This is a genomic window from Rhodococcus sp. KRD162 (assembly GCF_017168335.1).
In the GTDB taxonomy this organism is placed as follows: domain Bacteria; phylum Actinomycetota; class Actinomycetes; order Mycobacteriales; family Mycobacteriaceae; genus Rhodococcoides.
Map to the genome: position 1 here is coordinate 7,270 of NZ_JABFAU010000011.1, position 113,131 is coordinate 120,400.

Here is a 113,131-nt window from a genome sequence, read left to right on the forward strand (position 1 = left end):
GTTCAGGGGCGGGGCGTACTTCGCCTGGGTGCGGGCACCTTCGTCAATTACGGTTGCTACTTCGACACGGTGGCGAATATCGACATCGGCGACGGGGCGTACCTGTCCGATCATGTGCGCGTACTGACCAGCACGCACGAGATCGGCGCGCGGACCCGGCGGGCCGGAGGGCTGGTGGGCGCTCCGGTCACGATCGGCGCGGGAACCTGGGTGGGCTCCAGCGCGGTGATCATGCCGGGTATTCGGATCGGCGCGGGCTGCATCATCGGTGCCCACTCTCTGGTGACCAAGGATTGCGATCCCGATGGGGTCTACGTCGGTAGCCCGGCGAGACGAGTTCGAAGTCTGAACGAGGAGTCGGATCTCGACGAACAAAACAATTGATGCGCTTGTTTCATTCGCCCTGACTTGAATCGACGACTGCTCGATGAGCTGTATCTGTCGATAGTATTATTTATGGCTCATAATTCGACGAATTATTTTCCTTTGGTAATGATGTAGCATCTCTTGTGTCCGCGGCTCGCGTTTCGGGATGCACGAATGTATGTAATCGAATCGAGCCACACGTTTGCCAGAAACAATTGGTCAGGGGTTGGCTTCGGTGAACACTCTTTCGGTGGTAGTGCCTGCATTCAACGAGTCCGCGCATATGGGTCAATGCCTGGATGCACTGCTCGCGCAGCGTGAATACATTCACGAGATCATCGTCGTCGACAACAATTCGACGGACGACACCGCCGCGATCGTGGCCGATCGTCGCCGTAGATTCCCGATGGTGGCACTGGTCTCGGAGTCCGAACGAGGCGTCGTACATGCACGAAATACCGGCTTCGATCACGCCGACGGATCGATCATCGGACGTATCGACGCCGATACGCACGTCGGTCCGGGCTGGGCCGAGGCGGTATTGGATTTCTTCGACAGGCGACTGGACTACGCCGCGGTGACCGGCCCTATCCATCTGTACGACTCGCCCTGGGCTGCGCCGTACCGAGCCTTCGTCAACTACACCACCAGGCGTAAGCCCGATGAGCTGTGGGTATCGGCGGCCTCCGGCAACAACTTCGCCATTCGCCGCTCTGCCTGGCAGGCGGCCCGCGACCGAGTGAGTCTGCGAACCGACCTGCACGAGGACATCGATCTGTCGCTCTGTTTGCACCGAATCGGGTTGCGTATCGCGCAGATCAAGTCCATGTGTGTCGAGGTATCGGGCCGCAGGCTGCTCACGCCGCCGCTCGAGTACCGGCACTACGTGTCCAGTTCTTATCGAACCTGGGATCACCACAATCTGGCCAGTAGAGCGCTCGGTCGTATGCTGGTGCTGGATATGATCTTGCATACGCTTCATTGGCCTCTGACACGCATTTTGTCCACGTGCGACTCGCGAATTCTGCCGGTGTCGCATTCCGATAGCAGCGTTACGTCGGATGGCAAACTGTCACGTACTGATACTCGTGAATTCGCGTCGGCCGCGTCCGATAAATGAATTCTCGGCGAATCGGTCATGGAGAATTGCCGAACGAGAAGTAACCGAATTACGCGGGTGCAATTCGTCTTCGCCGCGCAGTGTTGCCCACTCTGCGGCAGCGACAGTGCGCTGTATATCGCCTAATTTGCTCGGTATGAACGCCGGGGTCGTCCGTGTGGTTCGCTGTGTCGACTGTCCGCCGCCGCCGGCGGGGGCATTGCACGGGCAGCGCCCCGAGGGCCGGCACATCGAGCGGGCCGCGGTCGGCGGTGGCTACTGCGCCGCGAGTTGCGCAGCGATCGACGCCGGAGCAAATATGGTTGATAATTTGACGATGGACGTACCAGTCGCGACGGTAGATTGTCAGACGATATCGTGAACGTATCCAGTACCTGATCTACCCACGCAATCTCTCTACGGAGTGTGAATGTCGTTCGAGATCGTCGACCTTCCTGAAACGTGGGTTGCCGGTCTCCCGGTTCGGAGCCCCAAACGGGCGCTCGGCCGTCTCAACGACCCGGACCTCGATCAAGCGTGGTCTGCTGTGCTCAATCAGGATACTGCCGGCCCGTTGGCTTCGATTTACACCGACTTCGCCCCTGGTATCGGTTCGTACAACACTCAGATAGTCGGTTATGTGTGTTCTTCGCTCGATCAGGTCGCCCGCGGGCATCTGGTTGCGAAAGTTCCCGCTGCGAAATATGCCCGCTTTTCTGCGGTGGGCTATTTTCCCGAGGTCCTCACTCGGTTGTGGAATCAGATCGAACATGCCGAGGAACACGGTGAGATAGTGCGTTCCTTCACCGGCGATTACGAGTGCTACCCGCATGCGTACAAGATCGATCTCTATCTGGCGATCACTGCGCCCGGTGCGGTCTGATGGGCTTTCGGGTCACCGCGCGCGGAGCGGAGTTGTTCAGCGGACTGGTCGCTCCGCGCGTCGAACCGGGCGCGGAATCGAGTGGTAGCGAGTGGATGCGATTCTTGCGAGATCGGGTGCGCGAGAAGCGAATCGGCGTCGATGAGGTGACCACTGTGTACGTGTCGGATCCGCACGGCACGGTCAATGCCGTGGTGGGCGTTCCGGTGGATTCCCCTGCTGACGTGGCTGTCGGAGACGTGTTCGTTTCGATACCGACCGGTGTGTTTGCCGTGTTCGTGCCCACCGGTACATTGTCGGACCCCATCGAGGACGTATGGGCGCAGGTCGACGAGTGTGTCGCTTCCGGGGCGATATTTCGGGCCTACAAAGAGGAAGTGGAAGTCGTTACAAATTCCGGAGAGGTGGAACTTTTCGTTTCAATTGTATTGTAGAAGGCGTCTTCTTCATGCAATTGTCACTTTCGAATCACAAAGTCGCCGCCGAACCGGTTACCATTGTCGAGCGCTGACTCCTCGCAAAGGCGTTGCGGATTCCGATTCGCCTCGTTCGCATGACGGGTGGCGGCGCGTATCAGGCGTCGATGTCAGCGCAAGGTCGACAGAGCAGGGGTATAGCAACATGGTGAGACAACTCAGGGCAGAAGCAACTCGTGCGGCCGCACTCCGCGCCGCGGCAGATCTCTTTCTCGAGGTGGGGCACGCCAATGCCACGCTCAGTCAGGTGTCGGCGCAGTCCGGCGTGACCAAGGGTGCGCTGTACTTTCACTTCGCGTCCAAGGAGGAGCTCGCTCGCGCGATCGTCGACGAGGGCCACGAGCGTGTCTCCACCGCGTGCGCCGGGATGGTCGACAGTCGCAGCCCGGCCCTCGAATCGGTCATAGGGATCTCGTACTCCGTGCTCGAGCTCGCCGCCTCGGACCCCCTGGTTCGCGTCATGTACCGGTTGCAGATGGAGATCGACGGATCCGATACCGCGCGCGGCAGCGTGTTCGGGACCTGGGGAAACATCTTCGAGCACCTCTTCGAGCGGGCCATCGAACACGGCGATGTCGCGGACCATCTCGACGCAGGCAATGCAGCGCTGCTGGTGTGCGAGATGCTCGCAGGTGTCTTGATGGTGTCCGAGGCACAATCGCGACTCGAAGACGCGCCCTCGCGGATGGAGAAGGTCTGGAACACCGTGCTTCCGTCGCTGGTGCCTGCCGACAAGCTTGCCTACTTCCGGGAATTCGCCGCGCGCAGTCTGTCCAGTTTCGTGCGCGAGAACATCGCATCGGGCTCCGTCACCGTCTGAGAATGTCGTGATGCGGTGATACTTGCCGCGCTCTGCCGAGGCGGGCAGACTGTGTGATATGAACCACACTTCTCAACAGCCAAGAATGTCGGACAACGAGCTCCGAAAGGCGATCAGCATCCTGCAGCAGCGCGCAGACGACGCGCACAAGCGGGGTGTCGAAGACGACGCCTCGCGGATCGAGCGCACCATCGCCGACTACCGGGACGAAATGTCGCAGAGATTGTGACAGTCGGCTCGGCCTGCACCGCGTAGGGTCGACGTCGAACGTGCACGCGCAACCGGTGGGGGATTAGGGCTTCGATGGCTACATACGATCTGCGCGGTAAGAAGACGCTGATCACGGGCGCGGGTAGCGGAATCGGCAGGGCGACGGCCATCGCTGCCGCTGGGGTGGGAGCCGAACTCTTCCTCACCGACATCAACGGCGCAGGATTGGCCGAGACAGTGGACATGGTCGGCCGTGAAGGCGGTACCGTCAGCCATTCGCTGCCGTTCGACGTCTCCGATTTCGAGGCGGTGACCGCGTTCGCCGACGACATTCACGCCGAATTCGGCAGCCTCGACGTGGTGATGAACGTGGCTGGAATATCGGCGTGGGGGACGGTCGAAAATCTCGAGCATCGCCACTGGAAGTCGATGGTCGATGTCAACCTGATGGGGCCGATCCACATCATCGAGAAGTTTCTGCCGCCGATGATCGAGGCCGGACGTGGCGGTCACCTGGTCAACGTATCCTCCGCTGCGGGCCTGATTCCTCTGCCGTGGCACGCGGCGTACAGCGCAAGCAAGTACGGCCTGCGGGGAGTCTCCGAGGTTCTCAAGTACGACCTCAAGCGCCATGGAATCGGGGTAAGTCTCGTGGTGCCGGGCGGTGTCAAAACCGGTCTGGTGCAGACACTTCAGATCGCCGGTGTCGATCGCGACGATCCGCGCGTGCAGAAGCTGCAGCATCGATTCGAAAAACGCGCCGTCGAACCCTCCGTGGTCGCCGACGCCATTCTGGCCGGAATCGCCAAGCGGAAGTATCTCGTCTACTCCTCCAACGACATTCGCTTCGGCTACTGGGTGGCCCGAAAGTTCGCTCCGCCGTACGAGTTCGTTCTGCAGCGGGCCAACGATCAGTTCTCGAAATTGTTGGTGCCGCGTCGATCCGAGGGCTCGTCCAAATCGACGTCCAGCGTGCGCGCGCCGGGTCCCGACTGAGACAACTCGTCGTGGGGATTGGCCAGAGCGCAGCTTGCCAGGGACAGGCAGCCACAGCCGATACATCCGGTCAGGTTGTCGCGCAGGCGCGTCAGTTGCTCGATTCGAGAATCGAGCTCGCGATGCCAGAGCGTCGAGAGCTGCGCCCAGTCCGCGCGCGTAGGCGTCCGCTCGTCCGGTAGTTCGCTCAACGCTCGCCGGATGCTGGCCAACGGAATTCCGACTTTCTGCGAGATGCGGATGAACGCCACACGCCGCAACATCTCGCGGTGGAATCTGCGCTGGTTGCCCGATGTTCTCCGGCTGCTGATCAGCCCCTGCTTTTCGTAGAAGTGCAACGCCGAGACCGCAACTCCGCTGCGCTCGGACAGTTGGCCGGGAGTCAGTTCACGAACGTTCCATTCGGGCATCGGCACGACCTCGACAATACTTCAGGTCTGCGAACCGCGATGGCGTGATGATCAGAGAACGGTGAGAACCTTCTCGGCGGGCCGTGCCAGCACAGTTCCCTTCTCGGTCACCACGATCGGGCGTTCGATGAGAATCGGGTGCTGGACCATCGCGGCGATCAGCGTTTCCGCATCTGCGTCGGCGAGACCGAGGTCTTTGTAGATGCTCTCGCGGTGGCGAACGGCCTGCCGGGGTTCGAGGCCCGCGTCGGCGAGCAGTGTGCGCAGTTCGTCGTGGGTGGGAGGGGTGTCGAGGTAGCGAATCACGTTCGGGACCGCGCCGGATTCCTCGATCAATTTCAGTGCGGTACGCGAGGTGTTGCAGCGTGGATTGTGATAGATGGTCGCGGAGCCTGTCATGTTTGCAATCCTGCCACGTGGGTAGCCACCAGCACAGATTCACGCCAGGGACGGGAGCAGTCTTTCATGACCGACAAGCGGATTGTCATTGCAGGTGGGCACGGCCAGATCGCCCAACACCTGACGCAGGTACTGACGGCGCACGGCGATCGGGCGGTGTCGCTGATCCGTAACACCGAGCATGTCGATGCCGTCACGGCGCTCGGCGCGTTGCCCCAGGTGATCGACCTGGAGGCGGCGTCCGTCGACGAGTTGGCCGAGGTGCTCGCCGGCGCCGATGCAGTGGTGTTCGCTGCGGGTGCAGGACCGAACAGCGGTCCTGATCGGAAAGACACCGTCGATCGCGCCGGTGCCGTGCTGTTGGCCGACGCAGCCGAGAAGGCCGGCATCCGTCGTTACGTGCTGATCAGTTCTTTCGGCGCAGGTGAACCGGTGGCCGAGGACCTCGACGACGGGTGGAAGGCGTACATCAAAGCCAAAACCGCTGCAGAAGAAGATGTTTCGGCGAGAAGTGGCTTGGACTGGACGATTCTGCGTCCCGGTAGGTTGACGGACGAGGATCCGCTGGATGCGGTGTCTCTCACCGAGCCGCCGATGGACGCCGGAAGCGTCCCGCGCGCCGATGTGGCCGCGGTGATCGCTCAGTTGATCGATACCGGTGGGGCAGTACGCACAACTCTGATGTTGACCTCCGGCTCGACGTCGATCGCCGACGCCGTCGACGCGCTCGGCTGAAGGACCGGCTGTGCGAATACGGATCGATTCCTCGAATGCCACCCCGGTGTTCGAGCAGTTGCGAATGCAGATCCTCGGTCTGGTGCGGTCGGGAGAACTCATCGCGGGCACGAAGATTCCGACGGTTCGCGGGTTGGCCGAGGAACTGAAGATCGCACCGAACACGGTGGCCAAGACGTACCGAGAGCTCGAGCAGCAAGGGGTCATCGAGACGCGGGGTCGCTCGGGCTCGTTCGTCGCCTCGGGTGGGGATCCCTCGCGTGACATCGCAGCTCGTGCCGCGACGGAATTCGTCAAGACGGTGCGGTCGATCGGCTTGGACGACGAGCAGGCGCGAGCGTTCGTGGACGCTGCACTCAAGGGAGCCGACGGAGTTTAAGTTGACGCTTCAACATACTTCTGGGAGGGTGAACCAGCCCCTGTAGCCGTGCCAGAAGGATGACCCATGAACTCCACCCTCGTCCGCGATGCCGTCGCCCTCGTAGCCCGAATCGGTCTGGGCGTGGTCTTCATCGCTCACGGCTGGCAAAAGCTGAACACCTACGGCCTCGACGGTGCCGCAGCCAGTTTCGAGATGATGAACATCCCGCTGCCTACTGCATCGGCGTACTTCGCGACCTTCGTCGAACTCGTCGGCGGCGGCGCGCTGGTGCTGGGAATCTTCACCCCCGTCGCCGGACTGCTGCTGTTCCTCGACATGCTCGGTGCCGCAGTCTTCGTTCACTTCGAGCACGGCGTCTTCGCCGCCGACAACGGCTACGAACTGGTCGTCGCTCTCGGTGTAGGCGCACTGTTGCTCGCTGCGTTCGGTGCCGGACGCATCAGTATCGACGGTCTCACCAAAGGCAAGACCGCGCTACTGGCCTAGCGCCAACTGGGCAGCCACAGCTGCTCCTGCCACATCTGCGGAGTGATCGGCATGGCGGTGAGAATCGGCCACAGCCAGACGAAATTCGCGATCACCACGGCGAGGTACAGGGACACCAGCAGCAGTCCGGTACCTCGCCGTTCCGCTGAGGCCGTCGCCTTCCCGAGGATGTCGCCCAGTACCAACGCGAAGCCCATCACCATGAACGGGGCCAGGGCCACCGCGTAGAAGTAGTACATCTGCCGATCGAGAGTGGCGAACCAGGGCAGCAGTGCGGCCGAATACCCGACCAGCACCGCGGCGTAGCGCCAGTCACGTCGAACGAATGCGGACCAGATCACCCAGCCCAGCATCGGCAACGCCAGCCACCACATCGCCGGTGTACCGATCAGCATGATCGCCTTGACGCACGACGACGCCGAGCAGCCGGACACGTTCTCCCCGTCGGCGAAGTAGTAGAGCATCGGACGCAGGCCCATCGGCCATGTCCAGGGCTTCGATTCCCACGGATGCCGGTTGCCGGCCGAATTGGTCAGTCCCTCATGGAATTGCAACACATTGCCGCTGTAGTACCACAGCGACCGCAGCGCTTCGGGGACGAACGAGAACGGGCCGCCCGCGCCGATTCCGTTGCCGACCTCGTGTCGGTCGACGCCGGTCTCGGAGGTGAACCATGCCCAGTACGTCATCAGATACACCGCAGTCGGGACGACCACCAGTGCGTAGAGCGCAGGCCCGACGTCGCGCGCGGCAGTTCCGCGCCACGGGCGCGAGACACCGTACGAGCGGCGGGCGGCCAGATCGAATGCGACACTCATCAATCCGAAGAACGCGATGAAGTACAGACCTGACCACTTGGTGGCGCAGGCCAGGCCGAGCAGGATCCCCGCCCCGAAACGCCACCACCGCACGCCCATTCGAGGACCGAGGACGCTGGCGTTCATCCGGCCCTCGTCACACACTGCGGACAGTCGCCGTCGCATGTCGTCACGGTCGACGATCAAGCAACCGAACGCGGCAGTGACGAACACGGCGAGAAAGATGTCCAGCATGCCGATCCGGCTGCTGACGAAGGTCACGCCGTCGACGGTCAGCAGAATGCCCGCGATCGCGCCCACCAGGGTCGAGCGTGCGAGGCGTCGGACAATGCGAATCACCAACAGAACCAACAGGGTTCCGGCCACTGCCGAGGAGAAACGCCAACCCCACCCGTTGTACCCGAACAGAGCTTCCCCGATGGCGATCAGTTGCTTGCCCACCGGTGGATGCACCACGAGTCCGTACGCCGGATTGTCTTCGAGGCCGCCACCGGTGAGTACCTGATAGCCCTGCGGGGCGTAGTGCTTCTCGTCGAAGACGGGAGTGCCCGCGTCGGTGGGGTAGCGCAACATCGTGAAACGAGTGATCGCGCAGATGGCGGTGATCACGATGGTGACGATCCAGCCGCGTCGAGCATCGGTGTCGTGGAACCAGTCGCGCGCGGCAACTGTCGGCCCGGGACTGACCATCGACCGGTCGCCGGAGCGCTCAGAGGTCAACAAGGTCACGTAGCGATCGTAGGCGTTGATCGGCGGTGCGCTTCAGGCCGCTGTGCCGCGTGCGGGACACTGGAGGCATGCTCATCCTTGCTGCCACCCCGATGGGCGACGTCGGTGATGCCTCGCAGCGCCTGCGCGACGCACTCGGCAGAGCCGATGTCGTCGCCGCCGAGGACACTCGGCGAACCAAACAACTCGCGTCCTCGCTCGGCGTGGTGATCGCAGGACGAGTGGTCAGCTTCTACGACCAGGTCGAGACGGCCCGGGTGCCGGCGCTGGTCGAGGCGGTGGCCGAGGGGAAGATGGTGCTGTTGGTGACCGATGCGGGGATGCCGTCGGTGAGCGATCCCGGTTATCGCCTCGTCGCCGCCTGCGTCGATGCAGATCTGCCGGTGACCTGTCTGCCCGGGCCGTCGGCGGTGACGACCGCGCTCGCGCTCTCCGGCCTCCCCGTCGAACGGTTCTGCTTCGACGGGTTCGCGCCCCGCAAGCAGGGACAGCGGCGTACCTATTTCCAGTCGGTGCGCGCCGAACCCCGCGCCATCGTCTTCTTCGAGGCACCGCATCGTCTCGTCGCCTGTCTCGAGGACGCTGTCGACGTGCTCGGTCCCGACCGCAGGGCGGCAGTGTGCCGGGAGCTGACCAAGACCTACGAGCAGGTGCGACGCGGCGGGTTGGGGGAATTGCTCGAGTGGGCGCGGGGCGGCGTGCGCGGCGAGATCACCGTCGTGCTCGAAGGAGCGATCGCCGTCCCCGAGGAGCCCGAGGATCTCGTGACCGAGGTGGAGACGCTGGTGGCGTCGGGCATGCGGTTGAAAGATGCCTGCGCGCAGGTGGCGGTCGAGGGCGTCTCCAAGCGCGAGGTCTACGAGGCCGTGCTCGCCGCCCGAAAAGAGCAGTAGCGGCCCTCAGCCCGTCACGTGCAGCCGCAGTCCCTCGGTGGCCGCCTCGAGGATCGTCTTGGTTCCCTTCTTCACCAGAAAGCCCGGTAGCGGAATCTTCGGGTCGACCGTCAACTCGAACTCCACATGGGTGCCGGTGCCCTTGGGCGTCAAGGTGTACCGCCCGTCCTGGGCCTTCTGCTGATTACTCTCCACCAGGGTCCACGACACCTCGTTCTCGGACCACGTGTACTCGACGAGCTGTTCGTCGTTGACGCCGACGATCGAGACGTGCATCTTGACGTGGTGCGGTCTGCCGTCGTCGAAGCGATCGACGACCTCGCACTTCTTGTGAACCGGGGACCACGAGGGGATGCCCTCGACATCGGCGAGAACCTCGAGGATTGCCGGTGCATCCGCGTCGATGTCCACTGACCTGTTCGCTGTGACTGCCATGCGGAGAAGGTATCTCAGCGATCGGCGTCGGGGCTGACGTTCCGCGCGAACTCGCCGATCGCTCGGAGCGCGCGGCGGGCCTCGGGCACGAAATCGGCTGCCTGGAACACGTGGACCTGATCCTCGTACACCTGGAGTTCGCACTCGACGCCGGCGACAGCGAGGCGCTCGGCCATGAGTTCGGCGTCGGCATAGACCATTTCGGTGGAACCGACCTGAATCAACACCGGTGGAAGGCCGGTGAGGTCTCCGTCGACGGGAGAGACCCGAGGTCCCCGTTCGCCCTCGACGACGATGCGTGCATCGACGCGATCGGCCAGCGCGGTCAACGCGGGAACGGCCTTGGACGGAAAGACCGAACACTTCGACGCGTTCTCGTGATCGAGTTTGCCGGCGGGGTCCATGTCGGTCAGCGGGGACATGGTGAAGATGCCTGCGGGTGCGGGGAGGCCCACGGTCCGCAGAGCCATGGTGACCATGAATGCGAGATATCCGCCGGCAGAGTCCCCGCCCAGGATGATCTGCTCCGGGCGGTAGCCGGAATCGAGGAGGAACCGGTACGCGTCGACGCCGTCCTCGACCGCGTGGCCGATCGGATTGCGCGGCATCATCCGGTAGTCGACCGACAGCACCGCACCGTCGACGTTCTCCGATACCCGCGAGGTCATGCGCCGATGCGTGCGCAGACCGCAGCAGACGAACGCTCCGCCGTGCAGGTAGAGAACCACCCGATCGGTGCCCGTTCCCTCCGCACGGATCCACTCGGCCTCGCATTCGGCCAGCATGACGCGGCTGCGGGTAGTGCCGCTGACCTGCGGAACCAGCAGTCCCGCGTAATCGACCAACCCCATCGGCCAGGGAAGGGAGGGTGCCTGCGCCCAGATCGTGAGGAACGGTCGAACCGTGAACTGGAGGTACTTGGACAAAATCTGCGATTGCAGGCTCGCGCCGCGGATGTCCTGCCTGCGTGCGGTGGCTGCCGGATCGGTCGATTTCACTACGGTGAGCGCCGGATTCATGACCGTCGCCTCCATCCCCGTCGTCGTTGCGCGCTGCGTATGCGCCGTGCGTCGGAACCCCGCGCTATATGGAACTCCTCTTAACGGACAATAGCGGGTAGCTTTTCGCGGCCCGTCGTAAGGTCGTGTTCTGAGTCACATTCGGTGCCGTACCGTGATCGAAAACAAATAGAAAAAAGGGACAGCTCATGGCACTCATGCCCATCACGGAATCGATGTTTCTGATCGCCGAGTCACGGGAGCACCCGATGCACGTAGGCGGTCTGGAGTTGTTCGTGCCGCCCGGCGATCCCCACGAGTTCGCCGAGGAAGTGCACCGCACGTTCACCCGGGGCGAGGTGTACGAGCTCTTCCGCAAGCGGCCGGCGCGTCCGGTGCAGATCATGGGCAATGTTGCCTGGGCGTTCGATCCGGACGTCGACTTCGAGTATCACGTCCGCCGAACCGTATTGCCGGCACCTGGACGTATTCGCGAGTTGTTCCAGTTCCTCTCGCTCAACCACAGCGCGCCACTGGATCGATACAAGCCGATGTGGGAGCTGCACATCATCGAGGGCTTGGCGGATGGGCGAATTGCGTTGTACACCAAGGTGCACCACTCGTTGGTCGACGGTGTGAGCGCCTTGAAGCTGATGCAGCGAACGCTGTCCACCGATCCGGACGATCGCAGCGGCCTCGCGACCTGGGACCCGTCCCTGTTCGGCCGGCGCAGGAAGCAGGTCGCCGCGGAGCAGCCCGGGCGATTGGCGCAGCTCGGTGGTGGGTTGTCGATGGGGCGCAAGATCGTCGGGGATCTGGTCGACTTCGCGCCTGCGTCTGCGCGAATCGGATTGCGTGCGTTGAAGAAGCAGGGCGCGCAGCTGCCGTTGCAAGCGCCGAGGACGATGTTCAACGTGCCGATCGGCGGGGCTCGCCGCTTCGCCGCCGAGAGCTGGTCGATCGAACGGATTCGCGCGGTCGGCACCGCGCTCGATGCGACCCTCAACGACATGGTGCTGGCGATGTGCGCCGGTGCGCTGCGCGCGTACCTGATCGATCAGAACGCATTGCCCGAGCAGCCGCTGATCGCGATGGTGCCCGTGTCGCTGCGCAAGGAAGGCGACGGCAGCGACTCCGGAAACTCGGTGACCACCATCCTGTGCAATCTGGGTACCGATGAGTCGGATCCGCTTCTGCGGTTGGAGCGAATCAAGGATTCGACCGTCAAGGGCAAGCAGATGATGAGCGAGCTCAATACCCTCGAAGCGCTCGCCGTCGGCGCAATCACCATGGCCCCGTTGTTGTTCGGCCCGGTCCCCGGATTCGTCGACCACACTCCGCCGCCGTTCAACGTCATCATCTCCAACGTGCCGGGCTCGAAGGAAGATCTGTACTGGAACGGTGCGAAGCTCGACGGCATCTACCCCGCGTCGATCGTGGCGGACGGGCTGGCGCTCAACATCACCGTCGCCAGCAACGGCGACTCGTTGAACTTCGGTCTCATCGGTTGCCGACGAAGTGTGCCGCACCTGCAGCGAATGCTTACGCACCTCGAGAACACGTTGGAGGAGCTCGAGAAGGCGGTGTGAGTGCCTGCGGCAGTGGTGCGGTCGAGTGCCGCAGAGGGCACATAACCGCACCACTGCGCGGAGCGCACTACTCGTACTTGGGGAACACCGGCGTCGGGGTCGGTAGTGCTGTTCCGGCGACCGAACGCGTTGCGATGGAGGTGAACTCGCGATCGGTTGTCCCCAGCAGGTCGAGAATGCGCGAGGCCGAATCCGGCATCACCGGCTGCGCCAGGATGCTCACGATGCGCAATACCTCGATCGTCACGTACAACACCGTGGCCATGCGATCGGGATCGGTCTTGCGCAGCACCCATGGCTGCTGCAGCGAGAAGTAGCGGTTCGTCTCGCCGAGTACCGACCAGACCGCTTCGAGCGCGGAATGGATTGCCTGTACCTCGAATTCGCGGCGACAGATCTCGAGCAGCGCATCCGCGCGGGCCAGCATTTCCTCGTCCTCGGCGGTGAAGTCTCCCGGTGTCGGAAGCTTTCCTTCGAGGTTCTTGGCCACCATCGTCAGCGAACGCTGGGCGAGGTTGCCGAGTTCGTTGGACAGGTCGGCGTTGACGCGGGCGACGATCGCCTCGTGGCTGTAGCTGCCGTCCTGCCCGAACGAGACCTCGCGGAGGAAGAAGAAGCGCACCGGATCGAGACCGTAGTTCTCCACCAACGAGTCAGGCGTGAGCACATTGCCCAAGGACTTGGACATCTTCTCACCCTTGACGTTCAAGAACCCGTGCACGAACACCCGCTTGGGCAGCTCGATGCCCGCGGACATCAGAAACGCCGGCCAGTAGACGGTGTGGAAGCGAGTGATGTCCTTGCCGATGACGTGCAGATCGGCGGGCCAGAACTTCTGGTACGCCTCCGAGTCGGTCTCGGGGAAACCGGCACCGGTCAGGTAGTTGGTCAACGCGTCGACCCACACGTACATCACGTGCGCGGGATCGCCCGGCACGGGCACGCCCCAGTCGAACGTGGTCCGCGAGATCGACAGGTCGCGCAGACCGCCCTTGACGAAGTTCACGATCTCGTTTCGGCGCGTGTTCGGCGCGATGAAATCGGGCGAGGCGTCGTACAGCTCGAGCAGTTTGTCCTGGTACTGCGAGAGCCGGAAGAAGTACGACGGCTCCTCGGTCCACTCGACGGGCGTGTTCGTCTCGGTCGCGACGCGGGAGCCGTCCTCGCCGAGGGTGGTTTCGGCCTCGGTGTAGAAGGCCTCGTCGCGCACCGAGTACCAGCCGGAGAACGCGTCCAGATAGATGTCTCCGTTCGCTTCCATCCGCCGCCACAGTTCCTGGCTCGCCGCGTGATGGTCGGCGTCGGTGGTCCGGATGAAGCGGCCGTAGGAGCTCTGCAGCAGATCGTGAGCTGCCTGGAAGGCGTCGGAATTGCGCGCCGCGAGCTGGCGGACGTCGATGCCCTCGTTCTGCGCGGTCTGCTGCATCTTGAGGCCGTGCTCGTCGGTTCCGGTCAGAAAACGTACGTCGTAGCCGTCGAGGCGCTTGAAGCGCGCAATCGTGTCGGTGGCGATGTACTCGTACGCGTGCCCGATGTGGGGTGCTCCGTTGGGGTACGCGATTGCCGTGGTGACGTAGAAGGGTGGCCGTGAGGCATCAGCTGGCGCAGTCATGGTGGGCCTACTCTATCCAGCGTGAGTAGAGAACGTCCCGCGCCACCGCTGCCCGAGCCCGTCGGCCCCCTCGTCGACGCCCACACCCACCTCGACGCGTGCGGCGCGACCGATGCGGCGAGTGTGGCTGCGATCGTCGATCGCGCGGAGTCCGTCGGTGTCACACGCGTGGTCACCATCGCCGACGATCTCGAGGCCGCACGCTTCGCCGTCGACGCCGCCTCGTGGGATCCGCGGGTGTGGGCAGCGGTCGCCATCCACCCCACTCGCGCGAACGTGCTCGACGACGCCGTCAGGGCGGAGATCGAGAGGTTGGCGTCCGACCCCCGCGTCGTCGCTGTCGGTGAGACAGGCTTGGACTACTACTGGCCCGGCAAGCTCGACGGGTGCGCGACGGTGACCGAGCAGCACGACGGGTTCCGCTGGCACATCGATCTGGCGAAGCGGCTGGGTAAACCGCTGATGATCCACAACCGCGAGGCGGACGAGGATCTGCTCGCCGTCCTGAGCGGGGAGGGCGCTCCCGAGACGGTGATCTTCCATTGCTTCTCGGGAGGTCCCGAGACTGCGAGGGCCTGCGTCGATGCCGGTTACGTACTCAGTTTTTCCGGAACGGTCAGCTTCAAGAATGCGCACGCGCTGCGGGAGGCCGCGCTGCTGGTGCCCGACGAGCTCGTGCTGGTCGAGACGGACGCGCCGTTTCTGACTCCTCATCCGTTCCGTGGAGCGCCGAACGAGTCGTACTGCCTGCCGTACACCGCGCGGGCATTGGCGGAGGTGCGTGGTCAGGATCCGGCCGAGTTGGCTGCGCACGCCACGGCGAACGCGGAGCGGGTGTACGGCCTGTAGCAGCTGAAGTTGCGAGACAGGGGCGAATTCGTTACCGTACCGTGACCGAACTCGGGCGTTTCGACGCCGAAGTCACGCACGCAACCGCCAGGACTACGAAACTTTGTCGACTATCAGACGCCTCAACTCCACCCGCTCGACCACGCTGTACCTGGTCATCGCGGCTCTGTTGATGACGCTGGTCGCCGGCGGTGCAATGGCGGTCAGTCGTCACAAGACCGTGACCATCGACGTCGACGGCGACATGATCTCGCTCAGCACGATGAAGACCGACGTCAACAGTGCCCTGATCGACGCCGGCTACGCGCCGTCCGACAAGGACCTCGTCGTCCCGGCACCGGACACCGGGCTCAGCGACGGCGATACCGTCGTTCTGCGCCGCGCGCGCGAGATCACGCTGAACGTGGACGGCAAGCCCCAGGACATCTGGACCACGGCACTGACCGTCGAGGAAGCACTGCAGCAGTCCGGTCTGGACGAGGACGTGCACGTCTCTGCCTCACGCTCGGAGCGCTTGCCGCTGGACGGCACCGAACTCGACGTGGCGTTGCCCAAGCAGGTCTCGCTCGCCGACGGGGGTGCTCCCGCAACCCCGGTCACCGAAGCTGCACCGACCGTCCGTGAGTTCCTCGAAGCAGCGGGCGCTCCCCTCGAAGAAGCCGACACCGTCACCCCCGATCCCGATGCCACCGTCACCGACGGCACCGAGATCGTCGTCACGCGCAATCGCACCGTCACCAAGACCGAGACCACCGACGTCGATGCACCCGAGCAGCGCATCGAGGACCCGACGATGAACATGAGTCGGACGGTGGTCGAGGACCCCGGCGCTCCGGGTGTCTCCGACATCACCTGGAAGATCAACATGGTCAACGGCGTCGAGGTCGGCCGTGAGAAGGTCGACGAAGAGGTGAAGGTGCCCGCTCAGCCCAAGACCGTGCGCGTCGGAGCCAAGCCCGGCACCGAGGTGCCGCCAGTGGAGAACGGTGCGATCTGGGACGCGCTCGCACAGTGCGAGGCCACCGGTAACTGGGCCATCAACACCGGCAACGGCTTCTACGGCGGCGTGCAGTTCGATCAGAACACCTGGGAACGCCAGGGCGGACTCAAGTACGCACCGCGCGCCGATCTCGCCACCCGCGAAGAACAGATCGCCATCGCATCGGTGACGCAGAAGTCCCAGGGTTGGGGCGCATGGCCTGCCTGCACCTCCCGACTGGGTTACCGCTGAGCGCCTGCGTAGAGTTTCGGCTGTGTCCGAACATGTGAGGGGATCTGCGGCACTGCTCGGTCCCGCCGAGGTCCGCTCCCTCGCCGCCGAGCTGGATGTGCGACCCACCAAGCAACTCGGCCAGAATTTCGTCCACGACGCCAACACCGTTCGACGCATCGTCGCCTCGGCCGGCGTCGGCCCACAGGACTCGGTGCTCGAGGTCGGCCCCGGGCTCGGTTCGTTGACGCTCGCACTGCTCGACGTCGCGGAGTCGGTGGTCGCCGTCGAAATCGACCCCAAGCTCGCCACCCGGTTGCCCGTCACGGTGGCAGAGCGCGCTCCGACTCTGGCCGACCGACTGACCGTGATCGAGGCCGATGCCCTGCGCGTGCGGGCCGCAGACATCGCAGGGGAACCGACGGCGCTGGTGGCGAACCTGCCGTACAACGTCGCGGTGCCGGTCCTGATTCACTTGTTCTCGGAACTGCCGAGTCTCCGCGTTGCCGTGGTGATGGTGCAGGCCGAGGTGGCCGATCGGCTCGCGGCAGTGCCGGGCAGCAAGATCTACGGCATTCCGAGCGTCAAGGCCAGATTCTTCGGTGACGTCAAAAGGGCAGGCGCTGTGGGGCGTTCGGTGTTCTGGCCGGTGCCCAAGGTCGAGTCCGGTCTGGTGCGCATCGATCGGTACGCCGAGCCGCCGTGGCCGACCGACACCGCTCATCGCAAGGCAGTGTTCGCAGTGATCGACGCCGCATTCGCGCAGCGACGCAAGACCTTACGTGCCGCCCTGGCCGGGTGGGCCGGCTCTCCGACTGCCGCCGAACGCCGACTCCGCGAGGCAGGAATCGACCCGACGGCGCGCGGCGAAACCATCGACGCCGCAGCCTTCGTCCGTTTGGCCGCCACCGAGGCCTGAGCGCCGCTCTACAGGTGGATGTCCGACAATCGCGTCAGCTCGGTCCACCTCGACGCCTCCGCACGAGCAGCGGCCACCGGCGCATAGCGATCGGCCTCGATCAGCACCTCCAGATCGAGACCGGTGGCCGAGGAGATATCGGCCACCGGCACCTGATACGTCCGGTAGGGGCCGAGCGTCGGAGGATCGGTCTCCACTCGCAGGGGTTTGTCGAGAATCGGATCGAGGGACGGTGACTGGTCCAGCACGTAACCGGTGCAGGCGGGAGCCGCATCCTGTGACCACACGGCGATCTTGAAGAACCGCCGCGGAATGGCGAAGCCGCGGTACCCCGGATCGTCCTGCGCGAAGATGCATCCGCTGAACACCGAAAGGCGTCGGCCGTACTGCTCGGCGTAGCCCAGAACGTAGTCCTCGAGCCCGAGCCAGAGCGTCTTGGACTGGTTCAGGGTGGCCGTCTGTGGAGCGCACACCGTGTAATGGAAGGTGTCGGAGTTGGCGCGCCGTGCTACCGACAGCTCACCCCACACCGGATCTCGCCTGCGCACCAGATGTCCGCGATCGAGGTCGTTGTTCGAGTACAACTCGTTGCCGGCCTGCTGCGACGCGGGAAGTCGGTCGTCCAACCTCCAATTGTCGCTCCGCGCAACATCCTTCAGGCTCCCGCCGTCGATGTTGACCCCGGTGACCGCCGCGAGGCGTCGGGCAGGATCGATGGACACCGAGAAGTGCGTGTACGCAAGCGTCACCAGGTCGGGGTGATCGGGCAACCTGGGCCGATCGGGCGACCTGGGCCGATCGGGCAACGGAACGTCGACATCGGCCAGAAACTTCGGGTCGAAACCGAGGGCTGTCGTCATCGCTGCATTGACTCACGTTCCGGTTACCGGCACGTGAACCGCCGCACGATAGCGTTCGGTCAGTCGGGCGTGCCGCTCGGCGACCAGTCGGCACTCCTCGCGCAGCTCCGGTGGGTCGAGCACGGTGAAATCGGTGTCGAATGCCGCCAACCACCGCGCGATCGACGGCAGCGAATCACCCGAGAGCGCCAGAGCACATGTGCTCTCGTCGATGGTCTCGAGTGCGCCCCATTGCTCGTCGACCATCGGCGCGATCGTCTCGATAGGGGCGTGCAGCGCGATCCTCGCTTGCACCACGGCGAATGCCCGATCGATTCCTCTCGAGACGAACGCGGCCGCGCCACCCTCCGGCAACTCTCGCGGGGTGAACCGAGGACCCGTGGGAATCTTCGGAACCAGCCGATCCACCCGATACGACCGCCAATCCTCCCGCAGCACATCCCAGCCCAGTAGATACCAACGCGCACCCGCCCGCACCAGGCTGTACGGCTCCACCTCGCGTCTGGACTCCGAACCGTCGTGCTTGCGGTAGTCGAAGCGCAGCCGCTCATGCCCGTGACACACCGCCGCCACCGTCGACAGCACCGAAGCGTCCACCGCCGAGCGCGGGGTGCGTTCGACCACATCGATGCGCAGAGCATCGAGTCGATGCCGAATGCGCGAGGGCATCACCTGACGCAACTTCGTCAACGCCCGCAACGACGCCTCCCCGATGCCCGCCACCGACCCACCGGCCGCCGACTGCAACCCGAACGCCACGGCGAGGGCCTCGTCGTCGTCGAGCAGCAACGGCGGCATCTCGGCACCGGGGCCGAGTTGATAGCCGCCGCCCACTCCCGGCGTCGCATTGACCGGATAACCGATCTCACGCAGCTTGTCCACATCGCGCCGCAGCGTCCGAGGAGTGACGTCGAGTCGTTCCGCCAACTCGGAGCCCGCCCAATCGCGCCGGGTCTGGAGCAGAGACAGTAGCCGCAGCAGCCGAGCCGAGGTTTCTTTCATGCCGACACACTGCCACGTAATGCGGACATGTTCGGTCCGCTTTCTCGACTCGACACCGTCACCGAAGTCCACTCGATGTGACATCGACCCCCGAAAAGTGCTCGATGGTCGTTCCGCGGGCTCCACTCCAGTCCACTGAACGTCACATCGAGTACTCGATGGCGGCCGCCCTGGTGGTGAACTCGGGCCTCGTTTCTCCACTACTGTGGTTACCCGTGCTGTCTGTCGTTCCCACACCCGTCGTCGTTCGGGCCCCCTCGAAGGTGAATCTGCATCTGTCGGTCGGTGACCTGCGTCCCGACGGCTTTCACGAGTTGACGACGGTGTTCCAGGCCCTCTCGCTCTCGGACGAGCTGTCGGTCGTTCCGGCGAAGGCTCTGTCGGTGCGGGTCCGCGGCGACGACGCGAGGGTGGTTCCCACGGATTCGCGAAATCTGGTGTGGAAAGCAGCGGAGCTGTTGGGGCGTCGAGTCGGGCGCGAGCCGTTGGTCGAGATCACCATCGACAAGGGCATTCCGGTGGCAGGCGGGATGGCAGGCGGCAGTGCCGATGCCGCCGCGGCGTTGGTCGCGCTCAATTCGATGTGGCACCTGGACCTGTCGCGTGACGAGTTGGACGAGGTCGCCGCTGAGCTCGGCAGCGACGTGCCGTTCTCGCTGCACGGCGGCACCGCTGTGGGAACAGGTCGCGGTGAGAAGCTGCTTCCGGTGCTCTCGCGCAACAGTTTTCACTGGGTGCTGGCATTGGCGAAGGGTGGTCTGCAGACGCCTGCGGTGTACAACGAGCTCGACGAGTTGCGGGCCAAGGGCGATCCGCCGCGTCTCGGGGGCACCGAAGACCTGATGCATGCGCTCGCCTCCGGCGATCCGCGGGCGCTGGCACCGTTGCTCGGCAACGATCTCCAGGCTGCGGCGGTGTCGCTGATGCCACAGTTGCGTCGGACATTGCGTGCGGGGGTCACCGCGGGCGCGTTGGCGGGAATCGTGTCCGGTTCGGGGCCGACCTGCGCGTTCCTGTGTGCCGATGCCGATGCGGCGGTGTCGGTGAGTGCTGAATTGTCCGGTGCAGGCGTGTGCCGCACCGTCCGCGTTGCGAGTGGGCCGGTTCCCGGTGCTCGCGTTGTCACTAGCGAATCGATTGGTTCTTCCTGATGGTCAATCTCGTCAATCTCGAAAACGTCAGCAAGTCTTTCGGCGTCAAACCTCTGCTCGACGGTGTCTCCCTCGGCGTGCAGGAGGGCGAACGCATCGGCATGGTCGGTCTCAACGGTGGCGGTAAGACCACCACCCTCGAGGTTCTCGCCGGCATCGAACCACCCGATTCGGGACGCGTCAGTCGGGTCAACGGCCTGCGGATGGCGGTGGTCACCCAGCGCGGTGTGCTGCCACCCGGGTCGACCGTCGGCCAGGTGGTGCTCGACCCGCTCGGTATGGCCGAGCACGAGTGGGCTGGCGATTCGAGGGTGCGCAACATCTTGACCGGTATCGGTATCGCCGATCTGGGGCCGTCGGGCAGTTCGGGGCTCGACGCGCCGATCGACAACCTCTCCGGTGGCGAGCGTCGACGAGTTGCGTTGGCTGCGGCTCTGGTTCAGGATCTCGACCTCCTGGTCCTCGACGAGCCGACCAACCACCTCGATGTCGAGGGTGTGCAGTGGTTGGCCGCGCACCTGGTCAGCCGTCGTAGCGCGCTGGTGGTCGTGACCCACGATCGCTGGTTCCTCGATACCGTCGCCAATCGGACGTGGGAAGTGGTCGGCGGCGGGGTCGAGGCCTACGAGGGTGGCTACAACGACTGGGTGTTCGCTCGCGCCGAGCGATCCCGCCAGGCGGACGCGTCCGAGGAGCGGCGACGTAACCTCGCCCGCAAGGAATTGGCGTGGCTTCGCCGCGGCGCTCCGGCCCGTACCTCCAAGCCGAAGTACCGCATCGAAGCGGCCGAGGCCCTGATTGCCGACGTGCCTGCACCCCGTGACTCGGTGGCGTTGGCGTCGTTCGCTCAGCGCAGGCTCGGGAAGGTCGTGATCGAACTCGAAGACGCTCGCCTGGAAACCCCGGACGGCCGCGAGTTGGTGAAGGATTTCACGTGGCGGCTGGCACCGGGGGAGCGCGTCGGACTCGTCGGGGTCAACGGCTCCGGCAAGACGACTTTGCTGCGCACCCTCGCCGGAGAGCTGCAGCCGGCTCGGGGCAAGCGCATCCAGGGCCAGACCGTCAGCATCGGTTGGCTCAAGCAGGAACTCGACGACCTGCCCAAGAACCTGCGGGTGCTCGACGCGGTGAAGGAAGTCGCCGAGCGAATAACGCTGGGGGACAAGGAAGTATCGGCCGGTCAGCTTGCCGAGCGGCTGGGCTTCACCCCGGCTCGCCAGCGGACTCCCGTCGGTGATCTTTCCGGAGGTGAGCGGCGTCGGCTGCAACTGACGCGGGTGCTGATGGCCGAGCCCAACGTGTTGCTGCTCGACGAGCCGACCAACGATCTCGACATCGACACCTTGCAACAGCTCGAGGATCTGCTCGACGGCTGGGCAGGCACATTGGTGGTCATCAGCCACGATCGATACCTGATCGAGCGCATCTGCGATTCGACCTGGGCGCTGTTCGGCGACGGCAAGCTCACCAACCTGCCCGGCGGCATCGACGAGTACCTGCGTCGACGTGCGGTCCTCGCCGCCGAGGCCACGCCGGATTCACTGACCACCGGTAGCGTGCCGCGCAAGGCGACCCGTGATGCCGCGTCCGAGCGTGCTGCTCGCAAAGAGCTCAGCAAGCTCGAGAAGCTCGTCGTCCGGCTGTCCAAGCGGGAGACCGAATTGCACGCGGAGCTGGCGGAAGCGGCCACTGCGCCGGACAAGCTGGTGGTGCTCGACACCGAACTCAAGCAGGTCCTCGCCGACAAGGACGTCGCCGAGGAGCGCTGGATGGAACTGGCTGCCGAGTTGGAGTGAGCCGCTCCGCCGCATGTGCGTGACTGAGAAAAGGGTCGTTCCGCAGGCTCCACTCCCGGCTCTCAGCCCCGCTACGAAGTTTCGTGCACATGCGCGCAGCGCATACTGGAGGCATGGCATCGGTCGTCGCGAAAGTACTGGGCTCGGATTTTTCCCGTCTTCATCCCAAGGTGCAGTGGCGTTTCGGGTTGCAGTCTTCGGATGACCTCGCCCAGTTCGGGGTGGGCGTGATGGAGGAGATGACGCATTCGCGTCTGGTTCCGCCGCCGTTGTTGTGGGCGGGCCGTACACGCGGCCTCTTTCCGGCCGGTGTCGGTAAGGACGTGCCGTTCACTATCGCCAACTATGCGTATGTCGACGAATTGGGCCGCGAGACTTTGTCTTTCGTGCGTCGCTTCGCGTTCCCCGGCCGTCCGCAAGGGATGAATTCGGTGATGGTGTCCTCCGCCGTGTCCGACGCCTATGCCCTGGATTATCTGGGATTCTCCTCGGACATGGTGGTGCACACCACGTGTCGGGTGGACGACGAGGGCGGCCTGGTGCTCGAGAGCGAGGTGCCGCGATTTCTGCTCGGTCCCGTGGCTCCGAAGTTACCGAAGGTGGCGTCGGCTGTGACGATCGGTCGGGAGTGGTGGGATTCGGCCGAGGAACGACATCGCATCGAGATCGAGGTGCAGAGTCCTGTTCTCGGGCAGCTGTTTCTGTATCGCGGGTGGTTCACTGCGGAGGAGCGGCCGTGCCGGTCGGCAGATGTTCCCGAACAGGCGCGTCCGAGATCGGTCGAGTCTCGCGAATAGCGATACTCTTACGCCTCGGAGGATCTGCGGGGTGAAGGAGCGAACAGTGGCCGTTGTCGAAGCCGAGGTTGTCGGCGGGGTGGGGCATATCGTCCTGAATCGGCCGGAGGCGCTGAACTCGTTGAACAGTGCCATGATCGACGGTATTCGGGCCGCACTCGATGCTTGGCGCGACGACGACGCGGTTGCATCGGTTCTGGTGACGAGTAGTTCTCCGCGGGCATTCTGTGCGGGCGGAGACATCAAGGCTGTTCGGCAGGCTGTGGTCGAGGGGGATCGTGCGGCGGGTCCACGCTATTTCGCAGCGGAGTACGACCTCGACGAGATCATTGCGCATTACCCCAAGTCGTACATCTCGGTCATCGACGCGGCGGCGTTCGGCGGAGGTCTGGGCATCTCGATCCACGGCAGTGTTCGGATCGTCACGGAGAACGCAGTGCTGGCGATGCCGGAGACAGCGATCGGATTCGTGCCGGATGTGGGATCGAGCTATTTTCTGTCGCGGCTTCCCGGTCATATCGGGCGCTATCTGGCCTTGACCGGTACGCGCATCACCGGATCGGATGCGCTTGCGCTGGGTTTGGCCACGCACTTCTGCCCGAGCGACGCAGTGGGTGCGCTCGAGTCGGAGATCCTCGGTGGCACCGATATCGAGGACGTGCTCAGCCGCTACACGATATTGCCAGCGACCGAGTTGTCGTTCGATGCGGAGGCGGTGGCAGCGGTATTCGACAGGAAGTCGCTCGTCGACATCATCGATGCCTTGCAGTGCGACACACCGTGGTCTCGTGTGACCAAGACCCAGCTTGCGACACTGTCGCCGACATCGTTGATGGCCACGGACGCCTTGATCGCGCATGGTGCTCGGAGCACGTTGCGTGAATGCCTCGACCGGGAACTGCGGGTCGCGACATGGGTCATCGACCAACCGGACTTCGCCGAGGGAGTGCGTGCGGTGTTGGTCGACAAGGACCGAGCCCCGCAATGGAAGCCTCTGGTACTCGAGATGGTGCGACCAGAGGCATTCCAGCAGTTGTTGTGACCGTCAGCGGATCAGCGGTAACCCTTGGCCGGGTTCTGCAGGTCCAGCACGATGGTCTGACCGTTGGAACGCACATGGATCTCGGGGTTCTGCAGGCCACCCGAGACGAGGTACTCGCCGAGGAGCTGCAGCAGTTCATCGGGGCCGACGGAGGTGTCGGGGGTGCGGATGTCGCCGGTGCGGCTACCGAGCTCGTTCTGCGTCAGCCGGCCTGCGATACGCACGGATGCGACGCCCATCGCGGTGCGACGGTCCGGTGCCTGGCCGCGACCGAGCGTCGGCGAGGAGCTGGAGTTGGATCCGTGAGACGTGGAGCGGCCGTTGGTGGGCAGGCCGTGTTCTGAGATCTGATCGCTTGTAGTCACTTCAACCTCGTTCGATTCCTTGGCGGGCTTCTCTGGAAGACGTCGGTCCGCGCGGGAAGGCGTTGACTCCGTGCCGGACGACGTTGCTGGTGTTGGCGTTTTTGCGGACGCCTTCTCGGTGGACGCGGGCGCTACCGACGACTTCTCGGTGGTAGCGGACTCGACCGGCTTCTCGGCGGGGGCTGCCGCCGAAGAATCGGAGCGGGCACCGGCGGGCGAAGCAGAGTCGGACCTGGATGGCGTCGCCAACCGATGGGCGGGAACGCCACCGACCTTGATCCCGGCCAATGGGTAGTTCGATCCCTTTGTCATGTCGTCTTCCACTTCATCGTGATTCCCAGGTGGTTCCGCGCCGAGATGTCACGATCGAGTACCGATCGCAACGAACAACTCGACGTCGAGCACGTGAAAACGTACTCGAAGTTTGTTCGGACACTCTGAGAGTAGCATCACGATTGTTTAAGACGCCATTTTTTGACCGATGTATTTGTTCTGGATCCTGAACCACACCGCGAAACCCCAGGCCACGAACGCCGCATATATCAGATAAAGCACCGCGGACGGGTAGAAGCCGGCGACGATCAGCAGGGGAACGCCCACCACGTCGACCGCTATCCAGATCAGCCAGAACTCGGTGAGACCGCGCGCCATCCCGAAGGTCGCCAGCATCGATCCGGTGAAGATCCACGCATCGGCCCACTTGCCGAACGAGCCGAGGTAGCCGAACAGTTGCGCGAACACCACCGTGCCGACGACCGCGACGACGAGCATTGCCGACCGCTCACGCGCCGTGGCCCAACGCGGAAGCACCGCAGCCCCCGTGCGCTTGGAATCTCGTAGCCAGCGCACCAGTCCGTAGACACTCACGGCGATGAACATCAACTGACGTCCTGCTTGACCGTAGAGATCGAGCGCCTGCGGCGTATGGAACACGCCGCCGAGAAAGACGGTGAACAGCAACGCATTTCCGATGATCCCCACCGGCCATGCCCAGACGACGCGTCGCATTCCGCCGATTGCCGAGGCCAACCCGAAGCCGTTACCGACCACCTCGCGCCACAGCACGGGATGGCCGAACACACTGAATTCGGCGTTCAGTAGCTCGATCAGCATGAGGCAGCAACGAGCGAGAGCATGCTACTGATCGCCGGCGGCGACGAGTGGCTCCAGGGTCAGCTCGGGCATCTCCTTCTGGAGGTACTGCAAGCGCCACTTGTCGCTCACCAGTGCCAGAAGCGCGCCGTCGGTGCGGGTGAAGATCTCGACACCACGCTGACGACCCAGTTCGGCCGCGGAGGCCGCGTCGGTCCGCCGAGCCAGCGAGTACCCGAGGGGTTCCATGCGGGCGTCGACGCCGAACTCGGTCTTCATTCGAGCGGTGACCACCTCGAACTGCATCGGACCGACGGCCGCGAGGACCGGCGACGCGTCGCCGCGAACGTCGTTGCGCAGTACCTGCACCACACCTTCGGAATCGAGTTGCTCGACGGCGCGGCGGAACTTCTTGTACTTGTCTGCGCTGTCGACCCGCAGTGCGGAGAAGTGCTCGGGCGCGAACGACGGAATCGGCGGGAACTCGACCTTCTTGTCGGTGTAGAGCGTGTGACCCGGGGCGAGTGCGGTGGCGTTGACCAGGCCGACGATGTCTCCGGGGTAGGCGTGCTCGACGGTCGTGCGATCGCGTCCGAACACCGTCAGCGCATATTTGGTGGTGAACGGCTTCTTGGTCTGGGCGTGAGTGACGACCATGCCGCGCTCGAAGACTCCGGAGACGACGCGCATGAAGGCCAGTCGGTCTCGGTGCGCGGTGTCCATGCCTGCCTGCACTTTGAACACGACAGCGCTGAACGGGTCGGTCACCTTGCGCTCGCCGCCCGAGGCGTCTTCGCGAGGTCCCGGCGCGGGTGCGAGCGCCACCAGGGTGTCGAGGATCTGGCGGACGCCGAAGTTGAGCATCGCCGAGCCGAAGATCACCGGCGACGTCTGACCGGCGAGGAACATTTCCTGATCGTGCTGCTGGCCGCTCGAGATCAGCAGATCGCTCTCCTCCACGGCGGTGTCCCAGTCAACGCCCTCGCGTTCGGCGGCGGCCTCGGCCGTCATGAGTTCCTCGGGTGCGATGGTCGCGCCACCGGCGGTGCGAGTGAAACGGATGTAGCTGCCGTCTCGCACGTCGAGCAGACCGCGGAAGTCGCCTGCGATGCCGACGGGCCAGTACAGCGGCGTCGGGGTGAGGCCGATCCGTGACTCGATCTCGTCGAGCAGTTCGAGGGGTGCCTGGCCAGGGCGGTCCCACTTGTTGATCACGGTGATGACCGGAATGCCGAACTGACGGCACACCTGGAACAGCTTGAGGGTCTGCGGTTCGAGGCCCTTCGCTGCGTCGATGAGCATCACGGCTGCGTCGACGGCAGTGAGGACGCGGTAGGTGTCCTCGGAGAAGTCGGCGTGGCCGGGAGTGTCGACGAGGTTGACGACGTTGGTGATCTCGACATCGGGGGAGGTTTGATAGTTGAACTGCAGTGCGGTCGAACTGACCGAAATGCCGCGCGCCTTCTCCATTTCCATCCAGTCGGAGACGGTCGATCGCCTGCCTGCTTTGCCGTGGATGGCACCGGCCTCGGAAATGACGCGCGCGTGCAGTGCGAGGGCCTCGGTGAGTGTCGACTTGCCTGCGTCGGGGTGAGAGATCACCGCAAATGTTCGACGTCGGGCGACCTCGGTCTCCACTTCGGTTGCCGGGTTCCGAGACGAGCCGCCGTTCGATCCGGACCCTTCGAGCGTTGCATCGACGTCGGGGGTACTGGACGGGGTACTCACTGAAACCTCATTCTTCTGGCAAGGGCTGCACCGACAAGGGTCATCGGGCAGATATCCGGCGGTCGAATTCATAGGATACGCGGCCTGTTGTGCCCCGCGATCGGGGCAGGACTGCCTAGTGTGAAGGGTGGGGCGGGGCTGACCTCACGAGGAGAAGCGCGTTGAGCAAGTTCACCGAGGAGATGTTCGAGACGGCGAGCTCGAGCAAGCGTGGTCTGGTCACCGGCGAGCCCGACGAAGCGCTGCGGCAGTCCTGGGGAGAAATTCACGAGCAGGCGCGTCGCATGGCGGGTGCTCTGGCCGATGCGGGCGTCGAACACGGAGATGCCATCGGCATTCTGGCGGGCCAGCCCGTGGACATCGCGCCTGCGTGCCAGGCGACGTGGATGCGCGGGGGATCGGTGACGATGCTGCATCAGCCGACACCGCGAACGGATCTGGCCGTGTGGGGCGCGGACACCGAAACCGTGGTGCGGATGATCGCGGCCAAGGCGGTGATCCTCGGGCCCCCGTTCGACATCGCCGCTCCGGTGCTCGCGGAGCGCGGCATCACGGTGCTCTCGATAGCGGACATGAAGACCGGTCGCGACATCGATCCGGTACCGACGGCCGAGTCCGATATCGCGTTGCAGCAGCTCACATCCGGTTCAACCGGTTCGCCGAAAGCGGTACGGATCACGCACGAGAACTTCTACGTCAATGCATACGCCATGATCGATCGCATCGAGTTCGACGTCGATTCCGATGTGATGGTCAGTTGGCTGCCGCTGTTCCACGACATGGGGATGGTGGGTTTCCTGTCGGTGCCGATGCAGGTCGGTGCCGAGGTCGTCAGCATCACGCCCCTGGACTTCCTGCGCTCCCCGCTGTTGTGGGCCAAGCTCATTCACAAGTATCGCGGAACCGTCACGGCGGCACCGAATTTCGCGTACTCGTTGCTCGCCCGGAGACTGCGTCAGGCCGAGGACGATCTGGATCTGGACCTGTCGACGCTGCGGTATGCCTGGAACGGAGCCGAACCGGTCGATCCGGAGACCATGATCTCGCTGGCCGAGGCAGGCGCTGCATACAAGCTCGATCCGCTCGCGCTGGCACCGGTGTACGGGATGGCGGAAACGACTCTTGCGGTGTCGATTCCGGATCCGGGGCGGGGGCAGGTGATCGACGTGGTCGACGCGGACCTGCTCGAGACATTGGGGCGCGCTGTCCCCTCTACCCGGGGAAACACCAGATCCCTCGCCACTCTCGGCAAATTCGTTCCCGGTCTCGAGGGCCGTGTCGTGGACAAGGAGGGGCAGGTGCTCACCGCTCGCGGCGTCGGCATCATCGAGGTGCGGGGTAAGGCGGTCACGCCCGGATACATCACCGTCGACGGTCCGGTCTCGACTCTCGACGAGGACGGCTGGCTCGATACCGGCGACGTCGGCTACATCACCGAGGACGAACTGGTGGTGGTGTGCGGACGTATCAAGGACGTCATCATCATGGGTGGCCGCAACATCTATCCCACCGACATCGAACGGGCTGCAGGCACCGTCGCGGGTGTGCGACCGGGAAATGCCGTCGCGATTCGGCTCGATGCCGGGGACAAGCGCGAAAGCTTCGCTGTGGCAGTGGAAACCAACGACATCGGCAATCCGGACGAGGTCAAACGCATCGAACGTGAGGTGGTCCACGCGGTGCACTCGGAGGTGGGGGTGCGGCCGCGTACCGTCGCCGTGCTCGGGCCGGGCAGTATTCCGAAGACATCGAGCGGCAAACTGCGACGAGCAAACTCGGCGTCGCTGCTGAACTGACGCGGCTGGAGACCTCACACCCTTTGTGCCGGGTGCGCGCGTGTGTTCGGTGGCGAGAACGGGCGCGCACCTCACAACAGGGGTGTGAGGTTCAGCGTGGGTGCACCCTGTTCTGCGCTGCTTCGAGGCCGGCCGAGAGCAGTAGCTCTGCGGCATCGGCAGCTTCTTCGACGACGACGCCGAGGTCTTTGCGCTCGGCTGCGGAGAACGGCTTGAGGACGAACGACGCCGGATCCATTCGGCCGGGTGGCCGCCCGACGCCGACGCGAACCCGCAGGTAGTCCTTGGTGCTCAGGTGCTGGGAGATCGAGCGCAGTCCGTTGTGGCCGCCCTCGCCGCCGCCGAGTTTGAGTCGGAGAGAGCCGAAGTCGATGTCCAATTCGTCGTGGACCACCACGATGTTCGCCGGTTCGATGGAGAAGAAGCGCGCCAACGCCGCCACCGGTTGGCCCGAGAGATTCATGAACGTGCGCGGCTTGGCGACGACCACGGAGCGAGCGCCCAGGCGGGCCTGCACGATGTCGGAGTTGGACTTCTTGTGCGAGGAGAACGTCGACCCGACGCGTCCGGCAAGCGCGTCGGCGACCATGAAACCCACGTTGTGGCGGGTCTTTTCGTACTGTGGGCCGGGATTGCCCAGCCCGATGATCAGGGCAGGCGCTTCGGGGTCAACACTCACGGTCTCGATTGTCTCATCACGCCTTCGAAACGAACGGCGCGCCGCTCCCGGGGGAGACGGCGCGCCGTTGTACGTGCTGGGGTGGAATCAGCTCTCGTCAGAAGACGCTGCTTCTTCCTGGGTCTCGGCCTCGCCGGTCTCGGAGACAGGCTCGGTGCCTTCGCCCTCTGCCTCGAGCTCGTCCTCGGACGGTGCCTCGACGACGTTGACGAGCAGAAGCTCCGCATCGGAGATCAGCACGACGCCGTCGCCGAGCTGCAGGTCACCGGCGGTGATCTGCGTGCCGATCTCGGCATCCTCGACGGAGACGGTGATGGACTCCGGGATTTCCAGGGCGTCGGCTTCGATCTCGACGTAGGTGGAGTCGACGGTAACCAGCGTGCCGGGAGCGGCGTCGCCCTCGACGACGACGTTGACCTCGACGGTGACGCGCTCGCCCTTCTTCAGGACGAGGAGATCGGCGTGCTCGATGGTGCGACGGATCGGGTGCACGACGACCGACTTGGTCAGTGCGACTTGCTCGGCACCTGCGATGTCGAGTGTCAGCACAGCGTTGGTTCCGCTGTTACGGAGCACGGCTGCGAACTCGCGCGCGTCGAGAGCGAGGTGGCGGGGATCGGTGGCGTGTCCGTACAGAACGGCGGGGACGAGGCCGTCGCGACGTGCGCGGCGAGCGGCACCCTTGCCGAATTCGGTGCGGACCTGCGCGGTGAGATTGTTTACCTTCGATGCCATGGTGCTACTGCTCCTGATTGCTGTGATCTGTGGTTCGTGCGGCTACTTCGTCGGGCGGTCAAGCTCGTCGGGGCGGACACGTACGAGCGCGGCCAACGGGGCCGAGCCGCGTCGATAACGGTGGATCCGGAAATCGTGGATCTACCCTCGCCGAGACAACCTGGAAGACAATACACGATGCTGCGCAGTGGCTTGGTTATGTGCCCCCTGGGGCACCTACGCGTGCCATTGCGAGCGCAGCGAGCAGGTCGGCAGCCACCGACCGCGCCACCGCGATCGCATCGTCTCGTCCCCCTGCGGTCCCCATCACGACGGCACCTTCGTGCAACAACGACAACCGGGTTCCCAGGTCTTCTGCATCGGGGTATCCGGCCTCCGTCGCCAGCCGAGCAAACAATGATCTGGTCCACGCCTTCTCGGATTCGATGATCGCGAGTACGGGGCTGTCGGTGCCGCCGAACTCTGCGAATGCGTTGACGAACCCGCAGCCGCGACGGTTGCCGCGCATCCAGGCATCGAGTGCGTCGTACACCCCGAGGATGCGGGTAGGGCCGGGTTCGAGGGTGTCGACGTACTGCGTGACGTGCTCGCACCACAGTCGGTATCGACGAGCGAGATAGTGCTGCACCAGGCCGTCCTTGGAGCCGAAGCGGTCGTACAGGGTTTTCTTGGTGGTACCGGCTTCCTCGGCGATGAGGTCGACGCCGACGGCCCGGATTCCGTGGGCATAGAACAACTCGCTGGCGACGGTGAGGATGCGTTCGCCGGCGGGGGTGAGTGGCTTGTCGAGCATGGTTGCCTTTCGAAAGCGCTGGTCAGTCAGGGGTGCACTGCGAGTATACAGACCTGTATATTTACATCTGCTCATGAAAGCAAACGTCGACGCCGTCGCGGGAACAGCCCTGGTGGTGCTGTGGAGTTCCGGGTTCATCGGTGCCGAGCTCGGCACGGCCGAAGCGCCCGCGCACACACTGCTGGCCTGGCGCTACTCCGCAGCTGCGGTGCTGCTCGTCGCCTGGTGTTGGTACCGGCAGCTGAGACCGACCTGGCACGCCATCCGAATCCACACGATCATCGGCCTGCTCTGCCAGGTCCTGTACCTCGGTGCCACCATCACCGGCATCGGGATGGGCGTGCCGCCCGGAGTCGCCGCGTTGATCGCGGCGCTGCAGCCGCTGGTGGTCGCGGTGGCGTCGAGCAGAGTCTTCGGCGATCGCATCGGGCGAGTGCAGGTGCTCGGGCTGCTCGTCGGAGTCGCGGGAGTCTCGATCGTCGTGGCCGGCGACCTGTCTGCTGCCGGTCTCTCTTGGCCGGTCTATCTGCTACCGGTCGCCGGAATGCTGGCGTTGTCAGCGGGAACCATCGGCCAGCGAACACTGGCACCGAAGGAGCCGATCGCACTGTCGATGGCCATCCAATGTTCGGTCAGTGCGGTGAGTTTCATGACCTGGAGCGTGCTGGCGGGAGATGCAGCGCCACCGATGACGGGTGGTTTCGGGGCGGCCATCGTCTGGACGGTCGTGCTGTCGACCTTCGGGGCGTACGGCGCGTTCTTGTACGTGGTGCGCCGTAGTGGACCCACCCGCGCCAGCGTGCTGCTCTACCTCACGCCGCCGACGACGATGCTGTGGGCCTGGCTCATGTTCGGCGACGCGATCACCTGGTTCGGAGTCGCCGGACTGATGGTCTCGGCCGTCGGGGTCGCGCTGTTCCTGCGCAGACCCCAGGTGAGCGGAAGTGCCGATCGCAACCCCTGTCACTCACCTGCCAGCGCAGCGAGCATCGTGTCCAGTTCGGCGAAGGTGACGAAGTAGTGCGCAGATGCGCGGACGACGGAGTCCAATCCCCGGTCCGTCATGTCCAGCCGCGTCGAACTGCGGTAACTCACTCGCACGCTCACACCCTGCTCTCCCAGCCGGTCGCGAACAGCCTCTGGCTCCTCACCGTCCACGGTGAACGAGACGATGCCGCTCTTGCGGTCACCGAGATCGCGCACGGTCACTCCGGGGATCCTCCTGAGCCCGGTGCGCAGGTATTCGGCACGCTCGACCACGGCCTGCTCGACCTGATCGATGCCGAGTTCGAGCAGATAGTCGACGGCAGCACCGAGTGCCAGCCTGGCGGCCACATCGCATTCCCAGAACTCGAATCGTGTGGCGTCGTCGGCCATGCGATACCTCTGCGCGTCGATCCACTGCGCGCTGTGCAGGTCCAGCGCCGGGGGATGCAGCGTCGACGCCAATCCAGGACGCACATACAGAAATCCTGTTCCGCGGGGCCCGCGGAGCCATTTGCGACCGGTGGCCGACAGAGCGTCGACACCGAGTTCCTCGACGTCGACGCGCAGCTGCCCGATGGATTGGCAGGCGTCGAGCAAGACCAGTGCGCCGTGTCGGTGGGCGAGGTCTGCGATGGCGCGGGCGGGGTTGACCAGCCCACCGTTGGTGGGCGCGTGCACCACCGAGATCAGTTTCACGCGATCATCGAGCATCCCCTCCAGGGCCCGGACGTCGATTTGCCCCGACTCGTCGCTCGCAATCACCTCGACGGTCGCTCCGGTGACCTCGGCGCGGTGTAGAGCGGAGATCGCGTTGCTGGCATATTCGGCCTCGCACAGCAGGATTCGGTCACCGGGTGCCAGCGGCACGGAGTAGAAGAAATCGGTCCAGGCGCGCGTCGCAGAATCGGACAGTGCAATGCTCGACGCCTGCGCTCCGATCAAGGTTCCGATCGAGGTCTTGACGGCAGCGAGCTCGGTCGCTCGTTCGGCCGCGGCGGAGTAGCCACCGATTTCTGCTTCCCGACGCAGGTGCGCGACGGCGGTGTCGACAACGACGGTGGGGGGAAGCGAGGACCCGGCGCTGTCGAGAAATACTCGACCCGACGACCCAGGGGTATCGCGGCGAATGCGGTCGTGATCGAGCATCGATTGTCCTTACTCGTGGATCAGGCACAAACTCTCGGGCATCAGGGTTCCACAATCGGTAGCCTCGATCGGAGGCGGGATCACCGCGTTTTCGATCCTCGCAGCTGGGTACGTTCGGAAGCAGAGAACGTGTTGAGTGCGGAAAGTAGGAACGGCAGTGTCTTCCAACGAGAAGTCCCTCGGGCTGAGTTCGCGCCCAGCAGCAGAGGCATACATATCGAAGGTGTGTTTCAAGCAGGGTCCACCGGCTCTGATCGGCGTCGAACTCGAGTGGCTCACCGCCCTCGATGACGGAACGCGACCCACGCTCTCTGCTCTGTCCGCTGCGCTCGGTGTCCACTCCCCACGCAGCCTCGATCCTCGGTCACCCGCCCTGACGTTGCCGGGCGGAAGTATCGTCACCGTCGAACCCGGCGGCCAAGTCGAATTGTCCAGTTCGCCTTGTACATCCGTTTCTCGTCTCGAACCGATGCTCGACGCCGATTCGCGGTTGTTGCACGACCTGCTTGCCGATGCCGGCATCACGATCCTCGCCGCTGCGGCCGATGGCGATCGCGCTCCCGAGCGACTGCTCACATTGCCGCGGTACTGCGCGATGGAGACTCGGTTCACCACCATCGGCCCTTACGGCAAACTGATGATGTGCAGTACCGCTGCGGCGCAGGTCAGCGTCGACGCCGGTCGTGATCGGGCCGAGATCGGCGCGCGGTGGCGCATGCTCCACGTCATCGGCCCGGCGTTCGTGGCCGCGTTCGCGCGTTCTCCGAAGCTCGCTGGCGCGCCTGCCGGGAACTGGGTATCCCAGCGGATGCGGACCTGGCTCGAACTCGATTCCAGTAGAACCGATTCCACCAGAACGATCGCCTCCGATACTGCAGATCCGATCGCCGAGTATGCGCGGTGGGCGCTCGACGTTCCGCTGTTGTGCATACAGGGCGTCACGCAGAATTGGGAAGCACCCGCGGGGACGACGTTCGCGCACTGGCTCGATGATCCCGATGTCGTGGGACGGCCGCCCACGTACGGCGATCTCGATTATCACCTAACCACCTTGTTCCCCCCGGTGCGGGCCTGCGGGCACCTCGAGATCCGCTATCTCGATGCTCAACCGGACGGGCAATGGGCGGTTCCCGCGGCGGCATTCGAGGCGTTGTTGTCCACTCCACAACTCGTGGCCCGTGCCACCGAGATCGGTGCCGAGACGGCCGGGCGGTGGCTCGACGCGGCCCGCGTCGGACTCGCGGATCGCGATCTGCGCACGGCTGCAACCGAATTGCTGAACCTCGCGGCGGAGCCCAGCGGCGAGTACGCCGAGCAACTGTCGGCCGCGTCCCGCCGGTGCCGTTCCGGCCTGCCGCCCAGCGAGTTCGACGCGAGGTCGGCAGCATTCGAGAGTCGAAAGGAATCGGTGTGAGCCCCGAACAACTCAGGAACCGGATCGAGACGGTCCTCGTGCGAAGTCGAAACCGCAGTGCTGCGCTCACCGACTGCATCGACGAGACCGAACTGATGGCGCAGCACTCGCCGCTGATGAGTCCGCTGGTCTGGGATCTCGCCCACATCGGGAGCCAGGAGGAGCTCTGGCTCGTTCGCGACGTCGGTGGCCGTGACCCCGTGCGTCCCGATATCGACGAGCTGTACGACGCATTCAAGCACTCGCGTTCGTCACGCACCTCGCTGCCGTTGCTCACTCCGGAGGAGGCGCGTGTCTACGTCCAGACCGTTCGCGACAAGGCCTGGGATGTGCTCGACCACAGCACTTTCGAGGGTAGGCCGGTGGAGAAGCACGGCTTCGCGTTCGGCATGATCGCTCAGCACGAGCAGCAGCACGACGAGACGATGCTCGCGACCCATCAATTGCGTTCAGGGCCTGCGGTTCTGACGGCTCCTGCTCCGCCGGACTCGGAGGTGCCGGTATCGGGCGAGGCGGTCATCGCCGGTGGCCCGTTCTCGATGGGGACCTCGCTCGACCCGTGGGCACTGGACAACGAGCGGCCTGCTCATGTCGTGCATGTGCCGACCTTCGCGATCGACCGAGCCCCGATCACCAACGGGCAGTTCATGACATTCATCGCCGACGGTGGTTACGAACGCCGCGAACTCTGGTCCGAGAGGGGCTGGCAGCATCGCCTCGACGCCGACCTGACTGCTCCGCAGTTCTGGGAGTGCGATTCGGACGGCACGTGGTGGCGTCGGAGCTTCGGGGTGCGCAGGCCGGTGCGAACCCGGCAACCGGTGGTGCACGTGAGTTGGTTCGAGGCCGATGCGTACGCCCGCTGGGCAGGCAAGCGGCTGCCGACGGAGGCGGAGTGGGAGAAGGCGGCGCGGTTCGACTCCGAGACGCGAACCAGCCGCGCCTACCCGTGGGGCGATGCCGAACCCACTGCGGCGCATGCGAATCTGAATCAGCGTCACCTCGAACCAGCAGATGTGGGCGCGTACCCGGTCGGTGCGTCTGCGGCGGGCGTGCATCAGCTCATCGGCGACGTGTGGGAGTGGACGTCCTCGGATTTCGAGCCGTATCCCGGGTTCGAGGCGTTCCCGTACCCCGAGTACTCCGAGGTGTTTCTGCGCGGGGACTACAAGGTGTTGCGCGGCGGATCCTTCGGCACCGACGAGGTGGCGTGCCGGGGCACGTTCCGCAACTGGGATCATCCGATCAGGCGGCAGATCTTCAGCGGATTCAGGTTGGCTCGCGACGTGGAGCACAGCTGAATGTGCCGACATCTCGGGTACCTGGGGGTGGACACCTCGGTGGGGGCGCTGCTGACCGAGGGTGACCATTCGCTGCGGGCCCAGTCCTACGCGCCGAGCGAGATGCGTGGCGGTGGCACCATCAATGCCGATGGATTCGGTGTCGCTTGGTGGGACGGCGACCGAGCCGCGCACAGCTATCGCAATCCGATGCCGATCTGGACCGACCCTGCGGTCGACGACGCCTTGCGTCAGATCCGGTCGGGGGCGGTGATCGCCGCGGTGCGTTCGGCAACGGTCGGCATGCCGGTCGAGCGCAGCGCCTGTGCTCCGTTCACCGACGGCCGATGGGCGTTCAGCCACAACGGTGTGGTGTTCGGCTGGCCGCACTCGATGGCCGAATTGTGGTCGGAGGTACCGCCGATCGACGCCTTGGCATTGCCCGCGCCCACCGATGCCGCCGCCCTGTGGGTCGTGTTGCAGAACCTGCTGCGTACCCACGATCCCGAGTCGGCTCTCCGGATTCTGGTTCAACGCGTCGAGGCGAAGTCACCGGATGCCAGATTGAACCTGCTGCTCGGCGATGGCGAGACCCTGTACGCCACAGCGGCCTATCACTCGCTGTCCGTGCGGCGAACCGAAGAAGCGGTCATCGTTGCGTCCGAGCCCCTCGACGGTCATCCGGACTGGACCCCCGTCGATGATCGACGCATGGTTGTCGCCACGAGAACCGATGTCACTGTCTCCCGCCTGTAGCCCATCGAAGGAGCGTCATGAGCACCATGGATGTACATCTGGCAGATTCGGCCCTGGTCGAGGAGCTGCGTAAGGACGTGCGGGACGGGCTCACGGCCGATTCGAAGTGGCTCTCGCCCAAGTATTTCTACGACGCGGTGGGTAGCGAGTTGTTCGAGCAGATCACGGAGCTGCCGGAGTACTACCCCACCCGCACCGAGCGCGCGCTGCTCGAGGCGCATGCCCTCGACATCGCCGAGGCAACCGAATCAACAATGCTGATCGAGTTGGGCTCCGGCTCGTCGGAGAAGACGAAACTGCTTCTCGCTGCGGGCGTCAAGAACGGTTCGCTGAAAACTTATGTGCCGCAAGATGTATCCATTACAGCGCTCGAAGGGGCAATCGAGCAGATCTCGCGGGAGTTCCCGGCTCTTCACGTGCACGGCATCGTCAGCGATTTCACCGACACCCTGCACAATCTTCCGTCGGGACAGGGGAGAACCATCGCCTTTCTCGGCGGCACTCTGGGCAACCTCATCCCCGAGGAGCGCAAGGAATTCCTGGGTGCCATCGCAGGCGCCCTGGATCCCGGAGAGTACGTGCTGCTCGGTGTCGGTCTGGTCATCGACCCGACGGTTCTCGTTCCCGCCTACGACGACGCGGCAGGTGTGACGGCGAAGTTCAATCGAAACGTGCTCTCGGTGATCAACTCTCGTCTCGGTGGCGACTTCGATCCCGATGCCTTCGAACATGTCGCGCTGTGGAATGCAGAGAACGAGTGGATCGAGATGCGGTTGCGGGCACGCTCGCCGCAGCACGTGCACATCGCCGAGCTCGATCTCGATGTCCGCTTCGATCTCGGCGAGGATCTCCGCACCGAGATCTCGGCAAAGTTCCGTCCGGAAGGCATCACCGAGGAACTGGCGGCAGCGGGGTTCGGCGTCGAGCATCTGTGGTCGGACGCAGAATCTCGGTTCGCGCTGGTTGTGGCCCGTCGAGTGAACGAGCGCTGACCTCTCGGCGTCAGCGCGCACGCCTGTCGCAGATAGCGGAACTCGCACCCACGCCTGAACCCGCTGCGGCCGGCCGGATTCGGTAGCCGACCGGCCGCGCTCGTGGTCGTTCGAAAGGGGCCGAACGAGGGATCAGGCCACGGCAATCCCGTCGATCTCGATCATCTGACCCGGGACCGCCAATCGGGATACCTCCACCATGGTGGTGGCCGGAGTGACTCCTGCGGCAAGCAGTCTCGACATCAGTAGCCCGTAGTGCCGAAACAGCAGGTCGATGTCGGTGGTGTAGATCCCCAGCTTCACGAGGTTCGAAATCGACATGGCGGCCTCGGCGAGCACCGCATCCAGATTGTCGAGAGCGAGCGACAGCTGGGCTGCCATGTCACCTTCGTGCTCGGGGGCGCCTTCGCTGTTCATGGCGGTCTGCCCGGAGCAGTACAGAGTCCGGCCGGGATCGGTGACGAGTGTGCCCTGCTCGAACCCGAGGGCCACCGACCATTGCACAGGATTGATCGCAGTTCGTTCCATGGTGTGTTCTCTCCGTCTCGCGTCAGGACTGGTACGTGAGAAGGTTGACAGCAAATACACGACACCCACTGTCGTGTATTTCGGTACCGTTCTCGCATGCGCGCCGACAGGCTGGTCTCGCTGGTACTTCTGCTGCGTCAACGCGGCCGAATGACGGCCGACGCCCTCGCCGCCGAACTCGAGGTGTCGACGCGCACCGTGCTCCGCGACATCGACGCACTCTCGACCGCAGGCGTCCCCGTCTACGCCGAGCGCGGCAGGCGGGGAGGGTTCGCCTTGTTGCCCGGCTTCAGAACCGAATTCCCCGGTCTCAATCACGACGAGGCGCTGGCGTTGCTTGCAGCCTTCGAATCGAGCGGCGGAGAGCGCACACTCGGCCTCGGGTCGGCCGTCGCGTCGGCCCTGCGAAAGGTGATGGACGCGTTGCCCGACGGCCATCACGACACCGCACGAACCTCAGCTCGCCGGTTCCTCATCGAACCCGAGGCAGACCTGCTCTCGCGTCGCACGACTACCGAGCAGATACCCGCCGACGTCATCGACCCTGTGCGCAGAGCGGTGCTCGACGGAAAGAAGCTGCACATCCTCTATGCCCCGACAGGCCGAGATGCGCAGTGGCGCACGGTGGACCCCATCGGACTCGTCACCGTGCGAGGCCAGGGCTACCTGCTGGCCACCCGAGACGGCGAAGACCGCACCTACCGACTCTCTCGGGTGCAGGACGCCGAGGTGCTCACCGAACCGGCACAACGGCCGGACAGCGTGCATCTCGGCCGGATGTGGGTCGAGCGCGGTACCCGATTCAGGAACGGCGGCGACCCCGTGACGGTGTCGGCGCTCATCGATCCGAGGCGACGGGAAGAACTGGCAGAGACCGCATTGACCGTCACCGACGAGGAACTCGACGGTGACGGTCGGTTGCGGATGACCCTGACGTTCCAGGATGCGCGGCATGCAGAGTGGGCGCTGTGGCAACTCGGTACCGACGCGGAGGTCATGGGGCCGCAGTCGGTGCGGGATGGTCTGTACGGCCGGGCCCTGGCAATCGCCGAGCGCTACGGACCTCGAGATCAGGCGTCCGCCAACGCGAGTACCGGCGAGATCTGATTGGCCCGACGCGCCGGGGTCAGCGAGGCACCGAGGGCGAGCAGTCCACCGCACAGCACGGTTCCGGCGATGACCGCCCACGGCAGCGTGGGTGCGGTCAGACCGCGGTCGCTCAGAGATCCGAGAAGCGATTGTGCTGCCGCCCAGCCGTAGACGATGCCGAGGATCAGGCCGAAGCCCATCGATGCGACCACCATCTGCGTGCTTTCCGAGACGATCATCGACCGAATCTGCTTGCGGGTGAATCCGAGTGCCCGCAGGAGACCGATCTCGCGGGTGCGCTGCAGGATGCTCAACAACAGGTTGTTCACCATTCCGACCGCTGCGATGACGGCCGAGAAGCCGATGAGCCCGGTCATGATCCCGACGGTCACGGTGAGAACCTGCCCGACGGTGGCCTCGTCGTACTCGTCGACGAGCATCGTCCGGTAGCTGTACATGGCGACCGCGAACGTGGTCACCAACGTGACCCCGATCAACAACCCCACCGCAGTGCGAGTACTTCGATCCGGATAGCGAAGTGCATTGGCGGACGCCAGACGTGCTGCCGGGCCACGGCCCGACATTCTCCCGACCAGCCGCAGCGTCGCGGGAAGAATGCGGTACGCGCCGACCATGACGCCGGTGAACGACGCGACACCACCGACAAACGCCACCAGAACGCCGCCCGGGTTGACCATCCCTATCAGAACTCCGAGACCGAGCAGTGCCACACCGCCTGCGATCAGCACGATCGAGAGTGCGGTTCTGATTCGCCGCGATCGCGGAGCTTCGACGCCGGAGTCGACGGCACCTCCGGTGGCCTGGACGGGTGTGACGTCCAGAACCTTTCGAGACCCCACGTACGAGGCGAGGGTCGTCGTGAGCACCACGGTCACGACAGGCAGAACCACCAGCGGCTGAACGGACGTGTACGACACATCCGGCAACTGCCCGGCCGAGACCGCGACAGCCCGAGCCAGATGGCTGGCACCGATCCCCAGAACCATACCTACTGCGCCGCCGAACAATCCGACGACGAGCCCTTCTCCGGCCACCGATCGACGCAGGTCTCGGGAGCGGGCACCCAACAGGCGTAGCAGCGCGATGGTGCGGGTGCGGCCGGCGACGATCGTCGCGAACGTGTTCGAGGTGACCACCGCCGCGACGTACAGTGCAAGTCCGATGAACACCAGCGCGACGCTGTACAGCGCGGTGATGGCAGCGCCGTCCGTGTCCCCGAAGATGTCGACCAGAAATGCGGTCGCCTGAATCAACACGACACCGAAGAACGACGCGAGGGCAGTCACCAGAATGCTGGCGCCGTGTTCCTTCGAGGCCCGAGCAGAAGTGGACACACTCATCGGACGCGCTCCATTCCCAGCATGTAGCTCGAAATCTGTTCCGCACTCGACCGCCCGAGCTCGTCGACGATTCGGCCGTCGGCGAGGAAGACGATGCGATCGGCATAGCTGGCTGCGATGGGATCATGAGTGACCATCACGATCGACTGCCCGTATTCGCACACCGCTGCGGCGAGGAGACCGAGAACCTCACGCCCGGTGCGGGAGTCCAGGTTGCCGGTGGGCTCGTCGGCGAAGATCAGGTGCGGGCGCGTACCCAGTGCGCGAGCGATGGCGACGCGTTGCTGTTGTCCACCCGAGAGCTGATGGGGACGGTGATTCACGCGTTCCTGCAAACCGAGCGTGGCGATGAGCCGATCGATCCAGGCGGACTCCTGCGCAGTCGGTGCTCGGCCGTCGAGCTCGAACGGCAGCAAAATATTTCCTCGAACGTCGAGGGTCGGAACGAGATTGAACGACTGGAAGATGAAGCCGACCTGCTTGCGTCGCAATGTCGTCAGAGCATCGTCGTTCGCGGAGGTGATATCTGCGCCGGCCAGCATCAGTTGCCCCGAGCTCGCGTTGTCCAACCCCGCCATGACGTGCATCAGGGTCGATTTGCCGGAGCCGGACGGTCCCATGATGGCGGTGAACCGGCCACCGTGGATGTCGAGGGAAACGTTGTCGAGGGCGCTCACCGGGTTGGCCGCGTCGCCGAAATACTTGCTTATCTGGAATGCCCTGGCGACCAGGGGAACTGTTGTCGTCATGGCCACAACGCTAGGAACGGACGAACACGAAGTAATCAGGCGCGAGTCTTCGCGTCGTACATCTCGAGGATGATGTCGGTGTCAGTCCCGAGGTCACGGTGAGTTCAGCCCGTGCTCGAAGGCGTACACCACCAACTGCACCCGGTCGCGGAGGTGGAGTTTGGCGAAGATGCGGCTGATGTGCGTCTTCACGGTCGCCTCGCTCAGGTACTCGCGCTCGGCGATCTCGGAGTTGCTCAACCCCCGTGCGGTGAGCTCGAACAGTTCCTTCTCGCGTGCTGTCAGGGACGCGAACTCCGCCGGTACCTTCGGTTGCGCGGGACTCGGGGTGAAGTGCGCCAGCAAGCTCGTCGTCGCCGACGCGGCGATCACCGAGTTACCTGCATGGACGGTGCGGATCGCGGCGAGCAGAAACTCCGGATCCGCATCTTTGAGCACGAATCCACTTGCTCCCGAACGAATTGCCCGTGCTGCGCTTTCGTCGAGGTCGAACGTGGTGAGAACCAGTATTCGCGGAGGGCTGTCGGAGGCCGCCAGTATCTGCTCGGTGGCGGCGATACCGTCGAGCACCGGCATTCGGACGTCCATGAGCATCACGTCCGGTGTCGCCGACGCGGCCAGCGCGACGGCTTCTACGCCGTTGCCTGCTTCCCCGACGAACTCGAGATCGGACTGTGAGGAGATGAGCATACGAATGCCGGCCCGGAACAACTGCTGATCGTCGACCAGCGCAACTGCGATGCGATCGGAACTCACGTGATGCCTTTCGCTTGTGGGGTGCCTGCTGGTAGCCACGCCGTGACAGTCCAGTACGCACTGTCGCCGGCGGCGGTGCAGAGACCACCGGACAGGCTGGCGCGTTCTTTCATCCCGGCTACTCCGTGGCCGGAGGATTCCGGTGCTGTACGACCGGGGACCACACTGTTGCGCACGGTCAGTTCGACGCCCTCGGAGTTGGATTCGATGCCGACGGTCACCGGCCGGGTCGTGTCACCGTGACGCAGGGCATTGGTCAACGATTCCTGCGCGATGCGGTACAGCGCCAGGTGCGTTCCGGCACCCAACGAGACCCCGGATACGTCGATCGAGGAGTCGATGCTCAAGCCGGTGGAGCGCATCTGATCGCACAGACGCTCGAGGTCGCCGGGGCCTGGGGTCGGCAGATCTCCCTGGCTGTGGCGCAACTGTCCCAGGAGTACTCGTACGTCGGACAACGCGTCGCGGGCGGTATCGGAGATGGTGGTCAGCGCGGTGTCCACTGCTTCGGGGTCCACCGAACGCACGTACCGTGCCCCGTCGGCCTGAGCGATCACCACGGCCAGTGAATGCGCCACGATGTCGTGCATGTCGCGGGCAATTCGGTTGCGCTCTTGCTCGATTGCCACTTCGTGCTCGGCACGGGCCTGATGCACCTCGGCGAGCTCGCGGGCGTGAGCGGACTCGATGGCGGTGCGCCGCGCATACGCAAGGCGTCCCAGTGCCCACGACAATCCCAGCATTGCCCAGAGACCGACGAGCAGAAGGGCGAACTGAGCCAGGCGCGGCTCCTGGACCGCTTCTTCCGTGGGGTTTCCGAAAGGATTGCCGTCGACGTACGCCAAGTACAGGGCGGCGATCAGTCCGCCGAGGACGGCAGAAACGAGCCCGAGGCGTCGAACCAGGTTGTCTCCGTACGCTGCCGAGCAGTACAGAATTGCGAATATCGCGGTGTTCGCCGAGAGCGGGAGCACACCGGCGGTCATCTGCACGATGGCGAGCACCCAGGCGAGCGCCAACGACCATCGCGGTGAGCGACGTCGAATGGCAAGTGCTACGCCGAAACCGACCAGTACTCCCGCGCCGGCGGAACCGGAAGGTCCGTTGAGGGTGGACGCGAGCAGCAGCAGAACGAATACGACGGCGTAGGCGGCGTCGAGCACCTGCCGTGAGATCGAACGCTTGCGCAGCACTCGATCAGACTACGTGGATCAGTTGGTGCGCCTGCGAGCCTTCTCCAGGGCGGCGAGGGTCGTCAGCACGGTGGTTCGCTGACGTTCGAGATCCTTCATGCGAGCACGGGCAGGAAGGCCCTGTGCTCCGTCGAGTGCACTGATCTGCTCGTCGACGGCGGTGAGCTGTCCGAGCAACTTCTCCACGCGGGACTGCAGTTCGATTGCGTCTATCCCGGTGACACCGGCCTGAGACTTCTTGGTCGGTGCCTTCGCCGGAGGTGCAGACGTCGTGGATGCCGGTGCGCTCACAACTGCAGCAGCTCTGGGGCGCAACGCTTTGCGGACTGCAGCGGCATCGGGGAGCTTCTCGAGGCGGATGCGGTTGAGCACTTCCCGTGCGTCGCGCGCGGTGACGCGGTACTCGCGCTCCTCCTCGTCCTCGGACGCGAGCGTGCCTCCCAGGGGCCGCAGACCGTACATTCCGATGAAATGCTTGGCCTCGTCGATGACGGCTTCCTTCTCGCGGCACAGGCCACACCGCGGCTCGTTGCGGAAGGTCTCGACAGAGTCGGTGCTACCGCACCAGACGCATCCGCCCGGTGTCCATCGAGCAATTCTGACCGTTGTGGTTCCAGCCGGGCCGTGGGGGGAGTCTGCGTCGATCACGACGAGTCATCTTAGGTGACAACGAAACCCGCCCCACACACCCCCACCTCGCGAGCTGCATGTTTCGATCGTCGACGTGACGTAGTTCATGCAGGGCAGGTGGGGATCGTGTGGGGCGGGTTTGCAGATCGAGCGAAACAGACTGGGTGTTATGCTGGAGTGGAGCCTGCGGAACGACCCGGTTTCAGGCGGGAGTGGAGCCTGCGGAATGACCCAGTATTAGGCCGAGCCGTTGAAAAGGCTGGTGACCGAACCGTTTTCGAAGACCTCGCGGATGGTGCGGGCCAGCAGCGGCGCGATCGAGAGCTCGGTCAGCGTGGAGAATCGCTTCTCGTCGCTGATCGGCAGGGTGTTGGTGACGACAACTTCCTTGGCTCCGCAGTTGGCGAGTCGCTCGGCGGCCGGGTCGGACAGCACACCGTGGGTGGCAGCGATGACGACATCGCCTGCGCCTGCTTCCTTGAGCACCTTGACGGCTCCGGCGATGGTGCCTCCGGTGTCGATCATGTCGTCGATCAGGATGCAGGTGCGGCCCTCGACCTCGCCGACGACGCGGTTGGACTTGACCTGGTTGGGCACCAACGGATCACGCGTCTTGTGAATGAACGCCAGCGGTGCACCGCCGAACGAGTCCGCCCACTTCTCGGCGACGCGGACGCGGCCCGAGTCGGGGGAGACGACGGTGATGTGCTCGAGGCTGTACTTGCTGCGGATGTGATCGGCCAACTGGCTGTGGGCGTGCATGTGATCGACGGGGCCGTCGAAGAAGCCCTGGATCTGATCGGTGTGCAGGTCGACGGTGATGATGCGGTCGGCGCCTGCGGTCTTGAGCAGATCCGCGACGAGGCGGGCGGAGATGGGCTCGCGGCCGCGGTGCTTCTTGTCCTGGCGGGCGTACGGGTAGAACGGCAGGATCGCGGTGATGCGCTTGGCGGATCCACGCTTGAGCGCGTCGATCATGATGAGCTGTTCCATCAACCAGGTGTTGAGCGGGAACGGGTGCGACTGCAGAACGAATGCGTCCGACCCGCGGACCGACTCCTCGAAGCGAACGAAGATCTCGCCGTTGGCGAAGTCACGTGCCGTCTGCGGCGTGACGTCGATTCCGAGTTCCTTGGCGACCTGCTCGGCCAACTCCGGATGTGCTCGACCAGAAAACAACATCAGGTTCTTCTGGTTGTCGATCCAATTAGGGGTGGTCACTGCTCTTCGCCGTCCTTTTGTTCGTACGCGTGTGCCGACTCGGCTGCCCGAGCACGTGCCGCAGCGTCTGCTGATGCCGTGCCGGGACGCTTTTTCTCGACCCAGCCGTCGATGTTGCGCTGGGAACCAGCGGAGACGGCGAGCGCCCCCGGTGGTACATCGTTGCGGAGCACTGTTCCGGCTCCGGTGTAGGCGCCGTCTCCCACTCGAACAGGAGCCACGAACATGTTGTCCGAGCCGGTCCGGACGTGGGAGCCGACCACTGTCCGGCTCTTGTTCACGCCGTCGTAGTTCACAAAGACGCTCGAAGCGCCGATATTGGTGTGATCACCGATCGTCGCGTCGCCGACATAGGTCAGATGGGGGACTTTGGAATGATCGCCGATCGTCGAGTTCTTCGTTTCCACGAAGGTGCCGATCTTGGAGCCGGTACCGACGCGGGAGCCGGGACGCAGATAGGCGAACGGCCCGATGGTGGCATCCGGTCCGATCACGGCCTGCTCGGCGTGTGTGCGGACCACCGAGGATCGTTCGCCGATCTCGACGTCACGCAGAGTCGAATCGGGCCCGATGATCGCGTCGTCGCCGATATGGGTCTTGCCGTGCAACTGGACGCCGGGTTCGAGGCGGACGTCCGCACCGAGGGTGACATCGATGTCGATCCACGTGGTCGACGGGTCCACCACGGTGACGCCCGCGCGCATGTGCCGCTCGATGATGTGGCGATTGAGTACCGACGTGACATGAGCCAACTGCACTCGATCGTTGACGCCCACCACCAGGTCCGGATCGGCGAGCTGGGTGCCGTAGACGGCTTTGCCGTCGGATTTGCTGATCTTGACGACGTCGGTCAGGTACAGCTCGTGCTGGGCGTTGGCGGTGCTGAGCTTGCCCAAGGCGGTCCGCAGTGCCACCGCGTCGAATGCGTATACGCCGGAGTTCACCTCGCCGATCAGCACCTGAGCAGGGGTGGCGTCGGCATGTTCGACGATCTCGGCCACTTCGCCGTCGTCGGTGCGGACGATGCGGCCGTAGCCGTTCGCGTCATCCGGAAGGAAGGTCAGCACCGTCGCGGCCGCAGGCCGGGGAGCGCTCAGATGCTCGTCGAGCAGGGCTTTGAGCGTGTGTCCGTCCAACAGGGGAACGTCGGCCGCCGTGACGAGGATCGTGCCCTCGAAATCGTCCGGCAATGCAGTCAGACCGCATTGCACCGCATGTCCGGTGCCCAACTGTCGATCCTGAACGGCGGTGTGAATGCTGCGGCCCAGGGTGTCGGCGAGATCGTGCACAGCGGCGGACACTCGCTCGCGATCGTGTCCGACGACGGTCACGAGATGGTCGGGTCCCAGGTCGGCGGCCGCGTGCAGGGCGTGCGCGAGCATCGTTCGGCCCGCCAGAGGATGCAGAACTTTCGGAGTCTTCGAGCGCATGCGGGTGCCTGCACCCGCAGCGAGAACGACCACGGCGGTCTGCACAGGCATTGAGCTCCTCAGGCGGTAACGCTAAGACGGCATGCATGAATAATGTTGCTCGCTCCGCCGCCAGGACTCGAACCTGAACTATCTGAACCAAAATCAGAGGTGCTGCCATTACACCACGGCGGATAATCGGCCAGCGGTGTCGCCAGTGGCCTACGAACCGAACGACGCGTTCGTCAAGCCGCTGCGCTCCCACTGAGCGCAACGATCCTCGCATGAGAGGTGGCGGTGAGTCGAACCGCAACGGATAACAGACCGACTACGTCGTTCCGGCAGGCCCCCGGTTCGGACGCGTCGGGTCGTTCCGCAGGCTCCACTCTCGCCGCGCGAACGGGATGGATCGGGCGTCGCTAGTCTTGAACCGACGTCGACTCCGGCGTCGGGACATGCACAGGTCGGCAACGGAAGCGGATATCCATGTCAGGCGCAGCCTCCGAGCAAGAACGCACAACCAGGGTCCGAATGACCGGTACTCAACGGCGCGAGCAGTTGATCGAGGTGGGTCGGACTCTGTTCGCCGAACGCGGTTACGAGGCCGCGTCGGTCGAGGAGATCGCCGGACGAGCCAACGTGTCCAAGCCGGTCGTCTACGAACACTTCGGCGGTAAAGAGGGCCTGTACGCCGTCATCGTCGATCGTGAGATGTCGACGTTGCTGGGCATGATCACCAAATCGCTCGACCTCAATCGATCCCGGATCCGCGTCGAGCGCGTCGCACTGGCGCTGCTCACCTACATCGAGGAACGGACCGACGGTTTTCGTATTCTCGTGCGCGATTCCCCTGCCACTGCCGAGGACGGAAAGTACTCGTCGTTGCTCAACGAGGCCATCGGGCGTGTCGGGCCGATGCTGGCCGAGGACTTCTCGCGCCGGGGTCTCGATCCGGAGTTCGCGCCGATGTACGCCCAGGCCTTGGTCGGGATGGTGTCGATGACGGCACAGTGGTGGCTCGACGTGCGCACTCCTTCGAAAGAAGTGGTCGCCGCGCATGTGGTCAACTTGTGCTGGAACGGTCTGACAAACCTGGAGGCCGAGCCCCGATTGACCGAGTATTGAGTACCCGGTTTCGTCTCCTCGGGGAGAAAGTGGGAGTAACGTCCCCTTTGTCGGCCATGAGTGCTGTGTGACTCCGGTCATACTGCTCAACCGGACCGATGCACGTTGGTATGAGACGTAAAGCCGCTCAGTGGTACCGTTCGGGCGTAATTTGCGCAGTGGCAGTACAGAATTGCGAAGGCGGATCCCCATGGTCAGGCAGGCTCGCGCTGAAATCACCCGCGACACCGTGCTGGCTGGCGCAGCGCATGTATTCCTGCGCCTCGGGTACGCGAACGCGAGTCTCAGCGAGATCATCTCTCAATCCCAGGTCACCAAGGGTGCGCTCTACTTCCATTTCGGTTCCAAGGAAGAACTGGCGCGCGCAGTGATCGACGAGGGCAACGCGCGTCTGACAACCGCGTGCTCGCAGTTCAACGACGGCCGCATCCCCGCCCTCGAGGCCGCGATCGGCATCTCGTACATCGTCGTCGACCTGTCGGTCAGCGATCCCATGGTCTCGGCCATGCTCCGGTTGAGTCATCAGATCGGCGACTACCGGGGTACCGAGGGCAACGTCATGGCCGGATGGAGCGAATCGTTCGACCGGCTCGCCGCCCAGGCCATCGCACAGGGCGATATCGATCCCAACTCGGACTCGCGGACCATCGGCTCGCTTGTTCTCGAGATCCTCACCGGCGTGCACATGGTGGCGGTCGCCACGTCCACCACCGAGGAACTGCCCTCGCGGATGGAACGTCTCTGGTACTACCTGCTGCCTGCGCTGGTGCCTGCCAACAAGCTCGACTACTTCCGCGAGTTCGCTGCGCGCCGAGTGATCCGCTTCGGACCGTAACTCACGAGTTCTCGGCAACGAATTGCGCAATGTCGTCGCGCAGTCGATCGGGATGCTCGACGCAGCTCTGACGTAGCCCGTCGGCATCTCCCGGCTGCTGGCCTGTCGGTGTACTCCCATAGACTCGTTCACGACTGTGCGTGAGCAGCCATCGCCTCGACACGCTTGTAGGAGTATTGCTGTTGTCTTCCGATTCTCTGCCTGCCATTTCTCCATCCGGGCCGGCCACGATCGTTCCCGACGCGGCGCTCCAACTCTCGGGTCTGGCCAGTATCGCGCTGACGGACTCGTCGATGCTGGCCGTGGCCGACGCGATCGGCACCGCCGAACACACTCTGATCGGCCCCCACTCGGTGCGTCCGTTCGTCGCGGCCGCGATCGCCCAGCACACCCAACTCCTGATCGTCACCGCGACCGGACGGGAGGCTGACGACCTCACGAGTGAACTCGGCCAGATCCTCGGCAACGGTGTCGCGATGTTCCCGTCCTGGGAGACGCTTCCGCACGAACGGCTGTCCCCGAGCGCCGACACCGTCGGTAAACGCCTCGATGTGCTCCGCAGGCTTGCTCGCCCCGGCGACACCGACTACGGCGACCCGCTGCGTGTCATCGTCACCACCGTGCGTTCGCTGGTGCAGCCGATGGCCCCGGGCCTGGGCGAGATCGAGCCGGTGACGTTGAAGGTGGGTCTGGACATCGACTTCGACGGCCTGATCCACCGTCTCGTCGAATTCGGATACCTGCGGGTGGACATGGTCGGCAAGCGCGGCGAGTTCGCCGTCCGCGGCGGCATCCTCGACCTCTTCTCACCCACCGCGGACCATCCGGTGCGGGTCGAGTTCTGGGGCGATGAGATCACCGAACTCCGCGCGTTCGCCGTCTCCGACCAGCGTTCGTTGCCCGATCACGAGGTAGATCTCGTCATTGCGCCGCCGTGTCGCGAACTGCTCCTCACCCAGGATGTACGCGACCGGGCGGCAGCTCTCGCCGCTGACAATTCCGGCGACACTGCCCTGGTGGAGATGCTGGACAAGCTGTCCGCCGGAGTCCCGGTCGAGGGCATGGAGGCGCTGCTGCCGTTGCTGCAGCCAGGCGAGTTGCAACTGCTGGCCGATACGCTCCCCGCCGGAGCCCACGTACTGCTCTGTGACCCCGAGAGGATCCGCACCCGAGCAACCGACTTGGTGCGCACCGGTCAGGAATTCCTCGAGGCGTCCTGGACGGCCGCATCGATCGGCGGAGCCGCACCGCTCGACACCTCCACTCTCGACACCTCCAGTCTCGAGGGCGCGTCCCTCGATCTCGGTGCGTCGGCGTATCGGTCGCTTCGGCAGGTTCGCGAGTCTGCCCAGGCCCACGGCCGGCCGTGGTGGACCATCAGCCCGTTGGCTTCGGGCAACGGTGAGGAGGTAGAACTCGCTGTCGATTCGGTGCCGGAGGTACGAGGCTCCGAGGAAGCGTTGACGGCACTGTTCGCCACACTGCGCGCGCACATCGCGACCGGTGGGCGCGCAGTGATCTCCGTGGCGGGTGCAGGCACCGCGACCCGTATCATCGAACGCCTCGCCGAGGCCGAAGTTCCTGCAGCACATCTCGATTCCGGTGCGGTCCCGGTTGCCGACGTCGTCAACGTGCTCTGTGGATCACTGCACGACGGTCTGGTGTTCCCCGATGCCCAACTCGTCGTCGTCACCGAAGGTGATCTGACCGGCAATCGCGTCGCGGCCGCAGCGGAGGGGCGCAAGCTCCCGGCCAAGCGACGCAACCAAGTCGATCCGCTCGCCCTCGTTGCAGGTGACAGTGTGGTGCACGATCAGCACGGCATCGGCCGATTCGTCGAGATGGTCGAGCGCACCATCGGCGGTGCCCGACGCGAATACCTCGTCGTCGAATACGCACCCAGCAAGCGCGGACACCCCGGGGACCGGCTCTTCGTCCCGATGGATTCGCTCGATCAGCTCTCGCGTTACGTCGGCGGTGAGCTGCCGACGCTGAGCAAGCTCGGCGGATCCGACTGGGCGAATACGAAGCGTAAGGCGCGCAAGGCTGTTCGCGAGATCGCCGGCGAGCTCGTGCAGCTGTACGCCGCTCGCCAAGCTGCTCCGGGGCACGCCTTCGGTGCCGACACCCCGTGGCAGCTCGAGATGGAAGATGCATTCGGTTTCACCGAGACGGTCGACCAGATGACGGCCATCACCGAGGTCAAAGCCGACATGGAGAAGGCAGTCCCGATGGACCGCGTCATTCTCGGCGATGTCGGATACGGCAAGACCGAGATCGCGGTGCGCGCAGCGTTCAAGGCGGTCCAGGACGGCAAGCAGGTTGCCGTGCTGGTTCCGACAACGCTTCTGGCGCAACAGCATCTGCAGACCTTCACCGCACGGATGGCGTCCTTCCCGGTCACGGTCAAAGGGCTCTCCCGTTTCACCCATGGTGCCGACTCCAAGGAGGTCATGGCTGGGTTGGCCGACGGCACCGTGGACATCGTCGTCGGCACGCACCGGTTGTTGCAGACCGGAGTGGCCTGGAAGGACCTCGGGCTGGTCATCGTCGACGAGGAGCAGCGCTTCGGCGTCGAGCACAAAGAGCACATCAAGTCACTCCGAACGCACGTCGACGTGCTGACCATGTCGGCGACGCCGATCCCGCGAACGCTCGAGATGAGCCTGGCCGGCATCCGGGAGATGTCCACCATTCTCACCCCGCCCGAGGAGCGGCACCCGGTGCTCACCTATGTCGGTGCGTACAACGACAAGCAGGTCGCAGCGGCCATCAGGCGCGAGTTGCTGCGTGACGGTCAGGTGTTCTTCGTACACAACAGGGTCAGCTCGATCGACAAGGCCGCCAAGAAGGTTCGCGATCTGGTACCCGAGGCGAGGGTCGCGACAGCACACGGCCAGATGAACGAGGAAACACTCGAACGCACCGTGCAAGGATTCTGGCAGCGCGAGACCGATGTTCTGGTGTGCACCACCATCATCGAGACCGGCCTGGACATCTCCAACGCCAACACGTTGATCGTCGAGCGCTCCGACTCGCTCGGCCTGTCCCAGCTCCATCAGCTCCGAGGACGAGTGGGACGCAGCCGCGAGCGCGGATACGCCTACTTCCTGTATCCGCCGGAGAAACCGCTCACCGAGACCGCCTACGACCGATTGGCGACCATCTCGCAGAACTCCGATCTCGGTGCCGGTATGGCCGTGGCGATGAAGGACCTCGAAATCCGAGGTGCCGGAAACGTTCTGGGCGCAGAACAGTCCGGCCACGTTGCTGGTGTCGGATTCGACCTGTACGTGCGGCTCGTGGGTGAGGCCGTCGAGGCCTACCGCGCCGCGGCCGACGGAAAGCCCATCACCACCGATGAGGCTCCCAAGGAAGTGCGCATCGACCTACCCGTCGACGCCAACATTCCACCCGACTACGTCACCAGCGACCGGCTGCGGCTCGAAGGCTACCGAAAGCTGGCTGCTGCAGCTGATTCCGAAGGAATCGATGCCGTCATCGACGAACTGGTCGATCGATACGGCCCGCTGCCCGAGGAGGTCGGACGGCTGGTCTCCATCGCGAAACTGCGGCTGATCGCCAAGGAATACGGCTTGACCGACGTCAACGTCGCCGGAACTCAGGTGAAGCTGGCCCCGATGGAGCTGCCGGACTCCAAACAGATTCGACTCAAGCGGCTCTATCCGAGCGCGGCATACCGCGCGACAACGGGAGTGGTGCAACTGCCACTGCCGCGCGTCGAGGGTGGCGGCGTCGGCGCGGCGCGCGTACGCGACGTCGAATTGGTGCAGTTCATCGCCGATCTCATCCTATCCTTGGATGGGAAGCCATCTCGGTCGGTCAAGTTGGAGCACACAGTGGGGGTGTAGCGGTGACGATAGTTCTGCTCGACCCCGTTCGTCCGACACAGGTTCCGGTGGACGCCGTCGAATTCCTCGGCGGTGCGGTGCAATTCACCGAAGAGGTACCGGTGCGCGTGCGATGGCTGTTCGCCGGTACCGCTGCCCCCGAGGACGTCGACGCCGTCCTGGTCAGCACCGACCGCGCCAACCCCGAGGTTCAGGACCGGATCGCCAGCGGCGAACGCGTCATCGCTGCAGACAAGCTTCCCGGCGACGACCTCGTCGCCGCAGTGCATCTGATGGACCGGCTACGCACCCTCGGCGGATGGGAAGCGCAGCAGACCCACGACTCGCTACGCGGCTACCTGCTCGAAGAAACGTACGAGTTGCTCGACGCCATCGCAGCAGGCAACCTCGACGACCTCCGCGAGGAACTCGGCGACCTACTGCTCCAGGTGCTCTTCCACTCCCGGATCGCTCAGGACGCAGAGACGAACGCCTTCGATGTCGATGACGTCGCTGCGGGCCTGGTCGCGAAGTTGACCCATCGAAGCCCGCATCTCGGCCGGACGGACGCAGGTCCCATCGACATCGCCGAACAAGAGCGAGCCTGGGAAGAGAAGAAGGCCTCGGAGAAGGCGCGAGGATCCTGCATCGACGGAATTGCGCTGTCCCAGCCGTCACTGGCTCTGGCACAGAAAGTGATCGGCCGGGCCACCAAGGCAGGCTTGCCCGACGAACTCGTTCCCGACGGCCTACGCGTCGTGCACATCGGGCTCGATCACTCGCACGGCGGCGAGAGTGCCGAGGATGCGCTGCGGCGTCGGGTACTGGACTTCGCGTCGCTCATCCGAAACGCCGAGGCCTCGGCCCGTAACGCCGGCATCGAGCCGGGGGAGATGTCTGCCCTCGACTGGATAGAGCACTGGGGTCTACGGGGCTAGATCCGCAGACCCCGTCCCTCTTCCCTCGGGTTGGGATAAATGTGGGTTTCAGTCCGTCAGAGTGCAACAAAGTCGCAATGACCCAGATCGGCTACCGGCGCCAGAACAGGTGATGGGTGATTCCACTGCTACTCGGGACGACTTCGTGCTCGAATCTGTCGTTCATCTCGTCGGGCGAATCCCACAATTTCAGCCCCGAGCCGAATTCGATGGGTGCGACCGCGATGTGCATGGTGTCGACCAGATCGGCGTCGAGGAATTCGCGGATACTCGTGACGCCACCGCCGAGTCGCACGTCCTTTCCGTCGGCTGCCTCCTTCGCCTGTTTCAGTACCTCGGCGGGTTCGCCGTCGACGAAGTGAAACGTGGTGTCGGAGAGGGTGATCGTAGGGCGTTCGTGGTGAGTGAGCACGAAGACCGGTGTATGGAACGGCGGCTCGTCACCCCACCAGCCCTGCCACTCGTGATCGGTCCACGGTCCGCGTTGCGGGCCGAACTTGTGCCGGCCCATGATCTCGGCACCGATGTTGTTGGAGAAGTCGCGGGCGAAGTGGTCGTCGAGGCCGCGGCTACCGCCCGAACCGGCGTTTCCGGGAAAGCTGGCGGTGCCGAAGAGCCAACTCATCAGTGCCAGATGATCGAGACCGAACGGGCTCTCGAAGCTCTGGTCCTCTCCCGCCGCGATCCCGTCGCTCGAGATGGTGAAATTCTGTACCCGAACCAGCTGACCCATGTGTGCTCCCGATGTAGATGACGAAATGTACGACGGTGTAGACCGAACCGTGCACACGAACTCACCGCCCCCGCCCCGCGTCAATGGACCCTTGCAGCGGTCAGACGTATGCAGTGAACCATCGACGCAGACCAGTTTTCTACGTGAATGAACCTTTGCAGCGGTCGGACGTATGCAAGGGTCCATTCACGCGGGCGGGACGGGTGACGCGCGGGGGACCGGACTACTCGAACAGCGTCGAACCCCAGTAGTCGGATTCGCCGAGTCCGGGTGGGCAGGCGAACACAGCCGATCCGACATGTTGGATGTATTCGTTCAGTGCGTCCGTGCGGGAGAGCGCCAGTTGCATCGGAACGAATTGGGTCAGGGGATCGCGGCAGAAGGCGATGAAGAACAGTCCGGCGTCGAGGTGGCCGAAACCGTCGGATCCGTCGGTGAAGTTGTAGCCCCGACGCAGGAGCTGGATTCCGCCGAGATTTTCTTTCGACGCCAGGCGTACATGGGCTGCCTTGTCGATGAAAGTGCCTTCGGGACCTTGGGATTCGAAGTCCAACGCATCGAATTCGTCCTTCTGGCCCAGTGGCGCGCCGGTTCCCTTGCTGCGCCCGATCACTCGCTCTTGTTCCTTGAGTGTGGTGCGGTCCCAGGACTCGATCAACATCCGGATTCGACGCGCCACGAGGTAGGAGCCGCCTGCCATCCATTCCTGATCGTCACCAGAGGCAACCCATACGTTCTCGTCCAGTAATGACGGGTCCTCGGCCTTGAGGTTGGCCGTACCGTCTTTGAAGCCGAACAGGTTTCGTGGGGTGGCCTGGGTGGTCGAGGTGGACGAGGTGCGGCCGAATCCCAATTGCGACCACTTGACCGACACCGTGCCGAAGCCGACGCGGGCAAGATTGCGGATGGCGTGGACGGCAACTTGAGGATCGTCGGCGCAGGCCTGGATGCACAGGTCGCCGCCGGAGCGTCGCGGGTCGAGGTTGTCGGCCGGAAAATGCTGCAGATCGGCCAGCGAGGTAGGTCTCTTGGACGCCAGATCGAATCGGTCGAACAGTCCCGGCCCGAATCCGATGGTCAGCGTCAGCGAGGATGCGGTCAGGCCGAGTGCCTCGCCGGTATCCGACGGCGGGTTGTACTCGCCATTGTTCACGGCACCGCCGTCGAAGGTCTCCTCACCGCGCACCAAGCGCTCGGCCATGAGGGTCCACTTCTTCAGCAGCGCAACGAATTCATCGCGCGAGTCGGTGGTGATATCGAAGGCAACGAAGTGCATTCGGTCCTGCGCCGGGGTGACGATTCCGGCCTGATGGTCTCCGCGGAAGTCGACCACACCTGAGGCCGATGCCTCGGTGCCGGAGGCCGTGGCATGTCCGGCGAGGGCTCCGACACCGACGAGCGCAGCACCGGTCCCGACGGCACCGAAGAGGCGTCGCCGCGAGATATGTCCAGTTTTACTGTCCGGCGACGACACCCTGCACCTGACTTACTTCGGCAGAGACCGCATCGATCTTGTTGGACAGTTCCTGGCGCTGAGGTTCGGTTACGGTGTCGTAGGAGACGAAGCCGTCGCCGTTGCGGTACTTGGCGAGTTCGGCGTCGAGTTCGGCGAAACGCGCATCGATGGCGGTGCCCAACTCTGCGTTGCGCTCGTCGAGGATGGGGCGAACGGCGGCAATGGCTGCTTGGGAGCCGTCGACGTTGGCCTGGAAGTCCCACAGGTCGGTGTGGGAGAAGAAGTCCTCTTCTCCGCTGATCTTGGTCCTGGCCACCTCGTCGAGCAATCCTTGCGCGCCACCGGCCACCTGGATCGGATCGATGGTGAAATCCTCGGCCTTGACCTTGTCGGCGAGCTCCGAGATATCGGCCTCGAGCTGATCGGCGATCTTGTTGGTATCGGGCTGCAGTCCCTGAGACCACAGGTCCTTCTCTATGCGGTGGAAACCGGTCCACTCGGCACCGGGCTCCACGTCCGGCTCGCGCAGGTCGATGCGGGGGTCGAGGTCGTCCGGGAAGCTCTCGGCAACAGGCTCGATGCGTTCGTAATAGCTTCGCGCAATGGGGAACTGGGCTTTCGCTGCAGCCACGTCACCGCTCTTGACTGCGGCGACGAACGAGGCCGTGGTGTCTTGCAATGCGTCGATCTGGCTGACGACGTAGCGCTTGTATCCGGCGGCCGCCTCGGTGAGGAGGCCGTCCTCGTCGGCATCGCGGACCGAATCTCCGGTGACGACGAAATCGGCTCGAATGCCGTCGCCCACCATGCCTGCCTTGCATGCGGTCGTGTAGGTGCCTGGGTCGGGCAGAGCCACGATCAGCTGACGCGTCAGTCCCGGTCCGATGTTCTCCACCTCGCCCATGACGCGGTCACCCTCGCCGTAGACGTAGAACTCGGTGACCTTGCTGCCGTTGTTGGTGATCTGGAACGTCGAGTTACCGGTGGTGGCCTCGGACGCGCTGACCTCGCAGGACGAGTCGGTCGAGGTGACGGTGATGTCGCCGGCCGCGGCGTCGACGGAGGACTTCTCGGTGCACGCGACGAGAGTCATCGGCAGAGCTGCTACGGCGGCCAGTGCGTAGGTGGAACGTCGCATGGTGGTGGTGCCTTTCAGGAGGAGTGCAATGCAGGTTCGGCGGTCGCGGCGACGCGGGCCGGGCGGAGGAAGAGGCAGAGGACGACCACGATGTAGAGCACCCACGCGATGGCTTGGAAGACAGTGGGTTCGGGGCGGAAGTTGAAGATGCCGCCGAGGACGGTGCCGTACCAGCTCGAGGCGTCGAAGTGAGCGGTGATGTCGAAGGCGACGGTGCTGCCGCCCGGGAGTACGCCGCCGATCTGCAGTGCGCGGATTCCATAGGCGAGGATTCCGGCGGCCACCACGATCAGGAAGACGCCGGTGTACTTGAAGAACCGTGCGAAATCGATTCGGACCGCTCCGAGGTACAGCAGCACTGTCAGCACAGCGGCAACGACGATGCCGAGTAGCAGTCCGAGCAGCGGCCACAGGCTGTCGTTGGTGTTCTCGGCGTAGCCGACCATGAGCAACGCGGTTTCGACGCCTTCGCGGCCGACGGCGAAGAAGGCGAGCGTCAGTACGGCAGCAGGCCCGACGGTCAGTGCCTGCTCCATGCCTGCACGTAGTTCGCCGGAGATGTTCTTCGCGGCGGTGCGCATCCAGAGCACCATTGCGGTGACGATCGCAACGGCAACGAGTGATGCTGCGCCCGCGATGATTTCGGCCGTCAGTCCGGTGACCGTGGAAGTGCCGTAGTGAATGACGAAGAAGATGGCGGCCACCATCGCGACGGCAAGACCTACGCCGAGCCACACCCATTTGAGGGCGTCGCGGCGGTCGGCTTTGGCGAGAAACGCGACGAGGATCATCACCACGATGCCGGTTTCGAGACCTTCGCGGAGCCCTATCAGGCCACTGCCGAACATTTGGGTGGCTGTCGACGGCGCAGATCCTGCGGCGGCGAGAACGGCTGTGGACACGGGCAGGGCTCCTGAGGCGTCGGGCATTGGGTCGCCTTCCCTCTCAAAGGGTAGGCGACCCTCACGAGTGAAGGCTGTCCAAACATACACCGTGTGTGACTTGTCAAAGACCCGCTCTGGGCAGTTTTTATCGGCCTTTAGCTTTCTATTACCTTCGATGTGCAGGATGGTGAGGTGATCTCACGAATCTGCGTGGCTGCGACTGTCGCGCTCCTGCTCCTCCTGACATCGTGCGGCAGCGGTGCCCCCAAGCGTGAGATTCCCGAGGGCATCCCGCCCGGTCCGGGTACCCCAGTTCCGGTCATCGACTTCAACGCGCCGGGCCGCACGGCAGACCTGCTACTCGCCTGGGCCGAACCGCAGTCGGACGCACTGGGCATCTCGGTGACCGCACTCGCGTCGTACGGTCACGCAGCGGCGATCATGGCCGAGACGGACACGGACTGCGGAATCGCGTGGACGACACTCGCGGGCATCGGATACATCGAGAGCCGGCACGGCACCTACCAGGGTTCGTCCGTGCAACCGGATGGCCTGGTCTCGCCGCCGATTCGCGGCATTCCGCTCGACGGCGGACCGGGCGTCGCCGAGATTCCGGACACCGACGGTGGTGTGCTGGACGGTGACACCGAATTCGATCGCGCGATGGGACCCATGCAGTTCATCCCCGAGACCTGGAAGAAATGGGGCGTCGACGCCAACGGGGATGGCATCGCCGACCCGGACAACATCGACGACGCAGCCCTGACGGCGGCGCGATATCTGTGTGCCCGAGGCGGTGATCTGCGGACCGCGCAGGGCTGGGAGACGGCGTTGATGGCCTACAACCTGTCCGGTCAGTACCTCCGTGATGTGCGCGATCGGGCGGCCGCGTACTCGGTGGGCACCAGGCCGTAGAGCTCGATGGATCGCGGGCAGTGCGGGTGAGCGGCTAGTCTTGCACCCGGCACAGTCCGCCGGTCCCCGTTACTAGGAGAAGCATTCGTGGCCATCATTGAGCAGGTCGGAGCTCGCGAGATCCTCGATTCCCGTGGCAACCCCACGGTTGAGGTCGAGGTCGCATTGGACGACGGGACGTTGACCCGTGCAGCCGTTCCCTCCGGCGCATCCACCGGCGAGCACGAGGCCGTCGAGCTTCGTGACGGCGGAGACCGCTACGGCGGCAAAGGCGTCGAGAAGGCCGTCAACGCAGTGTTGGACGAGATCGCGCCTGCGGTCATCGGCCTCGACGCCATCGAGCAGCGCGCCGTAGACCAGGCTCTGCTCGATCTGGACGGCACTCCCGACAAGTCTCGCCTCGGCGCGAACTCCCTGTTGGGTGTCTCGCTCGCCGTCGCCAAGGCTGCTGCCGAGTCCACCGGGCTCGAGCTCTTCCGCTACCTCGGTGGCCCGAACGCCCACATCCTGCCCGTTCCGATGATGAACATCATCAACGGCGGCGCACACGCAGACAGCGGCGTCGACGTGCAGGAATTCATGATCGCACCGATCGGTGCGTCCACGTTCAAGGAGTCACTGCGCTGGGGTGCCGAGGTCTACCACGCACTCAAGTCCGTGCTCAAGGCGAAGGGTCTGTCCACCGGCCTCGGTGACGAGGGCGGCTTCGCTCCCGACCTCGCCGGCACCAAGGCTGCACTCGATCTGATCCTCGAGGCCATCGGCAAGGCGGGCCTCGAGCCCGGCCGGGATGTCGCCCTCGCACTCGATGTGGCAGCGACCGAGTTCTACACCGCGGGCACCGGATACGCATTCGAGCGTGAGACCAAGTCCGCCGAGCAGATGTCGGCCTTCTACAGCGAGCTCGTCGACGCCTACCCGCTGGTCTCCATCGAGGATCCGCTCGACGAGAACGACTGGGACGGCTGGGTTGCACTCACCGAGTCGATCGGCGACAAGGTTCAGCTCGTCGGCGACGATCTGTTCGTCACCAACCCCGAGCGTCTCGAAGACGGCATCGTCAAGGGCGCGGCCAATGCACTGCTGGTGAAGGTGAACCAGATCGGCACGCTGACCGAGACCCTCGACGCCGTCGATCTGGCGCACCGCAACGGTTACAAGACGATGATGAGCCACCGGTCCGGCGAGACCGAGGACACCACCATCGCTGACCTGGCGGTTGCCGTCGGTAGCGGCCAGATCAAGACGGGTGCTCCGGCTCGAAGCGAGCGTGTCGCCAAGTACAACCAGTTGCTTCGTATCGAAGAAGCTCTGGGTGACGCGGCGCGTTACGCCGGCGAGTTGTCTTTCCCCCGGTTCAATTACGAGGGATAGCGAACAGGCACGTTCGGCACGAAGTGGAGAGTAGATGATGGCACGGCGCGGCAGGTCCGGGACCAGTCCAGGTGGACGTGATCCCAGACCCCGTGGCCGGTCGTCGTCGGGTCGCTCCCGGGCCGGAGGTGTGTCTCGAACCGAGAAGACCTTCGGCCGTCCCGCCACCCCGCCGGAGCCGTCCGAGCAGGTGCGCGACGCGGTTGTCGGCGGCAAAGCCGCTCCCCGCCGCGTCGGTGCTCGTCGGCCCAAGCTGCCCGAGCGGACGTTCTTCGGGCTTTCCACCGGCCGGGCCGTCATCCTCGGTGTCGTGGTGTGCGCGCTGGCGTTGACGCTCGCGATGCCGTTGCGGACGTATTTCTCCCAGCGCAGTGAACTCGATGCCGTGTTGGCCGACCGCCAGGCGTTGCAAAACCAAGTAGACGACCTGCAGAAGCAGAAATCTCAGCTCAACGAACCGTCGCGTATCGCCGCCGACGCTCGCGAACGGCTCCGCTTCGTGATGCCGGGGGAGACGCCCTACCAGGTGCAGCTGCCCGGCGATTACGGGAAGACCCCGGAGCAACTCGTCACCGAGAACGCACCGTCGGGTCCCTGGTACACCGACCTGTGGAATTCCGCCGTACAGCCCCAGGGTTCGGGTGAGCAGCCGGAGCCCACATCCGCGCCGATGCCGGTCGTTCAGCCAGAACCCGTGCCGGACCCATCTGCACCAGAACAAGAAGGAGGACCCGTCGGGTGAATTCCTCGGCAGTCTCGCAGGAAGATCTCGATGCGGTCGCATCGCAGCTCGGACGTGAACCGCGTGGCGTACTCGAGATCGCATACCGATCTCCGGACGGTAGGCCGGGCGTGGTGAAAACCGCCCCGAAGCTGCCCGACGGTACGCCGTTTCCCACCCTGTTCTATTTGACGGACCCTCGGTTGACGGCCGAGGCGAGCCGTCAGGAATCGGCGGGCGTGATGCGGGAGATGACCGAACGCTTGGGCACCGATCCCGAACTGGCTGCCGCCTATCTGCGCGCCCATCAGTCGTATCTGGCCGAGCGTGACGAGATCGAATCTCTCGGAACGGATTTCAGTGGCGGCGGCATGCCCGATCGGGTCAAGTGCCTGCATGTGCTGATCGCGCATTCGTTGGCCAAGGGCCCCGGCGTCAACCCGTTGGGTGACGAGTCGGTCGCGTTGGCTGCGGAGAACTCGTTGCGCGGCAAGGCTATTCCGGCCGACTGGCCGACCATCGAAGAACTACGTGCGGAGAAGCAATGACCAGGGTTGCAGCAATCGATTGCGGCACCAACTCGATCCGCCTGCTCGTCGCCGACAACAACGGAAAGTCCCTCGCCGACGTCGCCCGCGAGATGCGAGTGGTGCGGCTCGGGCAGGGCGTCGACGCGACCGGCGCATTCGTGCCCGAGGCGATCGAGCGCACCCGGGTGGCCTTGGTGGAGTACGCGGAGATCATCCGCAAGACCGGGGCCACCGCTGTGCGCATGGTTGCCACCTCGGCCACACGGGATGCGTCCAACCGGGAGGATTTCTTCTCGATGGTGCGTGAGGTACTCGGCGAGGTCATCCCCGGTGCCGAGGCCGAGGTGATCACCGGCGACGAAGAGGCGCGGTTGTCCTTCGCCGGTGCGGTCGGTGAACTCGATTCTGCGGCAGGGCCATTTCTCGTAGTCGATCTGGGTGGCGGCTCCACCGAGCTCGTACTGGGCGATGCAAAAGGTGTGAAGTCTGCGTTCTCTGCGAACATCGGCTGTGTGCGCCTGACCGAGAGGTTCCTGCATTCCGACCCACCCACCGCGGACGAAATCAACGGTGCGCGTGAATATGCCCGCGAGAAACTGGCGGAGGCATTCGAGGAAGTATCGATCGGCGACGCATCGAGCTGGGTGGGCGTGGCCGGGACGATGACCACCATCGCCGCCATCGCCAAAGAGCTACCCGAGTACGACGCCGATGCCGTGCACTTGTCCCGTGTGCCCTTCTCGGAGTTGTTCGATGTATGCGAGGACCTGATCGGGATGACGCACACGCAGCGAAGTGCGTTGGGGCCCATGCACCCCGGACGGGTCGACGTCATCGGCGGCGGCGCCATTGTGTGCAGTGTGTTGGCCGAGGAATTCGAACGACGCGGTGCCGTAAGCTCTTTGACGGTCAGTGAGCACGACATCCTCGACGGTATTGCGATGTCGATCAAAATCTGACCTGCAGTACGGCCCCTATAGCCCAATTGGCAGAGGCAGCGGACTTAAAATCCGCACAGTGTCGGTTCGAGTCCGACTGGGGGCACCACAGTCCATATGGATCCAGATTTCTGGACCAGGACAGTGCTTTTCGGGTGGTAGCGTGGACTTCGACGGCCTACAACGGATTTGAGTGGACAACCGAGACAGCGGATTTCAGATCCGCGGAGTTTGGCCTCTTCTCTCGGTGAGCTCGATATTTTTCCCAGGTCAGGAGCTTGACGTGACCCGTCGTTTTTGTTCGGTGTCACGACGGTGTCACAACTCCGGCGCACGAGTCCATTTCCCACGCATCGACCACCGCCCTCTACACCTCGGTCTCCTCCGACTTCCGCACCCGCACAATGCGTACCGTCCTCGACAACAGCATCGAGCGAGCACTTGCACTGCCTGATCCCGGAGCCGGCACATGACCCGTAAACGCCAACTCGACTTCCACTGGAAGCTCCGCCAACAAATGGCCGCCCACGGCATGTGGAAGACCACCCAACTTGCACCGCTGCTGCGCGAGCGCGGCATCGACCTCTCCGCGGCACAGATCTACCGGCTCGTCACCGACAAACCCGAACGCCTGTCCATGAAAGTGCTTGTTGCGCTGTGCGACATCTTCGACTGCACACCCAACGACCTGATCACACCCGAAGCAATCAGCAACCGCGGAGCCCAAGCCGCCGGCGACACGTCTACGCGGAACGTGACCAGCCTGAACCCGGACCTTCGACCCGAACGGGCCCGCATCACGGATCCCGATTCGTGAGCGGCGCTCGTAAACCCCGCCGGCGCAGTCAATCACCCGATGCGGGCAGACATCACGCCTGTGCACGGTGCAAGGATCACTACCCCACTGCCGCGCACTGGCCCGACGGTCCGGTCTGCACCTACTGCTACCAGGCTGCCAAACGTACCGAGGGCACATGCACGGCGTGCGGGCACATCGGAATTGTCCCCGGCCTGGACGAAGACCACATGCCCTTGTGTGTGCGTTGCGGCGGATTACCGTTGGATCTGACGTGCGACCGGTGCGGCACCGAGACCTGGTTGGCGAAAGCGAACACCTGCTGGCGGTGCCTGCTCGATGACATCGTCCGCGACCTACTCTCCGGCCGGGACGGAGTCATCCGCGAGTCGTTGGAGCCGCTGGCAACCGCCATCGTCGCGATGCCCAGGGCGAACAGCGGCGTCACCTAGATTCGCGGAAACCCCACGGTCCGGGAATTACTCGCCGCGCTGGGCGACGGGTCAGTGGATCCGACACACGACGCCCTCGACGCGCTACCCCGCACACGCACCGTGGAGTACCTCCGAGCATTGATGGTCGAACACTCTGTCCTGCCCCCGCGGGACCGACTGCTCACCACCTACGAACAATGGCTCCGTGACAAACTCGCAACCACCGTCGACGACGACTCGAGGAAGATCATCGAACGGTTCGGGCGGTGGCACCACCTCCGGAAGCTACGCGAACACGCTGAGACAGGTCCAGTAGGTACCGGACCATTCCTGCGAGCGAAACAATCCACGACAGTGGCGATTTCGTTCCTCAACTGGCTGAACGAGCGTGGGACTGCGCTGAACGAATGCAGCCAACACGATATCGATGCCTGGTACGCAGGTGGCCGCTCCACCCGCCAACACGCGGAACGATTCCTCTACTGGGCACGATCGAACAAGCTCACACCCCAACTATCGATTCCCCGCCACACAACGGGCACATACGAGCTGGTCGGCGAGGACGAGCGCCTGCACATCATCCGCGCCCTGTTGCTGCAAGACGACCTCCCCGCCGTCCACCGCGTCGCAGGATGCCTACTCACCCTCTACGGCCAATCGATCACACGCATCGTGGCCCTGACCATCGACGACGTCCGAGCCACAAACAGTGCTGTCAGCGTCAAGCTCGCCGACACCTGGGTCGACCGACCCGACCCGATCTCGCACCTCCTGCGTGAACACCTGGCAAAGCGACCCAACACCAGTACCGCCAGCAACGCGGCCTTGAGGTGGCTATTTCCCGGCCGTATGCCCGGCGAGCACCTCGACCGGCAGACGGTCATCGATGCACTCCGCCACGCCGGCATCCCCACCCGCGCCGTTCGCAACAGCACCTGGCAGCAACTCGTCCGGCAAGCGCCACCACAGGTCTTTTCCCACCGGCTGGCGGTGTCAAAACAATATCCACATCCAGCATCCAATTGCCACACCAAAGAGCACCTCGTAACGGGTTATTAGCTCAAGTAATAGGCATGCATGCCGCGGAAACGGAGGATTAACAAGCAATTGCCTCGCATGTCGGATACTATTTCAAGGAATCGGCAGCTCAGCGGCTAATCAAATGATTATCTCGACGAGTATAAGTAGAAGCTTCAATTTAGTTTGCTTGCGTTCGAGTGGACGTCGAGGTGCGATCGCTGCAATAGTCGGAGCATGTCGAATGAGAACTCCCCCGAGCTGGAGGCGGCCATCACCGCCGGCTACGAAGCACGAGACCGCGCGAACATGGGCCCAACCATTGAGTACTTCGCAGCACTTCTCGAAGCCAACCCTGGAAACGCGGCAGTGCTGTACGAATTAGCCGGGTCGTACGACACGGCGGGACAGGAGGATACGGCAGAGAAGTACTACCTAGAAGCCTTCGATGCAGGGCTATCCGGGGATCGGCACCGAAGAGCGCTCCTGCAGTACGGCAGCACATTGCGAAACCTCGGACGATTTCACGAATCCTTGACCGTGTTCACCGACGCCCGCCACCAGTACCCGGAGTCCGACTCGCTTCGGGTGTTCCACATGTTATCCCTGCACGCATCCGGACAAACCAATTCTGCTCTGGCAGAGGCACTGTCGATGATCGTGGACCGGGTCGACTCATCCGAGATGAAGCGCTACGAGGCGGCTCTTCGCGGGAACGCGGAATACATAGCGTCACTTGACGAGTGATGAGCCACCGGCAGTCACCCTCCACTATCGGATCGGTGCCGGTACTAGATCGCATGCGGACGACGTGGTGCGCAATCGTGAATCGCAAGCGAGGTGCATCCGTGAAACACAATGATTTCGAGAATTATTCGCGTTCCTCCGCTGTTGAGGTTGTGCGACGGCACGTCGGAGGACGAGAGGGGCGACGGTTGAAGAACGACATAGTCAAGGAGGCATCGATGTCGGGTGACGTCAAAGTTCCAGACGCGGTTGATTCGCTGACCCAAAGTTCACCAACCCACACCCCGTCCGGCCTAGCATGCCAGTCCGAACTCTTTGTCGGACTGAATATACTAATGGTGCGCGGTGCGGACACGATGCCCGGCAGCTCATCCTTCTGATCGTGGACGGCAAAGGCTCCTGTAAGAATGTCCGCATCATGTTTACAAATGCTCTCGGCGCACGGTGGGACCGGCGGGTTAATCAAACACCACAGCTCGTCACAGAACCGAACCCGAGGGGCAATAGCGTCAGCGCCACAGCGACTGGATCCCGACTAACGCTTCAAAAGAAGGCCAGATGACGCGCGTCCACGCGTCCACCGCTGGTTTTGACTCTGCGTTTCAGGACCGGAGGGGGCGGGGGAGCAGGGGCGATCATGCCTAGTCTCGACCCGGCGCGGCAAACCACTTCCGCTCGAACTCAGGACCGTTCGCGGGCGCGGGCCCGGCCGAGCGCCATATCACGGTTGCTCCATTCAGATTCCCACACCGCTGACCCCGGTTTCGGCGCGGCCAACGCCCGGTCAGTCAATCGATCGAGAAGTTGATCGAGCCTGTCGGACAAAACTTCTGCCAGCTCGTCGAGCACACGGTCAGGCACTGCAGCCACATCGACGGACTCGTACTCGCTCACACGCGACACCATAGAACCTCTCACCGACATGCTGGCGTTGGCTCGGCGACGGTCGAACGTGCTGTGGGCGATGCTGCGTGGCGGAACGCCGTATCGGCCGGGGTCGTCGCCCTCAACAGGCGGGTGCTGTGCATCCGTTGCCGCTTAGTGTGGCGCGCGGCCCCGCCGTTTCGAGGCCCGATTTTCCCGCCCACAGGCTCGTAATTCGAGTACGGTCACTCCGAAATGGATGAGCGATCCGCTGGAGCGCGGGCTCCGGCGGCCGCTGCGTCTTCGATGGAGGACTTCGGACTCCGTCGACTCAGGGCGACGCCACCGAGACACAGGGCTCCGCCGATGAGACCGAGCACGGTCGGCACCTCTCCGAGAAAGATCCACGACAAGAAAATGGTGATGGCAGGCACTGTGAGGCTGGTGGCCGCCATTTTCCCGGCGTCGGTCCGGGTCAGGGCATACGCCCAGGTGGTGAACGCGATCGCTGTCGGGCCGAGACCGAGAAACACGACCCCGGCGATCGAGCCCACCGGTGCATCGGCGATCTCCCTGACTGCCTGTGGCGCGAACGGAATGGTCGCGACGAGACCGGCCATACATCCCACCCAGGTCGCGGTGATCGCGTCGACGGTTCTCAACGCGACCTTCTGCATCAGTACACCCGCCGCGTACAGCACTGCGGTGACCAGTCCGAGAACCACCCCGATCAGGTCATTGGTGCCGCCGCGGCTGCCACCCGCGGCGATCAGCAGGACCCCGGCGAAGGCGATCACCATGCCGACGACCAGTGGCCTCGGGAAGCCCTCGGCCATGAACAGCCCGGCGAAGACAGCGACCAGGATCGGCGCAAAGTTGACCAGGAGTGCAGCGGTTCCCGCGTCGAGATGACGTTCAGCCCAGTTGAGGAGCACCGTGTACCCACCGAACCACAGCAGCCCGTAGCCGATCACCAGTCCCAGAGCCCGACCCCTCGGGATCGCACGGCGATACCGAAGCGCGAACACCGACAGTCCGAGGAGACCCACCGACAGCCGACCGAACGCCATCGCACCAGGGGAGAAGTGTTCGCCGACCGACCGGATGACCACGAACGCCGACGACCACAGCAAGACCGTGACGATCGCTGCAATCACGGCTGGCGCTGGAAGGGCGATCCGACCTGTCATACCTCTGGCTAATCCGCGTCGGTAGCTCATGGGGTTCAGGGTCTCGCGGCCACACCGATAAGCACAAGCAGTTTGTTCTTCACGACACTTCAGTCGCACTGTAGTATCACGACTGTGATCGACGTTCATCGCCTTCGTGTGCTCCGCGCTGTCGTCGCTGATGGATCCATCGCCGGAGCTGCGTCAGGACTCGGATACACCCCGTCTGCCATCAGTCAGCACCTCACGGCTCTTCAGCGCGAAACGGGCCTCGTACTTGTGGAAAAGAGGGGGCGAGGCCTTGTCCCCACCACCGCCGGACGCATCCTCGCCGATCGGAGCTCGCTGGTCTTCGAACGTCTTGCCGACCTCGACGCACTGGTCGGAGATCTCCGCAACGGCAGGGTGGGGACGCTGGCGATCAGCTATTTTTCATCGGCGGGCGCCGCATGGGTCCCACCCATCGTCGCGTCGTTGACGCGCGAGTTCCCCCGCCTCCGCCTCGACCTACGGCTGATCGAACTGCGTGATGAGTCGTCGAGTCCACCTGATGTGGAGATCTATGTCGAAGGTGCAGAATCGACGAACCTGACCGGCTACCAGTCGTTCCGATTGCTGTCCGAGCCCTACTTCGCGGTGGTACCGCTGACGAATCATCTTGCCGACAGGACGTCGGTGGAACTACTCGAGCTCCGCGACGAGGAGTGGGTCGACAACGACGTCGCACGCGGACCTTGCCGGAAAGTGGTGCTAGATGCCTGCGCCGCAGCGGGTTTCACTCCGCGCTTCGGCGTAGAGACGCACGACTATCCCACCGCGATCCGATTCGTGGCCGAGGGGGTCGGGATCACAGTGTTGCCCCGGCTCGGACTCGACGTGCTACCCGTCTCGGTCGTCGCCGTCCCGATAACGAACCCCACCCCAACCCGGCACATTGCGGTGCGAGTGCGCGACGTGATTGCCGACAATCCGGCTGTGGTGCGGATGGTCGACCTGCTCCGACTCCGGGTGAACGGCCCGACGCCTATCGAGATCGGTTCTTAGCCAAGTGGTACGAACGCGGGGTCGATTCGCCGTGGGCTGGATGCGAGTTGCAGTGATCGGATTTCGTTTCGGCGTCACGCTTGACCACATGAGGGCGCGGCAGTCGAACGCATGAAAGTGCTGCTCAAGAACTAGTAGTGCGGGAATCGAAGTCCTGGCGGGCACGCGCGACACTGTCCATATTTTCGTCGGCCCATTTCTTCAGTTGTAGGAACACTCCGACCAATGAGATTCCTAGACCGGTCAACTCGTACTCCACGGTGAGCGGGACCGTCGGGGTGACAGTGCGTGTGATCAGACCATCGCGTTCCAGGTTGCGCAGAGTCTGCGTGAGCATTTTTTGACTGACGCCGGTGATCCGTCGGGCCAGCGCGGAGTGGCGAGCTCTGCCGTCCATCAGCGCACACAACACGAGCGTCACCCACTTGTCGGCCAGCCGAGACAGGAGCTGTCGGCTGGTGCATGTGACGAGGAACGAATCGTGCTCGGACACAGTCGCATCTACGGTCAGCATGTTGTCGTGCATCTTGCACGCACCTTTCTCTCGAGTCAGCGAGCTAGGGCACTTTCAGGTACCTACTTCCGATTCGTGCCTAGGTCGGTCAGAGTAGCTGAGTCCCGCATCCGCATCGACGACCAATCAGGAGCCTCGTGGCAGACCACGTCCTGAACACCCAAGAACTCGACAATCGACCATGCACTGGTGTGATGTCACCGGTGCGGGCATGGATCGCCGTCACAGTTCTCGCGGCGGCAGTGTTCGCAGTCACCGCGACGGAGATGTTGCCTATCGGGGTGCTTACTTCGATCTCCGACGACTTGAGGGTCAGTGTCGGCACCGCGGGTCTCTCTGTGACTCTCTACGGCATCGTGGCAGGACTGTTCGCTCCACTGATGACGAGATGGACGCGCGGCGTAGACCGCCGAACGGTGGTACTGGTCATCATCACGGTCTTCATTCTCGGAAACGGTGCGACCGCTCTGGTGACCACCAACGCGCAGTTCCTGGCGGTACGGTTCGTGGTTGGCATCGCGCATGGGTTGATGTGGTCGATAGTCGCTGCGGTGGCCGTGCGGCTGGTGTCACCGCCGCAGCGGGTGCGGGCGACTGCGGTGACCTTTTCGGGTATTTCCCTGGCGCTTGTCTTCGGTGTGCCGGCGGGCACCTGGCTAGGGGAGTGGGTGGGGTGGCGGGGTGCGTTCGCCGCGCTCGCCGGGCTGACGGCAGTGACCGCGTTCGCAGTGATCGCAGCAATGCCGGCCATGCCTGCATTGCGCCTTACTGGATCGAGGAGCTTGCGGGCTGTGCTGCGGCACAGTGGAATCAAGCGGATTCTCTTGGTCACCGGGGCTGTGGTGATCGGGAACTACGCAGCCTACACCTATATCGCGCCCTACCTCTTCGATAGTGTGGGTGCCTCCTCGTATCTTGTTGGTGTATGTCTGCTGGTCTATGGGGTTGCCGGTGTCCTAGGGAATGCGATGGTCGGAGTCGTACCAATACGCTCTCGCGTGATGCTGTTGAGCGGTGCAGGCATCGTCGCCGTGACGCTGCTGATTCTGACTGCGCCGGTAGGCAAATACGGTGTGATCGTGCTGGTCGGCGTGTGGGGACTGTCCTACTCGGCGCTACCGGTGCTCTTGCAGACCAGCGTGTTCGACGCTGCCCCGTATCTTCGTGAGGCAGCGACGTCGTTGTACGTGCTGGTTTTCAACGTCTCGATCGCAGGCGGAGCATTGGTCGGCGCACTCGGCGTCGACCAATTGGGACCACTTGCGCCGATGGCATTCGGTGCGGCGTTCTGCGCCCTCGGTGTCGCGGCATCTGTGGGTATCCGTGGTGGGGTGGCTGTAGAGGGGAATCCCCGATGACCGGCTCGGCGCGATACCGCTAGAGATCCAGCAAGAGTGCCCGGTGATCGGAGACTTCGGGTTCGACGACTATCCCGAACTTGTGCACAACCGCCGTAGACGACACCAGCGCGTACCTCGCATTGCGTACCGGTTTGGTGTAACTCGATGCCCGAGTGTCGGCGTCGCCGACGAGGTCGACCATCCCGTGTTCTTGCAACACTTGAAGGTCGTGCTCGACGGCAGAAGGTTCAGATCGCCACAGAGAACTACGGTATCGCTTGTGGCAGAGGATTTCTCGACGATCGAACCTAGTCTTAGGGCTTGCTCCGCGCGGGCGGGAGCATCCAGTTTGCCCGCCGGATCACGAAGGTCGTGTAGCTGGATTACGGATATTGTCTTCGCTCCGAGGCGGTCCCGGGCCACGCTCCGTTGGCAGCGAATTGCTTTGCGGTCCAACGCAACACGAATGGCAGGCCAGTCATGGCTCCGATGAAGTGGTCGCCTGCCACGGGCTCGTAGTGCACGCAGGCGCCCTTGCTGCGCCACTGCTCGATCAGAGCTGTGACCCCGGCTTCGGGGATGAAGCGGTCGCCGATCATCTTGCTCGCGGAACCGTGGAAGAACGCGACCGGTGCCGACGGCGCGTCGGTCCCTGGGAGGTTCGCGGCGATCACCCGCCGCGCGATGTCGGAGTCGAACGGGTCGGGCTCGGACGCCAAGTCCTCGATTCGCATGCGGGCCAACCCGCCCAAGGCGAGGGGGAGGACGGACATGTCCTTGACCCAGGACGCCAACAGCAGCGCCTTCGGGCCGAACAACTCCACCATCTCCGGGTGCTCACGCGCGAGACCCATGCTCGCCGCGCCCAGCAGGCCGGCCGCGACGGTGCCGTTCATGGTGTCCAGCAGCATCGAGAAGTCGGTGGGTGTTCCACCGGCGACGGCACCTGCCAACCTCAGGTCCGGTGCGTACCTCGGCTGCAGTTGCGCGGTCCACGTGGTGGCGATCGCGCCGCCGCTGTAGCCGTAGGCCACTACCGGGCTGTCGGCGAGTTCAGGGGCGACGACCGTCATCCCGCGCAGCGAGTCCAGGACGGCATGCCCGGCCATCGTGCCTTCGGAGTAAGACATCCTCGGGCCTTGGTGATCGGCGACGAGGACGGCGTATCCGCGGGCGAGCCAGAGCGGCATCACCGGCGGGAGGTCGGCACCGACACCGTGCACGAGTCGGTACGACGGCGTGCTCTTGGCTCCGAGAGAATCGATGGCCACGTTGTGGGCGACGACGGGCCGCGGTCCGCGCCCGGTCCACGGCCGCTTCGGGATCAGCAGCGAGGCGGTGACGCCGGCGGGGAGACCGCGCGCGTCGGTCGATCGCACCATGAACTGCTGCAGGGTGGTTCGCGGCCGGGGCACCAGACCGCGGGTCGTGCGCTGCCGGATCACCGCACCGGGATCGAGGTCCTCGATGCCGGGAGGGGTGAGGAAGAAATCGTCGTTGTGGATCGGGGTCGGAAGGATCGCGGCATGGGGATCGTCCGGAGGTTCCAGGGGCAGTCGTCGAGTCAATACGCGATCGAGCACACCGAACAGAGTCATGATCCCCCGATATTCTTCTCCAGCCGTACCGATCCCCGCGGTCACCTTACAGTGCGAGGCGGTCGGTGAACGTAGGAAATGGAGACGTCCCCGCGTTGGTGCAACGCGGGGACGTCTCCCATATCGAGCAGGTTCCGTGGCCGCGTCCCTTCGACGACGTGGCGCGGATCGGGTTGTCGGCCGTTACCCCGTCATGTGCGAGCTTCTCGATAGCGGATCGGGTTTCTCGAGGCGGAAGTGGTCGGCTCCGACGGCAGTCGAGGATTCAGTGGAGTGCACGGTCAGCTCCACTGTCCGATCAGAGTTCTGTCCGAGCAGAGCTCGGTGGTTCAGTCGCTGGTCGCCTGAGGTTCGAGTCTGACGGGTGCACTTTCTGCATGCGTGGTGGGTGCGAAATCAGAGACATGATATTTGCCGTATCGATGGAACAGTACGACCATAGTTCCAGTCAGTACCGCTGGTATGAGCGAGATCTGAAGGACGCTGGACGGAGAGAGGCCTTTGTTGATCAGTGCTCCGCCCACGAGTGGCGCAATGATCGCGCCGATCCGACTGAATCCTGCGGCCCACCCGATGCCGGTCGCCCGCAATGACGGTGGATAGGTTTGGGCGACCACAGCCGTTATGGCGGTGCCAGTGCCGATGATTCCGGCTCCGAGCAGCAAACAGACGGCGATTACCGTGTTCGAGGATGCCGATGACCCGCCTGCCAGAATGGCAATGAGAGTGTACGTGGCGCCGATCTGCAACAGGATCCCCAGAAGGAGCGCGCCGATGCCCAGTCGGCTCCTGTCCATGGTGAGCCCGAGAAGTATGCCGCCGGCGATGCCGCCGAAAGTCGTGACCGAGGTGGCAAAGATCGCAGTGGATTCGGCGATTCCGGAGAGTACGAGAAGAGTCGTCAACCAACTGAACACGAAATACGAACCGGTGATACTCAGTAGCAGCATCGCCCACACCAAGATTGTCGATGTTCGTCGACCATCGCGAAAGAGGTTCCGTACGCCGGTCAACGAGTCTTGTTCGGGCGATCGGGCGGCGTACACGTCGGACGCGGTGTAGCCGCCGTCGGGCTTGATCTTGTTCAGGATGCGCGCGATGTCGTGCGTTTTGCCTCGTGCTGCATACATTTCCAGCGAGTCTGGCAGGAATGCCCACACTGCAATGAGAACCAGCAGTGGGATCGCACCGGCGACTATGAAGATCGACCTGACTCCGAATCCTGGTACGAGTACGCCTGCGATAATTCCGCAGATTGCCCCTCCCAGTGCCATGCCGGTGGCGATGACCGTGACGACGGTTGCTTTGAACTTCCCGGGGGCGAACTCGGATCCCAATGCGAATAGATTGGGGGATGCAGTTCCAATTCCCACTCCGGAAATGAATCGACATATCACCAGAGTCAGCAGTCCTGGTGCAAATCCGGCGGCCACTGTCGATGCTCCGAAAAGGATGATGCCGACGGTGATCAACGCTTTCCTGCCGAACCTGTCGGCCATCGGGGCGATCAGGACGGAGGCGATGATCTCACCGATGATCGCAGCTACGATCACGACCGAAAAAGAACCTGGTGACACGTCCCATAGTTCCGACAGTCCCGGAATTGCATACCCGACGGAAAGAGAATTGAGACCATCGGATATCGCAAGAGCTAGGCACAGAACAACAATTCGTTTCTGAACATTCGAAAAACTCGAACGTTCGATTTCTTGTGTCACATTGATTGACGTCGAACTCACGGATTCTCCCGGTGATCTACTCAAGGAACGGTGGATGGTGATGGATAGGCAGCGGTGTGCGCCTGGGCGATGAATGCGTGCAGAGGGCACGGCGCGGGCGGACGCTGGCAGGGCATCGACACCTGGAGCGGCGGCCGGGCGATTCGTCTTCGATCGAGGAGTTCCTGAACCACGATCGACGGATCAGGTTCAGGAACTCCCGGTGAGTTCAGTTGGGGCGTTGGTGGATCCGGCGATCGGGGCTAGCAGAATTCGACGTCGGGCCGTGGCCCGGCCCCAGGTGTCCCGATTACCTGCAGTTGGGTGTACTCCTCGAGTCCCCACAGTCCGTTCTCGACTCCGAATCCACTCGACTTGTGGCCGAGGAAGGGAAGATCGGGTCGTGCACCGAACCCGTGCTGGTTCACGCTCACCATCCCGGCCTGAAGACGGGACACGATCGCGGAATTCTGTTCGAGGTCCGGACCCCAAACGGATGCGCTCAGGCCGAAGTCCGTTCGATTCGCCCGCCTGATGCCGTCTTCGATGTCGTCGTACGCAACGACCGGTATGAGTGGCCCGAACTGTTCCTCGTCGACGATCGCCGAACCGTCGTCGACGTTGTCGAGGACGGTGGGCGGTACGAAGAATCCGGGCCCGTCGATCGGTGCGCCGCCCGAGGCAGCGCGTGCGCCTTCCGACAGTGCTCGGTTCAACAGCCCCACGACACGGTCGTATTGCGGCCTAGTCGATACCGGACCGAGTTGAACGTCGTCCTCGAAAGGTCCTCCGACTTTCGTCGACGTGGCAATCGAGGCGAGGGCATCCACCAGATCAGCGTGCTGGCTGCGATGTACGTATATCCGCTTGACATCGCCACAGATCTGACCGTTGTTCATCAAACTTGCCCAGAACAGCGGCGACGCAATGGCCGCGATGTCCGCACCGGGGAGGATGAGCGCTGGGTCGTTGCCGCCCATCTCCAGGGTGAAGTGTTTGAGCCCGCCCGCGGCCGCTGTCGCGATCTGGGTTCCTGCGCGCGTCGACCCGGTGAAGGTGATCTTGCGGGGTGTGCGATGCGAGGTCAGGAGTTCACCGAGAGGGTCGGGGCCGGTCACGACATTGAGTACGCCGGGGGGAAGTAGCGGCGAGATCCGGCTCGCCAGAGCCAACGAAGACAGTGGGGTGAACGGGGATGGCTTGAGAACAACTGTGTTTCCCGCGCGCAGTGCGGGTGAAATCGCCCAGGCCAATTGAATGATGGGAGTGTTCCACGGCTTGATCGCGGCGACGACTCCGAGCGGACGCCGTGCCACGGTCGCTCGGTACCCCTCGGAATCGGAGGTCTCCTGCACCTCGACATCGAGGTCCGCGTAGTACCGCATCCACAGCGCACCCAACCGAAATTCCCATCGCGAATCCTCGTGTGGTTTACCTGTCTCGAGAGACAGGATGCGCCCGAGTTCGTCCGCGGCGCTCTCGGTCACGTCGGCGATCGCATGTAAAGCGGCCCGCCTGGCCTTCGAGTCAGCGCTCCACGCAGGGAACGCGGCCTCGGCGGACGAGAACGCGAAGTCGACCTCCGCCGATCCAGCCGCCGGGGCCTGCGCGAAGACTGCACCGGTGCTGGGATCGACCACGTCGAATTCACTTGGGACAGATACCTGTTCACCAGCGATAGTTAGTTTGTACTGCGAGGCCATGTGGGTTCCCTTCGAGTGATTACGTGCGGGCAGCTCACACTGTGTGGCTGCTGCGTTGCTGCTGGAGAGCGTGAGCGGAACGGGTCGGCCGCGACGGTCAACGTTGCGCGGTGAGAAGTGGATCCGATCGGTTCGCCGCAGAACCGGGAGCGATCTTTCTCAACGGTGCCAGTGCCGACTCGGCACCGGCGCGAAGCATCATCAGATCTCCGTCGACGGTCCCGTAGTCGCCGTGATCGAATCCGTACCCGAGAGGCGATCCCAGATGGACATCGGCCCGGCGGGCTCGCACCACTGATTCGTCCCAGATTCTGATCAATTGGTCGGCGTCGGCGTACATGTCGATTCCGAGATCCTGAGACAGGTCGGCCAGTCCGAAGAAGATGAAGTCGATGCCGTCGACAGCTGCTATCTCGTCGAGGTTTTCGATGCCCTCGGCCGTCTCGACCAATGGAATGATCAGTACGTTTTCATTGGACGAAGCCTTGTGTGCGTGCCAGCCATCGTGTGCCCATCGAGCGGCTTCGGTTGCCTGGCACATGCCCCGTCCGCCGGCGACGTATCGGCTTGCGAGCACAGCGCGGCGGGCGTCGTCGGCTGTGGCGATCTTGGGCACCACGATTCCGTGGGCACCGATGTCCAGGGTGGACTGGATCAGCGTCGCCGAGTTTTCGAGAACCCGAACGATCGGTATCACTCCGTTCGCTTCGGCCGCGCGTATGTGATTGAGCGTCGACGTCACGTCGTTGGGGCCGTGCTCGCGGTCGATGATGACGAAGTCGTAACCGACATTGCCGAAAATTGCGGTCGTTGCCGCGTCTGTGGACATGACGAAAGCGCCCACTGGCAGTTCGCCATTGTCGATCATCGAGATCAAACGACTGCGTGCTTGTATACGAGGCATTGGGGTCCTTGAGGCGGTGTGTGGGCGTTTCGGGATGTAAAACGTCAGCCCGGGTTCGTGGAGACACCGCAGGTGGATAGTGACCACGATCACGTTCTACTGCTTCAGTACACGACGCGCTTGATCAAATGTCCAATGCATCTCTCGGCCGCTACGTATAGCAACGGTGCATATTGGTAAGTCCTATTGGATGCCCGCCATCAATTCGTCCACCAGCTCTTTCAGGCGTTGCAGAGCCGAACGCGCCACGGGGGACATGCCGATTCCCTCGAGGCAGTACATGTCGACCTGATGTAGCTCGTGCTGGGGCGCAAACTCCACGGGGATGGCTGTCAATCCAGTGCTCTCGCGAACATGAGGAGAGATGAGAACAGCATCGCTGGACGCGGCGATGCGCGCGAGAATGTCGTAGTTGTCCAGCCGCAGCGTCGCGCGCACAGCCGCAACCTGGTCGGAGGGCAGTCGTGACAACGAGTCGTTCCACGCAGTACCGGCGATGCGGGGATAGGACTTCAGATCTTCGATTGGAATCGAACTGCGTTCGAGCAGTGGGTGTCCTTGCCGAACGTAGAACCGAGGGGGAGTGTACGCGAATGGGGTGTGTAGGACCCGGCTCGAAGTTCGTTGACCGAACGACTGTCCGATGTAGAACTCGAGCTCGCCGTTGAGCAGCCGTGGATACATCACCGACGTCGCGTCGATCACGACCGTCGCATCGAGCCCCGGATATTGTGCGTGCAGATGATCGAGCAGACGATCGAGTGTCGCACTTGCCAGCATCGGCCCCAGTCCGAAGGCCAAGGTCGGATGCCGTTCGTGAGTCCGGCCGGTCAGTTCTCGCTCCATCGAGTCGCCCATGTTGAGAAGCTGGTCGGCGAACCGCAGCACCTGATGCCCGCTCTGAGTCAGCTGAATTCCAAGTCTGCCTCGCTGCCGTTCCAGCAATTGGACGCCGTATTGCTTCTCGAGTGCCTGGATGCTTCGACTCAGCGACGGTTGCGTCAGATTCAACTCCGCCGCGGCGCTGTTGAAGCTTCCGGTTCGTGCCAACGTTCTGAAGTGATGCAGTTTGTGCATGTCGAACATGGCGACTCCCTCTGCTGAACATTCATGTGATGCATATATAACACCTCAAATGTTCATTGGACAGACTTCAGCGATGTCGGTCTACTCGTAACAGCGCTCGGACTTGTGTCCGGGAACACACCGTTAGGAGTTTCGATGGACTGGACGACAGTCGACAACAGCCTGCTCGACCCGAACTGGTACACCTCGCCGGGATATCACGACGCCTTCGCTCGGATGCGAGACGAGGATCCGCTGCACTGGACCCAGGACGATCGATATGGGAAGCACTACTGGTCGCTGACCAGGTACGACGACGTCAAGAATTACCTTCTGGACCACGAGCGATTGAGCTCCAGATGGGACACCAGAGTCCCCCGAACTCCGAAACGACTGACCCCCGAAGAACGTCACGAACGCGGCTTCGACATCGGAGTGGCGTTCAACGACAATCCAATTCACGATATGTACCGTCGCCCGATCAACAAGCACTTCAGCGTTCCTGCGATCGGAAAACTGGGCCACGACGTCCACTCCATCGTCGACGAGATACTGATCGAAGTAGCCGAACGTGGCAGTTGCGATTTCGTCGAGGACATCGCCGCCGAGCTGCCCGTGAAAGTCATTCTGAGGATGCTGGGTGTTCCGGAGAACGACTGGCCGATGCTGCGCGAAGCGTGCTGGCAGTGGCTGGCTGCTGCGGATCCGCGGTTCATCATCGACAACGACCAGGTGAAAACCTCCCTCGTCGGGCTACGCAGACTCCAGGAGTACTGCACCGAACTCGCGCTGGAGCGCAGGCGACACCCCCGCGACGATTTCGCCACGGTGATCGGGAATGTGGAGATCGACGGCGACAAGCTCAGCGTGCACGAGATGAAGACCTGGTTCGTCACCATGATCGGCGGCGGCCTCGAAACCACTCGCAACGCGGCCGCTGTCGGAATCTGGCAGTTCTTGAAAAACCCCGGTCAACGTGAGCTACTGCTGGCCGATCCGACACGTGTCAAAGGTGCCGTCGAAGAGGTGCTCAGATGGGGCACGCCGGCAAAGAATCGCCTGCGTATAGCCACCCAGGACATAGAACTGCACGGCAAGACCATCCGAACCGGAGATTGGGTTGTGGGGTTTCTCGCCGCGGCCAACAAAGACGAGCGGGAATTTGTCGACCCCCATCGATTCGACATACTCCGCAGCCCGAACCGGCACCTCTCGCTGGGTGAGGGTATTCACCTGTGCCTGGGCCGGGCGCTGGCCCGCCTGGAGTTGTCAGCGTTGATTCCGAAGGTGCTCCGCGCATTTCCCGATCTCGAAACCACAGCAGAACCCACGTGGATCGCAGACACCAGTGTCACCGGCTTCACATCCATGCCTGTTCGATATGCACCCGTCGACGCAACGACGATCAGTGGAAAGGCCTACGCATGACCAAGATTCGATTCTCGGTAGACGATCGAGAGATCGTGGTCGACGGTGACCCCGGCCGTGACCTCATGCACCTGGCGCTCGACGCAGGAGTAGACCGCATCATCGGTGAATGTGGTGGCGAAATGTCCTGCGGTACCTGCCATGTGCATGTGCGAGCTCCATGGAAAGAGCTACTGGTGGCACCGTCCGTGGACGAACGAGAACTGCTCGACATGATCGAGGGCTCCGATTCCGAGTCCAGACTCGCGTGCCAACTCAAATGCCGCGCGGGACTCGACGAGATCGTCGTCGAGGTCGCGAAATGACCGACACCTACGACGTACTGATCGTGGGAGGTGGACACGCAGGAGCCCAGGCCGCATCACTTCTTCGGGAACGGGGGTTCGAGGGGAGCCTGGCGATCGTCTCGGCCGAGAGCGGCTACCCGTACGAACGCCCGCCGCTGTCCAAGGCGTTCCTCGTGGGCGAGCGCACAGGGGATGACATCGCCCTACGTTCGCCTCGGTACTGGCGCGATCACGAAGTGTCGCTGCTCGATTCGCGCAGCGTGACACGTGTGGACTCGATCGGTCGATCGGTCACCCTCGACGACGGGTGTCGCCTGGGCTATCGCACGATGATCTGGGCTACAGGAGGCACTCCACGATTGCTTCCTGGAACCGAGAGCACGCCCGGAGTGCACACCTTCCGCACTCTCGACGACGCAGTCGCCCTCAGAGACATCATGCGGTCGGCCCCTCCGACAGTCATCGTCGGTGGTGGCTTCATCGGCCTCGAAGCCGCAGCCTCCTTTCGGCGCGCGGGAGCCGACGTCACCGTCGTCGAGGCTCAACCACGACTACTTGCGCGGGTGACGAGCGAGCCGGTATCGACCTACTTCTCGAACCTCCACCGTTGCGAAGGCGTCGAACTGCACGTTGCTACCAGCGTCGAGAAGATCACGTCCGAGGACGGTCGATTACGTTCGGTCACACTTACTTCCGGCCACGTGGTGTCCGCATCGGTCATGCTCGTGGGAATCGGACTGATCCCGAATTCTGACGTGCTCGAGCGTGCGGGCGCTCGAGTGTCGAACGGCGTCGATGTCGACGAACGCTGTCGAACCTCGCTCCCCGACGTGTACGCGATCGGCGATGTCGCCAACTTCGTTTCCCCGTACTCGGCCGTCCCATCACGAGTCAGGCTCGAGTCGGTACCCAATACCTCAGCCCACGCAAGAATCGCGGTTGCGGACATCATGAACTCGCCTGCGCCAGCACAGCCAGTGCCGTGGTTCTGGTCTCATCAGTACGAAACGAAACTTCAAACCGCCGGATTGATTCACGGATACGACGGTCGGATTGTGCGCGGCGACGTGGACAGCGGGAAGTTCAGCGTCGTCTATCTGCACGGAAACCGGTTGCTCGGCGTAGATGCCGTCAACCACACGGGGGACTTCCTCGGTGCCAAGACTCTGCTGGGCACCGGTGCCGAGATTCGGATGGACCCGGAACGAATCTCCAACGAACGCCTCAAACTCGCAGAGTGCGTCGCGGCCGCCCAGCCGGTGCCCTGAGATGAGCCCGGCGAGTGATCGCACCGAACTTGTATGGGGTGTCGACGCCGGATTTCTCCAGTACATCGGCGGTCTCCCACACGGTTCGCAGCAGTGTTTCGACGGGTGCACCCCGGTCGGTGGAGAGTTCACATTTCCGCAGCGAGAGGAGTCGAATACGGTTGCGGGAGAGTACTTTTTCGCCGGAGGAATTCGGTTCACGGGACACGACGGTCTGCTCGATCTCGTGATCGCCGAACCTGCTGTTCAGAAACAAGACGGCAGGTGGGTTCTGACGGCCATCGAACCGGCCGACCCGTCTCGTATCTCGGTCAGATCGCCATTGGCCTGGCTTCCAGATCTCGTCACGTCCGTGGAGGGAACCAGCACTCACGGAACCTCGCTCGCGCCCGAACTCACATTCGAGGGGACGTACCTGTTCGGGAACGTCTATCGAACAGGGCACCGTCTCGCCCCTCTGACATTCACCGCCGATGCCACTCGGTTCAACCAACCACCGAAAGACAACAGGAGTACTCCGTGACAAATACCGCTCGCGTCGTCGCCTATCTGGCACCCGAGACGTTCGCCATTCAGGAGATTCCTCTGCCTGATCTCGCCGAGGACGAGATGATCGTGGAGGTCGTTCTGTGCGGTGTCGATGGTTCAGAGCTGCATATGTACAAGGGCGAATTCTCCTGGCTCAACGAGCTCGCCCCGGTTGTCTTCGGCGACGAGATCATCGGCCGGGTCCAGAAGATCGGCAACAAGGCTGCAGCCGATCGAGACCTCGAAGTCGGCGACCTGGTCACTGTGGAATCTCGGTGGCCGTGCGATGGTTGTCGCACCTGCGACCGGGGCCAGTACTACCTGTGCGAACGACGTAACGTCTTCAGCGGCTACGGAACATTGCCCATGTCCGAGAAGCCGGGCCTGTGGGGTGGCTACGCGACCCACGTCTTCGTTCCCGCTCACGCCTTGGTGTACCGCGTGCCGGCGGCACTGTCTGAGCGCACTGCCCTCATCGCATGCTCCCCGCTCGCGAACGGCCTGAGATGGGTCGAGTGCGGAAACACTCGCAGCGGGGATCATGTCACGGTCATCGGCCCAGGTACACAAGGCCTGGCCTGTGCCCTTGCGGCTGTGCGGAAGGGTGCAACGGTCACACTGGTCGGATTGGAATCCGACGCCGACCGTTTGGCGAAGGCCCGCGAGTTCGGCGTCACGAGCACGGTGGCGATCGCCCGCGGCGAAGCCGTCGAGACCACCGTGCACAGAATTCGCGACGCCGGCGGTGAAGTCGACGTCGTAGTGGAAACGGCGGGTTCCGGAAGCGCCAAACAGCTTGCCCTGACTCTTGTTCGCCCCATGGGGACCGTCGTCAATGTTTCCGTCACGACGCCGGCCGAGCAACCCGTGGACTGGCCGTCGCTTCTGCAGCGTGAGATCACTCTGGTGAACCCGTTGTCCCACCCGAATGCCGTCGACGACGCGTTCGCCTTGGCAGTCGAGCTTCTCGAAGAGGGCATCGACATCGGCACCTGGGTAACCGACGTGTATCCGCTCGAAGAAGCGGACACCGCAATTCGGGCCGCCGCCTACCTGCTCGATACCCGACCGGTGAAGGTCGCACTGCGACCATGACTATCAGCAAGTGAGATCCCGATGCGCCGCTCGCAGAAACCAAGTGCAGGTCCTCCACCGCCGGGGGCACGTACCAGTAAGGACGTGTATCGGGGTGGTGAGTTACTCGAGTACGCGATGACGTGGCGGCACTGGGGTGGTGGGCATGCGGAGGAGATTTTCGTCCAGTTCGGAATCTCCTCCGCTCAGTACTTCACAAGACTCGAACTCATCTTGCGGGAGGGCCACTATCGGTGTCCACCTCGAGTTCGGCTCGAGCTCCTGGAGCTGTGTCGACGCAAACTCGAAATACCCGGGTAGCCACAATATTCGAACCGACCCTGTGCGGTCTGTCCGTGCCGGTCGACCGGTGGTACCGGGTCGAGACGCCAGGCCCTGCAGCAACGATCGAACGATATCTCTCTCGATTCCGAATTCACTGATCACTGTCGGGCCGCGGATGGCGTGCTGAATTCATGAGGGGAACGGTGAGAACCAACGCCGTACCTCCGAGTGCCTGATACCAGTGCAGCGACTCGCCGAGGAAGACGATGCCGATGGAAAGTCCGATCGCGGGGGACAGCAATGTCGACATCGATGCTCGCGATGGCCCCCATGCCTGGACCACGTTCAGACTCCACATCACACCGAAACCGGTCCCGATCAAACCCAATATCACGAGGCTTGCCACGACGCTGAGGCTGAATCGCGCCTCGCCCAGCGAAATCCAAGGTGTCGCGGCCAACATGACAACCGTCGCTACGCAGAACTCCAACAATGCCAGAAATGATGCCGAGATCGAGATCTGGTTCAACAGTCTGCGTGTATATGCGAAGCTGAAGCCGATGGACACGGCGGCTGAAAGGCATGCGACACTTCCCCACAAATCCGCACCGCCACTGCCGTTCCATGGCGCGAGCAGGGTCGCTATGCCCGCGATTCCAACCAATAGTCCGATGATTTGGACGACTGACAACTTCTCGACGCGAAACAGGATGGTTGAGAAGAGAACGGCCGCAATCGGTACGAATGACATGTACATCGTTGCCAGGCCGGTAGGAATGCTCTGCTGAGACCATGATAAGAGAAAGAAGGGGACAACCAAATTCAGCATCGCCAGAATCGATATTTGAAACCAAACATACGCCTGCTTCGGAATGTCGAACCTCGACGCAAGTGGTACCACGAGAAGCATTGCGACACAACCGAGAAGAATCCGAAACCATGAAACTTGACCAAAGGAGAGTCCCGTCAATGCGACGGAGATGAAGAAGAACCCGGTACCGCCGACAAAGCACACTCCGGTAAACTGCGCGGAGACAAACATGCTGCTCTTCCTCATGTGCACAGTGTTCGCTCTCTGATCCTGGCCGCACCGTATGCCTATGATGTTTGCTGCGCAAATATTGCAAAGTTCGGCTTTTTTTGATTTTCCTAACGGTCTCGCTCGACCAATCCTGCCTCAGCTGCGCGGGGAACTCAAATGATAATTACGAGCACGAATTATTCGTTGCGCGTATGAATGTTGCGTCACGTCAGCGCCGCGATGTCTATCGAAAAGTTCGAGGGTTCTTCACTCGGAACCGCCGGAACCCGCTGCCGTGAACAATACCGCAGCGTCCAGTCTCGAACGAACCTCGAGTTTACGGAGAATGTTCGCTACATGAAATTTCACGGTGTTTACGCTGATGAAAAACTCCGCAGCTATTTCCGGATTGCTCCTGCCTGCCACGATCTGCCTCAGGATGTCATGCTCGCGATTGCTCAACGCAGCGAGCGAAGGCGAGTCATCTGCAAGACCTGCAGGTCGACGGGACACGATCATTTCACGGACTCCATCCGGGCTTCTGGATCACGTTCGGCCGCACGACCTCACGCATTGTTGCACTCAGTGCAGTAATCACTGTCTGTCATGGTAGGCCAACTCGAGGGCGTCGTGCAGAGGATTTTCATGCTTCCGTCGAGAACCCCCATCAACCATTGATGCCCTTCCTGGCTCGTTGGCATCCGTCGGTCCTCGCAGCCGACCCCGCTCGAGACGAGCAAACGGGGTCGTGGAACCGACGGATGATCTGAATACGTCCGCCGTATATGCCACTTCGGAAAAATGCATTGGACAGTGTTGTGGGTGGGGGGTCTACTGGTTGTTGTAGTGACCGACGCCACTTTTGTGGGGTGGGTTGTCGTGTGAGGCGGATTGCTTCATTCATCGAATCGATGCCTTGTGTGGGCTGGGAGTACGGAGAAGATCAATGGCTGGTCGCGTCGAAGGCAAAGTTGCGTTCATCACCGGAGCTGCTCGTGGACAGGGGCGTTCGCATGCGCTTCGGTTGGCGGCGGAGGGTGCTGACATCATTGCGGTGGATATTTGTGCGAATACCGGAATCGATTATGTCCCTTCCACTTCGGAGGATCTCGCTGAGACGGTGCGTCAGATCGAAGGGCTCGGGCGGCGTGTACATGCCACTCGTGCGGATGTGCGTGATTACGACCAGTTGAAGGCGGCGGTCGATGCCGGGGTCTCGGAGCTGGGGCATGTGGATATCGTCTGTGCGAATGCCGGCATCCTGACGATGGGTCCGTCTCATGAACAGTCGGAGCAGGAGTGGCAGAACATGATCGGCACCAATCTCACCGGGGTGTGGCATACCACGAAGGCGGCGACCTCTCATCTGATCGATCAGGGGTCGGGTGGTTCGATCATCATCACCAGTTCGTTGATGGGCTTGAAGGGTGCGGCGGGAGCTGCCTCGTACGCGGCTGCCAAGTGGGGCGTCACCGGCCTGGCGAAGTCGCTCGCTCATGAACTCGCGCCACATCGGGTGCGGGTGAACACTATTCATCCGACCAATGTGCGTACTCCGATGCTCGACAGTGAGATGATCAGGAAGGCCTTCAGGCCCGATCTGGAGAACCCGACGTTCGACGATGCTGCAGAGGTGTATGCGGCTCCGAATATCTGGCCCCTTCCGTGGGTGGAAACGAGCGATATCTCGAACGCGGTGCTCTATCTCGCCTCGGACGAAGCCCGGTACGTCACCGGTATCGCATTGCCCGTCGATCTCGGTGCCAGCGCAAAATAAACTGCGCTGGACGCGCGACGGAGTCGCGCAGCCCCAGTCCGCCACGTGGACCGAAGTCGGAGCCGTTCTGTCGGCCGTGAACACAGATGGAATTTTCATGCCAGCAAATGCGACATTGTCTCCGACTCTGGAGGCTTGGCGGTGGCAACTCGAAGCCCAATGTCGAACGATGCCGATCTCGATGTTCTATCCGGACGCCGAATGTCAGTGGACCAATCTCGCCAGTGCTGAATCGGCTGCCAAAGCTGTGTGTGTGCAGTGTCCTGTCCGAGCGGATTGTTTGGCACACGCTATGACGTACGGCGAACCGGATGGAATATGGGGCGGACTCACGCACCGGGAACGACGGCGACGTACGAGGAACGCCTGACAGAGCTCGTCGGTACAGCCGAAATGACTCGACACTGCCTACCGGTCGTCGTCACCGGTATCGCGTTGCCTGTCGATCTCGGTGCCAGTGCAAAATGCACTGCGCTGGAAGTGAATTCACCATCGGCCGTAGGGTCACATCCTGCTTCGGGTCCTCGCCACGGCTGCGTCCATATCGGTGAGTGAATCTCGTGCTTTCAGGTAGTCCGGGATTCTCGAGGGCAGGGTGGCGGCCAACCCGTCTCGAAGTTCGACAGCGTTCAGATCTCGACAATACGTCGGCGTGCCCGGCTGTTGCCGCCACGACTGATCGAGCGTTCCTCCGTCGACAGGATCGAACCCGAGTAGGTCGACCAGGTCGAACACGATCTTCTTGTCCTCGGATTCGGCACCGGCCACCGCCAGGCCGACTCGGCTTGCCGGGTCGGCCGACCCTTTGTACTTCAGGCTGGGTGCCGAAATGTTGTTGAACACCTTGTAGACCGGACGACCGAGTCGGAATGTCACCCACTCACTGTCTGCGGTACCGGTATCCAATGCATCGATGCGGCCGTCCCGAACGGGGTAGTAGTTACAGGTGTCGATCACGATCGGTACCGACCCCAGTGTCTTCAGCAGATTCGGCGACAGGCGATCGACGGATTTCATCGGAATGGTGAGCACGACGAGGTCCACGTCTTTCGCCGCCGATGACGCCCACATCGGTCTGATGCGCGAGTCGTCGTCGAAATCCGTCAATGTATCGGGGTCGGAAGAATGTGCGATTCTCACCGAGTTTCCTGTGCCCGCCAACGCGCGGGCCAGGGTTCCGCCGATGAGCCCGGCCCCGATTATTCCGATGTCCATGTGGCTTGCTGCCCTTACTTCCGCTCGTGATCCGCCGATTCCGGAGATCCAGTGTTGCCGTATATGCGAGAAACGGGTCAGGTGGCCGATCGCAGAGCGACGAGTTGCCCAGTCTGTTCCATGATTCTGTCGCCGTCGCTGTCCAGTCGCGATGTGATCGTGACCAGCGACTGCGCCTCCGATCGAGGTTCGACCGCGACGACCTCCACCGTCCCGTGCAATGTCATGCCCGGCGTGACGGGGCGGAAGAGTCTCAATCCGGTGCTGCCGCGTCCCGCCACTATAGCGAAGTTGCGAAGCATGGTGCGTGCAGTCATGGACTGGATCATCGCCTGCGTGTACACGCCACTGGCGCACAGCATTCCGAGAGGAGAACGTTCTGCTCGTGGCCTGTCGAGATGGAAGTCGAGAGGATCCCACCGCTGCGCGAAAGCGACCATATCGTCTTCGGTGGCAGTCACCGATCCGAGATCGATGATCTGGCCGATCTCGAGGTCATCAGCGGTGCGGCGCGGACCCTGCCGAAAGGCGTGGCCGTCGGTGACCACGTCGAGTGCGAGGGTCAGGAGCATTCCCCGGTGACCGTCGGCGGGCAACCGGACTGTCACGCGGTGGCTCGGTGACGTGTTTGCGGCTCGAGATAATCGGTGGCGCAGGGTTGCGGGATCGTCGATATCGGCCGCTGTGATGTCGACATCGGGGTACCGGGAGGACGCGTTCAGTCGTCGCGCGGCGGCGGCCGGCAGCCCGTCGAGAATTCTGTCGCCGCGGCCGTGTCGTGTCACGACGGTCAGTGATCTGGTTGCCCCGAGAGCCAACAGCACGGCGATCGTCGGGTCGACGACGACGTGGCCGAATCCGAGTCGTTCGAGTGTCGCCGCGTAGTCGGCTGGATCCTCGCAGTAGTGGGGCATGACGACACCGACTCGTTCGATCAGCGCCACGTCGACAACACGTCCTCCGATGTCAGCGCGGCCGCCGGGGTCGAGGAGATGACGGTGGGAGTTCGGTCGAACCGCGGTGCCGGCGCAGGCTGTCTGATGCCGTCGACGTCGAGGTAGGTTGCGCGATAGCGCAAATGGGGATGCTCGCCCGCCTCGGTGAGCGAGAGAACCGGAGCCACGCACGCATCGGAGTCGGAGAAGACGCCGTCCCACTCGTCTCGGGTGCGGGTGGCGAACGCGTTCGCGATGCGCTGCTTCATTTTCGGCCATCTGGACGGGTCGGCGCGGTCGCTCTCGTCCGCCTCCAGCGGTAAGAGCCGGCAGAACTCGGCGAAGAACTTCGGCTCGAGGGCACCTACCGCCATCCATCGATGATCACTGGTCTCGTATATGTCGTACCAGGGCCGTCCACCGTCGAGAAGGTTCGTTCCTCGGTCGGTGGACCACGATCCCGCGGCGACCAGGCCGTGCAACAGCGTCGTCAGCGAGGCGGCACCGTCGATGATGGCCGCGTCGACAACCTGCCCTTTGCCTGACCTCTGTGTCTCCCACAGTGCAGCGAGAAGTCCGGACACCAGGTACATCGAGCCGCCGCCGAAGTCGCCCAGCAAATTCACGGGCATGACCGGCGGGCCGTCCGCGGAGCCGATGGCGTGAAGCGCGCCGGACAGGGCCAAGTAGGTGATGTCGTGCCCGGCGGTATGGGCCAGTGGACCGTCCTGTCCCCAACCGGTCATCCGTCCGTACACGAGCTTGGGGTTCTGGGCCCAGCACTCCTCGGGGCCAACCCCCAGTCGTTCGGCGACACCGGGTCGGTTGCCCTCGATGAGTATGTCGGCGTGTGCGATCACGGCGAGTGCCTCGGAACGCCCTGTCGGAGTGCGCAGATCGATGGCCAGTGTGCGTCGCCCACGGCGAAGAAGGTCGTAACGAGCAGCTATCGGGGTGTCCAGAACTGGACGGTCGATCCGAACGACATCGGCTCCCATGTCCGCGAGAATCATCGCCGCGAACGGGCCGGGGCCGATCCCGGCGAGCTCGACCACCCGCAGGCCGGCCAGTGGACCACTGGAATTCGGATCGCTCATGCGTACAGACCGTCGATCCGGTCGGCGTACTTCGTGGTGATGGACCGGCGACGCAGCTTCATGGTCGGAGTGAGCTCGTCACCGCCGACCGGCCAGTCTTCGGTGAGCAGCGTCCAGGCGCGAACCCGTTCGACCTCGGACAGCTGCTCGTTCGCGCGGTCGATCTGGGCCTGCAGCGCCGCACGAACAGCTGCGTTGTCGGCAAGCTCGTGGACGGAGGTGCCCGGTTCGATGTCGTTGTTCTTCTGGAAGACCTCCAGTCCTTCTGGGTCCAGAGTGATCAATGCGGTCACGAACGGTCTGGAATCACCGAAGGCGACCACCTGTCCGACGAGGGTTCCGGAGTTCTTGATCCTCGACTCGATCTTGACGGGCGACATGTTCTTGCCGTTGGAGTTGATGATGAGTTCCTTCTTGCGGTCCACCATCCGTAGTTGACCGAGTTCGTTGAGCACGCCGATGTCACCGGTCTTGTACCAACCGTCTTCGTCGAACGCAGCTTCCGTGGCACCGGGATCATTGCGATAACGAGTCATCATTCCGGTGCCACGCAGGAGAACCTCGCCGTCGTCGGCCAGCTTGATTTCCATCCCGGGACTGGCGCACCCGGCGTAGCCGACTCGGTAGGGCTGCTGCAGCCGTCCCAGGGCGGTGGGGCCTCCGCTTTCGGTCAACCCGTAGCCTTCGCGCGCCGAGAGTCCGAGGCCGAGGAAGAAGGCCATCAGATCCACGGTCACGGGTGCTGCGCCTACGCCGGCGTATTCGACGCCGTCCAGCCCGACCGAGGCGAGGATCTCGCGCCGGGTCTCACCGGTGGCCCGCCACTCGCGGCGCACCGCGTCGGTCAGCGGAGTGCCACTCTGCTCGGCAGCGAACACTTCGCTCCCCAACTCGACCGCCCGACGCATCTGTGCGCGGCGGGTCGGGTCCTCTTCCAGCGCGATGTTGCGTTCGATGGTCGCCTTGAACCGTTCCAGGCTGCGGGGAGTCATGAACACATAGGCCGGTCGCACCTCGATGTAGTACCGGGAGAGTTGACGCACGTCGTCACAGAACGTCACGCAGTGCCCCTGCACGATGGGGAGGAAATACGTGACCACTCGCTCGGCGGCATGTGCCAGTGGAAACGCAGACAGGAGACGACGGCCCGGGGCGACCGGGGCGACGGTGCGGTAGACGTCGGCGCACGCGAGGGCAGACCGATGCGAGAGTTCGACTCCTTTCGGAGTGCCGGTCGTTCCCGATGTGTAGATGACGTGGCAGATGTCCTCGGAATCGACGGTGCGCCAGGACTGCTCGAAATCGAAGTCCGGCCCAGGTCCGCGCTGGAGGAAGGACGCAGGACTGTGCAGAACGACCCCGGCTATGGGCTCTAGTTCGGTTGTGTCGCAGTCGAACACGACTAAGTGTCGCAGTTCGAGGCCGTGGTTCAGCACAGCGGCGCGAATCGCCGGGACGAAGGCGGCCTGGGTGACGAGGAGTTCTGCGCCGGCGTCGGCCACGACGTAGGCCATGTCAGCCGGCGGCATGGTGTTGTAGATGCTGGTCGATGCGGCACCCAGGTGGATCGACGCCAAGTCGGCGATGAGGTGCTCGGGCCGATTGACCATCAACAGGGCGACGCTGCCGTGTCGGCGCACACCGATACCGTGCATCGCTGCCGACCACGCGCGGACCTCGTCCTGGACCTGAGACCACGTCAGACGCGTGCTGTCGTCGACCGTCCGGTATGCGACAGCATCGGGGAACCTCTCGACGGTGCGATCGAATGCCGCAGGGACCGAAACAATTCCGTCGATCCCCGATACGTCGGTCTCTGCTGGGTAACCCAGGTCAGTCGCTGTCTCGGCCATTCGAAACCTCTCTTCTCGCCCGGCGCCTGTGCGCCACTGCGGACTGCCGACGCTGCGTCGGCAGTGCATCCGGCGGTGTGGTGCGAGCCACAGTACGACAAGATATTCAAAATGTCGAGTATCAAGTTCTTGAGTAAAATCTTGCGCGGCCACGTCCGCGGCGAGCTCGCAGTCCATGTCGTCGAATCCACCTTCTGGTTCAATGGCATCGGCAGGTGGATTCTGCGGACAGCGCACGTGGAGGACAGACGGGCGGGACGGAAGCGAGAACGATGATCGAGAACTCTGACGCGGTCGATGGCGGAGTCGGTCCGTTGAGCGCCTATCGTGAAGCTGTCGACGCCAAATACGGGGCCGGTTCCCGGTACGGGGTCGCCTTGCATTTGATGCGCGTCGAACGGCATGTCGGTGCGACCATCGAATCGGTATTGCGCCAGTACAAGCTCAGTCGTCCGCAGTGGTCGGTGCTGACTATCCTGCACCTTGCGCCCGCTACGCGAATTCCGTTGGGGCGGATAGCGACTGCGCTCCAAGTGCATGGCACCATCATCACGAACGCGGTCGATCGACTGGCCGTGCTCGGCTTGGCCGAACGAGTTGTCGATCCGGGCGATCGACGTTCGGTGCTGGCGATCATCACCGACGACGGTGAGCGCTGTGTCGATGACATCATGACGAAGCTGGCCGAGCAGCAATTCGGCTTGAAGGAGTTGGCGGCCAGGGACATCGGGACTCTGAGTCGAATCCTGAACACCGTGTGTCCCGAGGAGTGATCCAGCGGAAGAGGATGACCATGGCAGTCGCGGACCATTCCACGTCGGTGACCGACGGGCACCCCGAGAGGGCGGAGCTCGCGGCGCGGATCCGAACCCTGCTGGACGCGGTCGTGTGCGTCGAGATGGACCGCGAGGCGTTCGTGGAAGCTGGGGCGCTCGTGGAGAAAGCATGTGCTGCGCTCGGCCCGCCGCCGTCGGTCACCGATCATCGGCGAGAGATGGAGCGAGGCATGCGGATGTCGATCAATCCGTATGACTCGTCGGGGAACCCGATCGCCCCACCGCTACACGTGACATCGAACGTCGGCGGGAGCTACGAAGCGGACTTCTCGCTGTCCGTCGCATACGAAGGCCCTCCCGGCCGCGTCCATGGGGGCGTCGTCGCGGGAATTCTCGATCACGCTTGCGGTTTCGCCGTACGCAGTCTCGGGATCGCTGCACTGTCGGTCTCACTGCAGGTCGATCTCGAAGATGCCACGCCGTACGGGGAACCGTTGACGGTTCGAACCCGTGTCGCCGAACGTGACGGTCGCAAGTTGTGGGTCACGGGTGAGGTGGCCACGGCGGCCGATCATGTGACCGCCAGGTGTCGCACATTGATGCTCGCGCTGCGAAAATAATCAACATGTTGAATATCGTTGTATTGACAAAATTGGAGTGTGGTTACACACTGATGGCATGACCACTGCAACGCACGAGGACTCGACCGGAGCATCGCAGCCGGTGCACACGTCCTCGAACCCGGCAGTCGGCACGTACGACGAGGCCGTTGCGCACGTCGGTCGACGCAGCCCGACGTATGTCGCCGACGTTCCGGTCGGCGAGGGATCCGTCGCGATGTTCTGCGCCATGATCGAGGATGCGAACCCGATCTACTGGGATCGTGAACTCGCGCAACAGATCTTCGGGGGACCGGTTGCGCCGCCCGCACTGGTCCAGGGCACGGTCCTTCCGCTCCCGTGGCGGCCCGACGGTGCCCGCAGTCAGAATCTCGCCGTGTTCCAGGTGCCGCTACCCGGCCGTACGCTGATCAACGTCAGCACGGACGCGGTGTACCACCGCCCGTTCTTCGCCGGTGAGGTCATCTCCTATCACGACGAGGTCGTCGACATCTCACCCGAGCGCACCACCCGCCTGGGCACCGGGCACTTCGTCACCACTGTTTTCCGCTACGTCGATGCCGAAGGACGGCCGATAGCCGACATCGAGAACGTCATGTTTCGATTCGGTGAGGCGGACCGATGACGCACGGCGCTACCGGTCTCGGATCGTACGAAGCCTGGGCAGAGCTCCAGGCAGGGACGGTGCTGCCGTCCGTCACCCTCGAGGTCACCGAGCAGACGGTGATCCTCGTCCCGGTGTCGACGTGGGATCTGTTCCCCGGGCATCACTCGCCGGCCTACGCGCGCAGCCAAGGGCAGCCGGACATGTACCTGAACACCATCGCGTTGCAGGGGTTCGTCGACCGTGCGATCACCGACCACCTCGGACCCGATGCGTGGGTTCGCAGGCGGAAGATCGCCATGGTCGATTCCGTGTATCCGGGGGACGAGATCCGCGGTACAGCAACAATTCTCGCTGTCCGACGGGGCGGCGAAAGCGTCGAGGTCGACGCCACTGTCGAAGTGTCGACCGATCGCGGAGTCGCAGTCCGAGCCGAGTCGACCACACATCGCTACCGATCACAGTGAATTCCTGATCGCCGCCAGCAGGCACCCAGCCAGAAATCGAACATCGACGTACGCCCCTGCGTTGCGCCGCTACGAAAGTGAGCAGTCATGAGTGAGAACCTCGAAGCTATCCGCCAGATCTGCACCGACATCGCCAAGCGAGTCGACCGGAAGTACATGGCAGAGCAGGGACGCAAGAACGAACCCGCCACCAAACTGATGGACCTGTGGGCGGAGACGGGACTGCTCGGCATCGCCCTTCCCGAGGAGTTCGGCGGAATCGGTGGCGATATGACCGATCTCGCCAGTGCGATCGATTGGCTCGGCCAGGACGGTCTATTTCTCGGCAACGTCGTTCCGAACTTCATGTCGCGCATCCCGCTGGTCAAGTACGGCACCGACGCGCAGAAGAAGACGCTGTTGCCGGGCACCGCGTCGGGAGATGTGTTGTTCTCCTTCGCAATCACCGAGCCGGACGCGGGTACGAACACGTTCAAGATTCGATCGACTGCCATCGAGCAGGAGGACGGTTCGTACGTGCTCAACGGAACGAAGCACTACATCACGGGATTCGCTGATTCCACCCACTGCCTCGTGGTCGCGCGAACCCAGCCCTACGATGCCGAGAACCGGACTCGCGGCATTTCGCTGTTTCTCATCGATCCGAAATCCGACGGGATCTCCGCCACGCAGATGGACCTCGGTATCCATCTCGCCGAGCGCAACTACGTCGTGAACTTCGACGGGGTCTCGCTGCCGGCGGACAGCATGCTGGGCTCGGATGGCAAGGGGCTCAACGTGATGTTCGACTGCCTCAATCCCGAGCGCATGATGGTCACCGCAGCGAACATCGGTCAGGCCGAGTACGTCCTGAAACGAGCGGTCGATCATGCCAACACGCGAGCGCCGTTCGACACACCGATCGGCGCTTACCAGTCCGTGCAGCACCCGATGGCGATAGCGAAGGTCAATATCGAGGCCGCACGCGCGCTTCTCTACAAGGCCACGGAACTGTACTCCGCGGGCGGCGAAGTGGGACTCGATGCCAACATGGCCAAGTACCTCTCCAGCGTCGCCTACAGTCAGGCAGCGAACGCTGCCGCCACGGTCTTCGGTGGTGGATTCGCCGACATGGGGCAGGACATCATTCCGTTCTTCCTGCAGGCCAAGCTCAACGAGGTTGCGCCGGTGAACAACAACATCGTATTGAGTCACATCGCGCAAAATGCGTTGAACCTCCCCAAGTCCTACTGACAGGTCGAGTCCTCGATGCCCACCGACGTGACGTTCCCGTTGCGCAATGCCCCCGCCATCGCGGCCGCAGTCGAACTACGACCCGGACGCTACCCCGATATCGGAACACATCAGCTCTACCGGAACGTCATCTCGGCACTGATCGCTGAGGCCGGAATCTCGGTCGACCGGATCGACGGCCTGTTGGCTCCTCCGCGCGAGATGGGTGGACCACACCCGGACACGTTCTTTCACGAGAAACTGGTGGAGGAACTCGACATCACCGCGCGTTTCGCGATGATGATCAATGCAGGCGGAGCCACGTACGGCTACATGGTCCAGCAGGCGTCATTGGCCATCTCCGCGGGTATGGCGGACGCCGTGATCTGCGTCGGCGCAGGGAAATTCGAGAAGATGGCACCGGACGTTGCCGCGCAGATGGTGCGCAACGCGTGCCAGGAGGATTTCGAGTTCCTCCACGGCGCGGTCATCCCAGGCCTCTACGCGCAATATGCCACCCGGTACATGTACGACACCGGGACGACTGCCGAGGATCTGGCCGCGGTGTCCGTTGCCGCACGGGCATGGGCGTTGCGTAACCCCGACGCGATCACCCACAGCAAAGGTCCGATCACTGTCGACGAGGTCCTCGCGTCACGCATGATCGCGAGTCCATTCCACTACCTCGACTGTTCGATCCCCTGTGACGGCGGAGGAGCAGTGCTGGTGGCATCGGGCGATCTGGCACGAGAAATCACCGACCAACCCGCCTACGTCCTCGGTTTCGGACAACATCACGGCCACGGATACGTCAGCCAGAGCCCGGACCTCCGGATCGCCGGTATCGCGGAGTCCGGTCGCGCGGCATTCGCCATGAGTGGGCGCACCCCCCAGGACATCGACCACGCCCAGCTGTACGACGCGTTCTCCTTCGCGCCGCTCGTCCAGCTCGAACACCTGGGTTTCGCCGAATCCGGTAGTGCCGGAGACTGGTTCAGGTCCGGCCGTACCTCGCCCGGCGGAGATTTTCCGGTGAACACCTACGGCGGACTCATCGGATACGGGCACAGCGGGGACGCGTCCGGGATGTCGATGATCGTCGAGGGGGCCAACCAGGTGATGGGTAAAGCCACCGATCGCCAGGTGGCTGCCGACACCGCGCTGATCCACGCCTACGGAGGCATGATGGCCGAACATTCCACCCTCGTCCTCGGTCGGGAGAGCTCATGACCGAGGACGTCAACGAGCACCGTCCCATTCCTCGAGGAGATGCGTTCGCCGCACCGTATTGGGACGCCCTGCGGGAAGGACAGTTCGTGTTGCCGCGGCTGGTGACAGGCGAATTCATCTCTCCGACAAGGGCGATCCCGGCCGCCGAAGTAGAGTGGGTACCCGCTCCCCGAAGCGGCACCATCGCGTCGTTCTCCTGGGTGCACATTCAGCCGTCACCCGGTTATGTGGAACAACTCCCGTACGTCCTGGCGACGGTTCGTCTCGATGCCGGGCCCCAGCTGATGTGCAATATCGTGGCGACCGCGCCCGATGACGTGGCCATCGGCCGGCGGGTGGAACTGGTCACCGAGCGACGTGCGGAGGGCTGGGTGGTTGCCCAGTTCACGGTCGTATGAGCACGGGCGTGCGCACGGTTTCCGACGGAGTCGAAGGAGAGGACGAGATGGAGAACCCCACTGACACTCGGTTGTCGGACGCGCTCACCGAACTGCTCGATTCTCGGTGGAGCTGCCGTGCCTACCTGCCCGAGCAGGTTCCGCACGAGACCATCGTGCAGATCCTCGACACAGCACAACGGTCGGCGTCATGGTGCAACACCCAACCCTGGCAGGTCATAGTCACCGAAGGCGACGGCACCGAGCGATTCCGAACTGCCCTGTCCGCGCATGCCGCAGACAAGGGCGGCGACATGCAGCCGGATGTCCCGATGCCGGCCGAGTGCACGGGCGTGCACCTGGATCGACGGCGGGAGAGTGGCTGGCAGCTCTACGAAGCTCTCGGCATCGGGCGGGGAGACCGTGCGGCATCGGCGCGACAGGCGCAGAAGAACTTCGAGCTCTTCGGAGCCCCACATTGCGCTGTCATCACCGTCGACGCCGCTCAAGGAGCGTACGGCGCACTGGATACCGGTCTCTATGTCGCCCACTTCCTGCTCGCAGCGCAGAGCCGCGGGGTGTCCGCGATACCGCAAGCCGCTCTGGCCACCTACTCACCGTTCGTTCGCGAGTACTTCGACATCCCATCCGATCGCGCAGTGCTACTCGGTATCTCGTTCGGCTGGGCCGACCGTGGTCATCCTGCGAACTCGTATCGCACGCGACGCGCGGGCATCGAACAGGTCGTCCAATGGAGTACCCGTTGACACCGCCGGACGTGGAGCGAGACTGAATTGAGCCGATAGGCACTACTGTTCGACGATCTTCCAGCTCAGCGGTACGCCGCGTCGACGGCCTCGTCTCGCTCATGTTGTGCAGGCGCGAAGAGCCGATCGAGGTGATAGGCCACCACCTCAGCGGCATGTTCGTCCGTGTAGTGGCCGATGAGGATGCCGGTCCCGAGGCCGTTGACCAGCGCCACCAACCTCACGGCCTCGGTGTGAGCATCGCGGTCGGGAGCAATCTCGTTCGCGGCGAGTGCGCCCTCGAGCACCTCGATGAGCTCGCTCTCGAGCCTGTCGACACCGCTGATGAACGGTTGCTCCGCGATCTGAGGGTTCGTCATCGCCAAGACGGCGTAGGACATGCTCAGTTGGTGAAATACCCGGCTGGATTCGTCGGTGGGGAGGGCCTCGGACACGAACGCTTCGATTACCGATCGCGCCGGGAGCGGCTGCGGGATGTCGGCCAGCCGCTGAGCCCAGCGTTCGTGACTGCAGCGCTCGAGATGGCGTAGCGCACCGACGAGGAGTTGCTCTTTGCTGACGAAGTAGTACTGGACCAGACGCAGAGAGACACCGGCCTCGGCGGCGACCGATCGCATCGTGACGGCATGCAAACCGTCCCGAGTGGCCGCGCGAACCAGTGCCTCTGCAATCTGAGTGCGACGTGCAGTGTGGTCGGGCGTGCGCGGCACGGTTCGCTCCTACGTCGTTCGATCGTTGGTAATTCAACCGTATCGGGTACGAGCGTTCACCCGCTACCTGTCCGGGTGTCGACTGCCGGCGTGGCGCTCGGAAGGGGAGCGCCGGTCGCTGGGCTCCGAATGTGTTCTGCGCGAGCCGTTTATCGCGGGTCGAACAACTTTGCCGCACAATACGATCCGTGGGTGCACTGCTGCCGGCTGCCACAGTGGATCTCCGCGGACCCGAAGTATGATACAAACGTATCAACGACGGTGTCACGAGGAGCGGAACTATGCACGATGGCGCGACGGCGGCTGACGGTGAGCGCTCGCGTCGTGCATCGACCGCCCTCACACTGTCGGTGGTCTGTGCCGCGCAATTCATGGTGGTACTGGACATTTCCGTAGTGAACGTGGCATTGCCGTCGATCGAGGACTCCCTCGGTTTCGAAGACGGTGGTCTGCAGTGGGTCGTCAACGCATACGCGCTCACGTTTGCTGGATTCCTGCTCCTGGGCGGCAGACTCGGGGACCTGGCGGGCCGGCGGCGAGTTTTCTTGGTGGGTCTCGCTGCTTTCTCGGCCGCCAGCCTCGCCGGAGGCCTGGCCGACTCGGCCGGCACCCTGGTGGCGGCACGGGCGGTCCAGGGACTGGGTGCTGCGATTCTGGCACCGACAACGCTGGCGATATTGACGGCGTCGTTTCCAGAAGGGCCTCGTCGAACTCGTGCACTCGCCACCTGGACCGCAGTGGGTATTGCAGGGGGAACAGCAGGGAACTTGGTGGGAGGTGTTCTCACGGAGTATCTTTCGTGGCGATCGACGTTGCTCGTCAATGTGCCCGTCGGACTTGCTGCCGTTGTGCTGACAGTCCGACACCTCAGGGCCGACCGGCCTACTCCGCCGCGACCACGCCTGGACGCCAGCGGGGCAGTTGTGGCCACTGCCGGTCTGGGCGTTCTCGCGTACGGAATAACGCAGGCAGCCGGTAGCGGATGGGGTGCCCGGTCGACCGTGCTCTGCATCTCGACCGGGGTACTGCTGCTGATCATGTTCGTGGTGCTCGAAGCGAGGTTCGCGAGTTCGCCGCTGATACCTCTGCGGATCTTCGGCAATCGTTCGGTCGCAGCAGGCAACGTGGCGATGCTCTTCGCCGGCGCGTGTCTGAACCCTATGTGGTACTTCCTGACCCTCACGATGCAGAACATCCTGGGCTACAGCCCAGTTCAGACCGGTCTGGCTTTCTTGCCACACACGATCGTGGCGATTGCCGTCGGAGCCGGTGCCGCGCCGTGGTTGATGAGCCGTGTCGATGGCCGCGTGCTCATCGCAGGAGGTGCACTGCTGGCCGCGGCTGGTTTCTGGTTGCAGGCCCAATTGACGAGCGGCAGTAGCTATGCGGCAGGAATCCTGTTGCCTGCCATCGTGTTCAGTATCGGTAGTGGCATGCTGAACACTCCGCTCACTGCGTCGGTCAACTCGGGTATCGCGCCGGAAGATGCCGGCGCAGCGTCAGGGGTGATGAATACGACCAAGCAAGTCGGAGGTGCCCTTGGCCTGGCGGCGTTGGTCACCTACGCCGCGGCCAGCGGCAACGACAAGGCAGCCTTGCTGAATTCGTACAACCGTGCCTTTTACGCCATTGCTGCCATCATGATCTTGACCGCGGCGGTTGCGTTGGCGCTCCCTGCGCACAGAGACCGCAGCGAATAATTCTGGCCAGTGTGTCCCGGTGTTACGGCTTGGTCCCGACCAGCTTCTTCAGAACGGTTGTTCTTGCTCGATAGAAGCTCGAACGGGGCCGAGATTCGTCGCTGCCAGACGAAGTGTCATCGTTGTTCGCGCACGTTATCGCACGAGTTGGACCATGAGGAGTGGATCGAATGCGGACACTGGGGCTCATCGGCGGAATGAGCTGGGTCAGCACGGCCGAGTATTACCGGCTGATCAACGAGATGGTCGCCGACAGGCTCGAGGGCTTGCACTCTGCGCACATCGTTCTCGAATCCGTCGACTTCGGTGAGATCGAAGCGCTCAAGCTCGAGGGTAGGTGGGACGAGATCGGTGCCAGGCTCGTCTCAGCGGCCCGCCGGCTCGAAACGGCAGGGGCCGACGCGATCGTATTGTGTACCAACACGATGCACTACGTCGCGCCGCGGATCGAAGAGGCGATCCACGTGCCCTTTCTGCACATCGGCGACACCACGGCCGAGGCTGTGGCAGAGCATGGTCTATCGAAGGTCGGTCTGTTGGCCACCGCGTTCACGATGGAAGAGTCCTTCTATCGCGAACGCTTCTCGGCTCGCGGGGTGCAATTGGTGATTCCGGACGCCGCGGGCCGCGCGGCGGTCAGCAGCATCATCTACGACGAACTGTGTCACAACATCGTCAAGGAGCAATCGCGTGACACCTACCTCGAGGTGGTCGACGAACTCATCGACGCGGGATGTGAAGGCATTGTCCTCGGATGCACCGAAGTCGAACTGTTGATAAAGCCGGATGACCTCGCCGTACCAACTTTTCCCACCACACGTTTGCATGCCCGAGCGGCGGTGGACTTTGCGTTGCCCGCGGCCACCGAGTGTCGAATGAGGGATCGACAGAGCTGAATGGGCTGGAGTGCGGGTGGCCTCGTCTCGCGCAACCCCGCGGTGGGACGCGGGCACCCTGTTACGGCGTCGCCGTTCGCTCGTGACCGGTACCCGAGCGCCACATCTGGTCGCTCGGTAGACCCACGAACGACAGCAGTCGCGTGAGGAGTTCATCCCGCCACACGAGCGATGACCAGGAGTGGTCTGCACCGGCGATCGCTGTGAATGTCGCTCGCGGCAACAACTCTGCGTAGCGGCGTCCGTACCGGAGCGGCACGATCTGGTCTGCGTCGCCGTGGACGATGTCGACGGGGCCGTCGTATCCGGCCGCCGCCGTGTACACGTCGAGGTCATTGCAGATGTCATCGAAGAATGCTTGTCCGAGCCACATGCCACCGAAATCGAAGCCGCCGTTCTGCGCGACGGAATCGAGAGGCCGGCCTTGGATCTCGTGCTTGACGGCGATGTCGTCGACGACCACGCCTGCAGGTGACCACAGGGTGAGGCCGGCGACATGTTCGGGGGCGGTCGCGGCTGCCATTGCTGCTTCCACTGCACCGAGGCTGTGAGCGACGACGTGAACCGGCGCGTATCGGTCGGCAGCGAACGCGCGGATCATGGTCGAGACCTGCTCGACCTCGTCGCGCAGGGTGATGTCCTGAAACTCGCCGTCGCTCACTCCTTGCCCGAGACGGTCGTAGGCGCGGACGACCGCTCCCGCCCCGGCGAGGCGTCGGGCGATCTGAACGAAGAGCCGTTGTGGTCCGATGCTGGACTCGCCGAAGCCGTGCACGATCAGAACGGACGGTGCTGCGTCTTCGACCACGGCCGGCCGGTACTCGTTGCCGCGAATCAGCTGACCGCCGTGGGAGATCGACACCGGGGCCATGCGAGGGTTCTGGATGTTCATCTCAGTTGCTCCGGTCGGCGAAGCCTGCCGGAAGGTCGGCGGGCGCGGTGTCGACGACGGTGTCGTCGTCGATTCCCACGAACTCGAACAGCGTGATGTGCGCGAACTCGGGAACTACATAGATCGGATAGGTGGGGCCTCGATCGCGGAACCGGCGCATCTCGTCGAGGTGGTCGTTCTGGAACAGGACGGTTCTGGATCCGTCGAGTTCCACCCAGTGAGGGAAGAAGATGGTGCCGTGCACAACGCGGTCCTCGGGAACGACATTCACCACGACGCTCGTGCCGGTGGGCTCGTTCCACGAGATCTTGTAAACGCCGCGGCCGAGTGCGACGAGGTCGACTTCCTGTCCCTTGACCCATCGGCCCCCGACCATTCCGGAGTGAATTCGGTAGTCGATGGTGGTGGCGTTCTTGACGTACATCTCGTACTGCCACCCGTTGGCGTAGGTGTAGATGAATCGATGGCCGACGATCGAATCCAGGGCCTGTTCGGGGGCGGGGTCGGCAACGCTGGTGTGAATGCTCATGACTCCATGATCGCCGAGAAATGCGTTTGTTGCAAACCTAAATATGAGACTGAGTAGTCTGGCTCGGTGGACGATTCCGACAGCACAGCCGGCCTTGCCGATATCGCCCGCCGCCTGAGCGAGGAGATAGGACCCTTCCGGCGCGTACTGCTCAACTCCTCCCGCTCGCGCGCCGGACTCAAAGCCTTGCCCGACGCGCAGATCGAGATCCTGCGAAGGCTCTTCCCGGACAAGTGGGAGGGCCCGACTGTGCTCGGGCGTCAGCTGGGGTTGGCTCGTCCCACGATCAGCAACCTCGTCCGAACCATGGAGTCGGACGGCCTCGTCGCTCGCCGACCCGACGAATCGGATGCGCGAAGCATGCGCGTCGGCCTCACCGATCTTGCGCGAGAACAACTTCGGGTCTACGACATCGCGGCGGAAGGGCTACTCGTGGACATACTCGGCGACCTGACGCACGCTCAGCAACGCACCTTGCGTGACGCCGTTCCGTTGCTCGGGCACATCCGCGCGAAACTGGAAACCGGCGAGTCTCGGTGAGAGTCGTTTCGGCCGATGCAGCCGACGTCGATCGCGCATCGAATCGGGTGAGAAGTCACCGCGGCGGCACTGCAGTGAACTGAACCGACGGCGTGTCCTCGTCCTGACCAGTCGTGCCCGCCAATGCCTCCAGTGCACTCGCGGCCTGGACCGCTCGGCGAAACGCGTCCACACTTTCCCGGTGACCCTCCGGTCGAGAAGCGAGAGCGATGATCGCCTGCGGGCCGTCGAGTTCGATGTATCGGACGTCGGGATTGGGAAGGTAGCGCCGTGCGGGCTCGGCGTACACCCCGACAGTCCCCGACATGGCCACTGCCGATGGAATATTCAGCGGCGAGCGCACCCGAACCCCGTATCGCGGATAGCTGCCTGCAGCCCAGGCAGCGAGGCCGGGTTGTCCGACCGGTTCGATACACGGTCGGTCGCCGAGATCATCGGGTGTCAAATGAGTTGCGCCCGCGAGGTCCGATTCGACCGGAACCACGGCGTACCGATCGATTCCCATCACGTGCTCGACCCGACGTCGAATCCGGTTGCGGCATGGGACGAGACGCCACCCTCTACCTGCTCGAGAGGGGGGTCCGCGTGACCGGCACCGACGCCTGGAGCTGGGATGCGCCCTTCGTGCACACCGCAGCCCGGTTCGCCGAAGAACACGACCCGTCCGTCATCTGGGAAGGGCATCGCGTCGGACACGACATCGGATACTGCCACCTGGAAAAGCTCAACGGACTCGAACAGCTACCCGACACGGGATTCGAAGTCTCCTGCTTCCCGGTGAAAATCCAAGCTGCCTCGGCGGGGTGGACGCGCGCAGTTGCCATCATGGACGTGTAGGCACGCTGACGGCTCGGACCGTGAACCAGATGTGGCACCGATAGTTCGGATCCGCACTGGACGTCGCTGACGGCGGCGGTCGCCGGATTCGCCCGCGCCCACAGTCGTCCTCGGTCCACCCGGTACGTTCGAGGCGTGAAACCTGCGATCACGTGGCTCGAAGAATTCGGTGCTGCACCACTGATGATCACACCGTCGCCCATGGAACAGGTCGTGCCGGGCATCGCGGTGGAGGGTCCGGTGGCCGAGTTCGGCGACGCCGTTCGTGAACTGCACCGGCAACGTCACGCGTCGGCGCAGTGATGGTGCATGCAGGTGCCGAAAGCGGAAGCGGTCGGCGGACGAGAACCGTGACCGTTGCGCTCGCAGTGACGGGCGGCGTCAGCGTGGTGCTGGCGTGGCTCGAGTTCCTCCTCATCCGTCAGCAGCTGGCGGTGGGATTGTGGGTCATCGCCGTAGCGGTGGTAGGGATATCTCTCGTGCGCTCGTCCTCAGCGGGAAAGCGTGCAGCCGTTGGCGTATCGCTCGGCACCGTCGCTGTCGTCACTCAGGTGGCATGGCTGGTGACGGGCATGCACACCCTGTGGGTCACGACCTTGGCCGCAACGATTGCGTTCGGCTTCTTCGTGCTCGCCTCGGTGTGGGCAGGACGTTCGGCGGTCTCCGCCCGTAGAGCTGCTACCGCGATCCCGGCCGGCGTCGCAGCGGCGATTGCGACGGTGGTCTCGGTCGTGATCATCGGCGTGGCAGCCGATCCGGCACCGCTGGTTCGATCGCTCCAGGCGTTGGGGAACAGTAACTCGTTCGAGCCCGACGCCCCGACATCGACGTCGGTGGTCGACGGCGCGGTTCTGACCAACGACGTCGAATACGGCTCGGCGCTTCCGAATTCGTTCCTCGACATCTATATCGCCGACGAGAATCGGTCGGTGAGTCGGCCGACGTACGTCACGGTCCACGGTGGCGGCTGGATAGTAGGGGACAAAACGGACGGTGCCCCCAGTGCAGATTCCGAGGGTGCGTCGTGGGCCGGGCCCATGCTGGACGCCGGTTACAACGTGGTGTCGGTGAACTACGCGTTCGCGCCGAAGTTCCGTTTCCCTACGCAGACAATACAACTGGGGCAGGCCATGCGGTTTCTCGAGGCGAATGCCGATCGGTACGGCCTCGACATGAGCCGCGTCGTGCTCGCCGGAACCAGTGCGGGTGGCCACATCGTGGGCAATTACGCCACTGTGCAGACCAACCCCGAGTACGCACGAGCACTGGGTATCGAACCCACCATGAATCGCAGTGCCTTGAAGGCGCTCGTGTTCGAGAGCGCCGCGCTCGATGTCGGTAGAGCGGGAGCCCCACAATCACCGAGCCCGTCCAACGGCTTCTTCTTCGACATTTCCGCCCGCAGCTACCTCGACACCACCGACCCGGCAGTGCTGGCGCAGGCGAACGTGATCGGCAATGTCACAGCAGACTTTCCACCGAGTTTCATCTCCGATGGCAACACCGGGACCTTCCCTGACCAGGCAGCCGAACTGAGCGCGAAGCTGGACAGGGTGGGAGTCGAGAATCGGCTGAATCTGTACAGCAAGAACGAGGCGAGACTCGACCATTCCTTCATGTCGGTGGATTCACGGTGGACCGACGATTACCGCCGCCTCGAGATCGAGTTTCTCCGCGGCATCGTCTGATCCACCGCTGCCTCAACTCGGTCCGAAACGCTCGGTTCGAATGTTCCCAGCCGCGTGACCGCGCGCCACCAGCATGTCGGCCACGGTATCGACGAAGCTCGTAGGACCGCAGACGTAGCATCGCGGCTCGAATTCTGCCGGCCATCCGTGGGCGTCGAGGTCCTCGATCGTGATGCGGCCGAGGGGCCGCGCGTTGCCTGCCGGAGCCCGCCGCGTGTGGATCATCGTGACGTCCACACCGGCGGGAGGGTGAGCCCACTCGTCCGAGTAGTAGACCTCGGCAGGCTCGCGTACGGAGTACAGCACCCGGAACGGCACCCGTCCGCCCGTCGCGGACGCCTGCGCGCGCACCATTGCGCGCAGCGGGACGATGCCGGAACCCCCACCCACCAACAGGATCGGCGGAGAGGGTGTCTCGGAGGGCCGGGACGGCCGCCAGACGAACCAACGCCCTACCGGACCGCGGATTTCGATGCGATCGCCAACCTCGACGGCCTCGACGAGGTACGGCGACACCTCCCCGTCGGCGACATTCTGCACCGCGATCTCGATGCGCGAGGTGCCGTCGGGGGCCGAGGCCACGGAGTAGCTTCGCTGTGCGCTGTAACCGTCCTCGGCGGTGAGCTTGACGTCCACGTGCTGCCCGGCGAGATGGCCCGGCCAACCGTCGACGTCGAGAACGAGGGTGGATGCGGTGGGGGTCTCACGTCGCACGGTCGCCACCGTGGCAACGAGCCAGGGTTTCGCCCCGGCCGTCACGGCCACGTCAGTCGCCCTGGTAGCGCTGCTCGCGCCAGGGATCTCCGTAGTCGTGGTATCCACCGCGCTCCCAGAAGCCCTGTTCGTTCTCCAGGGTCAGTTCGATGCGTGAGATCCACTTCGCCGATTTCCAGAAATACAGATGGGGAACCAGAAGCCTTGCCGGGCCACCGTGTTCGCGAGCCAGCGGAGCGCCGTCGAACTCGGTGACCAACCAGGCCTTCCCATTCCTGAGGTCCTCCAAGGGGAGGTTGGTGGTGTAGCCGTCGAACCCGTGCACCACCACGTAGCCGGCATCGGTGTCGAGACCGTCGAGCAGAACGTCCAGGCTCACGCCCTTCCAGGTGGTGTCGAGCTTCGACCACTTGGTGACACAGTGGATGTCGACGGTCGGAGTCTCGTGCGGAAGAGCTGCGAATTCGTCCCAGGTCCAGCTGCGAGTCTCGCCCCGTTCGGTGCTGACCGAGAACGACCACGCGTCGGTCGCGACCACGGGTGCGGGCCCGATCGCGAGGACCGGGAAGTCCTTGGTCAGATACTGGCCGGGGGGAGTGCGCCCGTCGTCGCCCCGCCGGCGGCCCACGAAGCCCTTCGAGATCAATGCCATGGTGTCGAATTGTGCTCTCGTCGCCGGGAGTCTGACAAGGTCGGCCCACGGGGTTCGACGCAGTCGCAGCGTTCAGCGGGCCTCCAACGCGTCGGCGAGCATATGCATCGCCGCGGTGGTGGACAGTGCACGCACACTTGCCCGGTCGCCGGGAAGATGAAGCGTGCGGGTGATGGTGGGGCGGCCCGTGACGGCGACGGCGAAACAGACGGTCCCGACCGGCTTGGCCTCGGTGCCGCCGCCCGGACCCGCGACGCCGCTGGTCGATACCGCGATGTCGACGTTCAGCCGCTCGAGTGCGCCCTCGGCCATGAGCGCCGCAACCGGCTCGCTGACGGCTCCGTGTCGATCGATGACCTCGGCGGGGACATCGAGAAGTCCGGTCTTGGCCTCGTTGGCGTAGGACACCACGGCCCCGATGACATACGCCGACGAGCCTGCGCGATCGGTGAGACGTGCGGCGATCATCCCCCCGGTGCACGATTCTGCCGTGGCGATTCGATGCCCGGACAATCGGTGCGCAACTATGTCGTCGATGGTGGAGCCATCGGTCGAAAAGACCTGTGCACCATGGGTTGTGTTGATGAGTCGTTCGAGTTCCGTGTAAGCGGTTCTCGCCGATTCGGCGTAACGAGTCACCATCTCGAGCTCGCCGAGGCTCAGGCAGGTGGTGATCTCGAGCTCGGCGAACCCGGCGATCTCGCGCTCTGCGGTTCGCAGCGTCGCGGCGAGATCGGCCTCGGACAGTCGATAACCGCGAATGGTGTCCTGACGTACCTGCGTACGGCGGGCGAGGACTTCGGCGACGGGTGCAGTGTCGAGGGCCTCCGGCCACATCGCCTGTAGTTCGCGAGGCGGCCCGGGCAAGATCAGGACGGCGGGCAGTGACCTGGAGTGGTCGGCCGGTATCGCGATCCCGGGTGCGGTCCCGGTCGGCGAAATTGACTGCGCGCCTTGCGGAACCATTGCCTGCTTTCTGATGCCCGCGCGTAGCGGCTCGGAATCGGCTGCGGAACTCATTCGGCTTCGCCAGCGCCGCACGATCGCGTGGATCCGGTTCTCCAACTCGGCATCCAGAATCAGATCCCGACCGTACAGCGCGGCGACGGTCGAGGCGGTGAGGTCGTCGGCGGTCGGACCCAAACCTCCTGTGGTGACGATCAAGTCGACGCGTTGATCGGCCAGAAACCTGACCTGGGCAGTCAGATCCTCCGGCCGATCCCCGCACACGGTGATGTGGGCAACGTCGACGCCCGTTTCGAGAAGTGCCCGAGCGACCCACGGACCGTTCCGGTCGGTGACCCGACCGGCCAGAACCTCGGTTCCTGTCACCACCACACCTGCTCGCACAGTCATCCTTCGACCTTACTGATCAGGCGTGCGCCGGTGGCCACCGGCGACATCCGCGCAGGCCCGGTCGCGCTCGCCCAGGCCCGCAGGCAGCACCGGCATCGACGCGTAAGGAGGATTCAGGCCGACAAGATCAGCTCCGCCGCCCGCTCGGCGATCATTGCCGTGGGGGCATTGGTATTGCCGGTAGTGACCGAGGGCATCACCGACGCATCGGCGATCACGAGATTGTCGAGCCCGTGCAGACGCAGATCCGGCCCCACGACGGCGCGGCTGTCCGTACCCATCCGGCACGTACCGGCCTGGTGGTGATACGTGTTGACCGCGCGCCGGATCCACTGCTCGAGTGCGTGATCGTCATCGGAGACCTCGGGTCCAGGAAGGACGTCGTAGGCACCCCAGTCCTGTGCGAGTGGAGCCTGCCGGCCGACCTCTCGGCACTGCCGCACGGAATAGACCAATGCAGCCATGTCTCGTGGGTCGTCGAACAGGTTGAAATCGATGGTCGGATCTGCAGTCGGGTCCGTCGAAGCCAGGGTGACGGTTCCGGTGCTGTGCGGACGAATGAGGCCGGCGTGCAGGGTGAAACCGGATTGCGGTCCGGTCATTGCTTCGTCGTAGTACATCGGGACACTGAAGTTGATCGGCTGGGTGTCCGGCACTGGAAGTGACGGGTCGCTCTTCCAGAACCAGTGTGTCTGGGTCACCGGATGAAACGGTGTCGGTGGGTCGACAGGTCGTGTGGTGCCGAAGACGACGGGCACCAGGAAATGATCCTGCAGGTTCTTCCCGACACCGGGGGAGTCGACGAGCACGTCGATGTCGAGCTTCTCCAGCTCGGCAGCCGGACCGATTCCACTGCGCAACAGAATCGCTGGGGATCCCAGTGCTCCGCTGGACAAGACGATCGTGCTCGCATGGAGCTCACGCACTTCGGATTCCACGATGATTCGCACGCCCACCGCGGTGCCGTCGGCCACGATCAGCGAATCGATGGTCGAGCCCAGTGCGAGCGTCAGGTTCGGATGATCGAGTACTGGCCGAAGATAGGCTGCCCACGTCGACTGTCTCTTTCCACCGGCAAGATTCAACTTCATCCGCGACACCCCCTCTTGGCCGCCGTGGTTGTAGTCGGTGTTGTTGGGCATTCCCCACGCGACGGCCGCATCGACGATCGCCTGTTGAACAGGTGAGAGCGGGGGTTCGACCACGTCCATCAATCCGTCTGCGCCGTGGCGTTCGAGACGCTTGAACAGTGGTGCAACCGACTCCCAGTCCCAACCGGTGTTGCCTGCCGACGCCCACTGGTCGTAGTCCCAAGCAGTTCCGTGCACCCAGATCGTGCCGTTGAGCTGATTCGATCCGCCGACGACTTTTCCGCGGGGGACGTGCAAGCGGCGGCCGAGGGCGCGTTCCTGTGGAGACGAGAAATAGCCCCAGTCCTCCGGGCCCAGCCAGAGTTCGCCGACCCGGGAGAGGTCGTGAATGGCGGGATTGGTGTCGAGCCCGCCTGCCTCGACGAGCGTCACGGTGTGGCCCGCATCCAGGAGCCGACGGGTGATGATCGAGCCCGCGGTTCCCGAGCCGAGTACCAAGAAGTCGGAGCGATTGCTTGACATGAGGTCATCCTTGTCTGGTTGACGCGGCACCACGGCACGTCGAATCCACGTCGAAAGAGAAAGCCGTCGGCATACGTGCCGATACGGCGATGAAGTGCAGCGCGACGCCCTTGTCGGTGTCCTGAAGCTACCGGCGCTGCGGGCGACCGAACATAGGGTCTTACCTACTCGCCTGTACAGAAACCCTTATTCGGCTGCGTCGGAAATTGGACACCAGGAATGCCGATTCGTGTTATCGGAGGCCGAGCCGTACCCGAGGAGTGCCGGTTCGCGCCGATTTCAGCCCAGGTGCGCGCTCACCGAACCACGATCGTGGCCTATGTTGAGGTCGATGCGGATAGCGCTGGTGGAAGACGACGACGGAGTCGGCGACGCGTTGGTGGATGCGTTGACCGAGGTGGGGCACTCACCTGTCCGCATGCGCCGTGGTGCCGACGTGCTGGTCGGCTATCACGAGATGGATGTCGTCCTACTCGATCTCGGCCTGCCGGACATGGACGGGCTGGAGGTGCTGCGCAAACTGAGGACCTTGAGTTCGGTTCCGGTGGTGGTGCTGACTGCGCGGGACGACGAACGTTCGGTGGTGCGAGCGCTCCGCGGCGGCGCGGACGATTACGTCGTCAAACCGGCCCGGTTGGGAGAGTTGCACGCTCGACTCGAAGTCGCCGCGCGACGTCGGAGCGCGACGAACGACACCGGTGCCGACCGGCTGGTTCTCGGTGACATCGTCGTCGATCTGGTCGGTCGGGGAATCGAGGTCGACGGTCGCGATGTTTCGCTGACAACCAAGGAGTTCGACCTGCTGGCTCATCTGGTGACGAGGCGCGGTGAAGCGGTCAGCCGAGAGCAACTGATGGACGCCATCTGGGGAAACGCCTACGTCGCGATCTCACGGACGCTCGATGTGCACATGACATCGTTGCGATCCAAGCTCGATCGTCCGGGTGCCATCGTCACCATCCGCGGCTTCGGTTACCGCTGGGACATCTGAGATGCGACGCCGTGTCCTGGTGGTGCTGATGATCTACTCCACCGTCGTCGTACTTGCCCTGTCGGTGCCGTTGGCCGTGTTGGTCGGTCGCGAACGTGCCCAACGGTTCGGCGAGAACCGAGCGGCCGCCGCAACCTACTTCGCCGAGCTCAGCTCGCGGGAGGACGAGTCCGGCGCAGCTCGTATTCGACAGTCGGCGCAGCGCTACGACAACCTGTACGACGAGGGGATCGTCGTTGTCGATCGTGCCGGTCGAGTCCGTGCGGAGTCGGGTCTGGATGTGGAGCGATCCGACGTGCAGCAGGCCGTAGCCGGCGCTCTGCGCAATCAACGCGGGAATCTGCCGTCCAGTGTGATGCCGTGGTCCCGGTCCTCGGTGTTGATCGCGGCTCCGGTCGGCGGGGGAACGCAGGTGGACGGCGCGGTGGTCATAGAAGCATCGACCGACAGCGCTCGCACGGATGTCGCGATCGCATGGATGATCATTGCCGGCGGTGCGCTGCTGATTCTGGTGACCGTCGTCGGGATCGCTGTTGCGTTGTCGCGCTGGGTTGTTCGTCCACTGACGGCTCTGTCCTCGCGGGTTCAGTCGTTCGGAGACAAGTTCCACGATCGACTACCGGCAGATGCTGCTGCCCCATCGCAGATGCATACCGCCTATCTCGGTCCACCGGAAGTGCGCGAGCTCTCCAGCGCGTTCGAGGCCATGGCCGGCGACGTCGAGTCGGCCACGGCCGCGCAGCGGAGGCTGGTTGCCGATACCGCCCATGCGCTACGTAATCCATTGGCGGCACTGAGAATTCGACTGGACGTGTTGGGGATGCGGGTGCCCGATGCAGCGGCAGAATCTCACCTCAGGACCACGCAGGAAGTCGACCGCCTCAGCGCCGTCGTCGAAGACCTCCTCGTTCTTGCCGCTGCCGAGACGCCATCGAATCAGGACGCAACCGCGTGTGATGTGGGTGCGACCATTGCCGATCGCGTCGAATTCTGGTCCAGCACAATCGCTGTGGCAGGTATGGTGGCGCATGTCGAAGGGCCCGATGGGGCCGAACGACTCCTCGTCGCCCTGCCTGAGGACGACCTGATTCGGATTCTCGACGCGCTGCTGAGCAATGCGACGAAATACTCCGGCAGCGGCTCGTCCGTCGAGATCGGCCACCGAGCGAGTGCGACCGCCATCACGATCTGGGTGGCCGATACCGGACCGGGCGTCCCGGCCGACGAGCTCCCCAAGGTCGTGAACCGGTTCTTTCGTGCCTCGAGTGCGCAGGGCGGCGGTACCGGCCTCGGCTTGTCGATCGTGCACGCGCTGACCGAACGTGCAGGCGGACGTCTGCAGGTCAGTGCGGGTAGACCGTCGGGATTGCGGGTCGAGCTGCACGTGCCGCGAATAGTTTCCTAAGGGAGTGTTAGGAAATCCGAAATGGCTTGGTTCCAGGTTGTGCTTGCGGTCACAGTAGGTGGACTCAGGTCGCTGTTCGACTCCCGGCGACCAACGGCACCACTGGAAGGATCTGCCCATGGCCAACGGGGCCACTTCGACCGCTGGATCGTCACCGATCCCAACGGTCTCGTCTCCCGCCGCAACTCGTCGTGCCGTGTTCAACACGTTGCGGGGTTCGTCGGGCAATCTCGTCGAGTGGTACGACGTGTACGTCTACACCGTCTTCGCCACGTACTTCGAGAACCAGTTCTTCGATTCCGCGGACAAGAATTCGACGATCTACGTCTACGCGATCTTCGCGGTCACATTCCTGATGCGTCCGGTCGGCTCGTGGTTCTTCGGACGCTACGCCGACCGGAACGGTCGCCGCGCCGCACTGACGTTCAGTGTCTCGCTGATGGCCGCTTGCTCACTGGTCATCGCGTTGACTCCGGGCCGGGAGAGCATCGGCGTGTGGGCGGCGGTGATCCTCGTCCTGGGTCGTCTGGTCCAAGGCTTCGCCACCGGCGGTGAATACGGCGCGTCGGCCACGTACATGTCCGAGGCAGCCACCCGTGAGCGTCGGGGATTCTTCTCGTCGTTCCAGTACGTCACGCTCATCGGCGGGCACGTTCTCGCGCAGGTGACCCTGTTGCTGATGCAGACGGTCCTCGATCGTGAGCAGATCGAGGACTTCGGTTGGCGCATAGCCTTCTTCATCGGCGGCGTCGCGGCAGTGGTCGTCTTCTGGCTGCGTCGAAGCATGGACGAATCGCTGACGAAGGATCAACTGGACGCGGTGCGCAGTGGCGCCGACAAGTCCTCGGGATCGGTGAAAGAACTCGTCCGCAATCACGGCCGTGCGCTGCTGATCTGCTTCCTGGTGACCGCAGGCGGCACCATCGCGTTCTACACCTACAGCGTCAACGCTCCTTCGATGATCAAGACCGCATACGAGGACCGTGGGATGACCGGTACGTGGATCAACCTCTTCGGTCTCGTCTTCTTGATGCTGTTGCAGCCCATCGGCGGACTCATCAGCGACAAGGTCGGCCGTAAGCCGCTGCTGATCTTCTTCGGCATCGGCGGCGTGCTGTACACCTACGTGCTCATCACGTTCCTGCCGACGGCGACCTCGGTGGTGCAGTCGCTCGCGCTGGTATGCGTGGGTTACGTGATCCTCACCGGCTACACCTCGATCAACGCGATCGTCAAAGCAGAACTGTTCCCCTCACACGTGCGCGCACTCGGAGTCGGTCTGGGATACGCCCTCGCCAACTCGGCGTTCGGTGGTACCGCGCCGTTGATCTACCAGGCGGCGAAGAACGGTGGGAATGTTCCGTGGTTCATCCTCTACGTGACGGTCGTGATCACCGTCTCGCTCCTGGTCTACATCTTCGTTCTGCGGAACAAGGCGGAAACCGAGCTGGACCGGGAGCAGGGCCGAGCGTTCGAGCGAACCGTGACGCCATAGGGTGACGGACATGTTCTCGCCCGCAGCGCCGTTGTCTCGGAGGACGGCGCTGCGGGCGGGTCTTGTCTCCTTCGCCGCTGCCGCGCTCGGCGCGTGCACATCGGAGCCGCCGACACAGTTGCGTCTGGCCGCGGGTGAGGTGGGCGGATTCTTCTGGGAGTTCTCCGGCCTGCTGTCCGCCGCGGCCGCGGGTCTCCCGGAGGCCGAGGTCGTACCGTTCACGACATCCGGGTCTGTCGACAACCTCGAGGCGTTGGTCTCCGGCCGTGCCGAACTGGCAATGACCCTGATCGATGCCGCATACAGCTACCCGAGTCCGGATCTGGCTGCGGTCGGCACCGTCTACGAGAACTACTTCCAGGTCGCAGTCCGGGCGGACTCGCCCATCACGACCGCGAGCGATCTGCGGGGACGACGGGTGAGTACCGGCGCACCCGGATCCGGCGCAACGGAGGTCTCGCGCCGGATCCTCGACGCCGCCGGTGTCTCGGGCCCGGATTCCATACGTGAAATTCGCCTGCTGATGAGTGAGGCAGCAATCGCGCTGTCCGACAACGAGATCGACGCGGTGATGTGGGCGGGCGGGTTGCCGACCCCGGCCTTCACCGACCTGCGTACCGAGATCCGCCTGCTCGATCTGGGAGCGCTCGTTCCGAACCTACGCCGCGCCTTCGGTACCGCCTACGAGGCGGTGCCGGTTCCGGCCGATGTATACGGCAGGCACCCGGGGGTGACGACCGTCGGAATCCCCAATCTGTTGTTGGCTCATCCCGACGTACCGAACTGGGCAGTGGCCGCTTTGGTGAGCGTGCTGCTCGACCGATCATCTGCCCTGGTCCCCGGTCAGGCGATCGGCAGTCAATTTCTCGACGCACGCTCGTTGATCATGACGGGCGAAATTCCCCTTCATCCAGGAGCCGTGGAGGAATATCGCCGACGGCACGGGTGAGCGGGCTCGGTGATGCCGATCGACCGGTCGGCCGCGCCGTTCGGTTCACGAGGTCAGTTCAACGCCACGAGCTCGGGCATCGGATTCGTTCATGCACGAGGCAATCTGCCGACTCCGTCGGCGGCGGAAGTGCACGCGATGTTCGCACTTCTCACCCGGCGCTGAACCGGATCGAAATCGAGTTCGTCGGGGTGTGAAGCGGTGACCAGGCGTCCTGGCCGTCGTCGGTCTCGGTTCCTTGCATCTCTCCTGTCCACTGGTAGGTCCGAGGTGATGCGGCCATGCGCAAGCATGCATACTGGATTGTGACGCCGAACACAAGGTTGCTCGC

At 63.6% G+C, this 113,131-nt stretch carries 117 protein-coding genes and 2 tRNA genes; 68 read left to right on the top strand and 51 right to left on the bottom strand.

Annotated features, from left to right (window positions below; translation table 11 throughout):
* The 7 genes from J1M87_RS14475 to J1M87_RS14505 all read left to right on the top strand — a co-directional run.
* Positions 1-384, top strand: a 384-nt coding sequence (locus J1M87_RS14475; RefSeq protein WP_206490090.1) for a DapH/DapD/GlmU-related protein, incomplete at its 5' end; no start/stop codon positions are given.
* A 217-nt stretch (positions 385-601) separates the two neighbouring features.
* Entirely contained in the window at positions 602-1,486 is an 885-nt protein-coding gene (locus J1M87_RS14480; RefSeq protein WP_206490091.1) for a glycosyltransferase family A protein, read from the top strand.
* Between the two features lie 409 nt (positions 1,487-1,895).
* Complete coding sequence (locus J1M87_RS14485) at positions 1,896-2,348, top strand: GyrI-like domain-containing protein (RefSeq protein WP_206490092.1); 453 nt, start codon at positions 1,896-1,898, stop codon at positions 2,346-2,348.
* Positions 2,348-2,782, top strand: a complete 435-nt coding sequence (locus tag J1M87_RS14490; RefSeq protein ID WP_206490093.1) for an effector binding domain-containing protein — start codon at positions 2,348-2,350, stop codon at positions 2,780-2,782. The genes J1M87_RS14485 and J1M87_RS14490 overlap by 1 nt, the downstream gene beginning before the upstream one ends.
* Before the next feature lie 187 nt (positions 2,783-2,969).
* Positions 2,970-3,644, top strand: coding sequence for a ScbR family autoregulator-binding transcription factor (locus tag J1M87_RS14495; RefSeq protein WP_206490094.1), 675 nt, complete (start codon positions 2,970-2,972; stop codon positions 3,642-3,644).
* Positions 3,645-3,702: 58 nt separating this feature from the next.
* Positions 3,703-3,873: a hypothetical protein gene (locus J1M87_RS14500; RefSeq protein WP_206490095.1), complete on the top strand. Its 171-nt coding sequence runs from the start codon at positions 3,703-3,705 to the stop codon at positions 3,871-3,873.
* A gap of 74 nt (positions 3,874-3,947) precedes the next feature.
* Positions 3,948-4,850: an SDR family oxidoreductase gene (locus tag J1M87_RS14505; RefSeq protein WP_206490096.1), complete on the top strand. Its 903-nt coding sequence runs from the start codon at positions 3,948-3,950 to the stop codon at positions 4,848-4,850.
* On the opposite strand, the gene soxR is transcribed toward J1M87_RS14505, so the two are convergent.
* Together soxR and arsC are read right to left on the bottom strand one after the other, a co-directional pair.
* Positions 4,766-5,266: a redox-sensitive transcriptional activator SoxR gene (gene soxR / locus J1M87_RS14510; RefSeq protein WP_307830815.1), complete on the bottom strand. Its 501-nt coding sequence runs from the start codon at positions 5,264-5,266 to the stop codon at positions 4,766-4,768. The genes J1M87_RS14505 and soxR overlap by 85 nt on opposite strands.
* A gap of 45 nt (positions 5,267-5,311) precedes the next feature.
* On the bottom strand, positions 5,312-5,659 hold the full coding sequence (gene arsC, locus J1M87_RS14515) for an arsenate reductase (glutaredoxin) (protein ID WP_206490097.1): 348 nt from the start codon (positions 5,657-5,659) through the stop codon (positions 5,312-5,314).
* A gap of 66 nt (positions 5,660-5,725) precedes the next feature.
* On the opposite strand from arsC, the gene J1M87_RS14520 reads away from it, so the two are divergent.
* The 3 genes from J1M87_RS14520 to J1M87_RS14530 all read left to right on the top strand — a co-directional run bounded on the left by J1M87_RS14520 (position 5,726) and on the right by J1M87_RS14530 (position 7,262).
* Complete coding sequence (locus J1M87_RS14520) at positions 5,726-6,394, top strand: NAD(P)-binding oxidoreductase (protein ID WP_206490098.1); 669 nt, start codon at positions 5,726-5,728, stop codon at positions 6,392-6,394.
* 10 nt (positions 6,395-6,404) lie between these two features.
* Entirely contained in the window at positions 6,405-6,773 is a 369-nt protein-coding gene (locus tag J1M87_RS14525) for a GntR family transcriptional regulator (RefSeq protein WP_206490099.1), read from the top strand.
* Positions 6,774-6,839: 66 nt separating this feature from the next.
* Positions 6,840-7,262 carry a DoxX family protein gene (locus J1M87_RS14530; protein WP_206490100.1) on the top strand — a complete coding sequence of 141 codons (423 nt, stop codon included), beginning with the start codon at positions 6,840-6,842 and terminating at the stop codon, positions 7,260-7,262.
* Here the strand turns inward: J1M87_RS14530 and J1M87_RS14535 are convergent.
* Entirely contained in the window at positions 7,259-8,770 is a 1,512-nt protein-coding gene (locus J1M87_RS14535) for a dolichyl-phosphate-mannose--protein mannosyltransferase (protein ID WP_206490621.1), read from the bottom strand. The two genes, J1M87_RS14530 and J1M87_RS14535, sit on opposite strands and share 4 nt — an antisense overlap.
* Positions 8,771-8,877: 107 nt before the next feature.
* Here J1M87_RS14535 and rsmI point away from each other — a divergent pair, with 107 nt between their 5' ends.
* Positions 8,878-9,702, top strand: coding sequence for a 16S rRNA (cytidine(1402)-2'-O)-methyltransferase (gene rsmI / locus J1M87_RS14540; protein ID WP_206490101.1), 825 nt, complete (start codon positions 8,878-8,880; stop codon positions 9,700-9,702).
* A gap of 6 nt (positions 9,703-9,708) precedes the next feature.
* Here the strand turns inward: rsmI and J1M87_RS14545 are convergent, their stop codons facing one another.
* The gene (locus tag J1M87_RS14545) at positions 9,709-10,137 is read right to left on the bottom strand and encodes an SRPBCC family protein (protein WP_206490102.1); all 429 of its coding nucleotides are present in this window, start codon (positions 10,135-10,137) and stop codon (positions 9,709-9,711) included.
* Positions 10,138-10,151: 14 nt separating this feature from the next.
* Entirely contained in the window at positions 10,152-11,156 is a 1,005-nt protein-coding gene (locus J1M87_RS14550; RefSeq protein WP_206490103.1) for an alpha/beta hydrolase, read from the bottom strand.
* Between the two features lie 188 nt (positions 11,157-11,344).
* Here J1M87_RS14550 and J1M87_RS14555 point away from each other — a divergent pair, with 188 nt between their 5' ends.
* On the top strand, positions 11,345-12,724 hold the full coding sequence (locus J1M87_RS14555; RefSeq protein WP_206490104.1) for a wax ester/triacylglycerol synthase family O-acyltransferase: 1,380 nt from the start codon (positions 11,345-11,347) through the stop codon (positions 12,722-12,724).
* Positions 12,725-12,791: 67 nt separating this feature from the next.
* On the opposite strand, the gene metG is transcribed toward J1M87_RS14555, so the two are convergent.
* A complete protein-coding gene (gene metG, locus J1M87_RS14560; RefSeq protein WP_206490105.1) occupies positions 12,792-14,336 on the bottom strand; it encodes a methionine--tRNA ligase in 1,545 nt (514 codons plus the stop codon).
* A 21-nt stretch (positions 14,337-14,357) separates the two neighbouring features.
* On the opposite strand from metG, the gene J1M87_RS14565 reads away from it, so the two are divergent.
* From J1M87_RS14565 to rsmA, 3 genes are all read left to right on the top strand, one after another.
* Positions 14,358-15,185 (top strand): TatD family hydrolase, encoded by an 828-nt coding sequence (locus J1M87_RS14565; RefSeq protein WP_206490106.1) that lies wholly within the window; start codon positions 14,358-14,360, stop codon positions 15,183-15,185.
* Positions 15,186-15,288: 103 nt separating this feature from the next.
* Positions 15,289-16,416, top strand: coding sequence for a resuscitation-promoting factor (locus J1M87_RS14570; RefSeq protein WP_206490107.1), 1,128 nt, complete (start codon positions 15,289-15,291; stop codon positions 16,414-16,416).
* A 4-nt stretch (positions 16,417-16,420) separates the two neighbouring features.
* Positions 16,421-17,314 (top strand): 16S rRNA (adenine(1518)-N(6)/adenine(1519)-N(6))-dimethyltransferase RsmA, encoded by an 894-nt coding sequence (gene rsmA / locus J1M87_RS14575; protein ID WP_241256993.1) that lies wholly within the window; start codon positions 16,421-16,423, stop codon positions 17,312-17,314.
* Positions 17,315-17,322: 8 nt separating this feature from the next.
* Here the strand turns inward: rsmA and J1M87_RS14580 are convergent, their stop codons facing one another.
* Together J1M87_RS14580 and J1M87_RS14585 are read right to left on the bottom strand one after the other, a co-directional pair.
* Positions 17,323-18,174: a DNA/RNA non-specific endonuclease gene (locus J1M87_RS14580; RefSeq protein ID WP_206490109.1), complete on the bottom strand. Its 852-nt coding sequence runs from the start codon at positions 18,172-18,174 to the stop codon at positions 17,323-17,325.
* 12 nt (positions 18,175-18,186) lie between these two features.
* On the bottom strand, positions 18,187-19,176 hold the full coding sequence (locus J1M87_RS14585; RefSeq protein WP_206490110.1) for a YafY family protein: 990 nt from the start codon (positions 19,174-19,176) through the stop codon (positions 18,187-18,189).
* 215 nt (positions 19,177-19,391) lie between these two features.
* Here J1M87_RS14585 and J1M87_RS14590 point away from each other — a divergent pair, with 215 nt between their 5' ends.
* The 4 genes from J1M87_RS14590 (at position 19,392) to J1M87_RS14605 (ending at position 23,962) form a co-directional block, all read left to right on the top strand.
* Positions 19,392-20,327, top strand: a complete 936-nt coding sequence (locus J1M87_RS14590; protein ID WP_206490111.1) for a 4-(cytidine 5'-diphospho)-2-C-methyl-D-erythritol kinase — start codon at positions 19,392-19,394, stop codon at positions 20,325-20,327.
* Positions 20,327-22,123: an ABC-F family ATP-binding cassette domain-containing protein gene (locus J1M87_RS14595; RefSeq protein WP_206490112.1), complete on the top strand. Its 1,797-nt coding sequence runs from the start codon at positions 20,327-20,329 to the stop codon at positions 22,121-22,123. Before J1M87_RS14590 ends, J1M87_RS14595 begins: the two co-directional genes overlap by 1 nt.
* 113 nt (positions 22,124-22,236) lie before the next feature.
* Positions 22,237-22,920 carry a DUF4166 domain-containing protein gene (locus J1M87_RS14600; RefSeq protein ID WP_206490113.1) on the top strand — a complete coding sequence of 228 codons (684 nt, stop codon included), beginning with the start codon at positions 22,237-22,239 and terminating at the stop codon, positions 22,918-22,920.
* A gap of 46 nt (positions 22,921-22,966) precedes the next feature.
* On the top strand, positions 22,967-23,962 hold the full coding sequence (locus tag J1M87_RS14605; protein ID WP_206490114.1) for an enoyl-CoA hydratase/isomerase family protein: 996 nt from the start codon (positions 22,967-22,969) through the stop codon (positions 23,960-23,962).
* An 11-nt stretch (positions 23,963-23,973) separates the two neighbouring features.
* Here J1M87_RS14605 and J1M87_RS28675 read toward each other — a convergent pair whose 3' ends face one another.
* Positions 23,974-24,327 (bottom strand): hypothetical protein, encoded by a 354-nt coding sequence (locus J1M87_RS28675; protein WP_241256956.1) that lies wholly within the window; start codon positions 24,325-24,327, stop codon positions 23,974-23,976.
* 70 nt (positions 24,328-24,397) lie between these two features.
* On the opposite strand from J1M87_RS28675, the gene J1M87_RS28680 reads away from it, so the two are divergent.
* Positions 24,398-24,622, top strand: a complete 225-nt coding sequence (locus J1M87_RS28680) for a hypothetical protein (RefSeq protein ID WP_241256957.1) — start codon at positions 24,398-24,400, stop codon at positions 24,620-24,622.
* Positions 24,623-24,786: 164 nt separating this feature from the next.
* Here J1M87_RS28680 and pnuC read toward each other — a convergent pair whose 3' ends face one another.
* Both pnuC and J1M87_RS14620 read right to left on the bottom strand, forming a co-directional pair.
* Positions 24,787-25,440: a nicotinamide riboside transporter PnuC gene (gene pnuC / locus J1M87_RS14615; RefSeq protein WP_206490116.1), complete on the bottom strand. Its 654-nt coding sequence runs from the start codon at positions 25,438-25,440 to the stop codon at positions 24,787-24,789.
* 24 nt (positions 25,441-25,464) lie between these two features.
* Positions 25,465-27,057 carry a peptide chain release factor 3 gene (locus tag J1M87_RS14620; RefSeq protein WP_307830833.1) on the bottom strand — a complete coding sequence of 531 codons (1,593 nt, stop codon included), beginning with the start codon at positions 27,055-27,057 and terminating at the stop codon, positions 25,465-25,467.
* Positions 27,058-27,308: 251 nt separating this feature from the next.
* On the opposite strand from J1M87_RS14620, the gene J1M87_RS14625 reads away from it, so the two are divergent.
* Positions 27,309-28,943, top strand: coding sequence for a fatty acyl-AMP ligase (locus J1M87_RS14625; protein WP_206490118.1), 1,635 nt, complete (start codon positions 27,309-27,311; stop codon positions 28,941-28,943).
* Positions 28,944-29,034: 91 nt separating this feature from the next.
* Here the strand turns inward: J1M87_RS14625 and pth are convergent, their stop codons facing one another.
* From pth to J1M87_RS14640, 3 genes are all read right to left on the bottom strand, one after another.
* Positions 29,035-29,622 carry an aminoacyl-tRNA hydrolase gene (gene pth / locus J1M87_RS14630; RefSeq protein ID WP_206490119.1) on the bottom strand — a complete coding sequence of 196 codons (588 nt, stop codon included), beginning with the start codon at positions 29,620-29,622 and terminating at the stop codon, positions 29,035-29,037.
* An 87-nt stretch (positions 29,623-29,709) separates the two neighbouring features.
* On the bottom strand, positions 29,710-30,357 hold the full coding sequence (locus J1M87_RS14635) for a 50S ribosomal protein L25/general stress protein Ctc (protein WP_206490120.1): 648 nt from the start codon (positions 30,355-30,357) through the stop codon (positions 29,710-29,712).
* A gap of 196 nt (positions 30,358-30,553) precedes the next feature.
* Positions 30,554-31,150, bottom strand: coding sequence for a TetR/AcrR family transcriptional regulator (locus tag J1M87_RS14640; protein ID WP_206490121.1), 597 nt, complete (start codon positions 31,148-31,150; stop codon positions 30,554-30,556).
* Between the two features lie 73 nt (positions 31,151-31,223).
* Between J1M87_RS14640 and J1M87_RS14645 the strand changes: the two genes are divergently transcribed.
* Positions 31,224-32,171, top strand: coding sequence for a DMT family transporter (locus tag J1M87_RS14645; RefSeq protein WP_206490122.1), 948 nt, complete (start codon positions 31,224-31,226; stop codon positions 32,169-32,171).
* On the opposite strand, the gene J1M87_RS14650 is transcribed toward J1M87_RS14645, so the two are convergent.
* The gene (locus tag J1M87_RS14650) at positions 32,114-33,283 is read right to left on the bottom strand and encodes an aminotransferase class V-fold PLP-dependent enzyme (protein ID WP_206490123.1); all 1,170 of its coding nucleotides are present in this window, start codon (positions 33,281-33,283) and stop codon (positions 32,114-32,116) included. The genes J1M87_RS14645 and J1M87_RS14650 overlap by 58 nt on opposite strands.
* 157 nt (positions 33,284-33,440) lie before the next feature.
* On the opposite strand from J1M87_RS14650, the gene egtA reads away from it, so the two are divergent.
* The 4 genes from egtA to egtD are packed head-to-tail and all read left to right on the top strand — an operon-like array spanning position 33,441 to position 37,725.
* The gene (gene egtA, locus J1M87_RS14655; protein WP_206490124.1) at positions 33,441-34,697 is read left to right on the top strand and encodes an ergothioneine biosynthesis glutamate--cysteine ligase EgtA; all 1,257 of its coding nucleotides are present in this window, start codon (positions 33,441-33,443) and stop codon (positions 34,695-34,697) included.
* Positions 34,694-35,998 carry an ergothioneine biosynthesis protein EgtB gene (gene egtB / locus J1M87_RS14660; protein WP_206490125.1) on the top strand — a complete coding sequence of 435 codons (1,305 nt, stop codon included), beginning with the start codon at positions 34,694-34,696 and terminating at the stop codon, positions 35,996-35,998. The genes egtA and egtB overlap by 4 nt, the downstream gene beginning before the upstream one ends.
* The gene (gene egtC, locus J1M87_RS14665) at positions 35,999-36,733 is read left to right on the top strand and encodes an ergothioneine biosynthesis protein EgtC (RefSeq protein ID WP_206490126.1); all 735 of its coding nucleotides are present in this window, start codon (positions 35,999-36,001) and stop codon (positions 36,731-36,733) included.
* A 17-nt stretch (positions 36,734-36,750) separates the two neighbouring features.
* On the top strand, positions 36,751-37,725 hold the full coding sequence (gene egtD / locus J1M87_RS14670; RefSeq protein WP_206490127.1) for an L-histidine N(alpha)-methyltransferase: 975 nt from the start codon (positions 36,751-36,753) through the stop codon (positions 37,723-37,725).
* Between the two features lie 132 nt (positions 37,726-37,857).
* On the opposite strand, the gene J1M87_RS14675 is transcribed toward egtD, so the two are convergent.
* Complete coding sequence (locus tag J1M87_RS14675) at positions 37,858-38,253, bottom strand: RidA family protein (RefSeq protein WP_206490128.1); 396 nt, start codon at positions 38,251-38,253, stop codon at positions 37,858-37,860.
* 96 nt (positions 38,254-38,349) lie between these two features.
* Here J1M87_RS14675 and J1M87_RS14680 point away from each other — a divergent pair, with 96 nt between their 5' ends.
* Positions 38,350-39,360 (top strand): YafY family protein, encoded by a 1,011-nt coding sequence (locus tag J1M87_RS14680; RefSeq protein WP_206490129.1) that lies wholly within the window; start codon positions 38,350-38,352, stop codon positions 39,358-39,360.
* On the opposite strand, the gene J1M87_RS14685 is transcribed toward J1M87_RS14680, so the two are convergent.
* From J1M87_RS14685 to J1M87_RS14720, 8 genes are all read right to left on the bottom strand, one after another.
* Positions 39,324-40,703 (bottom strand): ABC transporter permease, encoded by a 1,380-nt coding sequence (locus tag J1M87_RS14685; protein ID WP_206490130.1) that lies wholly within the window; start codon positions 40,701-40,703, stop codon positions 39,324-39,326. The two genes, J1M87_RS14680 and J1M87_RS14685, sit on opposite strands and share 37 nt — an antisense overlap.
* Entirely contained in the window at positions 40,700-41,452 is a 753-nt protein-coding gene (locus J1M87_RS14690; RefSeq protein ID WP_206490131.1) for an ABC transporter ATP-binding protein, read from the bottom strand. The genes J1M87_RS14685 and J1M87_RS14690 overlap by 4 nt, the downstream gene beginning before the upstream one ends.
* Positions 41,453-41,545: 93 nt before the next feature.
* Entirely contained in the window at positions 41,546-42,208 is a 663-nt protein-coding gene (locus J1M87_RS14695; protein WP_206490132.1) for a response regulator transcription factor, read from the bottom strand.
* A complete protein-coding gene (locus J1M87_RS14700) occupies positions 42,205-43,401 on the bottom strand; it encodes a sensor histidine kinase (RefSeq protein WP_206490133.1) in 1,197 nt (398 codons plus the stop codon). The genes J1M87_RS14695 and J1M87_RS14700 overlap by 4 nt, the downstream gene beginning before the upstream one ends.
* 18 nt (positions 43,402-43,419) lie before the next feature.
* Positions 43,420-44,049, bottom strand: coding sequence for a hypothetical protein (locus tag J1M87_RS14705; RefSeq protein ID WP_307830816.1), 630 nt, complete (start codon positions 44,047-44,049; stop codon positions 43,420-43,422).
* Between the two features lie 219 nt (positions 44,050-44,268).
* The gene (locus J1M87_RS14710) at positions 44,269-45,252 is read right to left on the bottom strand and encodes a ribose-phosphate diphosphokinase (protein WP_206490134.1); all 984 of its coding nucleotides are present in this window, start codon (positions 45,250-45,252) and stop codon (positions 44,269-44,271) included.
* Positions 45,249-46,733: a bifunctional UDP-N-acetylglucosamine diphosphorylase/glucosamine-1-phosphate N-acetyltransferase GlmU gene (gene glmU, locus J1M87_RS14715; RefSeq protein ID WP_206490135.1), complete on the bottom strand. Its 1,485-nt coding sequence runs from the start codon at positions 46,731-46,733 to the stop codon at positions 45,249-45,251. Before glmU ends, J1M87_RS14710 begins: the two co-directional genes overlap by 4 nt.
* A gap of 52 nt (positions 46,734-46,785) precedes the next feature.
* Positions 46,786-46,856: transfer RNA gene (locus tag J1M87_RS14720), tRNA-Gln, on the bottom strand.
* A gap of 291 nt (positions 46,857-47,147) precedes the next feature.
* On the opposite strand from J1M87_RS14720, the gene J1M87_RS14725 reads away from it, so the two are divergent.
* The 4 genes from J1M87_RS14725 to J1M87_RS14740 all read left to right on the top strand — a co-directional run bounded on the left by J1M87_RS14725 (position 47,148) and on the right by J1M87_RS14740 (position 53,410).
* Positions 47,148-47,786 carry a TetR/AcrR family transcriptional regulator gene (locus J1M87_RS14725; RefSeq protein ID WP_206490136.1) on the top strand — a complete coding sequence of 213 codons (639 nt, stop codon included), beginning with the start codon at positions 47,148-47,150 and terminating at the stop codon, positions 47,784-47,786.
* Positions 47,787-47,976: 190 nt separating this feature from the next.
* Positions 47,977-48,621 (top strand): ScbR family autoregulator-binding transcription factor, encoded by a 645-nt coding sequence (locus tag J1M87_RS14730; RefSeq protein WP_206490137.1) that lies wholly within the window; start codon positions 47,977-47,979, stop codon positions 48,619-48,621.
* Positions 48,622-48,914: 293 nt separating this feature from the next.
* Entirely contained in the window at positions 48,915-52,493 is a 3,579-nt protein-coding gene (mfd, locus tag J1M87_RS14735; RefSeq protein ID WP_241257002.1) for a transcription-repair coupling factor, read from the top strand.
* Between the two features lie 2 nt (positions 52,494-52,495).
* Positions 52,496-53,410 carry a MazG family protein gene (locus J1M87_RS14740; protein WP_206490138.1) on the top strand — a complete coding sequence of 305 codons (915 nt, stop codon included), beginning with the start codon at positions 52,496-52,498 and terminating at the stop codon, positions 53,408-53,410.
* Positions 53,411-53,501: 91 nt separating this feature from the next.
* Here J1M87_RS14740 and J1M87_RS14745 read toward each other — a convergent pair whose 3' ends face one another.
* From J1M87_RS14745 to efeU, 4 genes are all read right to left on the bottom strand, one after another.
* Entirely contained in the window at positions 53,502-54,143 is a 642-nt protein-coding gene (locus tag J1M87_RS14745) for a dihydrofolate reductase family protein (RefSeq protein WP_206490139.1), read from the bottom strand.
* A 223-nt stretch (positions 54,144-54,366) separates the two neighbouring features.
* A complete protein-coding gene (gene efeB / locus J1M87_RS14750) occupies positions 54,367-55,617 on the bottom strand; it encodes an iron uptake transporter deferrochelatase/peroxidase subunit (protein WP_206490140.1) in 1,251 nt (416 codons plus the stop codon).
* Positions 55,598-56,737, bottom strand: coding sequence for an iron uptake system protein EfeO (efeO, locus tag J1M87_RS14755; protein ID WP_206490141.1), 1,140 nt, complete (start codon positions 56,735-56,737; stop codon positions 55,598-55,600). Before efeO ends, efeB begins: the two co-directional genes overlap by 20 nt.
* A gap of 14 nt (positions 56,738-56,751) precedes the next feature.
* The gene (efeU, locus tag J1M87_RS14760) at positions 56,752-57,666 is read right to left on the bottom strand and encodes an iron uptake transporter permease EfeU (protein WP_206490142.1); all 915 of its coding nucleotides are present in this window, start codon (positions 57,664-57,666) and stop codon (positions 56,752-56,754) included.
* Positions 57,667-57,825: 159 nt separating this feature from the next.
* Here efeU and J1M87_RS14765 point away from each other — a divergent pair, with 159 nt between their 5' ends.
* The 10 genes from J1M87_RS14765 to J1M87_RS14810 all read left to right on the top strand — a co-directional run bounded on the left by J1M87_RS14765 (position 57,826) and on the right by J1M87_RS14810 (position 65,093).
* On the top strand, positions 57,826-58,536 hold the full coding sequence (locus J1M87_RS14765) for a lytic murein transglycosylase (RefSeq protein WP_307830834.1): 711 nt from the start codon (positions 57,826-57,828) through the stop codon (positions 58,534-58,536).
* Between the two features lie 87 nt (positions 58,537-58,623).
* Positions 58,624-59,910 (top strand): phosphopyruvate hydratase, encoded by a 1,287-nt coding sequence (gene eno / locus J1M87_RS14770; RefSeq protein ID WP_206490144.1) that lies wholly within the window; start codon positions 58,624-58,626, stop codon positions 59,908-59,910.
* 130 nt (positions 59,911-60,040) lie between these two features.
* Positions 60,041-60,652 (top strand): septum formation initiator family protein, encoded by a 612-nt coding sequence (locus tag J1M87_RS14775; RefSeq protein WP_307830817.1) that lies wholly within the window; start codon positions 60,041-60,043, stop codon positions 60,650-60,652.
* Positions 60,649-61,179, top strand: coding sequence for a DUF501 domain-containing protein (locus tag J1M87_RS14780; RefSeq protein WP_206490145.1), 531 nt, complete (start codon positions 60,649-60,651; stop codon positions 61,177-61,179). Before J1M87_RS14775 ends, J1M87_RS14780 begins: the two co-directional genes overlap by 4 nt.
* Positions 61,176-62,120 carry a Ppx/GppA phosphatase family protein gene (locus J1M87_RS14785; protein WP_206490146.1) on the top strand — a complete coding sequence of 315 codons (945 nt, stop codon included), beginning with the start codon at positions 61,176-61,178 and terminating at the stop codon, positions 62,118-62,120. The genes J1M87_RS14780 and J1M87_RS14785 overlap by 4 nt, the downstream gene beginning before the upstream one ends.
* Before the next feature lie 11 nt (positions 62,121-62,131).
* Positions 62,132-62,208: transfer RNA gene (locus J1M87_RS14790), tRNA-Leu, on the top strand.
* A gap of 360 nt (positions 62,209-62,568) precedes the next feature.
* On the top strand, positions 62,569-62,916 hold the full coding sequence (locus J1M87_RS14795; protein WP_206490147.1) for a helix-turn-helix transcriptional regulator: 348 nt from the start codon (positions 62,569-62,571) through the stop codon (positions 62,914-62,916).
* Positions 62,913-63,347: a hypothetical protein gene (locus tag J1M87_RS14800; protein WP_206490148.1), complete on the top strand. Its 435-nt coding sequence runs from the start codon at positions 62,913-62,915 to the stop codon at positions 63,345-63,347. The genes J1M87_RS14795 and J1M87_RS14800 overlap by 4 nt, the downstream gene beginning before the upstream one ends.
* Before the next feature lie 54 nt (positions 63,348-63,401).
* Complete coding sequence (locus J1M87_RS14805; RefSeq protein ID WP_206490149.1) at positions 63,402-64,388, top strand: hypothetical protein; 987 nt, start codon at positions 63,402-63,404, stop codon at positions 64,386-64,388.
* A 195-nt stretch (positions 64,389-64,583) separates the two neighbouring features.
* Positions 64,584-65,093, top strand: a complete 510-nt coding sequence (locus tag J1M87_RS14810) for a tetratricopeptide repeat protein (protein ID WP_206490150.1) — start codon at positions 64,584-64,586, stop codon at positions 65,091-65,093.
* A gap of 681 nt (positions 65,094-65,774) precedes the next feature.
* On the opposite strand, the gene J1M87_RS14815 is transcribed toward J1M87_RS14810, so the two are convergent.
* On the bottom strand, positions 65,775-65,987 hold the full coding sequence (locus J1M87_RS14815) for a hypothetical protein (protein WP_206490151.1): 213 nt from the start codon (positions 65,985-65,987) through the stop codon (positions 65,775-65,777).
* 215 nt (positions 65,988-66,202) lie between these two features.
* Entirely contained in the window at positions 66,203-67,147 is a 945-nt protein-coding gene (locus J1M87_RS14820) for a DMT family transporter (protein ID WP_206490152.1), read from the bottom strand.
* Positions 67,148-67,261: 114 nt separating this feature from the next.
* On the opposite strand from J1M87_RS14820, the gene J1M87_RS14825 reads away from it, so the two are divergent.
* Positions 67,262-68,170 (top strand): LysR substrate-binding domain-containing protein, encoded by a 909-nt coding sequence (locus J1M87_RS14825; protein ID WP_206490153.1) that lies wholly within the window; start codon positions 67,262-67,264, stop codon positions 68,168-68,170.
* Between the two features lie 124 nt (positions 68,171-68,294).
* Here J1M87_RS14825 and J1M87_RS14830 read toward each other — a convergent pair whose 3' ends face one another.
* Positions 68,295-68,696 (bottom strand): helix-turn-helix domain-containing protein, encoded by a 402-nt coding sequence (locus J1M87_RS14830; protein WP_206490154.1) that lies wholly within the window; start codon positions 68,694-68,696, stop codon positions 68,295-68,297.
* Between the two features lie 125 nt (positions 68,697-68,821).
* On the opposite strand from J1M87_RS14830, the gene J1M87_RS14835 reads away from it, so the two are divergent.
* Positions 68,822-70,042, top strand: coding sequence for an MFS transporter (locus J1M87_RS14835; RefSeq protein WP_206490155.1), 1,221 nt, complete (start codon positions 68,822-68,824; stop codon positions 70,040-70,042).
* A gap of 19 nt (positions 70,043-70,061) precedes the next feature.
* On the opposite strand, the gene J1M87_RS14840 is transcribed toward J1M87_RS14835, so the two are convergent.
* The 6 genes from J1M87_RS14840 to J1M87_RS14865 all read right to left on the bottom strand — a co-directional run bounded on the left by J1M87_RS14840 (position 70,062) and on the right by J1M87_RS14865 (position 77,033).
* Complete coding sequence (locus J1M87_RS14840) at positions 70,062-70,226, bottom strand: hypothetical protein (RefSeq protein WP_206490156.1); 165 nt, start codon at positions 70,224-70,226, stop codon at positions 70,062-70,064.
* Positions 70,227-70,407: 181 nt separating this feature from the next.
* Complete coding sequence (locus J1M87_RS14845) at positions 70,408-71,622, bottom strand: lipase family protein (protein WP_206490157.1); 1,215 nt, start codon at positions 71,620-71,622, stop codon at positions 70,408-70,410.
* 329 nt (positions 71,623-71,951) lie between these two features.
* Positions 71,952-73,451 (bottom strand): MFS transporter, encoded by a 1,500-nt coding sequence (locus J1M87_RS14850; protein WP_307830818.1) that lies wholly within the window; start codon positions 73,449-73,451, stop codon positions 71,952-71,954.
* A gap of 152 nt (positions 73,452-73,603) precedes the next feature.
* On the bottom strand, positions 73,604-74,980 hold the full coding sequence (locus J1M87_RS14855; RefSeq protein ID WP_307830819.1) for an aldehyde dehydrogenase family protein: 1,377 nt from the start codon (positions 74,978-74,980) through the stop codon (positions 73,604-73,606).
* A gap of 160 nt (positions 74,981-75,140) precedes the next feature.
* Positions 75,141-75,947 carry an HpcH/HpaI aldolase/citrate lyase family protein gene (locus J1M87_RS14860; protein ID WP_206490160.1) on the bottom strand — a complete coding sequence of 269 codons (807 nt, stop codon included), beginning with the start codon at positions 75,945-75,947 and terminating at the stop codon, positions 75,141-75,143.
* 183 nt (positions 75,948-76,130) lie between these two features.
* The gene (locus J1M87_RS14865) at positions 76,131-77,033 is read right to left on the bottom strand and encodes a LysR family transcriptional regulator (protein WP_206490161.1); all 903 of its coding nucleotides are present in this window, start codon (positions 77,031-77,033) and stop codon (positions 76,131-76,133) included.
* 135 nt (positions 77,034-77,168) lie between these two features.
* Here J1M87_RS14865 and J1M87_RS14870 point away from each other — a divergent pair, with 135 nt between their 5' ends.
* Genes J1M87_RS14870 through J1M87_RS14890 form a run of 5 tightly spaced genes read left to right on the top strand, consistent with a single transcriptional unit; the run spans position 77,169 to position 81,618 of the window.
* A complete protein-coding gene (locus J1M87_RS14870; protein WP_206490162.1) occupies positions 77,169-78,440 on the top strand; it encodes a cytochrome P450 in 1,272 nt (423 codons plus the stop codon).
* Positions 78,437-78,745 (top strand): 2Fe-2S iron-sulfur cluster-binding protein, encoded by a 309-nt coding sequence (locus tag J1M87_RS14875; protein WP_206490163.1) that lies wholly within the window; start codon positions 78,437-78,439, stop codon positions 78,743-78,745. Before J1M87_RS14870 ends, J1M87_RS14875 begins: the two co-directional genes overlap by 4 nt.
* Positions 78,742-79,995, top strand: coding sequence for an NAD(P)/FAD-dependent oxidoreductase (locus J1M87_RS14880; RefSeq protein ID WP_206490164.1), 1,254 nt, complete (start codon positions 78,742-78,744; stop codon positions 79,993-79,995). Before J1M87_RS14875 ends, J1M87_RS14880 begins: the two co-directional genes overlap by 4 nt.
* Position 79,996: 1 nt before the next feature.
* Positions 79,997-80,518, top strand: coding sequence for an HtaA domain-containing protein (locus tag J1M87_RS14885; protein ID WP_206490165.1), 522 nt, complete (start codon positions 79,997-79,999; stop codon positions 80,516-80,518).
* Complete coding sequence (locus J1M87_RS14890; RefSeq protein ID WP_206490166.1) at positions 80,515-81,618, top strand: zinc-binding dehydrogenase; 1,104 nt, start codon at positions 80,515-80,517, stop codon at positions 81,616-81,618. The genes J1M87_RS14885 and J1M87_RS14890 overlap by 4 nt, the downstream gene beginning before the upstream one ends.
* A 415-nt stretch (positions 81,619-82,033) precedes the next feature.
* Here J1M87_RS14890 and J1M87_RS14895 read toward each other — a convergent pair whose 3' ends face one another.
* Positions 82,034-82,939 (bottom strand): DMT family transporter, encoded by a 906-nt coding sequence (locus J1M87_RS14895; protein WP_206490167.1) that lies wholly within the window; start codon positions 82,937-82,939, stop codon positions 82,034-82,036.
* Positions 82,940-83,170: 231 nt separating this feature from the next.
* Positions 83,171-83,422, bottom strand: coding sequence for a helix-turn-helix transcriptional regulator (locus J1M87_RS14900; protein ID WP_206490168.1), 252 nt, complete (start codon positions 83,420-83,422; stop codon positions 83,171-83,173).
* A gap of 427 nt (positions 83,423-83,849) precedes the next feature.
* Between J1M87_RS14900 and J1M87_RS14905 the strand changes: the two genes are divergently transcribed.
* Together J1M87_RS14905 and J1M87_RS14910 are read left to right on the top strand one after the other, a co-directional pair.
* Positions 83,850-84,680, top strand: a complete 831-nt coding sequence (locus J1M87_RS14905; protein WP_206490169.1) for a mycofactocin-coupled SDR family oxidoreductase — start codon at positions 83,850-83,852, stop codon at positions 84,678-84,680.
* A 97-nt stretch (positions 84,681-84,777) separates the two neighbouring features.
* On the top strand, positions 84,778-85,050 hold the full coding sequence (locus tag J1M87_RS14910) for a WhiB family transcriptional regulator (RefSeq protein ID WP_274610937.1): 273 nt from the start codon (positions 84,778-84,780) through the stop codon (positions 85,048-85,050).
* A gap of 134 nt (positions 85,051-85,184) precedes the next feature.
* Here the strand turns inward: J1M87_RS14910 and J1M87_RS14915 are convergent, their stop codons facing one another.
* The 4 genes from J1M87_RS14915 to J1M87_RS14930 all read right to left on the bottom strand — a co-directional run bounded on the left by J1M87_RS14915 (position 85,185) and on the right by J1M87_RS14930 (position 89,780).
* Positions 85,185-85,895: an NADPH-dependent F420 reductase gene (locus tag J1M87_RS14915; RefSeq protein WP_206490171.1), complete on the bottom strand. Its 711-nt coding sequence runs from the start codon at positions 85,893-85,895 to the stop codon at positions 85,185-85,187.
* 77 nt (positions 85,896-85,972) lie between these two features.
* Positions 85,973-86,839 carry a MaoC/PaaZ C-terminal domain-containing protein gene (locus J1M87_RS14920; RefSeq protein ID WP_206490172.1) on the bottom strand — a complete coding sequence of 289 codons (867 nt, stop codon included), beginning with the start codon at positions 86,837-86,839 and terminating at the stop codon, positions 85,973-85,975.
* Positions 86,830-87,927 carry a CaiB/BaiF CoA-transferase family protein gene (locus tag J1M87_RS14925; RefSeq protein ID WP_206490173.1) on the bottom strand — a complete coding sequence of 366 codons (1,098 nt, stop codon included), beginning with the start codon at positions 87,925-87,927 and terminating at the stop codon, positions 86,830-86,832. Before J1M87_RS14925 ends, J1M87_RS14920 begins: the two co-directional genes overlap by 10 nt.
* Positions 87,924-89,780: a long-chain fatty acid--CoA ligase gene (locus tag J1M87_RS14930; protein ID WP_206490174.1), complete on the bottom strand. Its 1,857-nt coding sequence runs from the start codon at positions 89,778-89,780 to the stop codon at positions 87,924-87,926. The genes J1M87_RS14925 and J1M87_RS14930 overlap by 4 nt, the downstream gene beginning before the upstream one ends.
* A 272-nt stretch (positions 89,781-90,052) precedes the next feature.
* Between J1M87_RS14930 and J1M87_RS14935 the strand changes: the two genes are divergently transcribed.
* The 8 genes from J1M87_RS14935 (at position 90,053) to J1M87_RS14970 (ending at position 95,833) form a co-directional block, all read left to right on the top strand.
* Entirely contained in the window at positions 90,053-90,553 is a 501-nt protein-coding gene (locus tag J1M87_RS14935; RefSeq protein ID WP_206490175.1) for a MarR family winged helix-turn-helix transcriptional regulator, read from the top strand.
* A 20-nt stretch (positions 90,554-90,573) separates the two neighbouring features.
* Positions 90,574-91,176: a PaaI family thioesterase gene (locus J1M87_RS14940; protein ID WP_206490176.1), complete on the top strand. Its 603-nt coding sequence runs from the start codon at positions 90,574-90,576 to the stop codon at positions 91,174-91,176.
* A 58-nt stretch (positions 91,177-91,234) separates the two neighbouring features.
* On the top strand, positions 91,235-91,801 hold the full coding sequence (locus J1M87_RS14945; RefSeq protein ID WP_206490177.1) for a MaoC family dehydratase N-terminal domain-containing protein: 567 nt from the start codon (positions 91,235-91,237) through the stop codon (positions 91,799-91,801).
* Positions 91,798-92,247 carry a MaoC/PaaZ C-terminal domain-containing protein gene (locus J1M87_RS14950; protein ID WP_206490178.1) on the top strand — a complete coding sequence of 150 codons (450 nt, stop codon included), beginning with the start codon at positions 91,798-91,800 and terminating at the stop codon, positions 92,245-92,247. The genes J1M87_RS14945 and J1M87_RS14950 overlap by 4 nt, the downstream gene beginning before the upstream one ends.
* 87 nt (positions 92,248-92,334) lie before the next feature.
* Complete coding sequence (locus J1M87_RS14955; protein WP_206490179.1) at positions 92,335-93,480, top strand: acyl-CoA dehydrogenase family protein; 1,146 nt, start codon at positions 92,335-92,337, stop codon at positions 93,478-93,480.
* Positions 93,481-93,495: 15 nt separating this feature from the next.
* A complete protein-coding gene (locus tag J1M87_RS14960) occupies positions 93,496-94,689 on the top strand; it encodes a thiolase family protein (RefSeq protein WP_206490180.1) in 1,194 nt (397 codons plus the stop codon).
* Positions 94,686-95,087: a Zn-ribbon domain-containing OB-fold protein gene (locus tag J1M87_RS14965; protein ID WP_206490181.1), complete on the top strand. Its 402-nt coding sequence runs from the start codon at positions 94,686-94,688 to the stop codon at positions 95,085-95,087. Before J1M87_RS14960 ends, J1M87_RS14965 begins: the two co-directional genes overlap by 4 nt.
* A gap of 47 nt (positions 95,088-95,134) precedes the next feature.
* Positions 95,135-95,833, top strand: a complete 699-nt coding sequence (locus J1M87_RS14970) for a nitroreductase (protein WP_206490182.1) — start codon at positions 95,135-95,137, stop codon at positions 95,831-95,833.
* 65 nt (positions 95,834-95,898) lie between these two features.
* Here the strand turns inward: J1M87_RS14970 and J1M87_RS14975 are convergent, their stop codons facing one another.
* A complete protein-coding gene (locus J1M87_RS14975; protein ID WP_206490183.1) occupies positions 95,899-96,543 on the bottom strand; it encodes a TetR/AcrR family transcriptional regulator in 645 nt (214 codons plus the stop codon).
* Between the two features lie 281 nt (positions 96,544-96,824).
* On the opposite strand from J1M87_RS14975, the gene J1M87_RS14980 reads away from it, so the two are divergent.
* Both J1M87_RS14980 and J1M87_RS14985 read left to right on the top strand, forming a co-directional pair.
* Positions 96,825-98,243 (top strand): MFS transporter, encoded by a 1,419-nt coding sequence (locus J1M87_RS14980; RefSeq protein ID WP_206490184.1) that lies wholly within the window; start codon positions 96,825-96,827, stop codon positions 98,241-98,243.
* A gap of 170 nt (positions 98,244-98,413) precedes the next feature.
* Entirely contained in the window at positions 98,414-99,139 is a 726-nt protein-coding gene (locus tag J1M87_RS14985; RefSeq protein WP_206490185.1) for an aspartate/glutamate racemase family protein, read from the top strand.
* A gap of 61 nt (positions 99,140-99,200) precedes the next feature.
* Here J1M87_RS14985 and J1M87_RS14990 read toward each other — a convergent pair whose 3' ends face one another.
* Both J1M87_RS14990 and J1M87_RS14995 read right to left on the bottom strand, forming a co-directional pair.
* Positions 99,201-100,031 (bottom strand): alpha/beta hydrolase, encoded by an 831-nt coding sequence (locus J1M87_RS14990; protein ID WP_206490186.1) that lies wholly within the window; start codon positions 100,029-100,031, stop codon positions 99,201-99,203.
* Between the two features lies 1 nt (position 100,032).
* Positions 100,033-100,560 (bottom strand): phenolic acid decarboxylase, encoded by a 528-nt coding sequence (locus J1M87_RS14995; protein WP_206490187.1) that lies wholly within the window; start codon positions 100,558-100,560, stop codon positions 100,033-100,035.
* A 66-nt stretch (positions 100,561-100,626) separates the two neighbouring features.
* Here J1M87_RS14995 and J1M87_RS15000 point away from each other — a divergent pair, with 66 nt between their 5' ends.
* The gene (locus J1M87_RS15000; protein WP_206490188.1) at positions 100,627-101,100 is read left to right on the top strand and encodes a MarR family winged helix-turn-helix transcriptional regulator; all 474 of its coding nucleotides are present in this window, start codon (positions 100,627-100,629) and stop codon (positions 101,098-101,100) included.
* Between the two features lie 55 nt (positions 101,101-101,155).
* Here J1M87_RS15000 and J1M87_RS15005 read toward each other — a convergent pair whose 3' ends face one another.
* On the bottom strand, positions 101,156-101,605 hold the full coding sequence (locus J1M87_RS15005; RefSeq protein WP_206490675.1) for a LysR substrate-binding domain-containing protein: 450 nt from the start codon (positions 101,603-101,605) through the stop codon (positions 101,156-101,158).
* Here J1M87_RS15005 and J1M87_RS15010 point away from each other — a divergent pair.
* The 3 genes from J1M87_RS15010 to J1M87_RS15020 all read left to right on the top strand — a co-directional run bounded on the left by J1M87_RS15010 (position 101,539) and on the right by J1M87_RS15020 (position 103,625).
* Positions 101,539-101,937, top strand: a complete 399-nt coding sequence (locus J1M87_RS15010; protein ID WP_374222389.1) for a cyclase family protein — start codon at positions 101,539-101,541, stop codon at positions 101,935-101,937. The genes J1M87_RS15005 and J1M87_RS15010 overlap by 67 nt on opposite strands.
* A gap of 135 nt (positions 101,938-102,072) precedes the next feature.
* Positions 102,073-102,240, top strand: coding sequence for a hypothetical protein (locus tag J1M87_RS15015; RefSeq protein ID WP_206490189.1), 168 nt, complete (start codon positions 102,073-102,075; stop codon positions 102,238-102,240).
* 47 nt (positions 102,241-102,287) lie between these two features.
* Positions 102,288-103,625 (top strand): alpha/beta hydrolase fold domain-containing protein, encoded by a 1,338-nt coding sequence (locus J1M87_RS15020; RefSeq protein ID WP_206490190.1) that lies wholly within the window; start codon positions 102,288-102,290, stop codon positions 103,623-103,625.
* A gap of 12 nt (positions 103,626-103,637) precedes the next feature.
* Here the strand turns inward: J1M87_RS15020 and J1M87_RS29295 are convergent, their stop codons facing one another.
* The 4 genes from J1M87_RS29295 to J1M87_RS15040 all read right to left on the bottom strand — a co-directional run bounded on the left by J1M87_RS29295 (position 103,638) and on the right by J1M87_RS15040 (position 107,960).
* Positions 103,638-104,384: a ferredoxin reductase gene (locus J1M87_RS29295; RefSeq protein WP_374222396.1), complete on the bottom strand. Its 747-nt coding sequence runs from the start codon at positions 104,382-104,384 to the stop codon at positions 103,638-103,640.
* 7 nt (positions 104,385-104,391) lie between these two features.
* Positions 104,392-104,991: a sulfite oxidase-like oxidoreductase gene (locus J1M87_RS15030; protein ID WP_206490192.1), complete on the bottom strand. Its 600-nt coding sequence runs from the start codon at positions 104,989-104,991 to the stop codon at positions 104,392-104,394.
* Between the two features lie 72 nt (positions 104,992-105,063).
* Positions 105,064-106,347 (bottom strand): competence/damage-inducible protein A, encoded by a 1,284-nt coding sequence (locus J1M87_RS15035; RefSeq protein WP_206490193.1) that lies wholly within the window; start codon positions 106,345-106,347, stop codon positions 105,064-105,066.
* Positions 106,348-106,460: 113 nt separating this feature from the next.
* Complete coding sequence (locus tag J1M87_RS15040; protein WP_206490194.1) at positions 106,461-107,960, bottom strand: GMC family oxidoreductase; 1,500 nt, start codon at positions 107,958-107,960, stop codon at positions 106,461-106,463.
* A 331-nt stretch (positions 107,961-108,291) separates the two neighbouring features.
* Here J1M87_RS15040 and J1M87_RS15045 point away from each other — a divergent pair, with 331 nt between their 5' ends.
* From J1M87_RS15045 to J1M87_RS15060, 4 genes are all read left to right on the top strand, one after another.
* On the top strand, positions 108,292-108,951 hold the full coding sequence (locus J1M87_RS15045) for a response regulator transcription factor (protein ID WP_206490625.1): 660 nt from the start codon (positions 108,292-108,294) through the stop codon (positions 108,949-108,951).
* 1 nt (position 108,952) lies between these two features.
* Positions 108,953-110,356, top strand: a complete 1,404-nt coding sequence (locus J1M87_RS15050; protein WP_206490195.1) for a HAMP domain-containing sensor histidine kinase — start codon at positions 108,953-108,955, stop codon at positions 110,354-110,356.
* Between the two features lie 118 nt (positions 110,357-110,474).
* The gene (locus J1M87_RS15055; RefSeq protein ID WP_241256961.1) at positions 110,475-111,851 is read left to right on the top strand and encodes an MFS transporter; all 1,377 of its coding nucleotides are present in this window, start codon (positions 110,475-110,477) and stop codon (positions 111,849-111,851) included.
* 10 nt (positions 111,852-111,861) lie between these two features.
* Positions 111,862-112,800 (top strand): TAXI family TRAP transporter solute-binding subunit, encoded by a 939-nt coding sequence (locus J1M87_RS15060; RefSeq protein WP_206490196.1) that lies wholly within the window; start codon positions 111,862-111,864, stop codon positions 112,798-112,800.
* The last annotated feature ends 331 nt before the right edge of the window (positions 112,801-113,131 follow it).

Excerpts from the sequence above, each read along its gene's own strand:
- J1M87_RS14485 (WP_206490092.1), top strand. The coding sequence starts at position 1,896 with ATGTCGTTCGAGATCGTCGACCTTCCTGAAACGTGGGTTGCCGGTCTC.
- J1M87_RS14490 (WP_206490093.1), top strand. The coding sequence starts at position 2,348 with ATGGGCTTTCGGGTCACCGCGCGCGGAGCGGAGTTGTTCAGCGGACTG.
- J1M87_RS14495 (WP_206490094.1), top strand. The coding sequence starts at position 2,970 with ATGGTGAGACAACTCAGGGCAGAAGCAACTCGTGCGGCCGCACTCCGC.
- J1M87_RS14500 (WP_206490095.1), top strand. The coding sequence starts at position 3,703 with ATGAACCACACTTCTCAACAGCCAAGAATGTCGGACAACGAGCTCCGA.
- J1M87_RS14505 (WP_206490096.1), top strand. The coding sequence starts at position 3,948 with ATGGCTACATACGATCTGCGCGGTAAGAAGACGCTGATCACGGGCGCG.
- arsC (WP_206490097.1), bottom strand. The coding sequence starts at position 5,659 with ATGACAGGCTCCGCGACCATCTATCACAATCCACGCTGCAACACCTCG.
- J1M87_RS14520 (WP_206490098.1), top strand. The coding sequence starts at position 5,726 with ATGACCGACAAGCGGATTGTCATTGCAGGTGGGCACGGCCAGATCGCC.
- J1M87_RS14530 (WP_206490100.1), top strand. The coding sequence starts at position 6,840 with ATGAACTCCACCCTCGTCCGCGATGCCGTCGCCCTCGTAGCCCGAATC.
- J1M87_RS14535 (WP_206490621.1), bottom strand. The coding sequence starts at position 8,770 with ATGGTCAGTCCCGGGCCGACAGTTGCCGCGCGCGACTGGTTCCACGAC.
- rsmI (WP_206490101.1), top strand. The coding sequence starts at position 8,878 with ATGCTCATCCTTGCTGCCACCCCGATGGGCGACGTCGGTGATGCCTCG.
- J1M87_RS14545 (WP_206490102.1), bottom strand. The coding sequence starts at position 10,137 with ATGGCAGTCACAGCGAACAGGTCAGTGGACATCGACGCGGATGCACCG.
- J1M87_RS14550 (WP_206490103.1), bottom strand. The coding sequence starts at position 11,156 with ATGAATCCGGCGCTCACCGTAGTGAAATCGACCGATCCGGCAGCCACC.
- J1M87_RS14555 (WP_206490104.1), top strand. The coding sequence starts at position 11,345 with ATGGCACTCATGCCCATCACGGAATCGATGTTTCTGATCGCCGAGTCA.
- metG (WP_206490105.1), bottom strand. The coding sequence starts at position 14,336 with ATGACTGCGCCAGCTGATGCCTCACGGCCACCCTTCTACGTCACCACG.
- J1M87_RS14580 (WP_206490109.1), bottom strand. The coding sequence starts at position 18,174 with ATGACGACAGCCCTCGGTTTCGACCCGAAGTTTCTGGCCGATGTCGAC.
- J1M87_RS14585 (WP_206490110.1), bottom strand. The coding sequence starts at position 19,176 with ATGAAAGAAACCTCGGCTCGGCTGCTGCGGCTACTGTCTCTGCTCCAG.
- J1M87_RS14595 (WP_206490112.1), top strand. The coding sequence starts at position 20,327 with ATGGTCAATCTCGTCAATCTCGAAAACGTCAGCAAGTCTTTCGGCGTC.
- J1M87_RS14600 (WP_206490113.1), top strand. The coding sequence starts at position 22,237 with ATGGCATCGGTCGTCGCGAAAGTACTGGGCTCGGATTTTTCCCGTCTT.
- pnuC (WP_206490116.1), bottom strand. The coding sequence starts at position 25,440 with ATGCTGATCGAGCTACTGAACGCCGAATTCAGTGTGTTCGGCCATCCC.
- J1M87_RS14635 (WP_206490120.1), bottom strand. The coding sequence starts at position 30,357 with ATGGCATCGAAGGTAAACAATCTCACCGCGCAGGTCCGCACCGAATTC.
- J1M87_RS14640 (WP_206490121.1), bottom strand. The coding sequence starts at position 31,150 with ATGCTCGACAAGCCACTCACCCCCGCCGGCGAACGCATCCTCACCGTC.
- J1M87_RS14645 (WP_206490122.1), top strand. The coding sequence starts at position 31,224 with ATGAAAGCAAACGTCGACGCCGTCGCGGGAACAGCCCTGGTGGTGCTG.
- J1M87_RS14650 (WP_206490123.1), bottom strand. The coding sequence starts at position 33,283 with ATGCTCGATCACGACCGCATTCGCCGCGATACCCCTGGGTCGTCGGGT.
- egtC (WP_206490126.1), top strand. The coding sequence starts at position 35,999 with ATGTGCCGACATCTCGGGTACCTGGGGGTGGACACCTCGGTGGGGGCG.
- egtD (WP_206490127.1), top strand. The coding sequence starts at position 36,751 with ATGAGCACCATGGATGTACATCTGGCAGATTCGGCCCTGGTCGAGGAG.
- J1M87_RS14675 (WP_206490128.1), bottom strand. The coding sequence starts at position 38,253 with ATGGAACGAACTGCGATCAATCCTGTGCAATGGTCGGTGGCCCTCGGG.
- J1M87_RS14680 (WP_206490129.1), top strand. The coding sequence starts at position 38,350 with ATGCGCGCCGACAGGCTGGTCTCGCTGGTACTTCTGCTGCGTCAACGC.
- J1M87_RS14685 (WP_206490130.1), bottom strand. The coding sequence starts at position 40,703 with ATGAGTGTGTCCACTTCTGCTCGGGCCTCGAAGGAACACGGCGCCAGC.
- J1M87_RS14690 (WP_206490131.1), bottom strand. The coding sequence starts at position 41,452 with ATGACGACAACAGTTCCCCTGGTCGCCAGGGCATTCCAGATAAGCAAG.
- glmU (WP_206490135.1), bottom strand. The coding sequence starts at position 46,733 with ATGCCTGTGCAGACCGCCGTGGTCGTTCTCGCTGCGGGTGCAGGCACC.
- J1M87_RS14725 (WP_206490136.1), top strand. The coding sequence starts at position 47,148 with ATGTCAGGCGCAGCCTCCGAGCAAGAACGCACAACCAGGGTCCGAATG.
- J1M87_RS14730 (WP_206490137.1), top strand. The coding sequence starts at position 47,977 with ATGGTCAGGCAGGCTCGCGCTGAAATCACCCGCGACACCGTGCTGGCT.
- mfd (WP_241257002.1), top strand. The coding sequence starts at position 48,915 with ATGCTGGCCGTGGCCGACGCGATCGGCACCGCCGAACACACTCTGATC.
- J1M87_RS14745 (WP_206490139.1), bottom strand. The coding sequence starts at position 54,143 with ATGGGTCAGCTGGTTCGGGTACAGAATTTCACCATCTCGAGCGACGGG.
- efeO (WP_206490141.1), bottom strand. The coding sequence starts at position 56,737 with ATGCGACGTTCCACCTACGCACTGGCCGCCGTAGCAGCTCTGCCGATG.
- efeU (WP_206490142.1), bottom strand. The coding sequence starts at position 57,666 with ATGCCCGACGCCTCAGGAGCCCTGCCCGTGTCCACAGCCGTTCTCGCC.
- J1M87_RS14785 (WP_206490146.1), top strand. The coding sequence starts at position 61,176 with ATGACCAGGGTTGCAGCAATCGATTGCGGCACCAACTCGATCCGCCTG.
- J1M87_RS14795 (WP_206490147.1), top strand. The coding sequence starts at position 62,569 with ATGACCCGTAAACGCCAACTCGACTTCCACTGGAAGCTCCGCCAACAA.
- J1M87_RS14810 (WP_206490150.1), top strand. The coding sequence starts at position 64,584 with ATGTCGAATGAGAACTCCCCCGAGCTGGAGGCGGCCATCACCGCCGGC.
- J1M87_RS14820 (WP_206490152.1), bottom strand. The coding sequence starts at position 67,147 with ATGACAGGTCGGATCGCCCTTCCAGCGCCAGCCGTGATTGCAGCGATC.
- J1M87_RS14830 (WP_206490154.1), bottom strand. The coding sequence starts at position 68,696 with ATGCACGACAACATGCTGACCGTAGATGCGACTGTGTCCGAGCACGAT.
- J1M87_RS14840 (WP_206490156.1), bottom strand. The coding sequence starts at position 70,226 with ATGGTCGACCTCGTCGGCGACGCCGACACTCGGGCATCGAGTTACACC.
- J1M87_RS14845 (WP_206490157.1), bottom strand. The coding sequence starts at position 71,622 with ATGACTCTGTTCGGTGTGCTCGATCGCGTATTGACTCGACGACTGCCC.
- J1M87_RS14860 (WP_206490160.1), bottom strand. The coding sequence starts at position 75,947 with ATGCCTCGTATACAAGCACGCAGTCGTTTGATCTCGATGATCGACAAT.
- J1M87_RS14865 (WP_206490161.1), bottom strand. The coding sequence starts at position 77,033 with ATGTTCGACATGCACAAACTGCATCACTTCAGAACGTTGGCACGAACC.
- J1M87_RS14870 (WP_206490162.1), top strand. The coding sequence starts at position 77,169 with ATGGACTGGACGACAGTCGACAACAGCCTGCTCGACCCGAACTGGTAC.
- J1M87_RS14875 (WP_206490163.1), top strand. The coding sequence starts at position 78,437 with ATGACCAAGATTCGATTCTCGGTAGACGATCGAGAGATCGTGGTCGAC.
- J1M87_RS14880 (WP_206490164.1), top strand. The coding sequence starts at position 78,742 with ATGACCGACACCTACGACGTACTGATCGTGGGAGGTGGACACGCAGGA.
- J1M87_RS14885 (WP_206490165.1), top strand. The coding sequence starts at position 79,997 with ATGAGCCCGGCGAGTGATCGCACCGAACTTGTATGGGGTGTCGACGCC.
- J1M87_RS14895 (WP_206490167.1), bottom strand. The coding sequence starts at position 82,939 with ATGAGGAAGAGCAGCATGTTTGTCTCCGCGCAGTTTACCGGAGTGTGC.
- J1M87_RS14900 (WP_206490168.1), bottom strand. The coding sequence starts at position 83,422 with ATGATCGTGTCCCGTCGACCTGCAGGTCTTGCAGATGACTCGCCTTCG.
- J1M87_RS14905 (WP_206490169.1), top strand. The coding sequence starts at position 83,850 with ATGGCTGGTCGCGTCGAAGGCAAAGTTGCGTTCATCACCGGAGCTGCT.
- J1M87_RS14910 (WP_274610937.1), top strand. The coding sequence starts at position 84,778 with ATGCCAGCAAATGCGACATTGTCTCCGACTCTGGAGGCTTGGCGGTGG.
- J1M87_RS14915 (WP_206490171.1), bottom strand. The coding sequence starts at position 85,895 with ATGGACATCGGAATAATCGGGGCCGGGCTCATCGGCGGAACCCTGGCC.
- J1M87_RS14925 (WP_206490173.1), bottom strand. The coding sequence starts at position 87,927 with ATGAGCGATCCGAATTCCAGTGGTCCACTGGCCGGCCTGCGGGTGGTC.
- J1M87_RS14930 (WP_206490174.1), bottom strand. The coding sequence starts at position 89,780 with ATGGCCGAGACAGCGACTGACCTGGGTTACCCAGCAGAGACCGACGTA.
- J1M87_RS14935 (WP_206490175.1), top strand. The coding sequence starts at position 90,053 with ATGATCGAGAACTCTGACGCGGTCGATGGCGGAGTCGGTCCGTTGAGC.
- J1M87_RS14940 (WP_206490176.1), top strand. The coding sequence starts at position 90,574 with ATGGCAGTCGCGGACCATTCCACGTCGGTGACCGACGGGCACCCCGAG.
- J1M87_RS14945 (WP_206490177.1), top strand. The coding sequence starts at position 91,235 with ATGACCACTGCAACGCACGAGGACTCGACCGGAGCATCGCAGCCGGTG.
- J1M87_RS14950 (WP_206490178.1), top strand. The coding sequence starts at position 91,798 with ATGACGCACGGCGCTACCGGTCTCGGATCGTACGAAGCCTGGGCAGAG.
- J1M87_RS14955 (WP_206490179.1), top strand. The coding sequence starts at position 92,335 with ATGAGTGAGAACCTCGAAGCTATCCGCCAGATCTGCACCGACATCGCC.
- J1M87_RS14960 (WP_206490180.1), top strand. The coding sequence starts at position 93,496 with ATGCCCACCGACGTGACGTTCCCGTTGCGCAATGCCCCCGCCATCGCG.
- J1M87_RS14965 (WP_206490181.1), top strand. The coding sequence starts at position 94,686 with ATGACCGAGGACGTCAACGAGCACCGTCCCATTCCTCGAGGAGATGCG.
- J1M87_RS14970 (WP_206490182.1), top strand. The coding sequence starts at position 95,135 with ATGGAGAACCCCACTGACACTCGGTTGTCGGACGCGCTCACCGAACTG.
- J1M87_RS14980 (WP_206490184.1), top strand. The coding sequence starts at position 96,825 with ATGCACGATGGCGCGACGGCGGCTGACGGTGAGCGCTCGCGTCGTGCA.
- J1M87_RS14985 (WP_206490185.1), top strand. The coding sequence starts at position 98,414 with ATGCGGACACTGGGGCTCATCGGCGGAATGAGCTGGGTCAGCACGGCC.
- J1M87_RS14990 (WP_206490186.1), bottom strand. The coding sequence starts at position 100,031 with ATGAACATCCAGAACCCTCGCATGGCCCCGGTGTCGATCTCCCACGGC.
- J1M87_RS14995 (WP_206490187.1), bottom strand. The coding sequence starts at position 100,560 with ATGAGCATTCACACCAGCGTTGCCGACCCCGCCCCCGAACAGGCCCTG.
- J1M87_RS15005 (WP_206490675.1), bottom strand. The coding sequence starts at position 101,605 with ATGGGAATCGATCGGTACGCCGTGGTTCCGGTCGAATCGGACCTCGCG.
- J1M87_RS15030 (WP_206490192.1), bottom strand. The coding sequence starts at position 104,991 with ATGGCATTGATCTCGAAGGGCTTCGTGGGCCGCCGGCGGGGCGACGAC.
- J1M87_RS15035 (WP_206490193.1), bottom strand. The coding sequence starts at position 106,347 with ATGACTGTGCGAGCAGGTGTGGTGGTGACAGGAACCGAGGTTCTGGCC.
- J1M87_RS15040 (WP_206490194.1), bottom strand. The coding sequence starts at position 107,960 with ATGTCAAGCAATCGCTCCGACTTCTTGGTACTCGGCTCGGGAACCGCG.
- J1M87_RS15045 (WP_206490625.1), top strand. The coding sequence starts at position 108,292 with ATGCGGATAGCGCTGGTGGAAGACGACGACGGAGTCGGCGACGCGTTG.
- J1M87_RS15050 (WP_206490195.1), top strand. The coding sequence starts at position 108,953 with ATGCGACGCCGTGTCCTGGTGGTGCTGATGATCTACTCCACCGTCGTC.
- J1M87_RS15055 (WP_241256961.1), top strand. The coding sequence starts at position 110,475 with ATGGCCAACGGGGCCACTTCGACCGCTGGATCGTCACCGATCCCAACG.
- J1M87_RS15060 (WP_206490196.1), top strand. The coding sequence starts at position 111,862 with ATGTTCTCGCCCGCAGCGCCGTTGTCTCGGAGGACGGCGCTGCGGGCG.